The organism is Rhodopseudomonas sp. BAL398 (assembly GCF_033001325.1).
Classification (GTDB): Bacteria; Pseudomonadota; Alphaproteobacteria; order Rhizobiales; family Xanthobacteraceae; genus JARJEH01.
Map to the genome: position 1 here is coordinate 1,696,863 of NZ_CP133111.1, position 113,083 is coordinate 1,809,945.

A 113,083-nucleotide genomic window follows, 5' to 3' on the forward strand; every position below is an offset into this window, starting at 1 on the left:
ATGAAGTCGCAGAGCGGCGTGTCGGCGCGATCGTCGATGCCGCAGCGCAGATAGTCGCTGGCGATGTCCTCTTCGCTCAGCGTCGCCTGGATCTTGGCGGCATAGGCGCGGTCCTCGGCATCGAAAGGCACGGGGCCGAGGCGTTCGAGATTGGCGTGCATCGTCTCCTCCATCGGCGTGTTGGCGAGGAGATTGGAGACGGCGCTCAGAATCTTGAACTCGACCTCGGTGCCGGTCATCAGCGCCGCGCCACGGGCGACGTCCATCACCCGCTCGTTCAGCGCCTTCATGCCGTGGATGTCGCGCGCGCGCACGGCGTAGCGAACTTTCGCATGCGCCTGGACGACATTCGGCGCGATGCCGCCGCCGTCGATCATCGCATAGTGGATGCGCGAATTCGACGGCACGTGCTCGCGCAGATAATTGACGCCGACATTCATCAGCTCTACTGCATCGAGCGCGGAGCGGCCGAGATGGGGGGCTGCCGCCGCATGCGAGGCACGGCCCTTGAAGGTGAAGTCGATGCGGGTGTTGGCGAGGGATTTCGCGTCGTCGACCCGCGTCAGCGAGGCCGGATGCCAGGTGATGGCGGCGTCGACATCGTCGAACAGGCCGTCGCGCACCATGAAGGCTTTCGCCGCGCCGCCTTCTTCGGCCGGACAGCCGTAGTAGCGCACCGTGCCAGGCAGGTTGTTCTCGGCGAGATAATTCTTGAAGGCTGTGGCGGCCAGAAGCGCGGCCGAGCCCAGCATGTTGTGGCCGCAGCCATGGCCGTTTCCATTGCCGGCGAGCGGCTTCGGCTCGGCGATGCCGGCCTCCTGGCTGAGGCCGGGCAGCGCGTCGTATTCGCCGAGGAAGGCGATAATGGGCCCGCCGGAGCCGGCCTCGCCGATCACCGCCGTAGGGATGCCGGCGACACCTTCGGTGACCTTGTAGCCCTCGTCGCGCAGCATCTGGGTGTGCTCGGCGCTGGAGCGATATTCGGTATAGGCGATTTCGGGCATTCCCCAGATGCGGTCGCTCAGCGCTTCGTAGTCGGCGCGCCGGGCGTCAACCAGGTTCCAGATGTGTTCGGCGTTGGAATTGGGCATGGGTCTTCCTCTTGTCTTTTACTGGTATCTATTGGTGTCACCCGAGGCGTCCCGCACCGGGCAACGGGTCAGCTCACATCGTTGAGATGGCAGGCCGATACGCGGCCCGGTGCGACTTCCTTCAGCATCGGACGTTCGGCCCGGCAGCGCGCGAAGGCGTGCGGGCAGCGCGGATGAAAATGGCAGCCGGAGGGCGGGTTGATCGGCGACGGAATCTCTCCCTTGATCGTCGAATAGGTCTTCTTGGTAGTGGCGAAGGTCGGAATTTCCGCCAGAAGCGCCTGGGTATAGGGATGGTTCGGCGCGGCAAAGATGCCTTCGCTTGCGCCCTGCTCGACCATCCGCCCGAGATACATGATGGCGATGCGGTCGGAGATGTGCTCGACGACGCCAAGATCGTGGCTGATGAAGAGATAAGTGAGATCGAGCTCTTCGCGCAGGTCCATGAACAGGTTGAGGATCTGCGCCTGGATCGAGACGTCGAGGGCGGCGACGGATTCGTCGCAAACGATGAAGTCGGGCTGCACGGCGAGCGCCCTGGCGATGCCGATGCGCGCCCGCTGGCCGCCGGAGAACCGGTGCGGATAGCGCTTGCGCATCGCCGGATCGAGGCCGACGCGCTGGAGAGCCGCCTCGACATAGGCATCGATCTCGCCGCGCCCGGCAAGGCCGTGGACCTGCGGCGCTTCGCCGATGATCCGGTCGACGCGAAGCCTTGGATTGAGCGCCGACATCGGGTCCTGGAAGACCATCTGAATCTTCAGCGCCGCTTCCTTGGCTTCGGCGCCCTTGAGCGTCGAGACGTCCTTGCCGCGGAAGCGGATCTGCCCGTCGCTTGGCGCGTCGAGGCCGGCGACCATGCGGCCGAGAGTCGACTTGCCGCAGCCGGACTCGCCGACGAGGCCCATGACCTCGCCCTTCCTGATCGACAGATCGATGCCGTCGACGGCGTGTACGGTCAGTTCGCGGACGCTGGCGCCGAGAAGGCGCGCGGTGCGCTCGGAGAGATCGAGGTTCTTGACGAAGCGCTTTGAGACGCCCCGGATATCGAGGATCGCCTCGCTCATGGCATGGTCTCCGTCAAGCTGACGCCGTTCCGGGCGCTGGTCTTCTCCGCCTGCACCCGCGACCGCGCATCTGCCACAGCGTCGAGCGTCCAGGGATGGAAGCAGCGGACCTTGCGATCGGGCAGTTTTTCCTCCAGCGCGGGTTCCTCGAAGCAGGCCTCGTCGGCCCGCGAGCAGCGCGGCCGGAAGGCGCAGCCCTGCGGCAGGTTGAGGAGCGAGGGCGTCATGCCGCTGATCTGCTGCAGGCGGGCGCCGCGGGTCTTGCCTTGCGGCACGGATTCGATCAGGCCGCGGGTGTAGGGATGCAGCGGCCGCTCGATGACGCCGGCGGTCTCGCCCTCCTCGACGACACGGCCGGCATACATCACCGCCAGCCGGTCGGCGAGGCCGGAGACGATGGCCAGATCATGCGTGATCCAGATCATCGCGGTGCCGGTCTCGGCGCAGAGTTTCTGCACTTCGGCCAGAATCTGCGCCTGGATGGTGACGTCGAGCGCCGTCGTCGGCTCGTCGGCGATGATGAGGTCGGGCTTGTGCAGAAGCGCGATGGCAATGGCGACGCGCTGGCGCATGCCGCCGGAGAACTGGTGCGGATAGCTCTGCAGGCGCTCGTCGGGCGAGGAGATGCCGACCATCACCAGCGCCTCGCGGCAGCGTTTCAGCGCTTCGGCCCGCGGCATTTTTTCATGCGCAAGCACCGTCTCGACCATCTGCGTGTCGATGCGCAGCACCGGGTTCAACGTCATCATCGGATCCTGGAAGATCATCGCGATGCGCTTGCCGCGCAGCGTGCGCAGCAGCGGTTCGCCGCCCGTCACCAGATCCTGGCCATCGAAGACGATGCTGCCACCGACGACGCGGCCGGGCGGATCGATGAGGCCGAGCAGCGAGAAACCGGTGACCGACTTGCCCGAGCCGGACTCGCCGACAAGACCGAGGATCTGCCCGCGTTCGAGGCTGAAGCTGACGCCGTCGACGGCCTTGGCGACGCCGTCGCGGGTGAAGAAATGGGTCTGGAGACCCTCGACGCTGAGAAGCGCGGTCATTTCTGCAGCCTCGGATTGAAGACATCGCGCAGGCGATCGCCGACGAGGTTGATGGCGATGATAGTGACCACCAGGGCGATGCCGGGGAACAGGCTCACCCAGTAACGGCCCGACAGCAGGAAGCTGTAGCCGTTGGCGATCAGGAGGCCGAGCGACGGCTCGGTGATCGGCACGCCGACGCCGAGGAAAGAGAGCGTCGCCTCCAGCGCTATCGCCTGGGCGATCTGCACGGTGGCGACGACGATCAGCGGCGGCAGGCAGTTCGGCAGCAGATGGTGGAACATGATGCGGCCATGCGACAGCGCCAGGCATCTGGCAGCATCGATATAGTCTTTGCGCGCCTCGACGATCGCCGAGGAGCGGACGGTGCGGGCGTAATAGGCCCATTGCACGATGATCAAGGCGAGGATCACCTTGTCGACGCCGCGCCCCCACAGCGCTAGCAGGATCAGCGCGATGAGGATCGCCGGAAAGGAAAGCTGCAAGTCGACGACGCGCATGATCAGCGCATCAACCTTGCCGCCGAAATAGGCCGCCGTCATGCCGGCGGTGACGCCGATGGCAATGGCGAAGGCGAGCGATATGGTTGCAACGACCAGGCTGATGCGCAGGCCGTAGAGGATGGCCGACAGCATGTCGCGGCCCTGCTCGTCCGTGCCCAGATAGTAGATTCCGCCGGTGGCAATGCTCGACGACCCTGGCGGCTGGCCGCCATCCATGATGTCGAGCTGGGAGAGGTCATAGGGGTTTTGCGGCGCGAGTAGCGGCGCGAAGATCGCCAGCAGCACGATGACGAGAAACAGCACCAGGCCGAAGACCGCCAATTTGTCCTCGAAGAATGCGCGGGCAATCCGCTTCATCGGACTATCAACGACGACAGGCTTGGCTGCCATCGGTGCGAGGCTGGAGACGAAGGCGTCGTCGCTCATGATTTCACCTGCGACAGACGGATGCGGGGATCAAGCGCCGAATAGAGAAGATCGACGACGAAGTTGATGGTGACGATGATCACTACCGTCAGCATCAGATAGGCGACGATGACAGGGCGATCGAGAAGGTTGATCGAGTCGATCAGGAGCTTGCCCATGCCCGGCCAGGCGAACACGGTCTCGGTGACGATGGCAAAGGCAATCATCGAGCCGAGCTCGAGGCCGAGGATCGTCACCACCGGGATCATGATGTTCTTCAGGATATGGACGAGGATGATGCGGCTTGACGACAGGCCTTTGGCGCGAGCGAACTTGATGTATTCCTGCAGGCAGACCTCGCGGGTATTGGACCGCGTCAGGCGGATGACGAGCGACATCTTGAACAGAGCAAGATTCAGCGCCGGCAAGACCATGTGCTGCAGCCCGTCCCAGGTGAGGAAGCTGACACGAATGCCGAGAAGTTCGACCGTCTCGCCGCGGCCGCCGGCCGGCAGCCAGCCGAGCAGGACGGCGAAGATGAGGATCAGCAGCATGCCCTGCCAGAAATTCGGCAGGGAAAAGCCGAGGATCGAGCCGGCCATGACGGAGCGGCCACCGATGCTGTCGGGCTTCAGTCCGGCATAGACGCCGAGCGGCACGCCGATGAAGACCGAGAGGAGCAACGCCGTCAGCGCCAATTCCATGGTCGCCGGCAGTCGCTGCAGGATGATGTCCATCGCCGGCCGGCCGTAGACGAAGGAGGTGCCGAGGTCTCCATGGAAGAGATGGCCGACGAAAACCACGAACTGTTCCCATAGCGGCTTGTCGAGGCCAAGCCGCGCCGTGGTGGCAGCGATCTCGAACTGGCTGGCTTCCGGATTGATCAGGATGTCGACGGGATTGCCGATGGCAAAGACGCCGACGAAGACGAGGATTGCCATCGCCGCGAGGGCGACGAGGCTCTGACCGACACGGCGCAGGAGATAGACGATCATCATCACCTCCGAAGGAGAAGAGCCGGCCTCCAACTGAAGCCGTTGGCGGGGGGAGCGGCGACCGGCACGTGCCGGAAACGACAGGCGCCGTCAGTCATCGAAGCGGGCGACGCCGATATTTGCCGGCGGCGCCATTCATCATGTCCTTCAGACCCGCGAAGGTCCGGCGGACGGCCTGAGCCTGAAAGGCACCGGCCTGCCCGGCCCAGAGCTACTTCTGGGCGTGGACGTACGCGGCGATGGTGTACTGGTCAACGCGCGGGGCGTAGCTCAGGCCCTTCTTCATCGCCCAGACCGTCTGCTCATAATGCAACGGGATGATGCCGTAGTCGTCGAGCACCATCTTTTCGGCGTCACGCAACAGAGCTTCGCGCTTGGCGTCGTCGATGGTCGTCATCGCCGTCTTCAGCAGCTTGTCCATCGCGGGATTGGAATAGCGGCCGGCATTGGTCGGGCCGGTGCCCTCTTCCTTGTTGTAGGTCGCCACCAGCGACTTCAGCGGTGACGACATCTCGCCCGAGGAGGCGCTCCAGCCGGCCAAGTACATCGGAAAGTCGAGCTTGTTGCGGCGGGAGAAGAATTGGCTCGCCGTTTGTGCGTCGACCTTGGTGGTGATTCCGATGCGCGCCAGCATCTGGGCGACGGCCTGGGCAACCTGGGCGTCGTTGATGTAGCGGTCATTCGGCGTGCCGAGGGTGATCCCGAAGCCCTTGGGATAGCCGGCCTCGGTCAACAGCTGCTTGGCCTTTTCCGGATCGTATTTGTCGACCGCGCGGCCATTGGTGCCGAACATCGGCGGCGGCAGCAATTCGCCGGCCGCCTTGGCGTAGCCGCCCATGATGCGCTCGACGATGGCGCCGCGGTTGATGGCGAGCGAGATCGCCTCGCGCACCTTCTTGTCGAGCAGCGGGTTCTTGCCATCGGTACCGGTGATGCTCGGGGCATCGCCGTCCTGGTCCATGGCGAGATAGATGATGCGGTTCGACAACGCGTCGACGACGTTATAACCGGCATTCTTGATGCGCTTCAGGTCCTGGATCGGCGGCGACTCGATCATATCGACATCGCCCGACAGGAGCGCAGCGACGCGCGGGCCATCGCTGGTAATCGGGCGCAAGGTCACCTTGTCCCAGTCGGGCTTCGGGCCCCAGTAACCGTCGTAGCGGGTCATCACCATCTGGCTGCCACGCACGAAGCTTTCGAGCTTGTAGGGGCCGGTGCCGACGGTCACGGTGGGAGAGTTGAAATCCGTCGACTGGGGAACTTTTCCCATGCCCTCGCACCCGCCGCCCGGCTTGTAGGTCACGGTCTTCTCGGCACCGGCAGCATCAGCCGAAAGAATCGGCAGATTGGCGACATCGGTCGGCAGCAGCGGATTGGCCCCGGCGGTCTTGATCAGCACGGCGTTCGCGCCATCGGCCGTCACATCGGTGATGGTGCCGGTGTAGATCGTGTAGGAGGAAGGCGAGTTCGCGACCAGCGGCACGCGGCAATAAGTGTAGATCACGTCGCGGGCTGAAAAAATGCTGCCGTTCTGGAATTTCACGCCATCGCGCAACGTGAAGCGCCAGGTCGTGTCGTCGATCGCTTCCCACTTCGTCGCCAGCGCCGGCGTAATTTTCTGCAGCGGATCCTGATTGGTCAGCCCCTCGAAGATGTTGAGCAGCACCTGCATGTTGGTCGACAGCTGGTGAAACTGCGGGTCCATCGACGTCGCTTCGGACTTCAGTCCGATGGAGAGATCGGCGGCTTGCGCGGCTCCGGATAAAGCGGTTCCGGCGACAAGGCAGGCGAGAAAGGCGCGTAATATCATCTTCCATCTCCACCAGAACTTTCGACGCGTCAGACCGTCCCGAGCGCGTCGACCGCCGGGATCAATCCGGCTGTTGGCAGGAAGGCTATTATGCTGTAATTGAATTTGAAAGAGAAAAGTATATACGTTTTTTGCATAGATATGCCTGAAAATTCATCAGACGAAAAAAATGATCAGCGGCGGGCCGGCTTCACTCTTCGTGAGCTTGAGGTTCTGCGTGCGCTGGTCGAAACGGGAAAGACGACAGTAGCGGCACAGCGCCTTGGGCTGTCGCAGTCGGCAGTCAGCCGCGCGCTGGCCGAACTGGAAGCGACGCTCGGCCGCAAGCTGTTTGATCGTTCGGGTGGCAGGCTGGTGCCCAATTCCGATGCGCTGGCTGTCAACGACGAACTCGGGCCGATCTTTGCCGCGCTGGCCCGCATCGTCGACCGGCAGGCTGCCGGGACGGGTTCGCATACCGGCATGCTGCGCATCGCCGCGCCGCCGACCATCGCCCACCGATTCCTGCCGCCGATCGTCGCTCGTTTCACCAAGGCCAATCCGCAGCTGGAAGTCGTGTTCGAGGTTCTGTCGAGCGACGTTCTCGTCACCAACACTGCAGAGGACCGCCACGATATCGGCGTGACCGACACCGCCGTCGCGCATGACAGCGTGCACAGCGACCTGTTGATTGCGTCGGAGGCGATTTGCGCCCTGCCGAGCCGGCACCCCCTGGCTGCGCGCGACGTCATCCGGCCGGAGGATCTGGAGGGCCAAGCCTTCATCGTTTTGACGCGGCGCCATTCCGGCCGCACCCAGACCGACCGCTTGTTCGACAAGGTCGGCGTGCGACGCAACGTGGTCATCGAGACTGCGACGGCGGTCTCGGCGGCCGAATTCGTGCGCGAGGGCCTTGGGGTTGCGCTGCTCAACCCGTTTCCGATCGTCCACCAACTCGGCAGTGGCATCGTCGTCCGACCGTTCGAGCCGGCCATCCCCTACCGCACCTGCTTTCTCTCGCCCGCCAGCCGGCCGCTGTCGCTCGCCGCGGCGGACTTCATGACGCTGGTGCGCAAGAGCCTCACCTGATCGCTTTCCTCACGCCTTCGCGCGCCGTCTCCCGAACGGCGCTCCCCTCCCGGAGTCCTCCAATGCCTTCTCAGTCCAGCCCTGACATCCTCAAGAGCCTCGTCAGCTTCGATACCACCAGCCGCGGCTCCAACCTGGCCCTGATCGACTATGTCGAAGCCTATCTCGCCGATCTCGGCGTTGCATCCGAGCGCATTTATGATGCGACCGGCGAGAAGGCCAATCTCTGGGCGACGATCGGTCCGGCCGATGTTCGCGGCATCGTATTGTCCGGGCATACCGACGTCGTTCCGGTTGATGGTCAGGCGTGGCAGAGCGATCCGTTCACGCTGACCGAGCGGGAGGGCCGCCTCTTCGGCCGCGGCGCCTGCGACATGAAGGGGTTTCTCGCCTGCGTTCTTGCCGCCGTGCCGTCGATGCTGGCCGCCGACCTTGCGCGCCCGATCCATCTGGCTTTCTCCTATGACGAAGAGGTCGGCTGCGTCGGCGTCATCGGCTTGCTCGAAGCACTCAAGGGCCGGCCTGTCACGCCGCAATACTGCGTCGTCGGCGAGCCGACCGCGATGGAGGTGGTGGTCGCCCACAAGGCCAAACGCTCGATGCGGGCGACGGTCACCGGCCGCGCCTGCCATTCCTCGCTCGCGCCGCAAGGCGTCAACGCCATCGAATACGCCGCTCTGTTCATCGCCAAGCTGCGCCAGATCGGCGCGCGCCTCGCCAAGGACGGCAAGCGCGACGAGGCCTATGACATTCCCTTCACGACAGCCCATACCGGCAAGATCCACGGCGGCACGGCGCTGAACATCGTGCCGGACGTGTGCCACTTCGAGTTCGAATTCCGCGTCATGCCGGGCGAAGATCCGGATGCGCTGGTCGCCGAGATCGCCGCCTTCGCCCGCGATGTACTCGAGCCGGAAATGCAGGCGATCGCGCCGGAGACCGGGATCGCGATCGATGTCTTTGCGGCCTTTCCTGGGATCGAGACCGCGCCGGACGCCGACCTCACCCACCTCGTCCAGCGCTTTGCCGGCCGCAACGGCTTCAGCAAGGTCGCCTACGGAACCGAGGCTGGCCGGTTCAACGAGATCCTCGGCATCGAGACGGTCATCTGTGGCCCCGGACGCATTGTCGAGGCGCATCGTCCGGACGAATATGTCGAGATCGCCCAGCTCGACCGCTGCGACGCCTTTCTCGCCCGCCTCATCGAGTGGGCGCAGCTCAAACAAGTTGCCGGTTCAGAGATTATTCGGGCCCGCGGATGAGGCGTTTGGGGGCGAAGTAGAGCATGGTCGGCGTCCGTCGACTATGACCATGCGCCCAAGATTGCCCGCTCGACAGCACGGTCGATCGGCGCCGAGCGCCGTCGCCGACTAACAACTTAGGATACGCTCGGGTCGCCCTGAATCATTCCCACTCGATTATCTAAGTAGTAAAGAACCGTTTGAAATAACTGGATAATTTTCTCTCAAGGCGAGCAAAACCCGACGCTCGGGCCGTCAAAAAGTTACGCTATTGATTTTAAAGGGAAAATCGCCGAAAAATAATTTTTAGGTTTCGTCAACTATCGGGACCAGTTGGACGATTTTTCACTTCGCGGCGCCCGGCAGCCTACTCGGCTCCCGTCAAAAAGTACCGTCATTCAATCCATATCACGCATCGCGGGCGGATGCCATCCGGTCGCAGGCGAGCGGCCCGGCGCGAACCATCCAGGCTGGCCTCCAGCCGCAGCGTTGCTGGGTTGAGAAAGATCAGGCCAATTGGGGGAATTATCGCGCATGTGAGATGCGCGATAATCAGAACCACTCAAAGCAAATTCCGACCGCGCTACAGGTTCGGCTTGTGACATCACTGCTTCCTCGGGGGGGAGATTGTGAAACACCTATCAGTCCAAATGAATAGCTTCCGAGCCCAAAATCACCCTTCGATCGCACAGCTCAATATGCCATATATGACTGATTAATGCGATCTATTGTGCATATCTGATGTTTAAATGGCAAGAGCGAGGTCGGTCTGCTCATTGACGAAGGCGGCTTCATATTCGCGCGCTAGAGTACCCGAGACGCCCACCTGTCGAAGCACCTCACGCCATCCATCGGAAATGCGCAGCGCCGTCTCGCGGATCATCCGGCGAGCATCTGCTTCGGCGATCTCGAAGAACTCGCACGCTTCGAGGGCCAGACGGATGGACCGATCGTGCGCGCCGCCCTCAAGGATCGCCGTTTCAAGATGCGGATTGCGATCCGGCGCAGGGTTCACATCGAAAACCGGCGACAGGCGCCAGCGACCGGATCCCACATAGACGAAGCCGTGGTTCTTCAGATGGTCGTCTTTGTTCGACACAAGGATGGTGAAGACCAGGCGTAGGAAGAGCTCGCGGAAATCGGCTTGCGGATCGGCGGCATAGGCCCGCATGAAATCGACGATCTCGGTATAGGAGCCGAGTTCGGTCCCGATCTTCCCCAGAGCGGTACGCGCCGAGATATAGGGAATACGCGCGATCCCGCGCCGATCGAACCGCTGGATCAGCGCCACCGGAAACGGCGTGTCGGTCAACTCCAACCTGACCTCGGGCGTGCGGATGCCGCAGGCACGGGCCAGGCGAAGCGTCGCAACCTCAACGCGCTCGATCGGCTGCTGGTCGTGGACCGAGGTGAACTTGGCAAGCCAGAGCGTCTCGCCGTCCCGGACATTGGCCTTGGGACGCGCGCCGCCGGAACCGCCCGCGCCAGCGAGTGCCTGCATCTCCTCGGCGGAAATCTCCCTGCCCTGCTCATAGGCCCGCGCGATGGCGGTGATCGCCTGCAGATCGACCAAACGCGGCACGGCGTCGGCCGCTGCACCCCGGATGATCTTCCCGGCATCATCGAGAAATCGCAGCGCGCCCTGCCGACAGGTATCATCGGACAGGGTCAGATATTCGAATTCGGAAAGGCCGTTGCCATAGGCGCGTTCGAGAAGCCTGCGGCCCCAGCTATCCGGCGCGGCGTCGGCGAACACACCCGCCAGTGCGTCACGCATGTTTCCGGGCTGGCCGGACATGTGAAATGGTCCGCCTTCAAGTGGCAAGGTCGGCTGTACGGCGAAGGCGCGGGGATTCTCGATCCAGGCAGGATCATAGGAGAAGGTCGAGAACTGCCGCGGCCCGGCCTGCGTGAAGCGCAATTGGCCGACCGGCGTCTGGCTCTCGCCGAGAGCGACATGGGCTGTGTAGTCTGGCATCAGAAGGCCGCGCCGTCCGGATCGACGACATCCGCTCCATCCTGCGGAGACTCTTCCCTGGCTTTCTGCCTGCGTAGCGTGGTCGCGAACGACCTCCCGCGACGTGGCAGTTGTTCGGCGGCCAGCGCCAGGCCCAGATCGTCCTTGCGGATATCAATCAGGTCGGCGAGCCTTTCGACAAGGCCCAGGACGACCAGGACATCGGCCAACGTGCCGATGGCGACGCCGGGGTCACCCTTCTCAAGGCGCGTGACGGTGCTCGGCGACGTGCCCGCACGCACCGCCAAATCGGCCACGGCGATGCCGCGCCGCAGGCGCGCGCCGCGAACGTCGTGACCAAGCCTTTCGAGGGCGGACTTTGATTTTGGCGAACCCATCACAACCATCCAGATACGATAATTAATAACACTTATATCGTCATATATGACGAATTACTGAGTTCTTCAAGGGGCAGATATACAAACGGCGCCAGAATTGGCGCTCACGATCAAGCTATGTCAGAGATTTATATAGATATATTGACTTTGTCAGCAATGTCGCCTATTTTCCCGACATGGGAGGCGATCATGACTGACGGACCGTTCAGAAATGCGGAATTGCCCGGCCGCTGGAAGCGCTACGGCCAGGAACTGGTCAGCGATGCCGCGAGCTCGGAAGAGCGCACGATGCATGCGTGCCACAGCATGATTGGTGACGTGGACATGAAGGCATTCAGTCCTCTTTTCGATGAACTCAAAACCCACGCCGAGCGTGCCCAAATGGACCTGGACCCTGTCACGACAGTCGAAACGATTTTCGAGAATCATGCGCCGTCGCCTTTGGCGGACGCCTTACAACGGCATTTGATAGCCAACCTCCGCGATCAAATATCTCCCGACAAGGCCCTCAGTCAGGCGCTCGAAAACACGGCAAAAGAGTGGATCGGCACCACCAAGAATCGGCTCGACGAAGAATGCATCCGTGCCCGCGAGCTCGGCGACATGAGTCGAGAAGATTACCGGAAGGGAATCGAGCGGAACCGCGAGACGTTCGCTGCGATCAAGTCCAGTGAACTCAGCGGCGCGTTAGCAACTGGCAACAAGCGCGCTTTCCGTCAGGCAGTTCAGAAGAAATCCGGCGTAGATGCGGGACCAGAATAGTGAGCGTCGATCCGAAAATGTCACCAACGCAGGTTAAATGCCTTTTCGTTATCGAGAAGGGACAGCATCCGGGTCGCATGCCCCCAAAGGACGCTGTGATCGCGGAGATCGGCCGTCACATTCACTTTAATGCGGCGGTCCTAGATACCTTCGACGTAAAGGGATTCGAGGCGCTGCACTATGACATGCTCGTTCTCTGCGCCGCCATCGAGTTCGCTGACCGGCGTTGGAAGCGCCCCTTGGGATGGCGCCGCACCTTGGATGTGGCGGTCCCAGTTATTGACCTTAAGACTTGGCAGAAGCCGGACGTTCTGAAGGCCCTGCACAGTGTCTTGAACCACCTGACCGGCGACGCGTGGCAATTGACCTTTGTTCAGGCAAAGAACCTTTCGCCGATCGGCTCGCGGCAGATGCCGTTGGACTTCGGCAAGGCCAAGACCTTCGCCGTCGCTTACAGCGATGGCTTGGATTCGCGTGCCGTCTCGGCTCTGAGCGGGAACGAGGCTGAGGCACTGTGTATCCGGGTCGCCGGCAATCGCCAGCGCCGGAAAAATGGTGATAGCTATTTCACGCAGATCCCGTTCAAAGTGAAGGGGTATCGCGGCAACGAGAGTAGCTTCCGCTCGCGGGGATTTCAGTTTGCGGCGGTGACGGGGATTGCCGCGCAGCTTTCAGGTGTGACGCGTATCATTGTTCCGGAGAGCGGCCAGGGCGCACTCGGGCCGGTTCTGCTTCCGCTGCACAACATCTACGCCGACTATCGCAACCATCCGACGTTCTTCCGGAAAATGGAGCGGTTCATCAAGGCAGTGCTGGGCTCCCGGGTCCGGTTTGAGCAGCCCCGCCTGTGGTCGACGAAAGGCCAGACGTTGCGCGCGTTTTTGAGCATGGTCGGAAAGTCCGAACAGCATCTGACGAGTACCCATTCTTGCTGGCAAACGCGCCGGGTCGTCAATGTAGGCGGCAGGAAGCAGTGTGGCCTGTGCGCTGCCTGCTTACTGAGACGCCTCAGTCTGCATGCCGCTGGCGTCAACGAAGCGTCTGGCACGTATGTCGTGTCCAACCTTGCCGCTTCTGACGCGTCCAATGCTTTGTCGGTCATATCCCAAAAGGCTGATCGGGACATCATGGTCGAGTATGGAAGCGTCGGTGCGCGCCACCTGCAGCACCTTGCGGATATGGCCGGCCTGCCGGACGACGCCCTTCGCGTTCACGCCTCGCAAATCTCGGCCGCGATAGAGGAAAGCTACGACGAAACGCTGAAAAAACTGAGGACGATGTTGGTAACGCATGCTGGGGAATGGCGGGCATTTCTGTCCGCGCAAGGAGATCAAAGCTTTTTGAGGAGCTGGATGGATGGAGGGCGCTTTGGCCGATCTGAATGAGCTGAGCGCACAGGAAATAGGACGCCGCCTGCGGATAGCACGGGAGAACGCAGACATCCGCCAGGATGATGCCGCCCAGGTCATCGGCATGTCCCGCCCCACCCTTGTATCTATCGAGAAGGGCGTGCGCCGTGTGCGTATCCAGGAAATCCAGATGCTCGCCCGCCACTACGGCGTATCGGTCAATGCCCTTCTCCGCCGCGAGGCAGTGCATACCGACTTGATGCCCCGGTTCCGCAAGTTGAGGGAGGCCGAGGACGCACACACCACAGAAGCCGTTCAGCTATTCAACGACCTGATCAAAGCGGACGTTGAAATGGAGAATATTCTCGGCATCCAGAGGCGACGAAATTACCCTCCGGAGCGCGGCATCAACGAAGGCGATGTTGTGGCTCTCGCCGAAAAGCATGCCAAGGAATTGCGCGACTGGCTGGGCCTCGGCCCGGGACCGATTGCCGACATCTTCTCGGTCATCGAATTGGGTCTTGGCATCCGATTGTATCAGCGTCGTCTTTCCTCCAGTTCAAAGGTCGCGGGCCTCTTCACCTACGATGAAAACGTCGGCGCCTGCATTCTTCTCAATGCCAACCATCCATTGCCGCGGCGTATGCAGTCCGCGGCGCATGAGATCGGCCACTTCTATGGCACCCGCCAGACCCCTGAAGTGCTCGAAGACGATGAGAAGTTCCTCTCACGCGATGAACGCTACGCCAACGCCTTCGGCCGTGCATTCCTGACGCCGGCCGAGAGCTTCTCAGAAAGCTTCCGCCAACTGAAGGAGATCACCGGAAAAACGACTAGGCGCCTGATCATTCTCCTCGCCCAGCAATACAATATCTCGCGCCAAGCGTGCGGGCTGCGGCTTGAGGAATTGGGCCTGGCCAAGAAGGGCACTTGGGCATGGTTCGAAAACAACGGCGGCATCACCGATGACCATGTCCGAGAGGTCCTCGGCGAGATGGCGGATCGCCGCGATTCGGCGAAGAGCGACGCGGACCGACCCATTTCCCACCGCCTGAGCCTAATGGCGCATGCCGCCTGGAAGCGCGAGCTTATGTCAGAAGGACAACTGGCCGAGCTGCTGAAGGTGCGGCGAGTGGAACTTCGCGGTGTTATCGACCAGATCGAGCTTGAGGAAAGAGGCACGGATGAGTTGCTCAAGCTCCCTGATTGATATCGTGGATCCGCTGATTCTCGACACGAGCGTTCTGATCAACCTCCATGCTTGCAAATATGGCGAGCGCATCCTCACGGCCATCCCCAACGATGTGGTCGTTCCGGAGATCGTGGCTGGGGAGTTGGAGCACGAGACGAGCCGACGGAACGGCGAGCACAACTTTCTGCATGGCCTCATGACAGACGGAATTGTGACGCTCGCCACTATGACCGACGCGGAGTACGAAATTTTTGGCGACCTTACGACTGCCTCGCCCTCCCTTGACGACGGCGAAGCTGCGACCATCGCAATCGCTGCGGCCAGACAACTTCTGCCGGTTATCGATGAACGGAGGGGGCGAAGCCGCGCCAGCGCCCTCCTGCAAGCGCGAACTCCGGGCTGGTCGTTAGACCTTTTCCGTCATCCGGCGGTCATCGCCATTCTTGGCGATCAGGCCGCCGTCGAAGCGCTGTATCTCGCGCTTCGCGACGGTCGTATGCGAGTCCCATCGGAAAGCGGGGATGGCGTCATCGAGCTTATAGGGATGGAGCGTTCGCGCGATTGCACCTGTCTCCCCGGATATAGAGAGCGATTTGTCGACGTGCGCCATACGGCCACCGCAGTGAAACCTGCATTGCGAATTTAAAGGCCGGGATCTCTCACACCGGCATCAAGAGCAGATGTGGTTCATCTTGGTTATGAACTTCTTGCGCAAATCCGTGCTCGGCGGTGCATGCAGGTCTGCAAGATAGCTGTCGAATGCCTTGGTCAGTTCTCGATGCAGTCGGCTGCGATTGATCTCAATCCTCCCGTCATCATGAAAGACGAAGACCGGGCCACTCTTCCTCACGACGATGCGGTCGGTCGAGCCCGTATGATGGAGCGCGCAGCGACCCTGTTCAAAGACGTTGACCGCCAGATCGTCCGCGCTTTTTCCGGCCGGCACGCAGGAAATGAATGCAGGCCATCCTGTCAGAAACGCCTTGAAGAGTGCCTTGCTATGGGTTCGATGACTCGTCAGTCCTCTTCTGAATCCTTCTATGGTCTCGATAAGGAGGAAGTCGATAGCGAGGACTGCGAAGCCGTTTGTTCCACGGCCCTTGCCATTCTCCGAATTGATCAGAATCTGCGCGGGCTCGATAAAACGGCTTCGGATGCGCGCGTCGAATATTGCGAGCGCCTTATTCCACTCTGCTGTGCCACTTTCCGCCTCGTTCAGCGTTAGGCTGTTCCATTCCCTGACCCTATGGCCGGGCGCGATCTCAAAATCCCCCGGCAGCGTTACTGTTCCCATCGTTTTCTTCCCGTTGCTCTTCATCGCCGATGGTGAGGCGGCCCGGAGGCTCCACTCGCGGCCTTTCGACCGGCCCTCCACCGATGCGGTGTATCGCTCTTGTCCCGCCGACCAATTGAAGAACACGGCCGCATCCAGCGTGATGTCTTCACCAAACGCCTCGCCCGAAATTTTCAGAGGCATATTCCGCAGGGCCGATTATTTTCGTCGCCAAAGTAACTTGGCGACCAGCTCGATGGATAGGTTCTGCGCTTGTTCGGTAACACCAACATTGGCATGCCCAATGAAGATCACACTAAATTATCATACGGACGCTATACTTTTCATCATTTTTCCAACATACGTCGTCTTGTCTTCATCCTGAAAGAGAATGTTGCGTGCCTCCATGGCCGGTTTATCTACTGTCCAGAGCAGTCGCATCACATGCGAAGGAGTATTTGAAACAATGAAGCTGCTCAAGCTCACCAATGGCTCGCCAAGGCGACGCTCGATATCCTTGATGGTCTGAAAGAACTGAATCTTCGGATCGTTGAAGCCGATGTTGCGAATACCTTTCGGGTCAACAAAGGCGATGAACTGCCTCCCGCCGGAAACCAGCCAAAGAATGAAGTCGGGATGAAAATTGCCCGCTTCGAAGAACCCGACGCCGCGCCCTTTGCTCAGGTTGCGAAGGAGATAGAGCTCCTTGTCGGCGAAAAACTCCGGCGCACCGTCGTGGAATGCCTTTACATCCTCAACCAAATTGCGCTCGCCCTTGTTAAGCGGCACCGGACTGACCTCGACGACGTTCTGATCGAGATAGAGGAGCGGCTCGTACAGGTGCCTGCCGAACCAGATCGCCTTCATGCCACTGAACTCCCACGGCTTCAGGTTTCCGTTCTCGATCAAGGCCTTAAGTTCAGTGAGTTTGGCGACGATCTCTTCCTGCGACCGGTCGAGGAGGATGCGATAGTACCCTTCGCCGTCCTCGTCCTGGCCCTTCGGAAAGTTCGGATCGTTTTCAGTCAATTCCTGATATTCGAGATGGGGCAGCTCCCATTCACGCTTACGGAAGGTGTAGTAGCGCTCGGTGAATTTCTTGAGCAACGATAGCGCGATCTCCTCCCAGAGGCGCACCTTCTCGAACGAGTCGCATGCGAGTTCTTCGGCCGGGATCAGAAGCTGATACCAGCTCTGATCGGCAAGGAGGCCAGCAATCCCATCTGCGGAAAGGTTGAGATTGTACCAGCCACGCTCCGCCTTGAACCGCTCCAGCTCGAAATAGAGCCTATCAAGGTCAAGGAATGCGATGTGCTTCGCAGTCAAGTGAGCGTGGTTAGGCGCGGCCTCGACGTCGCCACCCGCGACGCCGCCCGATTTCATGGCTTGGATTTTCGGGTACCAGTTTAGGACAACCTGGTTCTTCTGAAGATAGGCGGTCGCCTCCTCCTTCGCCGGGTCTGGCGTTGCCAGCATAGGGATCGGACCCAGGCGCCGGAAGGCGTCGCCAAACTCGGTACTGACACCGTTGATCGTGTTCTTGAGGCGGATGGTCTTGAGTTTTTGCGTGCCCAGATTTTTGATGATGGGCAGCATGAACTCGATGCGGTCATCATTTACCGGCAGACCTTCCTCTTCGAGGAAGTCGCGGAACTGGGCCATATAGTCCGCGCGAATACCAAAGATCGAAAGCGTTTCCATGACGCTGATATGTTTCGGCCGCTCCATTTCATCCGGCAGTTGGGCCTTGCCACTGCGTTTCAGACTTGAACCATAGCCCTTGAGCCTGACGCCGCGACCGAAGAGCTGGATGATCTGCGAGCCCTCCGTCTGGCCGACATTCATCAGACCCATGGTGCTGACGCGCCAGCTGTTCCAGCCCTCGGTGAACTTCTTGGAACCGATCAGCAGGTTGACGGTCGACTTCGGTGTGTTGATCGCATGGAAGAGCGAGCCTGCGAACTCTCTGTCTTCAGTGGCGATTCCGTTGTCTTCGCATAATTTGACCAGCTTGGCATCGTCGCCAACGTTGATCACACCGAACGGATCGTTGTCGCCGACGCGTAGCGCGATCTCGCCAGTGGCGCCTTTCAGGTTCTCGACATGGAGTGCGCCACCACCTGCCGCGTTGAACAGTATTGCCAACGTCTCATCGAAAACCTGGGTCGCGGAGAGGCCGGTCGTGTTGAGATAGGTGAAGCGACCTGCGAAGAGGTTCTTTCCGCCAGCGGTGACAAGCCCCTGATTAAGCACGCGCTCGATGCGCTCAATGCTCCCAGAGCGATCGGACACATAGCGCGACAGGAACTTCAGGATCTCGATGATGTCGGATGCATCACGCGAGGCGAGAGTCTTCGTCACGCTCCCGCCGACAAAAATCCAGAGCGGCTTGTCGATGTTGAAAGGGCGGAAGGCGAAGCTCTGCTCCTTGTAGAGCCGTTGCTGCTGGAAGAAGGCCAGCAGGCAGGCCACCAGATAAGCGTCGAGATGGTTCGCCTGGGTTCCCTCGTCGAGGTTGAGGATCTGGTAGTCCTTGCCAAACCCGTCGCCGTAGAAATAGCGGTAGGAATAATCGAACAAGATGCTCTTGGCATAAGTGTCGGTGAGTGCGCGGTTTCCCTTCACGGCCTGCCCGAAGGTCGCGGAATATTCGAACGAGAAACCCTTCTCGCAGAGCGCGTTGCGGAAGCGCATCCAGGCGCCTTCCTCGCCGCCCGACGCGCCGCGATGGCCCTCGTCAACCAGCACGAGGTTGTTGCCCTCGAAGGCGTCGATGGCGATGGTCTTGTCGCCCATCTCGTCCTTGAGCTTATGGATGTCGAGGATCTCGATCCGCTGCCCGGCAAACAGCCCGGTGCCGTCCTTCTGGAACAATTCAGCGGCAAGTCCCGCCGCCTCGAACTCCCGCAAATGCTGCTGGCTGAGGCCTTCGTTCGGCGTGAGCAGGATGATGCGGTTCAGTTCGCGGCGTCGGCCGTGTTTGTCGAGATAGAACTGATATTGCAAGATGTTGGCATGCATCAGCAACGTCTTTCCGCTGCCGGTCGCACTCCAATAGGCAATCTTATTGATCTGTGACCACGCCTCGCCGTCTTCCTTGAACGGCGCAATGTGGTCCGCCGCTGGCTTGTCGGCATTGCATGCGGCGACCTGCTCGTTGATCGCTTTCAGCAGCGCGACTGGATCTCGGAAATAGCGGTCGAGATAGATTTCGGTGAAGAGCAGCGTCAGGTACTGGAAATACTTCCAGACGATCGGCGCTTCGCCGCGCGTAATGCGACGCTCATTCAAACGCTGGGTGTGCTTGACGATGTTCTGGTCGTATTCGAGCAACAGATCAGTCGGCAGCTTGGTCAGATTGAAAAGCTGTGCCGTCAGCGCATGATGGAAATGATGGACGTTGTTCTCGTCCATTCCTTCCAGCTTCTCGTTGCGCAGATGCTCGGCTAGTTGCTCGAACCGATTCACCTCGAACAGCGAGAGCAGCCACTGGTTCAGGGCAAGCTTATGAACAAACCTGATCTGCGGCTTGCCAACACGAGGCTTTGATTTGGTTGCAGCGCGGGCCATCACAGGCCCTCCGCGTCAAACATCAGGCGGTGGAAATCCTCTTCGATCAGGCGGACCTTCCATGTGTCATCGGCCGCTTTCAGGTTCTCCAGATTATTGTCGCCGTTGGCGTAAATCAGGCCGAATTCGCTGTCCTTGGCGGAATAGCCGGCGCGCGTGAACCACGTGTCGAGCACGAGATTGTCATGTTCGGCATTGCCGGTGAGCTTGCGCCAGATAATTAGCGCGCGGCGCCCATCAGGTGTGGTGCCTGTCACAGTGCGGAACCACCAAGGACCGCCCGCGTCCTGGCGTAAGCGCCCCTTGAGGATGAGCCGCCCCTCGGTATCACGCTCAAACTCGGCGGTGAAGGTCTGCGGTGCGGCAATGCCCTGAACGGTAAGGCCAACCAGCCAGTTAAACGTCTCAAGCAGATCGATATTCACCTCGCGGCTTTCATCTGATCCCGGTCGCTTCACCTTGAGCTGGTAGGCGGTCGGGTCCGAGAAAGCCTTGATGTTGAGAAGCGACTGACTGCCGCGCGTCTCCACGTCGAGCATGTAGCGGAGTAGATATTGCTCCTTGAGGCGATCGGCGCCCTGCGCTTCGGCGGATGCCAAAAGATCGTCCTGCCGCGCTGAGCGGCGCGGTACCAGATTGTTAAGGGCGTCTTCGTAGGATTCGAGGCGGACGATCTTGATGACCGCACTCCCTCCGTCATGTGAGCGCGGCACGCCGGCCTTCCAATCACTGGCGTAAAGGGCTTTGAGAATGCGCGGCTTGGTCAGCGTGTCGAAATAGTGGCCCATTTCCACAGTAAAAAACTTCCGTTGTCCGCCGTCTTCTCGGTTGGCCTGAACGACAGCGTGGGCCGAACTTCCACTCCCGCCAAAGAAGTCCGAAAACCAGCTATCGGCCTTGGTTGACTGAAGTACGAATTTCTTGACGAATTTCGAACTCTTGGGCGACAGGAAGAGCCCCGATTCCCCGAACAAATTTCCGAGTTCGGCTTCGCCATCGTTGTACTCATAGAAGACACTTGTGCCGATGTTAGTCTCCACTTCGTGGAGGAATCCCTTTGTCCTCGGAACTTTATTCTCGTCATCTCCCCAAGCAATCCGCTTATCGGCTTCCAGCGATTCAAACGACCGACGATCAGCATTGTTGTTGTCCGGCTTCGCAGGGAATTTCCAACCACTTTGCGGATGCGGACATGGTTTGCCAGTCACCGGGTGAACAGGCTTGTAGTATCTGTAATTGGGATGGTTGACGTCCTTTGTAGTTGGCGATTGTTTGGATGCGGGCGCGCCAGTAGGGATTTCACTCCATACCCAGAGCTTCGCCTTGCGTTGTCTGGCCTCCTCTTCGGGAACATAAATCCCGGCTGCATCGCGATACTCCGCACGATTGTACGGATAAAGCCCGCGCCAAGGGTCCTGCCGTTTCGCGTCCTCCCACTCTTGTCCGTTCGCTTCAACCTCGGCTCGATACTCCTGCTTGTGCGTCTCGAAGAGTGCCTGCAGTGCTTTCGACACGTCGTTGAGCGTTGGAAAGTCCGTGTCTAGTACCGCGAGAAGCTCCATCACTTCGGAGAAGCCAGGTTTCGGCTCACGGAACATAGCCTTATCAGCTTCCACGGCAGCGCGATTGCTCGCGTAGACCTCCACGTATTCATGATTGGTGGAATAGTTCGGTAGCTGACTGTTTGCGGTCGCCTGCGTCCAGATTAGTTCCTCGATATGGTTCTCCGCCCCGAAAACTTCGTCGAGAGCGTGCTCCAGAATAGTTCTCTCGGTCTTGTCGATACTCACGAAGATCGCCCCATCCTGTCTCAGGAGTGGATGACAGGCGGCAATTCGGTCTCTCATCAAAGTCGCAAACGAGGAATGCTTGTAATTGTTTTTATAGGGAATCGAGCTGCTGGCCGTGTTGTAGGGAGGGTCGATGTAGATCGATTTGATAACGTCGCTAAAGCGCCGGCGGGCTAGCGTGAGCGCGTGGAAGTTATCCGAGTGAACCATAATACCACTCAGCGCCCTGTCCAGTTGATCTTGCGAAGAGAGGACACCCTCTAGGAATTGAGTATCGAATAGAGCGGTGTCTAGAACGAGTGCTTGGTTAGCATTGAGAAATTCAACGGACAGTGGTTCCGAGTATCCTTCCTTCTCTGTGATTGAAAAGAGCTTCACCCACTCCTTGCGCTGCGCATCGTTGGCGGCAATCTCCGGGTAGAGCTCCTCCGGAATTCGGTCCAGCGTGATGCAGTAATTCGTCTCGACGACGAACTTCTTCTTCAGCCACAGCTTTTTCTGGAAATCCTCAAGCTGGGCAAGGAAGTCGATGACCTTGCCGGCAATCCGCCGGATCACCTTGATCTTCGAGAGATATTGCTCGACGCGCGGCGCGGTATCGCTCTCGATGTCGTCGAGATGCATCACCTCGTTCTTGACGTAAAAATCCAGCTCGCGACGCAGGAAGCCGCCAAGGTCCTTGTGGATGAAATAGTCGAAGGTGTTGCGCGCGGTGTAGCGCTTCAAATGCCCTTCGAGGCGGGAAAGGCCGGGAGTGTCGCCGTTCAGGTTCACATGCGGCTTGGCGAGTTCGGCAATCCACGCCGTGAAGGCGGCATCCGTGACCGCCAAAACACGAACGACAGCGGACGCCGTGAGGTCCTTCTGTGCCGGTGGCTTCTTCTTCCCCTCCCGCTCACTCTCCGGCCAGTCGGTCAACGTCGCTGGGCGATAGGCAAAGCGTAGAACCAGATCGCCGTCTTCCTCGGCGATAAAGTCCTCGCCCGCCAGTATGAAGGCGCGATCCTTGCCCTCGGCCGCCTTAACGTTGCCGTGCTCGCCCTCGGCGGCATCCACCAGCCGGAAATGGACGCGCATAGGCTTGGCCACATCGTCGGGCTTCAGCCGGAAGGCGTAGTCGCGCAGATATTCGCTGGTCTTGATGTAATACTGGTCGCGGTTGGCCCAGTGAAGTTTAACCTCTTCGCCTTCATAGGGGATCGCGTAGACGCCCGGCCGATAGACGCGCTTTGCGAGGAAATCGCCCTCCGAGTAGTAGCGGCGGAAGAAGCTGAACAGATGGTCGTAAACCTCGTTCTCAAGCCCGCCGATATCGACCGCGTCGTTGGCGAGCTTGGCGCGCAGGTCCTTAACCTTCGGCAATGTTTCGGGATCGGCGCCGAGGCTCTGCGCCTGCTCGATCGCCTTGGCGAGTTCCTTCTCCAATTCGGCCTTGTCGGACGTCTTGTAGAGGCCGAATGCCAGCTTCACCTGCGGCAGCAGATCCTTGTCGAGGAACTGCGTCACCTCGGCGCTCTTCGCGTGCATGATCCGGTAGAGGCCGAAATCCAGATCGGGCTGGTCGAGCTGGAACAGCTCCTTCAGCAAGGTTTTCAGCTTCTCGAATTTCTGGCTCATCACGCTTCTCGATTCTTGTTCAAATTGCATTCGCAGCAGATCAAACGACCCGCCAGCGAATGGTGAATAGGGGCTCGGTTTCCGTCTGCTGCGCCAGGCGCCGCTCCAGCTGGTCGATCAGCGAATCCCGCCTCCCCATGATCTCGTCCTCCACGGTGAAAATCTCCTGCCGCTGGCGGCGTTGCTGGCGCTCCAGCTTCTGGATTTTTTCCTGGATGCTGTGTTGCTCTTCAAGCGTCGCGGCTTGCCGCGCCTGACGGCGCAACGCCTTGATCTGCTCTTTCGTGTCGGCCAGCGCCTTCTCGGCTGAAAGCACCATGTCATCGGCCCACTTCTCAAGCTTCTCGCGAGCCTGGTTGAAGTGAGCGCTGTTCTGTTCAAGCGAAAGGCTGATCGTTGCCTTGGCGTGGCGCTGGGCTTCTGCTTCAAGCCGGTTGGCTATCGCGTCCGGGATAAGCGTCGGCGAATCGACGTGGCCCGAGCAGCCAAACAGCTTCTCCATGGTTTCCTGATCCAGCGTCGCGCCATCGTCGTCAAAGCCGGAGAAGAGGAGATACTCCTCCCGTTCATAGGACTCGATCTGCAACCGCGTCAGAACGAGATGGCCGGATTTGCCGCGGAGTGCTTCGACGACGTGGAGGCGCGTGGCGTGGTTCGTGACATCGAATGTGATGACGGCCGCGGGCGCTTCGAGTGATTTTCCGCTTTGAACCACCTTCTCTCCGAGAGGGTGCGACAGGCGATAGAGGAAACGGCTCGGTTCCTCGCTCCGATCATGTCCAGGCTCCGGCTGGGACTTCGAGATGAGATGATAGCGGCCCGGCGAAATCTCGAGACTCGGCGAGACCTTGAGATCGAACGCAAGCGCAGCTTCATCGAAGCGGGCACGATCCGCCAGAATAAATCGCGTCAACGACCAGAAGCGCTGGCCGACCCGGTCGAGCTGAGCTTTGGCGTCGGCAAGCCGAATTCGCAGCCGTTGGTGAACATCCTCATCAAAGCGCTCGAAGAGCTTGCGGCGCGTATCATCCATGCGGGCACGGATGCTCTCGTCCATTTCCGCCTGGAGTTTCTGGAACGCCGCCTCGATCTCGTCCGAGGTCCGGCATTCCTGATAGATCGCCAGTATGCGCTTCTCGAAATCGACCCCGGATTCGATACTGCCCAGCACCTCGTCCGACGCACCGAACACCCCATTGAAAAGGCTGAATTTCTCGCCCAGCAGTTCAAGAACACGGCGATCGGCCTCGTTGCGCTCGTTCAGGAAGTTGATCACGACGACGTCGTGCTTCTGCCCATAGCGATGGCATCGGCCGATCCGCTGTTCGATCCTTTGCGGGTTCCAAGGCAGATCGTAGTTGACGACCAGCGAGCAGAACTGAAGGTTCACGCCCTCCGCTGCGGCTTCGGTCGCGAGCAGGATCGTCGCACTATCGCGAAAGTGCTCGACCAGTGCGGCGCGGACGTCAATGGCGCGCGAACCCGAGGAACGGCCGGTCAGTCTGTTCTTTGCAAGCCAGGCTTCATAGATCTGCGTCGCTTCCGGACCGGTGTTGGTCCCATTGAAAACTACGACCTCGCCTTTGTAACCGTGGCTCTCGAGGAAACTTTTGAGATAGTCCTGCGTCCTGCGGGATTCGGTGAAAAGGACAGCTTTCCGCGCAGCGCCCGTTTCAGCCATCTGCGCAAAACCAATTTCCAGAGCCTTGAGAAGCGTCTCGGTCTTCGTGTCGACAGGAATACTCCGCGCCCGCGCGCCCAGGCGATCCAAGAGTTCGATTTCTTCCTTCAGCTTCGCCCGGTCGATCGGCCCGGCGACGGGTTCCGATGAATCTGGATCGGCGTCATCTGCGAGGATATCGTCGAGCAGCTCATCTTCGATCTCTTCTGTTTCGATAAGCCGTTCGGCAAATTCCGGATCGTCCTTGATCTGCTCGTCGCGGAGCGTTTCCAATCTCGCGCGCAAGGTGTCGAGCGTGCCGGCGATGGCCAGCGACGACGAGGCCAGCAACTTCCTCAGGATAAGAGCCGTAAGGTGTCTCTGGCGCTGTGGGAGTGCGTAGCTGTTGGGGCGCTGCAAGAAGGCCGAAACTGCCTCATATAGCGAATGCTCGGCGTCGCTCGATGTGAAAGGGCGCGTGATGGCTCGCCGCTCGGTATAACGAACGTATTCAACTACCTGATTGCGCAGCGTCCTTTTGCAGAACGCCGCAAGCCGTTGTCGCAAGTCGGTCATACTGCTTCCGGCGCTGGCATAGCGCGCCCGGAACGCATTGATGTCGCCGAACAGGTGATCATCGATGAGCGTCGAAAGCCCGTAGAGCTCAACCAGCGAGTTCTGTAGCGGCGTCGCCGTCAACAGCAGTTTCCGGCAATCCTCTGTGGCCCAGCGGATGCCCTGACCAACTTTATTGCTGGGACGATAGGCGTTCCGGAGTTTATGTGCTTCGTCGATGACAACCAGATCCCACGCAATTGCTTTGATCTCCTCACGCAAGGCACTGGCATAATTGAACGAGACGATGAGAACACCCTTCTCGTTCAGCGGCGCACGGCCGAGCCGGAGTTCATCCCGGTAGGTCTTCGCATCTAGAACCCGGGACGGAAGATTGAACTTCTCGGAAAGCTCCAATGCCCATTGCTTCCTGAGCGAAGCCGGGCAGATTACCAGCAGCCGACGCTTTCGCTCGGCCCAGAATTGGCAGAGGACAATTCCCGCCTCGATCGTCTTGCCCAGGCCGACTTCATCGGCGAGCAAGACGCCCTTTGAAAGTGGCGATTCAAGCGCGAACAACGCCGCCTCGATCTGGTGAGGGTTCAGATCAACTGCGGCGTCGAAGAGCGACATTGAAAGCCGATCCAAACCGGTAGCGGCTCGGCGGGTCAGATCGTGGGCAAAGTATTTGGCGTGGTAAGCCGTCAACGTCATTGATCACCCTTCAACGGGTGGCGCTCGCCCTTCGGTGGCTCATTGTCCGTGCCTTCGCTTCCCGCCAAGCGCTCATATTCCTCAAACGCGATCACAACTACGACTGCCCTGCCGTGCTTTTCGATTGCAATGGGTTCCGCACGCGCCAGATCGATCAGGCGACCAAAGCCATTCTTTGCGTCACGTGCAGACATCCGTTGCATTGCAGACCTCCAGATTCGGAGCTATTATAGCCATTATGGCTCTAAGCGGTACCTCAAAAGTTCCGTTTTTCCGATCCTCGCGTTGGCGATCGGGCTCACGCAGGAGCCGGAAGAGCAGCCGCTCCAAGGCGAAGCGGGTCAGAATAAGATCGAAGGTCTGGCCGCTTGTCTTGGAGATCTGCAACAGGCGGGCGCGAACCGAGGCGCCGATGTTCTTGATCTCCTTAGCCATTGGCAGTCAGCGCCTCGAGATAGGGCCGAACGACCGTGGCGACCGTTCCTCGCTCAGCCTGCCTGGCAATCTCACCCGGCGTCGTCTTGCGCTGGCGCAGCGCTTCCTGAAGGCCTTCGATCGCCACGGACAGGCCAATCTTGTTCCGATATCGGAAGCAATCGGCGATCGTCTTTGCGACGCCGAAGACCTTCACGGCCACCCCCTCGACAGCGTGGGTTTCAACACCCTCCGTCAGCAGACGATCTGTGAAACGTACCAGCCGAATGGGCGTGCCGTCGGGTTTCGGGGACCAGTCCTTCTGACCTACGGCGAGCCAAACCTGCCTCGGGAGCTGATCAGTCAGACCATGGAAAGCCAGGGCCGAAACGAGGCAAACCACGCCTTTGGGAACCCGTTTGGCGGCCTCTGCGAGACTGTGGTGAACGTCGAGGGGCGCATCGGAAAGTTGATAAAGTCCTCGCGCGAGTCGAAGCACCTCGCCGTCGCGTTCCATGCGACTCATGGTGGCGGCTGTTACGCCGGCCTCGCGCAGCTCTGCCAGGCGCGAAATTCCGCGCGCGGTCAGCACGGTATGGGCAATCTGGCGTTGGGAGATGGATGGTGGCACGATACGGAAACTCGGAACATAGGACCTATTATCCGAGGTTTTGTATCATCATCCTTCCTAGGAGGAAAGACGCGAATAACGAAGTATGAAAGGATCGAAGTCGCCAGTCGCCCCAGTACCACCCCCTTCGACCCCGACGCAGGGCATCACCGTCAAACCGGCAGAGCCATTCGAAGTCGAGCATCTCAATCTGGAAATGCGGCGCAGACGCGGCAGTGGCTCGTCGGAGAACCGTATCAGCTTGCTCAGCTGCAGAGCTAATTGCGTGCTTGGCTTCGGAGGCATTCAACAGCCGATTTGATTGCATCGTTCTGCGGCTGCAGCATTCCCCATTCTTTCCAGAAATCGCGCGTCGCGCTGTCCGGCGTGACCTTTGGAATGTCGAGCTTTATACGCGTCGGCAGGAGAACGGCGTCGCCCAAAAGTAGAGCTTCGCCAGTATCAAGCAGCGGAAGAATACTGGTTAGCCCCGCCAGTGAATCCGGCATGAGGCGTTTGATCACACCTTGGTCGGTCTCGTTGGTCAGCCGCAAGGCCAGGAAATTATTGCACTGGCTCAGGATGGTCCGGCTAACGTCCGACGGGCGCTGGCTGACGACCAAGAGCGAAAAGCCGTATTTCCGGCCCTCTTTGGCAATTCTCTCGAACGAGCCGAGCGCCTGCCGCTGCACGGCATCAGCATCCTCACGAACCGGTAAATAGAGGTGAGCTTCATCGCAAAGCAACGTCACCGGGGTGCGGGTTTTCGAGTTCATCCAGAACTGGACATCATAAAGAAGACGGGCCAACGTCCCCGTCACAACGGGAAGCACGTCTGCTGGAACCTCCGAGAAGTCGATGATTTTGATACCGGAGCCACCGTCGGAGGCTAGTAGTTTCAGGACTTGGCTCGCCAGCCAGTCGTATGCCATCGCCTGGGGCGGTGGCGTAAACATGAAGCCATACCTTCGGTCATCGAGCTTCGCTTCGAGGCGCGACAAGAACCGCGTTAGCTTATCCTCCCATTCACCTTTGACTGGTCCGGTCTTACCCATTCCCTTGGTTGTATTGTCGGTGTCCAGAAGCTGAAACAGCTTGCGAACGTCGTACGGAATAGGCGAGTCCACGGTGAACGTCTTCTTCACCGTGTCACGCTTCTCGGCATCCAGCGTCTGGCCCTTCAGCGTCCGGACATGAAGCGTGAATCGTGATGCTTGGTTTGGCGCGTTCTGGTCGCTCCGGTCTAAAATCATCGACAACATCTCGTCGCGGTTCAAGAGCCAATACGGCAGGAATAGAACGTCATCGCCCGGCTTCTCAAGGTCGCCGGGGCCGGCAATACGAAAACGCTGCGCAAAGCCTCCCACGGTCTTGTCTGCCAAGGGAGCATATTCACCATGCATGTCGAACACGATGATGTTTGGATATTTTAGTTTAGCGGCACGCTCCAATATTAACGCCACCGCCCAACTCTTGCCCGAGCCGGTACTTCCTAAAATGGCCGCGTGCCGTTGGAAGAACTTGTCGCCGCTGGCTATCGCATCCGCGGAGCGGTCCGCAACGAACGTGCCAAGCTTGAGGCGCTCGTCGGCCGAAAACCCGGCGCCAAGGATGCCCATAAACCGCTGAAGGTTTGCCCCCTCAATGACAAAGCATTCGCGGTCAATCTGCGGAAAGCTGTCAGCGCCGCGCTTGAAAGTATTCGCCTTGGCGCCCTCAATAGTCCGAAAAGTACCGATAAGCACCGCTTGGACGAGGTCGGTCGGCACGGCCGCCAGCAACGCCCCGTCTTCGCCAGCGTCTTCAAGGTCAGGTAGTTCTTCACGCATGCTTCGTGTCACGCGCTCGGTCATCGAAATCAGATACTCGCGCTCCGTCGCTCCCCGAATAGCGATGAGCTGACCGATCCCTATCCGGGTCAGGAGCACCGAATTGGTCACGTCGATCGCGACCCGACTCGTGTCAACGGACGCTACGCGGCCGATTTTATCGTCTTCAGCAAACTGGAGCGCGGCATCGGTCATGGTTCAAGCACCTCTGAAATGAATGCACCGAGGTCCCACAGCGCTAGATCCGGTACGAAGAATTCCGTCTTGTCGACGAATACCGACGAACCGTCTTTGCCGGCGACAGACACGTGTTGGATGGCAATGACATTGGCATGATCTCGCGCCAGCTTCAGAGCATTGTCCGAAAGCGTATGCGTAAGCAGCAAAGTCGGGATGCCGCTCTTAATCCGCGGCGTAAGATGGGTTTCAAGATGGTCATCGTTGAAGCCGTACCCGAGGACCAGGAAACGGCTGGCCTTATCGATCGCCCCGTTTGCTCTCTCCCGGTGTCGATCGAACGGACTATCGTATCCGTTTCGAAATTTATTAAGACCTGGCGTGATGATCAGTCGAGGCAACGGCAAATCGCCCGCGTAGCTGACTGGCTTACCTTCTCGATAGTACCAGTCCAGGCTCCCATGCGGTTTGAATACATTCACCCTTTGCCGGTAGCGATACTGAACGTTCTTCCCCTTCAGCGAGACCTCTCGGCAAAAGCTAAGCCGGCTTTCCTGCTCGTTCAGATGGCCGGCAAACTGGCCGACAAACAAGGTATCCACACCAAGCCCAGCTTCTTCCGCTGATATCTCGATCAGCCGGTCATAATTCGTCGTGATCACAGGTACGCCGGTCGTCGGCTTCAGCAAATGCTTCAGCAGCTTTGTGAACCGCAGCGTGCGCGTCTTGTTGAAGACCTCGGTTACGATCTCACGCTCGCGTTGGGCGATCAGCTCCGCGGTCTTTGCGACAATGGCCGCCTCAAGTGTCGCGCTCGGCGGTTTAGCCAGCAGCGACGCCTCGAGTCCGTTTGCGGCGATGAGCGGTGACAACTCGGCCCACAGCTTCTTATCGTCGTCCGACAGGCTTGCCTCGATCGTCGCCTGCAAATATCCGGCGAGCGCACTCATGCCCGGGAGCCCTTCAGCGCATGAGAGGCCTGACCCCACGACGGTCACCAGACCGTCAGTGAAATGGCGTTGAAGCAGTAATTTGAGATCGTGCAGTTCCAAGTGCCCCCCGGCAAAACGATCTAGTTGCTTATTTATTTCCGCAATACTTGGTGGCGGAACGTGCGCTATTCAAGGTAGCAATAGTAGCAGCAAAAGCTCCCACCGAGCGAGAAGCGCGCAAGACCGCACCCGCTCCGCGGAATTGGCGCTCGAGTCGTAGATCGAAGATGCCTCGCGACGCCACGTTCTGCCGAAGGTGGGCCAGCGCGATCGTTCAAAGCGCGCGCGGAAGCTACGCGTTGGCTGTTGGCCACCGCATTTTGCCCCTTCCGACACGCAAGACATCCACGAGCGTAGTTTTGCCCGATATCCTTCCCGAGAATAGACTCGGCTTTGGATCGAGGGCAGCCTTCCTGAATGATGCAAGACGCCGATAATCTGGCGTCGCAAGCCAGGTGCGCCCGTCGCCCGCGTCGGTCACGATTCGATAAAGTCCTGGTGGCGGTACAGCAGTCCCCGCAGGCACATCGAGCAGCCGCTTGTTACGCTCCACAGTCCATTTCTGGATGCCGCCACTGAGCGCTTCTGTCCTGAACCTGGCCCAGAGAGCCGCTGTTTCAGGCGTCGGCCAGTCGCCAGCGTCGGTGAACGCGGCAATCTCGTCGGATTCAAGCCAGGCTCGCATTTCCGCTGGCGTCACGAAGACCGGGTCGGTGCTTTCGATGGCCACCATGGCTGCTCGTCGCGACGGCAACCCGGCGCGCACCAACATAGACATCATGAAGCGGGGCACACCCGTTTCCAACGATGCTGCCCCTCCGCCAGGAATGATATCGGGGGACCAGCCGAGCGACACACGTCGCGTCCTGATGGCTTCGAGGGCCCAAACCAGCCGATACGTGAATGCCTCTTCGACCACACGCATGTTCTCAGGGCCGATCTCCGAAACATCAATTCCCGAGATCCACTGCCGGAGAATGGATTTCCAATTGCTTGGCAGCGCGTTCTTCTTGTCCGGAATAAACGGACGCATGACCAGAAGCCGCTCGCCAAGGCCGGCCAGCGCTTCTGAAAGTTCCTCCACATCACCAGGAAGTGACGCCATATCCGCTCGATCGACCAGTGCTCCGAGTTCATCTGCCATCGCATCGATCGTCAGTCCGGCCTCAAGCCCGACGCCCATAGCGAAGTGTCCCTTTCGGGCCTGCGGCGTTGTCGATGTCCAGATGAGGTTGGCGCGGGCCTCAAAAACTTTCTGATGCAGCGCTTTGGTGGCCTCTCCCTCACGCGAGATCTGCCGTGCCCACAACGATCCCCTCAGCGCCTCATCGAGTAGCTTCGGAAGGTCGGCGCGATCAGCATCCAAGGCTTCGATCAACCCGAAGACGGTGGCATCAAGACGCTCCACAAGCTGCGACAGTGGCTCCTCGTCGATGGCCTCCTCGCCATCGCCTCCATCATCGCCGGTTTCCTCGTCGTCAATCGCATCATCATCGCCGGATACGTCATCGGCCCCGTCTGCGAGCACCGAGGCCAAAGCAGCTTCTTCGGCGTCCGACTTCCAGGCATCCCGCGCATTAGCGAGATATTCCCAAGCATCAGCCCGATCCAAAACGCCTTCGCGGCTCAGTCGCTCCAGAATTTCCGCGACGATCTGGATTAGGCCGCTTTTCAGGGTCCGCGCCTTGGACGACGCAACGAGTGTGCGCCATTCTTTGCTCCGCCAATCAACCTTGTCGAACATGACATGGACAATCAGGCCCTCGACGTCGACGAACGCCCGACCGGCGCGGCCAGCGACATTGGCGAACTCCTCGCCGGTGATAAGCGCGCCCGAACGATAAAGCGCCGGAACAAGCAGTACGGCTGCGTTGAGGTTGAGGCCTTGCGATAGCGTCGGCGACGCGACAATGACCTTCAGTACGCCATCCGACAGCAGGACTTCCAGTTCCCGCAAAAACGGGCTTGGAAGACGCCCGTGATGGATGGCGACGCCCAACCTCAAGCAAGCCACCGCCGGGTGCTCCTCGCCCAGCCATTCCTTACCGACCTCAAGCGCACGCGCGATGGCAGGCTCATCCTCAAGGAGCGACGCCAGATAGCCACGCTTACAGAGGTCGACCACCCGCTTGCCGTAGCCCTCAACCCAGTTTGCCTGTGTGGAGAAAATAAGGGTGCGCTTTCCCTGCCCGGCAAATTCCCACGCAGCAAACAATGCGAGCTGGCCTGCTTCGCGTGGATAGGGCTTCTTCTCGCGCCCCAACGCGGCCTTCCGGAGAACGAACTTGTCGATGAACGGGCCGTTCGCGGTTAGATCGAGCGTGAGCCGCGCATCTCTCGCTCGCCACGTCAGCATACCGAACCGCTGGCGGGTCGGACGCCAATCCGACCGAACCGGCTCACCGGGCTGGTCACTCCGTATCCATGCGGTCAAGTCGTTCAGTTCGTCGCCGCTTGGAAGGATCGCCGAGAGACAGATGATCCGTCGGTCGGCAGCATCAGTTCGCCTAAGCAGGCGCTGGACAAGAGTCTCATATCTTATCTCTCGCTCACTCGGGCCAATCATGTGTCCCTCATCGAGCACGATCAGACCCACGTCATCGATCAAGCTGGGATCGCTACGGAGTGCGAAATCCAGCTTCTCCGGCGTGGAAATCACGATTTCCCGAGAGCGAAGCGCATCCTCGTCACCCGATGATAATCCGCTCGCCCCGTAGAGCGACGAGACGCTGAACCCCAAAGGGGCGAAGGTTTTCCTGAACGAGCGCTCCGTCTGAGCCGAAAGCGCTCGGAGGGGCGTAACGATGAGCACGCGCCGAGCCGCGGAAAGCGTCATCAGCGCCGCGATTTCCGCTACGCGTGTTTTTCCGGCGCTCGTCGGAAGAGCAACAACCAGATCGTCCGTCATGTCTGTCGACCGCCGAGCCGCCTCACGCTGCGAGGGCCAAAGCTCGACCTCGGCGCTTTTACGAGCAAACAACGAGCTGACGAACAGGTGCCGAAGTTCGGAGTATCGCTCCTCTGCCCCGTCGGGCGGCTGCACCGGCAGGTTTTGATGCAGTGAATGGGCCCACAGGTCGTCGATGAGATGACGGCAGAGGTTGGAAATCCACCAGAGGGGTACGTTCTCGGCGTTGTCGGCCAAGCTGATTCCTGCGGCTAGGAGCGAACGCGCGACCTCCAAAGGCTCTTCTTCGCCAGTCTCCAAAGCGAACTCGAAGAACGCCAATGCACGGCAAATCGTCGTATTGAGGATCGTCGCCAGTACATCGTCCGAGTCAGCGTCGTCGCCCGATAGGGCCGCAGACACCTGCGCATCGCCATGGGCATCGTCCGTCAGCCAATCGCGGACGAACCCGCGGAGCCGATCAAGATCCCGAAGGATCAACAACATCACTGCGGTCTCACCTGGCGCGGAGTTGAGATCCTCGGGCGCTTCATTGAAAAGCGAGTAAGCAACCGCCGAGTAACCTGCCAAATGATAGGCGGCGGCAGCTATTGTTCTCCGGAACCCCCGATCCGTCGCCCCTGGATCGGCATTACGCACAAGGGCTTCAAACGCATTTGCGGCCCGTTCGAAAGCCTTGCTGGTGAGCGGACTCGCGCCCTCGCGGCCCCGTAGCGCCATGGCAGCCCGAAGCAACGCAAATCCATGCTCCGCAAGATCCGTGTCGATTGTGGCCCCGAGGGCGGGTGCGTTGTCCGGCAAAACACCATCGGTTCGCATCAGCGACCACGCCGTCCCCCGGTACAGAAGCCGACGTAGGACGCCTTCTTGGGTCGCGCTGGTCAGGAAGGTCTGGAGTTCCTCAATCGTCTCCAAGGTTTTCCACCTCTTCGAACGTCTCCTTGATGAATTCCTGGTGATCCTGGATACGAAGATTCACAACGAACTGATCTCTGTTCGTGCTCGCCCCGTCCAGATCCTCCTTCAACGCCGCCGGCGGCGCGTTTCCCGACATCGTGAAAAGCATGTGATCAATGCGATCCGCACGGAGGGCCTTGAGCCCGACCTCGTCGCGGATAGTTCGGCCAAGCTTCACGTCGTCCTCATCCGCACTTTCCAGCAACCGATTGGCGACGAAAAGTAGGGAATCCGGCGTGCAGCGGCCGTTATCGCGATTGAGGACCTTCCGGGCGTTGGTGACCGTGGTCTTCCCAAGAACCTTATTACTCTTGGCCTCACCCTTCAGAAGCCACAACTCTCCATCGTTACCAGGCCCATACCCCGCGCCGATAAAGTCATCACCACGAAGGGCCATGTTGCGCCCGTCCTTGTACCGCAATCGCCGCACCGGGACGCGAAGGCCAATCTCCTCCTCGACCAGCTCGGTTGCGAGTATCTCGCCGAGGTCGCCCGATCGAGATGTTGGCGTCTGGGGAAGTTCGGCTCGCAGAATCTCCGCGGCAGTCTTGAAGCCGAGTCGAGCTACGTCGTCTGCGATGCGCTCGAGCCGCTCGTAATGCGAACGCACGGTTTCAGCGAGTGCATCGCGGATTTTGTCGCGGCCACCGTCTTTCTCGACAAGCGTCCAATACTCCTTGCGCTCGTTCTTTTCCTTGGTGGCATCACACCACGTCTTATATAGCAGCACGCGACGCCCATCCCCCTGTAGCGCCGACGCGAGAAATACTATGCGATCTCAGTTAGAACGACCCCATTGTGTCGATCAATTGAAAATTGCACCTCGCCGGCCAGACTCGATCCAACGACAATACATTAACAACCTCTGCGCGTCTTTAATCACTTCCGGGTCGAACGGTCTCGACGTGCAGGCTACCGACCGGCGATGGACGCAGCAGCTCAGTTTCGGGCTTGGTCAGATAGATCCAATGAGCCCAATCGCCCGGCTGAAGCACGACGACCTGCCTGTCATGATAGGGACCAACGGCGGGGCCTGGCTCCGTCGTCAGCATCGTGAAGACCGGCGACGCGTTGGCCTTGCCCTCACGCCAGATACCGGCGATCGCCAAAAACGACGCATCGTTCAGCGTGAAGTGGTGTTTCGCCTTCGGGTATTTCTTGCCCGTGAACTCAAAGAAAGCCGACGCGGGGATGAGGCAGCGGTTGCTCTTGGCGAAGCTGCGGCCTTCGGAGCGGAAGTTGAAGACCGGTCCGCCGCGAGGACTCGATGGCGGAAAGCTGAAGTTCATCGCCACCAGTTCAATGCCGTTGCCGGCCGCGCGCATGACCGGCCCCATATCGTTGATCTTGATGTCGTCGGCCTGTGGAAGATCAAGCTCGATTTGCTGCGTTGGAACGCCGAGTTCCAGCGCCTGCATCATGTCGCAGTATTCTTTCCACCGGATATGCTGCTCATAATCATTGCCACATCTACTGTAACTTAGGACGATCGCACCAAAATTTCGAGCCATGCACCCATGCAGGTTCTCCTTGAGCATCATGGGTCGGTTTTCGAAGCAATGCCGAGCCGGCCCGTTCCCTGAGGGGAAAGCCTTCCCCTGCGTCCGAGCCTTCGGTCTCGGCCGACCCCTTCTGCGGGGAAACCCCGCAACGCCCTGAGAGTGAGAGAGCGGACTGTTTTCCGTGACGGGTTGAAGGTTGGAGAAGAGGTCTCCGGCGCCCGTCATGGAGATTGGTCCCATGAACATGCAGGTTCTCGACGCCCGCCGTGACTCGAACGGCGGCTACAAGGTCGATGTGAGCCGGGGGGAGCGGATCGGCCGCGTCTCGTCGGAATGGTTTTCTCGCCCCGCCGATGAGCGCTACCTGTCCCTGACCGAGTTGGGCCGTGCGGTTAGCGACCGCGCCGAACGCAGCCGGACGCGCGTCGTAGAGAGCGCACTCGTCCATGTAGAGGCGAACCGCAACGATCCGGAACGGCTGGCGCTGATCCTCCCGGGCACCGACACTCCCATCGCGCCGACACATTGGTCCTTCGGCCAGCTCGCCAGTCTGGTCGGCGCACCAGCGGCCTATTTGCGGCAGCTCCCGGCCGCACTCGCTGGCATCAACCTGCAATATGGCCTCACCTCCAATCGGGCGGAGCAGATCAAGACGCTCGAAACCGACAACGGCCGCGTCGAGCTTCGCGCCGTCACCGGCCCCGATTATGGCCGCATCTTCGACCATGAACTGGTCGAAGCGGTCCAGCGCATCGCCGGCAATGGCACGGGCGACACCCGCTGGAAGGTTCCGGGTGTGCTCGATTGGTCGACCGGGATCTATAATCCGTGCGTCGACATCACCAAGGACACCACGACGCTCTACGCCTCCGATCGCGACGTCTTCCTGTTCCTGGTCGACGACCTGAACCCGATCGAGGCCGGGCGTCTGCCGGACGGTTCGCCGGATCTCTACTTCCGGGGCTTCTACTGCTGGAACTCCGAGGTCGGCGCCAAGACGCTCGGCATGGCGAGCTTCTATCTGCGCGCGGTTTGCCAGAATCGAAATCTCTGGGGCGTGGAGGATTTCGAGGAGATCACCATCCGCCACTCCAAATATGCGGCCAATCGCTTCGCGCACGAGGCGGCCCCGGCGCTGCTGAACTTCGCGAACTCCTCGCCCCTACCATTCGTCAACGGCATCAAGGCCGCCCGCGAGCGGATCGTCGCCAGAACCGACGAGGACCGCACCGACTTCCTGCGTCGCCGCGGCTTCTCCAAGGCCGAGACCGGCAAGATCATCGACAGGGTGCTCGCCGAGGAAGGCCGGCCGCCGGAGTCCATCTTCGATTTCGTGCAGGGCATCACCGCCGTCGCGCGCGAAAAGCCTCATCAGGACGCCCGTCTCGACATGGAGGGCAAGGCCAAGAAGTTGCTCGATCGAGCTGCCTGATTTCCGCGAAGCCGGGGATGCGGTTTTCCGTGTCTCCGGCTTTGCGCTTCCGTGCCTTTCAGGTTTGCCGGTTCGTGGCGCTGCCCCCTTTAGAGGAAGAGGGCGGCGCTTCGCTTCGTGACGGGTTGGAGGTTGAGAGAGAGTCTCTCGGCCGCCCGTCGCGGAGTAAATCCCGATGGCTACTGCCGTTCAGAAGATCATCCTGTCGTCCTCGCGCGACATCCCCTTTAACAAGCTGGTGCTCAGCCAGTCCAACGTCCGGCGCGTGAAGGCCGGCGTCTCGATCGAGGACCTGGCGGCCTCGATCGCCCGGCGCGGCCTGATCCAGAGCCTCAGTGTCTTCCCGGTCGTTGATGCCGAAGGCGTCGAGACCGGCATGTTCGAGGTGCCCGCCGGCGGCCGCCGCTTCCGCGCGCTCGAACTGCTGGTGAAGCAGAAGCGTCTTGCCAAGGTCGCTCCAGTCCCGTGCGTGGTGCGCGATCGCGACGGCGCCATCCTCCCCGAAGAGGTGTCGCTCGCCGAGAACATCGAGCGCGCGCCGCTCCATCCGCTCGATCAGTTCCGCGCCTTCCACGACATGCTGACCAAGGGCATGACCGAGGAGGAGATCGCCGCGGCTTTCTTCGTGCCCATCAACGTGGTCAAGCAGCGGCTGCGCCTCGCAGCCGTGTCGCCCGCGCTGCACGACGTCTATGCCGACGACGGCATGACGCTGGAGCAGCTCATGGCCTTCACCGTCTCCGAAGATCACGAACGTCAGACCCAGGTCTGGGACGCGATCAAGGATGCCTGGTCGAAGGAGCCCTATCAGATCCGGCGCATGTTGACCGAGACCACGGTGCGCGCCTCTGACAAGCGCGCCGTCTTCCTCGGCATCGACACCTATGAGGCGGCAGGCGGCATCGTCATGCGTGACCTGTTCCAGGCCGACGATGGCGGCTGGCTGCAGGACGTCGGGCTTCTCGATCGCCTCGTCGCGGAGAAGCTGAAGGCCGCGGCCGAGGCGATCGCCGACGAAGGCTGGAAGTGGATCGAGGTCGCGGGCAGCTTCCCCTACGATGCCGTGCGCGGTCTTCACGAGGTCTCCGGCGCGCCGATCGATCTGTCGGCCGAGGAACAGGCGACCATCGAGGCGCTCACCGCCGAGCAGGCCAGGCTCGAAGCCGAATATCAGGACGCCGACGAACTGCCCGATGAGATCGACGAGCGTATGGGCGAGATCGAGACGGCTCTGGCCGCGTTCGACGATCGCCCCGAGCACTTCGACCCGGCCGACATCGCCATCGCCGGCGTCTTCGTCAGCATCGACGCCGACGGATCGCTTTCGGTCGATCGCGGCTTCGTTCGGCCCGAGGATGTGCCTCAGGTCCGGACCGATGGCGAGGAAGGATCGGAGACGGACACGGAATCCGTCGACGCCGGTCGCCCGTCGGTGCAACGCGCCGTCATCACCATCGGCGGCCAGCCTGCCGAGTCCGATGAGGACGATGAGGACGACGGCATCAAGCCGCTGCCCGAACGCCTCGTCATCGAGCTGACCGCCTACCGCACCCTCGCGCTGCGCAATGCCGTGGCGAACAACCCACACATCGCCATGACGGCGCTTCTCCACAAGCTGGTCTCGGACAACTTCATGACCCGCATGTACACGGGCGCGATGGAGGCGGGGGTGAAGCACATCTTCTTCCCCGTTCAGGACGAGGCGCTGAAGGACAGCCCTTCCGCGCGGGCCGTGCAGGAGCGTCACTACGCCTGGGCGAGCGACATCCCGAAGGACGACGACGCCCTTTGGGATTGGGTCGCCGGTCTCGACGATGCCAGCCGTATGGCTCTGCTGGCACACTGCGTCAGCTATGGCGTGAACGCGCTCTATGAGCGGCCGAATCCGCACAGCGCGGGCGGCGTGTCGCAGCACACGCTCGACATGAGGCTTGCGCAGGCCGACCGGCTGACGCGGGCGACCGGGCTCGACATCGTCGAAGCCGGCTGGCGCCCGACCTTCGGCAACTACCTCAACCGTGTCACCAAGCCGCGCATCCTCGAAGCCGTCCGCGAAGGCGCCGGCGAACGGGCTGCCGAGCTTATCGGTCATCTGAAGAAGGGCGACATGGCCAAGGAGGCCGAGCGTCTCCTGGCCGATAGTGGCTGGTTGCCCGAGCCGCTTCGGCTTGCCGACGTTGACGGCGATCCGGCATCGGACGCGGACGGAGGCGAAGAAGCCGAGGGGGCCGAATTGCCTGACTTTCTCAGCACCGACGATGACTCGGAACCGCCGGCCGATAGCGAGGACGACGAACGTCGCCTCGTCGCCGCCGAATGAGCCGCTCGCGGGGCGGCTTCGGCCGCTCCGCAACTTCCAATCCCATCCACTCAGAGCCCGGCCCGGCGCCGGGTTCTTTTCGTTTCAGGAGCCCGACATGCCCGATTTTCTCACCCGCTTTTCCTGCCTGCTCGACGTCGGCTCGGTGGCCAATGTCGGGCGGGCCTTCGACATCTACACCGCGCTGATGGCCGAGAACGCTCGCGAGGACCCGCCCGCCGAGCCGTTCCTGCTCTCGCTGAGGCCCGAGCATGGCGCGACGCGCCTTTGGCTTCGCGACCCCGGGACCGCCGATCCGCAGTTGCTGATCACCTTCGTCGGCCGCTGCGCCGAAACCTTCGCGCTCACGGGCACCTGGGGGTTTCAGTGGGCCGGCATCGCCTCGGACCCTGTCGTCGACGGCTTCTCCGGCGGCGCCCATCTGCTCGATCTCGGCACAGGCCGCACGATCGAATGGATGAGCACCAGCCGTTGGCTCGCTGAGGGAGGTGCGCGATGATTCCTGATCACGCGCGCCAACTTCCAGACCATGCTGCGCGCCGCGGAAAGCGGCGACCTGGCATTGATGGAATGCAGAGACGCCGCAACCGGCGAACCGCGCTATGTCATCTGCGCGGTCGGCCGTGACGGTGGCGAATATATGTTCACGCCGTTCGGTCATCTGGCGGACGGTAATCCCTATGACGCTTACCTTCCGCCCAATACTAGCGGCGAGATGGCCGCATGATCCTACCAGACGGCCACTTCCCACTGACCGTTGACGCGGGCAAAGCCGACCGGCCGGTTCTGGGGCGTGGCGTTCGCACTGGTGGTGTCCATCGTGAGCTGCGTCATGCACGTCACGCCAGGCCCGACACCACCCGGCGAACAATCACCCAGCTTCAGCGTCGCATTGGCCAGCGACGTACCCGTGAAGAGGCGATGGCGGCGGACGGCTGCGATGGCCTCCTCTTCTGTTGGCTGCGCGACGCCCGCAACTGCGGCCGCCGATGCGCCGCCGCCGGGCGCCATCACCGGGCGGAGCGCGAACCCCGCCCCAAAGCCCACAACGAGGCAGCCTGCGGCCACCATGCCGATCACACTTCCCTTCATCACCGTCTCCCTTCGGGGCCTCGCTCGGTCGGGCGGACATGCGTCCCCGATCGCCCGGGTCGCCGTCCGCCATGTGTTGGATGAAGGAGTGTAGCGCCGCGCATCCCACCTCGGAAGGCTGCGCGATCAGACGGTCATGCCGCGCGCCAGAGCGAGAGGACGGCCGGGACGGGTTCGAGCCGGTCCAGTCGAGAGAGAGCGCCACCGGTTCGTCCCGATCCGCTCTCCGGAGAACCCCCATGCCCGACACCAACACCAGCACTGACGATTCCTCGGCGCGCGCGGTCGCCCTCGTACCGGAGGCGCGCCGGATGGATTTCCTGCCGCTGCTCTTCGGCCGCCAGCATGTCCTCGTGGCGGAGATGACCGTCTATCACCTGATGGAGCGCCTGAGCCCGCTCGACTATCGTGGCGGTCTCTGGGACTTCTATGAGCGCGACGGCAGGCCGCTATACCTCGCGCCGACCTCGAAGCCCCGCTTTCAGATCGTCTGCGACACCAACGGCTATGAGGGCGAGGTGTCGGCCGACGCCGCCGGCATCATCGCGACGCTTTTCGCCTTCTCCCATCTCTCCTTCAAGTATCCGGTCGATGCGATGTCGGAAGGATATGGCCGCCTTTACGACTACGCCGCAGACCATCCGGAATCCGCCGAGATCTTCCAGGCGATCGACTGAAATCGGCTGTCACCCTCAGCGCCCGGCCTCAGGGTCGGGCGTTTTTTTATGTCGGCGGATCAGAGGAAGAGGACGGCCGGGACGGGTCGAGTTCGGGCGGTCGAGAGAGAGCGCCGCCGGGCTTGTCCCTTCCGCTCTCCCGAGGTTCTTCCCATGAACATTCTGTCTCCCGTGGCCCTCCCGGCCGCGCCCGTCACCCGTGCGCCCCCGATCCTCGCCGTGGCGCTACAGCTTCTCGATCATCTCGAACGCGGCCAGCGCATCGATGCAGCGATCCTCCGTGCAGCCATGGAAGCGGCTTTCGGCGCATCCGACACCAGCGGCGCCTGGGACTGGAAGGCGGCCTATGAGGCATGCGAGGTCGCGACAGTCCTCTTCCTGCGCAAATACGGAAAGGCGCTTTTCCGTAAGGCCACATCTCCGGCTGCACCACTTTCCGCCATCACCAAGATCGCCGGGCTCCTGCCGACGCATACGCGACGCTCGGAAGAATCGCAGGCGCTCCAGCAGTTCTCGACGCCGGCGCCGCTCGGTCTCGCCGCAGTGGCCGCCGCCGCCATTGCTACTGGCGACATCGTGCTGGAGCCGTCGGCTGGCACCGGCCTGCTCGCCATACTGGCGGAGATATCAGGCGGAACGCTCCTCCTCAACGAGCTGGCCGAGACCCGCGCCGATCTGCTCGCTGCGCTGTTTCCGGCCGTTGCCGTCACGCGCTTCGACGCGGCCCAGATCGACGATCATCTGGCGCCGGGCGCCACCCCCTCAGTCGTGCTGATGAACCCGCCATTCTCCGCCATGGCAAACGTCTCCGGCCGCGTGGCCGACGCCGCCTATCGCCATGTCGCTTCAGCACTGGCCCGGCTTGCCGATGGCGGGCGGCTGGTGGCGATCACCGGCGCCAACTTCAGCCCCGACCACCCGGCTTGGGCAGCGGCCTTCGTCCGGCTTCAGGAGCGTGGCCGCGTCGTCTTCACCGCGGCCGTGGACCGCTCGGTCTATGCCAAGCACGGCACGACCATCGACACGCGGCTGACGGTCATCGACAAGCTGCCGGCCGACGATCGTTCGGCGTTTCCCCCTTCGCCCGGCATCGCGCCGGATGTCGACACGCTGCTCGGCTGGATCGAGACGCAGGTTCCGCCGCGTCCGACCGCCACCCTCCCGTCAGTGGCAACCTCGGAGTCTACCGCGAAGCCCCGCACCGTTCGCGGATACCTTGCGCGCACCGCCGCTGCACGTCCGGCCACCCCCGCGTCCATCGAGCCCGAAGGCGTCGAACTCTCCTATGAGATCGTGGACTGGACGCCCGCCGAAGACGGCCGGATCACCGACGCGATCTATGAAGAATACGGATTGCAGGCGATCCGTATTCCCGGTGCGCAGGCCCATCCCACCAAATTGGTCCAATCGGTCGCGATGGCCTCGGTCGCGCCGCCCAGGCCGAGCTACCGGCCCCGGCTGCCCGCCAACATCGTCACCGATGGACTGCTCTCCGACGCTCAGCTCGAAACCGTCATCTACGCCGGCGAGGCGCACTCCGACTTCCTCGCCGGTTCATGGACGCTCGACGAAACCTTCGACGTCGTCTCGGCCGCGCCCGACGATGCGCCGAACGCCGTGCGCTTCCGCCGGGGCTTCATGCTCGGCGACGGCACCGGCGCAGGCAAAGGTCGCCAATCGGCCGGCATCATCCTCGACAACTGGATGCAGGGCCGTCGCAAGGCGGTGTGGATCTCCAAATCCGACAAGCTGCTGGAGGACGCCCAGCGCGACTGGTCGGCCCTCGGCATGGAGCGGCTGCTGGTCACGCCGCTGTCGCGTTTCCCGCAGGGCAAGGACATCACGCTTTCGGAAGCCGTCCTATTCACCACCTATGCCACGCTACGGTCCGACGACCGGGGCGAGAAGCTTTCCCGCGTCAAGCAGATCGTCGAATGGTTGGGCTCCGACTTCGATGGAGTGATCATTTTCGACGAGAGCCATGCCATGCAGAACGCCGCTGGCGGCAAGGGAGAACGCGGCGATGTCGCCGCCTCGCAACAGGGTCGCGCAGGTCTTCGGCTTCAGCACGCCCTGCCGAATGCGCGCGTCGTCTATGTCTCGGCGACCGGGGCGACCACCGTCCACAATCTCGCCTATGCCCAGCGCCTCGGTCTCTGGGGCGGCGAGGACTTCCCGTTCTCGACCCGCGCCGAATTCGTCGAGGCGATCGAGGACGGCGGCGTCGCGGCGATGGAGGTGCTCGCCCGCGACCTGCGCTCGCTCGGCCTCTACACGGCCCGCTCACTGTCCTATGACGGCGTCGAATACGAACTGGTCGAGCACCAGCTCACCCCCGAGCAGACCGGCATCTACGACGCCTATGCCGGGGCCTTCGCCGTCATCCATAACAATCTCGACGCGGCGATGCAGGCCGCCAACATCACCGGCGACGGCGGCACGTTGAACCGCCAGGCCAAGTCCGCCGCCCGCTCGGCCTTCGAATCCGCCAAGCAGCGGTTCTTCGGCCATCTGCTGACCTCGATGAAGACGCCGACCCTGATCCGCTCGATCGAGCAGGACCTGGTCGACGGCCATGCCGCCGTGATCCAGATCGTGTCGACCGGCGAAGCCCTGATGGAGCGCCGTCTCGCGGAGATCCCCACCGAGGAATGGAATGACGTCCGGGTGGACATCACCCCGCGCGAGTATGTCCTGGATTACCTCGCCCATTCCTTCCCGGTGCAGCTATACGAGCCGTTCACCGACAGCGAGGGCAACCTGTCGTCGCGGCCGGTGTTTCGCGACGGCCAGCCGGTCGAAAGCCGCGACGCCGTTGCCCGTCGTGACCGCCTGATCGAGAGGCTCGCTTCGCTGCCACCCGTCCCCGGCGCGCTCGACCAGATCGTCCAGCGCTTCGGCACCGATGTCGTGGCGGAGGTGACCGGGCGTTCGCGCCGCATCGTCCGCAAGTCGGGTGCCGACTCCATGACCAGCCCCGGCGGTATCGATCGCCTCGCCGTCGAAAGCCGTGCCGGGTCGGCCAATCTGGCCGAGACGCAGGCGTTCATGGATGATCAGAAACGCATTCTGATCTTCTCCGACGCCGGCGGCACCGGGCGCAGCTACCACGCCGATCTGTCGGCGCGGAACCAGCGGCTGCGCGTCCACTATCTGCTGGAGCCGGGCTGGAAGGCCGACGCCGCCATTCAGGGCCTGGGCCGCACCAACCGGACCAACCAGGCGCAGCCACCGCTGTTCCGGCCGATCTCGACGGACGTGAAGGCGGAAAAGCGCTTTCTCTCGACCATCGCTCGCCGCCTCGACACGCTGGGCGCGATCACGCGCGGCCAGCGCCAGACGGGCGGTCAAGGCCTGTTCCGGCCCGAGGACAATCTGGAGAGCCACTACGCCCGCGACGCCCTGCGGCAGCTCTACCTGCTGCTGGTGCGCGGCAAGGTCGACGGCTGCTCACTCCAGATGTTCGAGGATGCCACGGGCCTCTCGCTAATGGATTCCACCGGCATCAAGGATGAGTTGCCGCCCATCACGACGTTCCTCAACAGGTTGCTGGCGCTGACCATCGAGCTTCAGGGTGTCCTGTTCACCGCGTTCGAGCGGCTGCTGAACGCCAAGATCGAAGGCGCCATCGCTTCCGGCAGCTACGACGTCGGACTGGAGACACTGCAGGCCGAGAGCTTCGTCGTCACCGATCGCCGGACGATCCACGTTCATCCCGGCACCGGCGCCGAGGCTCGGCTGCTGACCATCACCCAGCGCCAGCGCAACCGTCCCGTGACGCTGGCCGAGGCGTTCGACCATCTCGATGACCCGGGCGCGAGGCTGCTGATCAACGAGCGCTCCCGACGCGCCGCTGTGCAGGTCCCGACCACCAGCATCATGCTGGACGATGGCGAGATCGAACGACGCGTGCGGCTGATCCGGCCGATGGAGGCGCACAATATCCCCATCAAGATGATGGGCGAGACCCATTGGGTGGAGGCCGAGCGGATCGCCTTCGAAACGGCCTGGGATGCCGAGGCCACCGAGGTGCCAGAGTATGCCGATAGCACCATCCATGTCGTCAGCGGGCTATTGCTGCCGATCTGGAAGCGGCTTCCGAACGAATCGACTCGGGTTTATCGTCTCCAGACAGACGACGGCGAGCGCATCGTCGGCCGCCGCGTCTCCCCCGCATGGGTGGCCGGCGCGCTCGCCACCGGCACGTCGACCCTGACGCCCGACCACGCCTTCATGGCGCTGATGGACGGCAAGACCATCCTCGATCTGACCGATGGTCTTCAGCTTCGCCGCGTCCGGGTCATGGGCGCCAACCGCATCGAGCTGTCGGGCTTCACCGACCCCATGCGGGATCGCCTGCGGGCCTATGGCCTCTTCCACGAGATCATCTCGTGGAAGCTGCGGATGTTCGTGCCGACCGATGAGACCGGCACTGCGATCCTCGCGAAGGTGATGGAGCGCCACCCGGTCGAGCGCATCGGCGTGCGGGAGGCGGCGTGATGGCACGGCAGGACGCTTCCGAACTGGCGATCCGTCTCGGCCGACAGGCCGAGGCGGTGTGCCGCCACTATCTCTCCACCGGCCATCGCGAGGGGAGCTATTGGCTGGTCGGCGATGTCCGCAACACCCCCGGCCGCTCGATGTTCGTGCGGCTGAAGGGCGGCGAGACCGGCAAGGGCGCGGCCGGCAAATGGACCGACGCCGCCACCGGCGAGCATGGCGATCTCCTCGACGTCATCCGCGAAAGCTGCGGCCTGGTCGACTTCAAGGACGTCGCCGATGAGGCGCGCGCCTTCCTGTCGATGCCGCATCCCGAGCCGGACCGCCGGCATGATGGCGAACGCAAAGCACCAGCGCCGATCGGATCGCCGGAAGCAGCGCGGCGGCTCGTCGGGATGTCGCAGCCGATTTTGGGCACTGTCGTGGAAACGTATCTACGGAACCGTGCGATTACGGCTTTGCACGGAACCGGAAGCCTGCGTTTTCATCCCAGGTGCTATTATCGGCCCGACGAGTATTCCCCGACCGAGACCTGGCCGGCGATGATCGCATCGGTCACCGATCTCGCCGGACATCAGACCGGCGCGCACCGCACCTGGCTCGCACCTGACGGTTCGGACAAGGCCCCGATTGACACCCCGAGACGGGCGATGGGTGACCTCCTCGGACATGCCGTTCGCTTCGGTGTGGCGGGCGAAGTGATGGCGGCGGGCGAAGGGATCGAGACGATGCTGTCGCTCAGGATGGCGCTGCCCAACATGCCGATGGCGGCGGCGCTCTCGGCGGCGCATCTCTCCGCCATCTTGTTCCCCGACACGCTGCGCCGGCTCTATATCGCCCGCGACAATGATCCGGCCGGCGACGGTGCGATGACGACGTTGATCGAACGGGCGAACGCGGCCGGGATCGAGGCGGTCGTGGTGTCTCCGAGCCTGGGGGACTTCAACGAGGATCTCCGCCTGGCAGGCCTGGACAGCCTCCGGGCAACGGCACGGGTGCAGATCGCGCCGCAGGACGTCGCACGCTTCATGGCGCTGGCGGCATAGGCCGACAGGAGAATGCAGACGGCGGGAGCGCCGTCGTCGGCATCGCTCGGATGATCCCCAGGTCGGAGAGAACCACGCCCCGGCCTTCGAGAGGGCGATCGGCCAGCAAACGGCCCGGCCCGGCAATGTCTGCGGCGGACTATTTTCCGGCGCGGCCGAGAGCCGCTTTCCATCGCGAAACAAAATAGCCCGCCTTCTTCATCCTCCGCTGTGCTCCGGCCCTCCGCTTCGCTGCGGATGCAGGTCCGGCCCGCCCGCCGGCTTTCGTCGCCATGAAGGCCGCGAGGGTCGCGGTCGAACCGACGGAGCATCCCATGAGCGAGCACGACGACTACGAACCGCATCACGCCTCTTCCCCCACGGACCATGTCCTCAGCGAACTCCAGCTTTACGGCTACCGTCCCTTCACGGACGAACCCGATCCCCGGCCACTTCCGGAGGGCGACCATGTCGCCGGCGCCATCGCCGACATCTTCGACGCGCTGATCGTCACCCTGGAAGACACCCGCCTCGAGCCCGACCTCGACGATCTCCTCTGGTCGACCGTCAACGTCTTCCACCGCGCCACCGACCGGATCGAGCGCGAGCTGGACGACAATGAGCAGGCGCAACGCCGCGGCCAGCGCGAACAGGACGGCAGCGAAGTGAAGGCCGTCGAGCTGGAACGCCTGACGGCCGAGGGCCAGACCATGATCGAACGCCGCAACGCCTTCGAGTTGATGCGCGACCAGGCCGCCGAGCACTACGAGCGCCACACCGGATCGAACTGGCGTCCCCGCAGCGGATCGATGGTCAACCACCGCAACCTGACCTCGGCGATGATTGACAGCCGGGACTTCCTCGCCGCCAAGAAGCGCGCCGACAATCAGGTGCTGCTACCCGCCGGTCCGAAGATCGCCTTCACCGGCGGGCTCGATTTCAACGATCACCGCCTGATCTGGGCCAAACTCGATCAGGTCCACGCCAAGCACCCCGACATGGTGCTGCTGCACGGCAAGTCGCCGAAGGGCGCCGAGAAGATCGCGGCCAAATGGGCCGACACCCGCAAGGTGCCGCAGGTCGGCTTCGCTCCCGACTGGACGAAACACGCCAAGGCCGCACCGTTCAAGCGCAACGATCAGATGCTTGACGTCCTGCCGATCGGGGTCATCGTCTTCCCCGGCACGGGCATTCAGGACAACCTCGCCGACAAGGCGAGGAAGCTCGGCATCCCGCTGTACGATTTTCGCCAGAAAGGAGGCGGCGCGTAAGCGCTGCCTTCACAGCATCTCAGGTCGGAACAACGACCTGCGACTGATGATCTTGCCGGACACCACGAACACGCCTTCGCCGGAATAATGCAACGTCTCGGGATGTTTTGGCGACGCGGCGACATGCGCCTTCACCACCTCGAAGATGAAGAAATTGTATTTCTCGACCAGCGCATCGTCGTGAAGGCGGCACTCGAAGCTGGCATGGCATTCGCCGATGAGCGGCGCACTGACCTCGCTAGCCTCTTCCACCGAGAGATCGAATTTGGCGAACTTGTCGATGGCGGCCCCCGACGTGTTGCCGATGCCGACCACAGTATCGGTCAGCGCCGTCGTCGGTAGGTTGATGACGCATTCCCGGCTTTCGCGGATCATGCGGTGGCTGTGATTACCTGCGGAGATCATCAGTCCGACAAGCGACGGCGAGAATTCAAGGATCGTGTGCCAGCCGAGCGTCATGATGTTGGTCGCGCCCTGCCACTTCGACGACACCAGCACGATCGGGCCGGGCTCCAGATAACGCCGCATCTGGCTCACTGGGAAATCGCTTTTTTTGGGAAGCTTCGGCACTGGCGTCCTCGTCGGCTGTTGCGCTTAGCATGACCATACCCGCCCATGTCGGCAGCATCACGGCCGGCAGCATGGCGACGATGCTTTGGCGCGAAAGCATTGAACGGGAGATCCCATCGTGGCCCCGGTCACGGCGGAAAACCACCTCCCGCTTCCATTGCGCTGATCTTTGGTCCGGCCGCTGGCCTGATGCCATCAACCCGTAAAGGGTCGGACTACGCAAAGCGTGCCGCCGCTCCGGCTTTGCCTGCGCGGTGATTGCGGCCATCGGCCGGACACATCGGGCGCCTGTCGCGCGGGAGATGGTCTCCCGCCTCCAAAACAGGAGCCGGTCAGATGTCCCTCAATCAAGCTCACGCCTTCGCCTTCAGCCTCGCCACCACCCTGATGGTCTCGATTGTCATCTTCCAGGCCGGCGACGGCAGCATGGGCGTCATGCCCGCTGGCGAATATGACGGCGAACTCGCCGCGATCGTCCATGAGGTCGATCCCTTCGCCCGCTGATCGCGGGCACGGCGTCACGGCCGCAAGCGGAAGTCCGGCAGGATTTCCGCTCCCGTCCGGCCTTCTCTTTCGCTATACTTGAAACGCGCTGTGGTGGTGGTGGAGGCGCGATCGTCAGCCATGAACGATTGGAGACCACCGCCATGATCATCCTTGCCATACTCGCATCCCTCTTCGCCGTCGGCCTGCTCTGCTGGCTGGTGTTCACGCTTGCCGTCTTCGCTCTGCCCGCCTTTGTCGGCGTGACGACGGGCGCCTGGGCCAACGAGAGCGGCGCCGGCATCGCCGGCGCTGTCGTCGTCGGCGCGCTCGCGGCGGCGATGACGCTCGCCATCGGGCACCTTCTAATCGCCTTCGTCCGCCCGATGTGGCTGAAACTCCTCGTGGCGATCGCCTTCGTCGCCCCGGCGGCGGTCGCAGGTTTCCATGCCACCCATGGCATCGTGAAGCACCTGATGCCGTCCGAGGGGTGGCAGATAGCATTCTCGATCATCGGCGCCGCCGCGGTCGGGATCACCGCCTTCGTGCGGGTCGCTGGAATGGCGGCGACCCCTGGCCCATCCAGCCGGGATCTCGCTCGAGCATGATCTTCGTCGACGTCGTTGCGGCGGACAGAACAGCACCAGGCGAAGCACGTCCTCGTCGCCTCCTGGGTTGCGGATGAAGCGGTTGGTGCTAATCGACGACCGTCCCGGAAAGCGACCCGCGTGGGAGCGCTCGGGGGCAACACCGGCAGCGCACCCGTTCGTGCCCCGAAGGCAGACGCTATCCCGGTGGCGATGGACGGAGATGCTGGAGCAATGCCCTGTCGATAGGAGACGAAGCTGCTAGAGCCTGCCGTGGCGCCGGCTTTGCCGGTGCGGGAGGGCCGCCATTTTCTCCGTTGTCTGACCGTGCCTCGACCGCTCCAAACGGCCTCTTCAATGGCCTGATCTGGCCGAAGGTCGGCTGCGCCTCGATCGCCTATGACGCAACAGCCGCGTCAAACTTTCTTCCCCTGCCGGCTGCGCCGTCATTCCGCGCGGACCAAGAAAGCCCTCCTTAGCTGTCCAGCCCCTTCGGGGTGCGCCGTCGATCGCCTCCGGCCTGTCGATCGCCATCGAGGCCGCAATGGTGCGGGCTCGGGAACGGAAAACGGAGACTTACCATGGCGACCATCGGCACCTTCAAGAAGACCGGCTCGAACGAGTTCACCGGCGACATCGTCACCCTCAGCGTCCAGGCCAAGGGCGTGCGCATCGTCCCCGACCAGCGCGCCAACGGCGAGAACGCCCCCAGCCACCGAGTTCTCGTCGGCCGCGCCGAGATCGGTGCTGCCTGGTCCAAGCGCTCCAACGAGGGCCGCGATTATCTGGGCCTCAAGCTCGACGATCCGAGCTTCAACGCCCCGATCTACGCCAACCTCTTCGACGACGAGGACGCGGACACCTTCTCGCTGATCTGGTCCCGCCCCAACGGTCGGCGCGGAGACTAAGGCCCGAACAAAGGCCCCGGCCAAAAGGCCGGGGCCTTAGCCCGTGGCTGCGACCCGCCGGGACTCTTACTCGCACCAGGCTTGGGCTGCAGGAGAAGCCCCACGCCGCCAACGGTGCAGTGCGATGCGACCGAATCAGTCGGGCCCGAAATTCTAGAAATGGCCCTAGTGTCTGTGGCGACAGAGGTAGTTTGGCTTCCTTCTCTCGCCAAGGACGACTATAATAGTCGTAGTTCTGGCGTGCGAGTAGGTCCGAGTGGGAGGTGATCATGCATGATCACCGCCCGACAATCGAGGGCCGCACGCGCGTTGCTGGGTTGGACACAGGAGACGCTCGCTGACAAGGCCCGGGTATCGCTAACCGCTCTGAAGCGCCTCGAATCGACAAACCGTCTCGAGGTGTATGAGAGCACGCGCGATGAAGTCCGACGGGCTTTTGAGCGTGGCGGGATCGTCTTCCTGAACTCCGACCAAGGCGTGGGAGTGATGGTGGTCCATGGTAAGGACAAGGCCTGAGTATCGACGCGCCGTGACAATCGCACGGTCTCTCGTCTTTGGACCTTGCGCCTCGGACGCGGTAAAATCAGCGTTAACAAACCCCACCAGAATGGATACATCTCTGCACCGGGGGACGCTGTGACCAAAGACAACTTTCTCGATAAACCGCCGGGCGGCGCTTCGCTGACCGCCTATGACGAGGCCCACCTCAAGCTCTACGTGCGCCTGCTCGATGCAGACGCCGATGGCGCTGATTGGCGAGAGGTTGTGCGGGTTCTCTTCGGTCTCGACCCCGACGGCGAGCCTAATCGCGCCGCCGAAGTCTACAACAGCCACCTGGCCCGCGCGAAATGGATGACTGAAAGCGGCTTCTGCCAGCTCCTCGGCCGCCGCGCACACTGAGTGAAGCAAATCCAGCATCACGTTGATGCAACTCAGTTCTTCCCGCTCTGTGTTCAACTTGGAATCGTATCCTCTGCATAACTCGCGTTGCATCAAGTCAAACGGGAGGCTGCGGAGGATGTCCGAAGATAGCGATTGGCGGTCAGAGGCCGCCTATGACTACATAGACCAGCTCACGCCCAGCGACCTTGCCTGGGAGTTCCTGCGTCGCAACCCCGAATACCGGAGTTCATACGCGCAGCTCGTGGCCACTGGACAGATTTCACCCGAAGCCGCCGCCGCCTTCGCGCGGCACTGGGGGTTGCATTTTCGCTGCCGATCCACACGCCAGCGCCCTGTCTCAACCGATCTTCTGGACCCCACAAGTCGATCCCGGCGCAATCGTCCTCGCCGATGGGCCACTCCCTGACGGACGCTCCATCACGGCCGACATGCTGCGTTTGCACGCGACGCTCCAGCATGGCGCTGATCTTCTCAGGCTCGAACTGCGCGGCGAACGCTACGACATCATGCTCGTCGATCCAGATGCACGGGGCCCACTCGGAGTCCACGTTATCTTCGATGACCTGACGCCAGATCGGAAAACGACGCTTGAGCGCTTCTGGAAGGCGATGGCCGGCAAACGGGTGCCGCGCGACCCTCGGCTGACACTGCAGCGCCATCAGCGCGCTCGGCAGATGCTTCGTGTGGTCGACGCTCGCGGCATGGGGGCGACCTATCGCGAGATCGCCGAAGTGATCTTCCCAAATCACACGCATGACGCCGCAAAATGGGTGGACAGCCCTTTTCGCGTGGCCATGAACCGCCTTGTCCGAGATGGCACGGCATTCGTTCGCGGAGGATACCGCACGCTCCTGCGTCGTCCACGCCGCGCTCGCTGATCGACGCAAAGGGGTCGGCGATAAGACCTTAACTTCGTTCCTGCCCAGAACGCCGTCTTCCCGCCACCGTGCTCGCAACCCGCCGCTCATCCGATGCGGCCACCGCGAGACCCCGGAGGCGCGATCATGGCCGAAACAGCCGCCAATTTACCGCAACGCTATCTCAGGACGCAGGAAGCCGCCCGCTTCCTCGGCCTCTCCGAGCGCACGCTCGAAAAGCACCGAACCTACGGAACCGGCCCCACCTACCGAAAGCTGGGCGGCCGCGTCGTCTACGCGGTGGAGGATCTCCAGACCTGGGCAGACCGGGGCCTCGTCACCTCGACCTCCGACCCCCGCGCCGGCACCGTGCTGCCCGCCAAGCGTCAGCCGGCCGCTCCGGCCGCTGGCGGTCGCTTCCCGCGCTGAGACGACCGGCCATGTCGTCCCGCCACCACCATCGCGACGAACGCGCGCAGCTCGATCTGTTCCGGGCGTTGCCCGGCGATCTCGCGCCACGCGATGCGCAGGATCTCATGGCCTATCCCTTCTTCTCGCTCGCCAAGTCCAAACGCCTGGCCCCGATCGACTTCAAGTCGGGCTCCGTCAAAATTCGCGTCGAGGCCGTCCCCGAACACGGCATGGCGACCATCTGGGACGCCGACGTGCTGATTTGGGCCGCGTCGCAGATCGTTGAGGCGCGCGACGTCGGGCTGCGCCCATCGCGACTGATGGCGACCACCCCCTATGAAATCCTCAACTTCATCGGACGTGGTGTCTCGCTGCGCGATTACGACCGACTGAAGGCCGCGCTCGACCGGCTTCAGTCCACGACCGTCGCGACCTCCATCCGCCAGCCGACTGAACGCCGCCTGCATCGCTTCTCCTGGATCAACGAATGGAAAGAGCGCGCCGACGATCGCGGCCGCCCGCTCGGTCTCGAACTGATCGTCCCCGACTGGTTCTACGGCGCGGTCCTAGACGACGCCCTCGTCCTCACCATCGACCGCAGCTATTTCGATCTGACCGGCGGATTGGAGCGGTGGCTCTACCGCTTGGTGCGCAAGCATGGTGGCAAACAGGAGTTCGGCTGGAGCTTCGACTTCCCGCATCTCCACGCCAAGTCCGGCAGCCTCTCACCGCTCAAGCATTTTGCCTACGACCTGCGCGACATTGTCCGTCGCCAGCCGTTGCCCGGCTACCGCCTGACCATCGAGCAGTGCCTCGGCGGTCCCGAAATTCTCTCCTTCGCACCGACCGATCCGGACGCCTTGGGCGTGCCGCGCCGTCGTCGTCGCGCCAACCCCCAGCCTGTGGATAAGCTGTGAAACACCTCGTGCTATCAGGGACCGGCACTATCGTGCCATCGGGGACCGGACTCTCGTGCTATCGGGGACCGAAATCGCCGAATCTGCCTGCTGAATCAGCAACTTGCAGGCCCCGTAACTTATCTAACCAGAATTACTACGTAATTCTTCTAACGCGACCGCACTTTTCGGCCGCTGTGGACGAGTCCCCGATCGCCGGGAGACCGTCATGATCGTCGCGTTGCTGAACCAGAAGGGCGGCGTCGGCAAGACGACGCTAGCCCTGCATCTCGCCGGTGAATGGGCGCGCCGTGGGAAGCGCGTCACGCTGATCGATGCCGACCCCCAGGGCTCGGCGCTCGACTGGTCGCAGCAGCGAAGCCGTGAGGGGTTGGAGCGGCGGTTCGGTGTCGTCGGCCTGGCGCGCGATACGCTCCACCGTGAGGCGCCGGAGTTGGCCCGCGACGCCGACCATGTCGTCATCGACGGTCCGCCGCGCGTCGCCGGGCTTATGCGCTCGGCGCTGCTCGCCGCCGACCTTGTCCTGATCCCGGTGCAGCCTTCGCCGCTCGACGGCTGGGCTTCCGCAGAGATGCTGGGCCTGCTCGGCGAAGCGCGCATCTACCGCCCGCAGCTCGCCGCCCGGTTCGTGCTGAACCGCTGCGCCGCCCGCACCGTGCTCGCCCGCGAGACCGCCGAGACGCTGGCGGATCACGACCCGCCCCTGCTTTCGACCACGATCGGCCAGCGCATCGTCTTCGCCGATGTCTTGCAGACCGGCCGGCTCGCCGCCGAGCAGGACGAGGATTGCCTTGGCGCACGCGAGATCGCCGCGCTCGCGGCGGAAGTCGCGAGGATCGGCGCATGAGCGAGCGGTCCCCGAAGCGCAGCTTTGCGGCACGTCCCGCCGATCCCGAAGACTGGATCAAGGCGCCCGACCGCCACGCCGCGCTTGGCCAGGCTGCCAATAGTTTCTCGGCCCGGCTGACGATCGACGTCACCGCGGACATGCGCGGCCGTATCAAGATCGCCGCCTTTCAGCGCGGCCAGACCGTCGCCGACATGCTGCGCGCGCTGTTCGAGCGCGAATTCCCGCCGCCGTCAGGAGAAGGATCATGACCGGCCTTATCGCCGCGCCCACACGCGCCGGCCGTGCTGCCGCCCAGCCGCCGACCGACGGTCTCACTCAGGTCGAGCTGGTCTGGATCGAGAAGCAGACGGAGCACTGGATCCGCTTCGGCCGCGACGTGCGCGAGCAGATCCTCGATCGCCGCCGCCGTATCCTCTTCTTCCCTCCCGGCGCCGTTTTTGGCCTCGTGCGGTGGGCCTCGAACGAGCACGGGACCGTGCTGTCCCGGCTCGACATCGTGCGGGCTAGCGCTCCCGGCCAGCCCCTTCAGACCGTACCGACCGTGACGCCTGGCGGCGAGGTGCTGCTACGCGCCGAGAGCTGGCCGAAGGTCGAGCGGGTGCTCCAGCTCATCGACGGCATCGAGGCGAGCGGCGTCGATCCGGTGGACGTCGCGCCTGACCATTGGCGCCACGTCCACAACCGCCTCGCTGCCGGCGAAGCACCGCGCGTCTACACCCTGCGGCGTCACCGCGCCTTCCTGCTTCGTCAGGCGATCGGCGCATGATCCGGCTCGGCTACGCCATCGCCACGACCTGCGCGGTGTCTGTCATGGGCGTGATCTCCATCGTCACTTTCGTGCCAAAGGTCATCTGGAACGCCTCCGCCAGCACGCCGATTGGCCTCTACACCATCGATCCCGACCCGTCGCCGCAGCTCACGGATCTGGTCGCTATCCGCGCGCCCGAGCCGCTCGCATCCTTCATGGTCGAGCGAGGCTACATCGGTCGCGGCGTTCCGTTGATGAAGCGCGTCGCCGCGCTTCCAGGGCAGCGCGTCTGCCGGGCCGGTCATGACATCACCGTCGACGCCATAAAGCTCGGTGAGGCGCTCGACCGCGACAGCAACGGGCGTCCATTGCCTGTCTGGCAGGGCTGCCGCGTCGTCGCTGATGGCGAGCTGTTCCTGATGAACTGGCAGGTCCGTGGCAGCCTCGACGGCCGCTATTTCGGACCGCTTCCGGCCTCCGCCGTGATCGGCCGGGCAACCCCTCTCTACACCGACGAGGACGGCGATAGCCGCTTCGTCTGGCGCGCGCCGACGCGGTGACGGCGCTCCCATGCCCCTCTTCACCGCACTCTGAAGGAGACCTCCAATGTCCGTTATCGGTCAATTCATGCGCGAGAACGATGGCTTCATCGGCCACCTGACGACGCTGTCGCTGCACCAGGACATCATCATCGTTCCAGCCGAGCCGTCCGATGCAGAGAACGCGCCCGACTTTCGCGTCCATGTGCTCGACACCATGAGCAACGAGACCGGCGCGGAGATCGGCGCTGGCTGGAAGCGCACCGGCGAGAAGGCGGGCGACTACGTCTCGCTACAGCTCGACGACCCGACCTTCGCTCACCCGATCCGCGCCAATCTCTTCCAGTCCGCCGACGACAAGGCCGCCTGGGGCCTGCACTGGAACCGCCCGCCCAAGCGCAGCGAGCGGGACTGAGCGATGCCCATCGCCCGCAGCCTGCCTGCCGCCGGAGGGAGGATCACCCTCCGGCGCGCAGCCTTCCTTCTCCTTTCCGGCCTGATCCTTCTCGCGCCGGGCGCAGGCCCTGCACACGCGCAGCAGGCGCCGGCCGAGCGGCCGTCATCCCGCGATCCCTATGGCGCTTACATCGCCGAGGCGGCGCAGCGGTTCGGCGTTCCCGAAGCATGGATTCGGGCCGTCATGCGCGTCGAGAGCGCAGGCGATGTACGCGCCATCTCTTCGGCCGGCGCGATGGGCCTGATGCAGGTCATGCCCACAACGTGGGCCGACTTGCGCGTCCGGCATCGGCTCGGCGGCAATCCCTACGACCCACGCGACAATATTCTGGCGGGCGCCGCGTATCTGCGCGAGATGCACGACCGCTACGGATCGCCCGGCTTTCTGGCGGCCTACAATGCCGGTCCGGGCCGCTACGAAGAGTATCTCGCTGGCCGCGCGCTGCCGGCCGAAACGCGCGCCTATGTCGCGACGCTCGCGCCGATTGTCGGCGGCGGTGACCTCAGCGGCCCCGTCAGGGTGGCCGCCGCTGATCCGCTCGCCTGGACCCGCGCGCCGCTCTTCGTCGTGCAGTCGTCCGGCATTAAGTCTGCCGTGCCGCTGCAATCTGACAGTACGTCCGATGACGCTACCGCAGCAATCTCGGAGCGCGATCAAGGTCCGTCGGCTTCACGCACCGAAGGCCTTTTCGTTGCAAGAAGCGTCTCCGGTGGTCCGCGATGACCGCGTTCGCACCTGATCGGGCCGTGGCGTGCTCTGGCGGACGGAAAGCGGTCCGCAGAGGAGGAGACGACAGCACAACCGCACGATGGCGAGATAAAAGCCGGCGATGTGCGGCTTGGTGCGGTCGTGTGTTTTCAGAGGCTTATGGCGCATTTGCGCGAGGTGCGCCTGATCGGCGCAGCCTGCGCATTCGCCATTTCGTCAAGGATTATCGCGCGTTTGCGCGATGTGCGGGGCCTCGACCATGAGCGGCGAGGACGATTTCCGCATCCGGCCCGGCCGCATCCGTTCGACCCGTGCGCAGCAGGCGCGGCCCTTCATTGCCCAGGCGCTCGCCGCCGCACAGCGGGCCGGTGGACGCGTCTCGCGCTCCGGCCAGATCAGCAAGGGCAATCGCTCCCGGTTCGGCCGCGGTCAGCGCGCGACCGTGCAGGCGAACCGATTGCTCACCAGCCGATCGCGCAACGTTGTCATCAAGACGCGCGTCGTCCGTCATGGCGCTCGCGCCGCGCCGCTCAGCGCGCACCTCAGCTATCTCCGGCGCGAGGGCGTTACCCGGGATGGGGAGAAGGCCCGGCTGTTCGGTCCTGAGACCGAAGACGCCGATCCCAAGGCCTTCGCCGAGCGGACCCAGGACGACCGGCATCATTTCCGGTTCATCGTCTCCCCCGAGGACGCGACGGAGATGTCCGACCTCAAGACCTACGCCCGCGACCTGATGGGGCAGATGGAAAACGACCTCGGCACCAAGCTCGATTGGGTCGGTGTCGATCACTGGAACACGGACAATCCGCACGTCCACATCATCCTGCGCGGGCGCACGGACGACGGCCAGGACCTCGTTATCTCCCGCGACTACATCAAGGAAGGCATGCGCGCCCGCGCGCAGGATCTCGTCACGCAGGAGCTGGGGCCGCGCACCGATCACGAGATCCATCGCAATCTGGAACGGCAGGTCGATGCCGAACGCTGGACCAACCTAGATCGGCAGCTTGCCCGCGACAGCTATCGCACGGGCGTCGCCGACTTCGCCCCACATCCCGATCGGCAGCCAGACGAATTCCACGCGCTGAAGGTCGGTCGCCTGCGCAAGCTGGAGACACTCGGCCTCGCCGATCAGGTCGGCCCCGGCCAGTGGGTCGTATCGGAGAATGCCGAGAAGACGCTGCGCGCGCTCGGCGAGCGCGGCGACATCATCAAGCGCATCCACCGCGGCCTGACCGAACGCGGCATCGAGCGCGGCGCCGCGAGCTATGTGCTCGCCGGCGAGAGCATCGACGATCCGGTCATCGGCCGGCTGGTCGATCGCGGCCTCGATGACGAGCTGAAGGGCACGGCCTATGCCGTGGTCGACGGGACCGACGGCCGTACGCACCACATCAAACTGCCCGATCTCGACGCGGCCGGTGACAGCGCGCCGGGCTCGATCGTCGAACTACGGAAATTCGACGATGTGCAGGGACGCAGGCGGGTCGCGCTCGCCGTGCGCTCGGATCTCGATATCTCCGCCCAAGTCAACGCCACCGGCGCGACCTGGCTCGACCGGCAGGCGATCGCCCGCGAGCCGCTAGCGCTCGGCGGCGGCGGCTTCGGCGCGGAGGTGCGTCAGGCGATGGACCGGCGCGCCGACCATCTCATCAACCAAGGGCTCGCCGAACGGCAGACGCGCGGCGTCAGCTTCTCGCCCGGACTGATCGACACACTGCGCCAGCGCGAGGTGGAGGCCCTCGGCGAGAAGCTCGCGGCGGAGACCGGCCGGCCTTTCACCAAGGCCGGGACAGGCGAGTATGTGGCAGGGACCTATCGGCAGCGCTTCGCACTCGCGTCCGGCCGCTTCGCCATGATCGACGACGGGCTCGGCTTCCAGCTCGTGCCCTGGACGCCATCCCTCGAACGCCAGCTTGGCCAGCACGTCTCCGGCGTCTCACGCGGCGCCGGCGTCGACTGGAGCTTCGGCCGCAAACGCGGTCTCGGCATGTAGCCCAATCAAGAAAGGAGTAACCGCCATGTCGGCGACCAAGATTCTGTGGGGCCAGCTTATCACCGTCTGCCTTATCGTGCTGATGACGACTTGGGCCGCGACGCAATGGACGGCCTACCGGCTCGGCTTCCAGCCCCAGCTTGGGCAGCCGTGGTTCGAGCTGGCTGGCTGGCCGATCTACTATCCCCCGGCCTTCTTCTGGTGGTGGTACTTCTATGATGCCTATGCCCCGCCGATCTTCGTCGAGGGCGCTTACATCGCCGCCTCTGGTGGCTTCATCGCCATCGCGGTCGCGATCGGCATGTCGGTCTGGCGAGCGCGCGAGGCCAAGAATGTCGAGACCTACGGCTCGGCCCGCTGGGCGCGCCCTGACGAGGTGAAGGCAGCGGGGCTGCTCGGACCCGACGGCGTCGTGCTCGGCAAGCACGAGAAAGACTATCTCCGCCACGATGGCCCCGAGCATGTGCTGTGCTTCGCTCCGACGCGATCCGGCAAGGGCGTCGGCCTCGTCGTGCCGTCGCTGCTGACCTGGCCGGGCTCCGCCATCGTCCACGACATCAAGGGGGAGAACTGGACGCTGACGGCAGGCTTTCGATCCCGCCACGGCCGCGTGCTGCTGTTCGATCCGACGAATGCGAAGTCGGCGGCCTACAACCCGCTGCTCGAGGTGCGGCGCGGCGAGTGGGAAGTCCGCGACGTGCAGAACATCGCCGACATTCTCGTCGACCCGGAAGGATCGCTCGAGAAGCGAAATCACTGGGAGAAGACGTCGCACGCGCTCTTGGTTGGCGCGATCCTGCACGTCCTCTATGCCGAGGCCGACAAGACCTTGGCCGGCGTCGCCGCCTTCCTCTCCGATCCGAAACGGCCGATCGAGTCGACCCTCGCGGCGATGATGAAGACGGCCCACCTCGGCGAGGCCGGCCCGCACCCGGTGATCGCCAGCGCCGCCCGCGAACTCCTCAACAAATCCGACAACGAGCGGTCCGGCGTGCTGTCGACGGCGATGTCGTTCCTCGGACTCTATCGAGACCCGGTCGTCGCCGAGGTCACCCGGCGCTGCGATTGGCGCATCGTGGACATTGTCGGCAGCAAGCACCCGACCACGCTCTACCTCGTGGTGCCGCCGTCGGACATCAACCGCACCAAGCCGCTCATCCGCCTGATCCTCAATCAGGTCGGCCGCCGCTTGACCGAGGACCTCCAGGCGAAGGGCAACCGCCATCGGCTGCTGCTCATGCTCGACGAATTTCCCGCGCTCGGCCGCCTCGACTTCTTCGAAAGCGCGCTGGCGTTCATGGCGGGTTACGGCCTGAAGGCCTTCCTCATCGCCCAGTCGCTGAACCAGATCGAGAAGGCCTATGGGCCGAACAACTCGATTCTCGACAACTGCCATGTTCGCGTGAGCTTTGCCACCAACGACGAACGCACCGCCAAGCGGGTATCGGACGCACTCGGCACAGCCACCGAGATGAAGGCGATGAAGAACTATGCCGGGCACCGGCTGTCGCCGTGGTTGGGGCATCTGATGGTCTCGCGCTCCGAGACTGCCCGGCAGCTTCTGACGCCGGGCGAGATCATGCAGCTTCCCCCATCGGATGAGATCGTCATGGTCGCGGGCATCCCGCCGATCCGGGCGAAGAAGGCCCGATACTACGAGGATCGGCGGCTTCAGGAGCGCATCCTGACCCCGCCGACTCTGACAAAGCCGCGAACAGGTCAGGCCGACGACTGGAGTAACCTGGCGCTGCCGACGACGCCGGATCTCTACGCGCCGATCGGTGCGCAGGAGGAGGCAGCGGACGATGATCCGACAGAATCCGAGCGCCGTCGCCAGCCGGAACTGAGCCGAACGAAGACCGTCGAGCGCAAGGATATCATCGAAAACGAGTTCGAAATCGATCCTCGCGATGACGTGGAGGAGGATGCCGCGCGCCTCGGCCGCATGAACCAGACCATGCGCCAGGTTGCCCGTCAGGCCTCGCTCGACCCGGGTGACGGGATCGAATTGTAGGGGCCGGCCGTGACGAAACCTCCCAAGAAGCAGCGGCTGTCGGTCTATCTCGATCCCGATGTGATGAAGGCGCTCGCCGCTCACGCCGCGCGGCGAGACCTGTCCCTGTCGCTGGTCGCGGAAGCCGGCATCGCCTCCTTCCTGTCGCCTGATGCCGCGGAACGGCAAGAGGCGGCCACCGCCAAGCGGCTCGACCAGCTCGATCGTCGCATGGCGCGGATGGAGCGCGATCTTGGCATATCGGTCGAGACGCTCGCCGTGTTTATCCGCTTCTGGCTGACGTCCAACCCGCCACTGCCAGAGCCGGCGCAGATCGCGGCGCGTGCGAAGGCCGCCGAGCGCTACGAAGCTTTCGTCACGGCCCTTGGCCGACGACTCGCGCAGGGACCGAAGCTCAGGCAGGAAATTGCGGAAGACATCCCCGCGCGCGACGCGGAATAATCACTGATCTCCGCATCACAAGTATTCGGGCATTCCGCCGTTTCCCTGTCTTTGTACGCCACAGTACGACGGCCACATGATGGTTGTTGTCAGGCCATGATTTCTGCCTCTTCTACTCATCCCCGATCCAGGGCCGCCTGTCGCGGTCCCGCAAGAGAACGGGGACGACGTGGCGGCCACTCACCAGAAATCGGAGGCGATCCTTCGCGGTGCGCGGATGCTGCGCACGGCCCTGGGGCCGGCGATCGCCACCTTTCTGGAAGATCCCGCGATCGTCGAGGTGATGCTCAACCCCGATGGGCGGCTCTGGGTCGACCGGCTCTCGGAGGGCCTCTCTGACACCGGTGAACGCCTCTCGCCGGCCGATGGCGAGCGCATCATTCGCCTGGTCGCGCATCATGTCGGCGCCGAGGTTCATCCCGGTGCCCCGCGCGTCTCGGCCGAGCTGCCGGAAACGGGGGAGCGGTTCGAGGGGCTGTTGCCGCCCGTCGTGTCCGCGCCGGCGTTCGCGATCCGCAAGCCCGCGGTCGCGGTGTTCACGCTCGACGACTACGTTGCCGCCAGCATCATGGCCGCAGGCCAAGCCGAGACGCTGCGCCAGGCTGTCGCCGATCGTCGAAACATCCTCGTTGCAGGCGGCACCTCGACCGGCAAGACCACGCTCACGAATGCGTTGCTCGCCGAGGTCTCGAAAACCTCGGACCGCGTCGTCCTGATCGAAGACACGCGCGAGCTGCAATGCGCCGCGCCGAACCTAGTCGCCATGCGAACGAAGGACGGCGTCGCTTCGCTCTCCGACCTTGTCCGCTCCTCGCTCCGCCTTCGTCCCGATCGCATACCGATTGGCGAAGTGCGCGGAGCTGAGGCGCTCGACCTCCTGAAGGCCTGGGGCACGGGCCATCCCGGCGGCGTCGGCACGATCCACGCGGGCACCGCCATCGGCGCGCTGCGCCGGATGGAGCAGCTCATCCAGGAAGCCGTCGTCACCGTCCCGCGCGCCCTCATCGCCGAAACGATCGATCTGGTCGCCGTGCTCTCCGGCCGTGGCGCATCGCGCCGCCTCGCCGAACTCGCCCGCATCGAGGGTCTCGGCCCCGACGGCGACTACCGCGTCACCCTCGCAACCCAGCCCCCCACAGGAGACCTGTCATGATCCAGCACGCCCTGCGCATCCACCGCCATATCGCGACAGCGGTATCCGTCACATTCGTCTCGTTGGCTCTGGCGCCGGCCGCCCACGCGTCGGGTTCTTCGATGCCCTGGGAAGCCCCGCTCCAGTCGATCCTCGAATCGATCGAGGGGCCGGTCGCCAAGATCATCGCCGTGATGATTATCATCATCACCGGCCTGACGCTCGCCTTCGGCGATACGTCGGGCGGGGCGCGCAAGCTCATCCAGATCGTCTTCGGCCTGTCGATCGCGTTCGCCGCGTCGAGCTTCTTCCTGTCGTTCTTCTCGTTCGGCGGCGGAGCGCTTGTCTGATGGCGGATGGCGCGGACCATCGCGGCGAGGTGCCGGGCTTTTCCGTCCCGGTTCATCGGGCGCTGACCGAGCACATCCTGCTCGGCGGCGCCCCGCGCTCGCTCGCCATCCTCAACGGTACGCTGGCCGCCGCGCTCGGTCTCGGTCTTCGCCTCTGGCTCGTCGGCTTGGCGCTGTGGGCGGTGGGCCATTTCGCGGCCGTCTGGGCGGCCAAGCGCGATCCGCAGTTCGTCGATGTCGTGCGCAAGCATCTGCGCATTCCCGGTCACCTGTCGGTCTGAGGGGCGACGCCGATGATGAACCTTGCCGAATATCGCAACCGCAACGCCCGCCTCGCGGACTTCCTGCCTTGGGCCGCCCTGGTCGGCGAAGGCGTGGTGCTCAACAAGGACGGTAGCCTGCAACGCACCGCGCGTTTTCGCGGCCCCGATCTCGACAGCGCCGTCCCGGCCGAGCTGGTCGCCGTCGCCGGCCGGCTCAACAACGCATTTCGCCGCCTCGGTTCGGGCTGGGCCATTTTCGTCGAGGCGCAGCGCCACGGCGCCGCGACTTATCCCGCCAGCATGTTCGCCGACAGCGCCTCCGCGCTCGTCGACGTCGAACGCAAGGCCGACTTCGAAGAGGCCGGCGCGCATTTCGAGTCCAGCTACTTCCTTACCTTCCTCTATCTGCCGCCGGCCGAGGATGCCGCCCGTGCCGAGACCTGGCTCTACGAGGGCCGGGACCACGCCGGCGTCGACGCGCGGGAAGTGCTCCGCAGCTTCGTCGATCGCACCGATCGTATCCTCAACCTGATCGACGCCTTCATGCCCGACTGCGCCTGGCTCGATGACCCCGAGACGCTGACCTATCTCCATTCGACCGTCTCGACGAAACGTCATCGCGTCCGCGTGCCCGAGACGCCGATGTATCTCGACGCGCTGCTCGCCGATCAGCCGCTTACCGGCGGCCTGGAGCCCCGGCTTGGAGACGCCCATGTTCGCATCCTCACCATCGTCGGTTTCCCCACCGCGACGACGCCCGGCATCCTCGACGAGCTGAATCGGCTCGCCTTTCCGTATCGCTGGTCGACCCGGGCGATCCTGCTCGACAAAACAGACGCCACCAAGCTGCTGACCAAGATCCGGCGGCAGTGGTTCGCCAAGCGCAAGTCGATCGCCGCCATCCTCAAGGAGGTGATGACCAACGAAGCCTCCGCCCTGGTCGATACCGATGCGGCCAACAAAGCGGCCGACGCCGATATGGCCCTGCAGGAGCTGGGCGCCGACTATGCCGGCCAGGCCTATGTGACGGCGACGATCACTGTCTGGGACGACGATCCGCGCATCGCCGCCGAGAAGCTGCGGTTTGTCGAGAAGGTGATTCAGGGCCGCGACTTCACCGCGATGCCCGAGACGATCAACGCCGTCGACGCCTGGCTCGGCACGCTGCCCGGCCACGTCTACGCCAACGTTCGCCAGCCTCCCATCAGCACATTGAATCTCGCCCACATGATCCCACTGTCGGCGGTGTGGGCGGGACCGGAACGGGACGAGCACTTCGATGCACCCCCACTACTTTACGGCAGAACGGAGGGCTCGACCCCGTTCCGGCTTTCCATCCATGTCGGCGACGTCGGTCACACGCTGATCGTCGGCCCGACCGGCGCTGGCAAATCGGTCCTGCTGGCGCTGATGGCGCTGCAATTCCGGCGCTATCCGCAATCCCAGGTCTTCGCCTTCGACTTTGGCGGATCAATCCGCGCCGCCGCGCTCGCTATGCGGGGCGACTGGCACGATCTCGGCGGCGGCCTCACCGAAGGCGCGGATGACAGTGTCTCGCTTCAGCCGTTGGCCCGCATTAACGATGTCGCCGAGCGGGCCTGGGCCTCCGACTGGCTGGTCGCGATCCTGGGGCGCGAAAGCGTATCGGTGACGCCCGAGGTCAAGGAGCACCTCTGGTCGGCACTGTCGTCGCTGGCGTCGGCGCCGGTCGCGGAGCGCACGTTGACGGGTCTGTCCGTCCTGCTTCAGTCCAACGATCTGAAACAGGCGTTGCGACCTTACTGTGTCGGCGGCCCCTACGGCCGGTTGCTCGACGCCGAGGCCGAACATCTAGGCGAAGCCCATGTTCAGGTCTTCGAGACCGAAGGACTGATCGGCACCGGCGCCGCCGCCGCCGTGCTCGCCTATCTTTTCCATCGCATCGAGGACCGCCTCGACGGTCGCCCGACGCTGCTGATCGTCGATGAAGGTTGGCTGGCGCTGGACGACGAGGGCTTCGCCGGCCAGCTCCGCGAATGGCTGAAAACGCTGCGCAAGAAGAACGCCAGCGTCATCTTCGCCACCCAGTCACTCTCCGACATTGACGGCTCGGCGATCGCGCCTGCCATCATCGAGAGTTGCCAGACCCGCATCCTGCTGCCGAACGAACGCGCGATCGAGCCGCAGATCACAGCCGTCTATCGCCGCTTCGGTCTGAACGACCGCCAGATCGAGATCCTCGCCCGGGCGATGCCCAAGCGCGACTATTACTGCCAATCGCGGCGCGGCAACCGGCTGTTCGAGCTGGGCCTGTCCGACGTGGCGCTGGCGCTCTGCGCCGCCTCATCGAAGCAGCACCAGGCACTGATCGCCGAGGTTCACGCCCGCAGCGGCACCGACGGCTTCCTCGCCGCGTGGCTCGGCGAGAACCGGCTCGGCTGGGCCGCCGACCTCATCGCCGACCTCACCAACGTCACACCTCAAACCGATTCGGAGGCACGCCCATGACCCGTTCCGTTCGTTCCCGCTCGCGCGCGTTGCGTATGACCGCCGCGCTGCTTACGGCCTCTGCCGCCGCGATCCCGTTCATGGCCGCGCCTGCCCACGCACAGTTTGGCGGGATCGTGTACGACCCCACCAACTACGCTCAGAACCTCCTGACCGCCACGAGGGCGCTTCAGCAGATCAACAATCAAATTACGTCGCTTCAGAACGAGGCGACCGGTCTGATCAATCAGGCGCGCAACCTTGCGAGCCTCCCGTTTTCCTCTCTCCAGCAGCTCCAGCAATCCGTCCAGCGGACTCAACAGCTTTTGGGCGAAGCACAGCGCATCGCTTATAATGTGCAGAATATCGACCAGGCGTTCCGCACCACATACGGTAGCGCCTCGATGTCCGCCTCGGACCAGCAGCTCGTCGCCGGCGCGCGCGAGCGCTGGCAGAATACCGTCGGCGGCCTGCAGGACGCGATGCGCGTCCAGGCGGGCGTGGTCGGCAATATCGACACGAACCGCAGCGAGATGTCGGCGCTGGTCGGCCAGAGCCAGGGCGCCACCGGCGCGCTGCAGGCAACACAGGCCGGCAATCAGCTTCTTGCGCTGCAAGCGCAGCAACTCGCCGATCTCACCGCTGTCGTCGCCGCAAACGGTCGCGCGCAGAGTCTGACCGAGGCCGAACGCGCGGCCGCGGCCGAGCAAGGTCGCGAGCAGCGCCGTCGCTTCCTGACGCCGGGCAGCGGCTACCAGCCGGGCAATGCCCGCATGTTCCCGAACGGCAACTGAGGGCGCGGCCATGGACGGCAAGATGCTCGCCCGGCTAGGCGCCGTCGTGTTCGTTGCGGTCGCGATCACTGCGACCGCCATCGAGATGAGCCGGAAGGAGGAAGCGCCCGAGGCGTGGCCGTCGGGCCGCGGGGCCGTGACTGCGGCTGACCCGTTGCGGGACGAACTGATCCGCTGCCAGGCGCTCGGCGAAGCGGGTCCCCGCGATTCGGCCTGCCTGCGGGCCTGGGCCGAAAACCGCAACCGCTTCCTCGCGCCCGGCGCGCGACCTGCCGAGCGACTGCCGGATATGCCCCCAGCGCCGCGAAACGACACCACGCGCCAACCGGGCAGCACCGATCAGCCGGCCTTGGAGCCCGCCCCGCTGATCGCGCCGCCGCAGCTAGACGAGGCGAGATAGCATTATGGGCGGCACCGGCGTCATCGACCACTTCCTCGAGGTCTTCACTCGCTACATCGACAGCGGTTTCGGTCTGCTCAGCGGCGAGGTCGCCTTCATCGCCACAACGCTGATCGTCATCGATGTAACGCTTGCGGCGCTGTTCTGGAGCTGGGGCGCCGACGACGACATCATGACGCGGCTGGTCAAGAAGACCCTGTTCGTCGGCGTCTTCGCCTACATCATCGGCAACTGGAACAACCTCGCCCGGATCGTCTTCGAAAGCTTCGCCGGCCTCGGCCTAAAGGCCAGCGGCACCAGCTTCTCGACCGCAGACCTCATGCGTCCCGGCAAGGTCGCGCAGACCGGGCTCGACGCCGGACGGCCGCTGCTCGACTCGATTTCCAGCCTGATGGGCTATTGGTCGTTCTTCGAGAATTTCATCCAAATCGCCTGCATGTTCCTCGCCTGGGCGCTGGTGCTGCTGGCCTTCTTCATTCTCGCCATCCAGCTCTTCGTCACACTTATCGAGTTCAAGCTGACGACGCTGGCGGGCTTCGTGCTGATCCCGTTCGGCCTGTTCGGCAAGTCGGCCTTCATGGCCGAGCGCGTGCTCGGCAACGTCATCTCCTCCGGCATCAAGGTCCTGGTGCTGGCCGTCATCATCGGCATCGGCTCGACCCTCTTCTCCGAGTTCACGTCCGGCTTCGGCGGCGCAACCCCCACCATCGACGAAGCGATGGCGATCGTGCTCGCCGCGCTGTCGCTGCTCGGCCTCGGCATCTTCGGTCCGGGCATCGCGAGCGGCCTCGTCTCCGGCGGCCCGCAACTCAGCGCCGGCGCAGCGGTCGGCACGGGCCTGGCCGCAGGCGGCATGGTCGCGCTCGGCGCTGGCGCCGTTGGCGCCGCAGCGTCGGGTGGCGCCGCGCTGGCCGGTGGCGCTGCCGCAGCCGCCCGTGGCGGCGCGGCAATAGCTGGCGGTGCATCCACCGCCTACAGCCTCGGCGCTGCCGGTCAATCCGGCGCGGCCGGAGTCGCTTCCGGGCTCGGGGGCGTTGCCCGTGCCGGCGGTAGCGCCGCCGTCTCACCACTGCGACGCGCCGCTTCGCGTGCCGCCGAAAGCATGCGTTCCAGCTTTAACGCTGGCGGCAAGGCCGCCTTCGAGGTGACGGGTGGCACGTCCACCGCGGGCTCGATCGGCGGTGACGCTGCCGGTGACAGCGCCGCTGCCGCCGGTTCCGCAAACGCCGGCGGTCCGCCGGCCTGGGCGCAGCGGATGCGGCGCTCGCAGCACATGACCCATGCCGTCCAGGCCACGGCCCATGCCGTCCGCTCAGGCGACGCCCATGGCGGCGGCTCTTCCGTCAATCTTTCCGAAGGCGATCGCTGATGTTCAAACGACCAACCACCCACTACGGCAAAGCCCCCGAGCCCGAGACGCCCTATCAGCGCGCCGCCCAGGTCTGGGATGAACGCATCGGCACCTCGCGCGTGCAGGCCAAGAATTGGCGACTGATGGCGTTCGGCTCGCTGATCCTGTCCGCTGGCTTTGCTACCGCGCTCGTCGTGCAATCGGCGCGGGGCACGATCGTGCCATGGGTGGTGCAGGTCGATCGGCTCGGCCAAGCCCAGGCCGTCGCGCCTGCCGTCGCCGACTACCGGCCGACCGATCCGCAAATCGCCTTCCACCTCGCGCGTTTTATCGAGCAGGTTCGCTCGATTCCGGCCGACGCCATCATCGTTCGCCAGAATTGGCTTCGCGCCTATGACTTCACGACCGATCGGGGGGCCATGGCGCTGAATGACTACGCCCGAGCGAATGATCCTTTTGCGAAGGTCGGTCGCCAGCAGATCGCCATTGATGTCTCCAGCGTCATCCGGGCTTCTCCCGACAGCTTCCGCGTCGCCTGGGTCGAGCGCCGATACGAGAACGGCCAGCTTGCCGAAACCACCCGCTGGACCGCGATCCTGACGATCGTGCTGCAGACCCCGCGCAACGCCGACCGGCTCAGGGCGAACCCGCTCGGCATCTACGTCAACGCCATCAACTGGTCACGGGAGCTTGGGCAATGAAGCCGTATTTCCGTAAAGCCGGAAACCCGGCTTCGCACACACTCGTATTTCCGGCTCTCCGTAGATCCGCTTTCCCCATGGCCCTGCTGGCGACAACCGCGCTCGCCGGCTGCGCCACCACCACTCCACCCCCGGAGATCTCCTACGACAACGCCGCTCCGGCGGTGCAGACGGTCGACCCGCCAGCGCCGGTGACCGTGGTCGAACTGCCCCGGCCGCTACCGCTGCCTGGCCAGTTGCAGCGCGTGCCGGAGACGCGCCGCGCGCCAGAGCCCACCGATCCCACCGCCAGGGTCAACCAGGCCAATGCCGCTGCGCGTATCCAGCCGGTGCGGGATGGCTTCATCAACTCGATGCAAGTCTATCCCTTCACGCAGGGCGCGCTCTATCAGGTCTACACCGCCGTAGGGCAGATCACCGACATCGCGTTGCAGCCCGGTGAGCAGCTCGTCGGCTCAGGGCCTGTCGCAGCCGGCGACACCGTGCGCTGGATCATCGGCGATACCGAGAGTGGTTCAGGCGCGACCCGCCAAATCCACATCCTCGTGAAGCCCACGCGGGCCGACCTGATGACGAACCTCGTCATCAACACCAACATACGCACCTATCACATGGAGCTTCGCTCGACCGAGCGGACCTATATGGCGTCCGTCTCATGGCAGTATCCACAGGACCAGCTCATCGCGCTGCGCCGTCAGAACGCCGAGGCGCAGGCCGCCCAGCCGGTTGCGAGCGGTGTCGATCTCGCCAACGTCAACTTCCGTTATGCGATCGAGGGCGATCGAGCGCCTTGGCGGCCACTGCGCGCCTTCGACGATGGCCGGCAGGTCTTCATCGAATTCCCTCGCGGCATTGGTCAGGGCGAGATGCCGCCGCTCTTCGTTGTCGGTCCCGAGGGCAACACGTCCGAGCTGGTGAACTACCGGGTTCGCGGCCACCACATGATCGTCGACCGCCTGTTCGCCGCCGCCGAGTTGCGCTTTGGTTCGGGAGATCGTCAGAAGCGCGTCCGCATCACCCGCACCGACGGGAGGTCGGCGTCGTGAGCGAGAACGAGCCCCGAAATGAGGAACTGCCCGAGGACGATGCAACGCCCTTGACCGGCGAGCCGGCAAGCCCCGCGCCGATGCGGCTGCGTGCCGAGCCGCCTCGGGTGACGCGACTGTCCCGGAAGGTTCTCGCTGGCCTCGGTCTCGCTACCAGCGTCGGACTTGGCGGCGCGCTGATCTATGCGCTCCAGACCCGCGACGTCGGTCGGCCCAACGAGGAACTCTATTCGACCGAGAACCGGTCGACCGCCGACGGCCTCGCCGGCCTGCCACGCGACTATAGCGGCGTTCCACGCTTGGGACCGCCGCTGCCTGGGGACCTCGGCCGCCCTATCGTCGGTGCCCAGGAACGTGGCCAGCCAGTGCCTGCGCCCGGCATCGCGACGCCCAATCCCGGGATCAGCCCGGAGGAGCAGCGACGCCTTCAGGAAATCGAGACCGCTCGCACCAGCAGGCTGTTTTCCGGCACTGAGACGCGCGCCGGAGCATCCTCAGCGGCACCCAGTATCGCTCCGCCACCGGCGCCCGACCTCGCGAGCCTTGGCCTGGCGCCGCCGCCGGCGACGCCATCTGCACAGGATCGTCAAAACGCCTTCCTCAACGCCGCACCGGACCGGCGCACAGTGTCTGCTGACCGGGTCGCAGCACCAGCGTCCCCCAACATTCTTCAAGCGGGAGCCGTAATCTCTGCCGCACTGATCACCGGCATCCGGTCCGACTTGCCGGGCCAGATCACCGCGCAGGTCACCGAGAATATCTACGACAGCCCGACCGGCCGCATTCTCCTCGTGCCGCAGGGCACACGGGTCATTGGCCAGTACGACAACGACGTGCAGTTCGGGCAAAGCCGAGTGCTGCTTGTCTGGAACCGGCTGATCTTTCCGAACGGTCGGTCGATCGTTCTCGAGCGCCAGCCTGGTACTGACGCCGAAGGTTACGCCGGCCTGCAGGACGGCGTCGACTATCACTGGTGGGATCTGGCGAAGGCGGCAGGCCTCTCGACGCTCCTCAGCGTCGGCGCGGAACTGGCCACAAACGACGACGACCGACTTATCAGCGCGATCCGCAACGGCGGGCAGGACACGATAAACGACGCTGGCCAGCAGATTGTGCGCCGCCAGCTCAATGTCGCGCCGACTCTGACGATCCGCCCCGGATTCCCCGTGCGCGTGATCGTCACTCGCGATCTGGTACTCGAACCCTATGGGAGCAGCTAATGGCCAAGTTGAAACTCACCGGACTACCGGACAGTAAGCCCGTCAAAGTGTCGCTGGAACTGCCGGCTCAAGTTCACCGCGGCCTTGTAGAGTACGCCGAGGTTCTAGGGCACGAAACCGGTCAGGCTATAGGTGATGCGACGCTTCTCATACCGCTGATGATCGAACGCTTCATGGCAACTGACCGCGCGTTTGCCAAAGCTCGCCAGATGAATCGTCGGCCCCAGGAGAAATTAGTTCGGGCCGAATAGTGCAGATGCGCTGTTCGCCGGCCTATGACGAGCGGCGGGCTTGCTCAAGCGCCGCATTGCCCTTGGCCTGACACCATCGACGCCCCAAGCATGGACGACAAGCTTCGCGTCGTTCGATCAGATCAAGACGACCTCATCCCTTGCTCCGGCTGGCCCGATTTGAGGCAAGCCGAAGGAATTTCTTCAACGCGGGATTGACGTTGTGCCTGGCCCACATCGCGCTTGTGGGGATTTTTTCGACCGGATCTCGCAGCGGACGGACCACAGCGCCAGGTACAAGCGCATCAACGGTCGACTCCCCTAACAAGGTGACGCCAAAACCCATGGTTACCAAGTGAACCAAATCCTCCCGGTTCACTTCATGCGTCACGACGTTCAAACGAGAGCCGATCTCGGCAGAGCGGCGTTGCAGATAGGCAAGCACTTCGGGCCCGGCCCCTGTCGCGGTCAAAATGAAGGTCTCATTCACAAGATCCTCCCAACCGACCGCCTGCTTCTCTGCCAATGCATGGGTGGTCGGCATCGCCAGCATCAGGTGCTCCTCCCAAAGCCGCAATGTCGCTATCCCGGCTATTGTCGGCTCGCCAACTACGATCGCTACATCGAGGCGACCGTCGACCAGCCGGGGAATATACTCGCTGCCGACACCTCGATGAACTCGTAGGTTGGTCTTTTGGTAGCGCTCCAAATACCCTCTAAAGAGATCCTGTGCGAGCTGCGACGAAAGTGTAGCCATCATAGCAACATCGAGGCTGCCGCCCTGATTATTCGCAATTGCGGCAACTGACTGCGCCGCTCGCGCTACGTGATCCATGCCCACACTGGCCGTTCTCAGAAACGTCTCCCCTGCCGCCGTTAGCCGGCAGCCTTTGCGGCTCCGCTCAAAAATGTCTGCGCCGAGACCGTCCTCCAGCGCGCGAATTCTTCGCCCCACCTGAGTCTGATGAATCCCCAGCAACGCCGCTGCTCTGCGAAAGCTACCTTGCTCGGCAGCCAGCAGCGCATAGTGGAGATAGCGCAGATCAAACACACGATCCGCCATCCCTCTTCTGGCGCGGTCAGCGGCTGACACGAAAGTGCAATCATCTGCGACTGCGCTGTACGGCTGAGCCACATTGCTTTCGTGACAGCCGCACTCCACGTCAGAAGGTCGCCGTCAGAGGATTGGGACCAATACGGCCGTCGGTCGCATTTAGCTTTCCAATGGCTACGAGCTCAGCTTCATCGAGACCAAAGCCGAACACATCGAAATTTTCGACGATGCGAGACGGTGTAACAGACTTAGGGATGACAACGAGCCCGTTGTCGATATGCCATCGGATGATGATCTGCGCGGGTGTTCTCTGGTGCCTTTCGGCGATCGAATTGATCACAGGATGGCCGAGCAGCGTGCCTTGTCCGAGAGGGCTCCACGACTGCGTCGCGATTCCGAGTTTTTCGTGGACATCGCGCAACTTGCGCTGCTGAAACCGCGGGTGCAGCTCGACCTGGTTGAGCACTGGCGCGACGCCGGTCGCGGAGATGATCTTGTTCAGGTGCTCGGCCTCGAAATTCGAAACACCGATCGACCTGACCAAGCCTTGTTCCTGCAGCCGGATGAAGGCTTTCCAAGTATCCACGTAGAGGCCTCGCTGCGGCGATGGCCAATGGATCAGGTAGAGATCGACATAGTCGAGACCCAATCGCTCTAGGCTTTCGTCGAATGCGCGCAGCGTCGCATCGTAACCCTGATCCTCATTCCAGAGTTTCGTGGTGATGAACAGGTTCTTACGGCCTATACCCGCCGCGCGAATGCCTTCGCCGACGCCGACCTCGTTGCGATAGATCGCAGCCGTGTCGATGTGACAGTAGCCCGCGCGCAGGGCCGTCTCGACTGACGGCCCTGCTACTTCTGGCGGCGTCTGCCAAACACCAAGGCCGATTTGCGGGATTGCTTTCCTGTCGTTCAGGAAAAGGCGCGGCTGCGATGCCGCGTAACCTCGCAGCTCCGACATGATCAGATCCTACTCTCTGGTGATGAAGGGCTCTCGCCCAATTTATGGTGCGGAGGCTGGGCCGACAGCGCGGCGAAGCCTTTCAGCGATTCAGCATGGATAGGTCGTGGTCATTGTACCTCGCGCCGGACACGCCACCGGCTCCAAGGACGCTATCGAGCTTCGCAGCCTGTTCGACTGTCAGCACCAGATTTGCTGCCCCGAGATTGTCTTCGAGATACCGGCGTCGTTTCGTCCCCGGGATCGGGACGATGTCGTCGCCAGCGCGCAGGACCCACGCTAGCGCAACCTGAGCGGCCGAGGCGCCGGCTTCCATCGCGACGTCCTGGACCAATCGTGCGATTTTCACGTTGGCGTCAAAATTCTCGGCCTGGAAACGCGGGTCGCCATTGCTGCGGAAGTCACCAGCTCCGTACTGCTCGGCGCGCTGCGCAGTCCCGGTCAGAAAGCCGCGCCCGAGCGGGCTAAACGGGACAAGGCCAATCCCGAGTTCACGGAGCGCCGGGATGATGCGGTCTTCGAGATTGCGCTCCCAGATGGAATATTCGCTTTGAAGGGCTGACACCGGCTGAACAGCGTGAGCTCGCCGAATCGCATCTTCGCCGGCTTCGGACATGCCGAAATACAGAACCTTGCCCTGAGCGATCAGCTCTTTGACCGTGCCGGCGACATCCTCGATTGGAACGCTCGGATCGACCCGATGCTGATAGAGCAGATCGATGCGGTCGGTCCGCAGCCGCTTCAATGAGGCGTCGACGACCTCCCGAATATGATCGGGGCGGCTATCGGTGCCAGCGCGGCGGCCGTCCTGGAGAAGGAAACCGAACTTCGTCGCGATGGTGACCTTCTCACGCCGGCCCTCGAGCGCACGACCGAGCAGCTCCTCATTGCTAAATGGCCCATAGGCCTCCGCGGTGTCGAAGAAGGTGCAGCCGAGCTCGATGGCACGGTGGATCGTCGCGATCGATTCATCGTCGTCGGATGCGCCGTAAGCCTGGCTCATGCCCATGCACCCGAGCCCGATCATCGATACTTCGAGGCCTTGGCGGCCCAGATTCCGCGTTCCAAGCATGGAATTTCTCCTGTTCATCTCCGGGACCTCGATGCTGCGACGAATACCGTCGCCGCAGCATCGGTCTGTCTGCTGACCTGTACCGTCGCGGCGGTGCGTTCGCCGCCATGGAGAACGACGAGCATCATCACGATCGCGGCCACGCAGATGGCGAGATCCGCGAGCGTCCGGCGACCAAGATTCTCGACGCTGTCGATCCGTTCGGCGATATACGACGGAATATCGCGCCGCTCGCCGCGCCACCCGGTGCCTGGATTACCGCCGCTCGTCTCCAGCGCGCCGTAACCGTGAGAGCAGCGCGTCATCGCGCCCTCCTTCAGGAATCCGCCGAGGCGCGCGACGTCGCCGCTTCCATCTGCCGAATTTGGTTGGCGCGGCCCTGGAGCCACCAAGTGGCCTGCACAGGGAAGGACCCATAGGGATTCGCCGGGTCCGCGGCACCCAACTGAGCTTCCGCGTGCAGCGGGAAGTTAGGATCGACGAGGGCTTCACGGCCAATGGCGACGATGTCGGCGTGGTCGTCTGCCACGACCGCCTCGGCCTGGTGGGCATCGACGATCAGGCCCACGGCTGCCGTGCTGATGCCGACCTCAGCGCGGACGCGCGAAGCATAGGGCACTTGGTAGCCGTAGCTCGACGGATACTCGTAGCGGGGGGCGATGCCGCCCGACGAGCAGTCGACAACGTCGACACCGAACGTTTTCAGCCGTCGCGCGAACTCGACCGTGTCGTCGATCGACATGCCCTCGCGCAAACCATCGACAGCGGAAACGCGGACGAAAAGCGGCTTGTCGTCGGGCATGACGTTGCGCACGGCCTCGACCACTTCCAGAGGAAACCGCATGCGGCCATCGATGTCGCTACCATATTCGTCGATACGATTGTTTGTGACGGGCGAAAGGAAGCTGTTGAGCAGATATCCATGCGCGCAATGCACTTCGACCACATCGAAGCCGGCGGCAAGGGCGCGGCTCGTCGCGGCGACGAACGCGGCCTTCACCTCATCCATCATGGCGCGGGTCAGCGCCGTCGGCTTCAGCCAGCCATCCGCATAGGGCTTGTCCGATGCGGAGACGACGGGCCAAGGATCCTCTCCGCGATCGAAGTCGGCCTGCGAAAGCGGCCCATTGCCTTCCCACGGGCGCTGGCTTGCCGCCTTCGGTCCCGCATGTGCGAGTTGAATGGCGGCGACCGCTCCCGACGCCTTCAGCGCCGTCGCGATGCGCGCCAGGCCGTCGACATGGGCATCAGACCAGAGACCAAGATCGCCATGTGTGATGCGCCCTTCAGGAAGAACGGCGGTTGCCTCAACCATGACGAGGCCAAAGCCTCCCATCGCGAAGCGGCCGAGATGAACGAGGTGATAGTCGCTCGCGAACCCGTCGCGTGCCGAGTATTGGCACATCGGAGAGACAGCGAGGCGATTGCGCAGCGTGACGCTGCGCAGAGGAAGGGATTCGAACAGTTTCACGGGAGCATTCCTTCAACAAGCGATGACAGCCGCGCCTAGTGCTGGGCAGCGGCGCTTTCGGCAGTCAGACCTTCACGGCAACGGTGGTGACCATCGCGGAACGCCGCAGGTCCATCTCGCCTTCGAGAACCTCGGGAAGCGCGGCGACAAAGGCCTTCATGTACGGAAGCTCGAAGTGCGCGGTCAGGTCGGACGCGTCCTTCCAATTCTCGTAGAGCACCCAGACGTCGGGATCCTCGTTCGAGCGGTGCAGGTCATAGTTGATGTTGCCAGGCTCAGCGCGCGCCGGCTCGACGAGCGTCCAAAGGCGCCGGCCGAGTTCATCGCCCATGCCTTTCTTGGCCCGGATGAAAGCGATCAGCGTAAGCTGCGTGCCGTTTGAAGGCGTCGGAACGCTGGAGGAAGATTGCGTGGTCATCATTCAGTCTCCAATTGGCTTGGCCGGCGACGCGCTCCCGTTGAGATTGCGCGTCGCCGTCAGGCGTGGGCGACGCCCGGATCAGCGGCACTCGGCCAGCGAGGTCGGGTCCGTGGTGGCCGGAGCGGAGCGCGGCTGCGGGTCGAGGTCCTGGACGAAGTGCAGGCCGCCTTCGGTAATCGGACGGACCAGATTGCGATCGAACATTGAGAAGAGCGCCACGGTGTAAGGGCGGGCGAAGTGGCTGTTCACCGCGGCCTCGTTGCGCCACACCTCGTAGAGGACATAGCCTCGCTCGCTGCCCAGCGTCTTATGCACGTTGAAGGTGATGTTGCCGGGCTCGAGGCGCGAGCAACTCACCGAGCGGCGGAAAACACGCTCGAACTCAGCTTCGGCACCAGGCTTCACCTCAAAGTTGACGATGATGGCGACCTCGCCGTTCGGGCTAGGCTGCAGCGCGATCTGCGCGTTGGCGGCCTGCGAGGACAGAAATGCACCCGCAGCGACGACGGTGCTGAGCGCGATCTTCTTGAGCATGTTCATCGGGTTTCTCCTGAAATTGGTTGATTAAGGTCGCGACGTTCCGTTCATCGCAGCGCGGGGCTGCGATGTCGGGCATCGCCGTTCGTTGTGGATCAGGCGATCGTGTAGCCGCCGTCGATCAGCAGGCCGTGGCCCGAGATGAACGAGGCATCGTCCGATGCCAGGAAGGCCACGACCGTGGCCATCTCCTCCGGCGTCCCCGCGCGGCCCGGGACCGTGGTGGCGGCGAAGGCGTACTTCGCCTCGGCACTCGGCCAGATGCGGTCCTGGAACGGCGTATCGATGATGCCCGGATTGATGGCGTTCACTCGGACGCCCTGCTTGAACAGCTCGATCGCTGCCGTCTTGGTCAGGCCGAGGACAGCGTGTTTGCTGGCGATGTAGAGGCCGGCATTCGCGAAGCCGATCACACCACCCATGGAGGCGTTGTTGATGATCGTGCCGCCACCCTGCGCCAGCATCGCCTTGGCCTCGTGCTTCATCGACCAGAACACGCCGCGCACATTGGCATTGAAGACCGTGTCGTAAGTCTCGTTGGTCTGTTCGACGAACGGGGTGAACGCACCCTCGGTGCCGGCGTTGTTGAAAGCGACGTCGATGCGGCCGTAGGTCGAAATCGTTTTGGCGACGAGGTCGATCACGCTCTGCTCAACGTTCACGTCGGCCACGACGGCCGTGGCTTCGAAGCCCTCGCTCTTGATCTCGGCCACAAGGGCCTCGATCTCGGCGCCGCGGCGAGCGCTGGCGATCACCTTGGCGCCGCGGCGGGCGAGTTCGATTGCGGTGGCGCGACCAATGCCGGAGCTGGCGCCAGTCACGAGGGCAACTTTACCTTCGAGGGTCTTGAGGGGAGTCTTGCTCATTTCGATCTCCATCCATTGAATTGTTCAGCCGGGCGGGGCGCCAACTGATGGAGCCGATCTTCCGGTGCCACTTACTTACGTCTTCGGGACAGATATGATTAGACGATGAATTCTGATCAGAGTAGTGAATGTGGGATAGCAATAGGACGTCCCCCATGCACGGCACCGAACTCGCTGAGCTTTCCATTTTTCTGGCGGTGGCGCGCTTCAGGAGCTTCAAGCAAGCCGCTGTCGATCGAGGCGTCGCTGCATCGGCAATCAGCCATTCAATTCGCAATCTCGAGGAGCGCGTCGGCGTCCGACTCTTTCACCGCACGACGCGCAGCGTTTCTCTCACGGAGGCGGGCGAGCGCTTTCTCTCGGAGCTCCACCCTGCCTTCGGTCAGATCGAGAAGGCCCTCGACAGTCTCAATTCGTTTCGCGGCACGCCGTTTGGAACGGTGCGGATCAATATTCCGAACTCGATCGCGCCTTTCGTCCTGCACAACGTGATGGGACCATTGCTGAAGCAGAATCCTGGCCTGCATCTCGATATCGTGGCCACGGATCGCCTGGTCGACATCGTGGAGGATGGCTTCGACGCAGGCATCCGCTTCGGCGAACGGCTCATGCAGGACATGATCGCCGTGCACATCAAGCCGACGCTCCGGTTCGCAGTCGTCGGCTCGCCGGACTATCTGCACGGACGCAGCATGCCAGAGAAGCCTGCCGATCTACGCGACCATTCGTGTATCCGATATCGGTATCCCAGCGGAGCAATCTACAATTGGCAATTTGAGAAGGACGGCGAGGCCATCGACGTCGAGGTAGACGGTCCAATCACGCTCGACGATCAGGAGCTTATGGTCGAATCCGCTCTCCAAGGATGCGGCCTCGCCTACGTCTGGGACAATCGCGTGATGCAGCACCTGGCGAGCGGCGCGCTCATACGCTGTCTGGACGATTGGTGCGCTCCCGATGATGGGCTGTTCTTGTACTATCCAAGCCGGCGTTACCTGTCTGCCGGGCTTCGCGCCGTCATCGACATGCTGAAAGCTTGAGAACGGCGAAGCGCCGATCTGCTCCTAGGCGCATTTCATCACACCGTTAATTGATACACGGCTTGGCCGTCAGATCCTGAAGCCGCCTGTAACCGCGAGATTGTGGCCGCTGACCATTGCAGCTCCATCCGAAAGAAGGAACGCAACCGCGCCGGCCATGTCCGATGGTCGCGGGAGCTTGCCCATCGGCGACTGCTTGTAGAACGCCTGTCGCAGTTCTTCCGTCATGTGTGTGAAGATCCCCGCGCCCTCTACCGCGCCCGGATCGAGCGAGTTGACAGTAATTCCGCGAGGGCCAAGTTCGAGCGATAGGACTTGGACCATAAGGCGTATCGCTGCTTTGGTAGCAGCGTAGACGCCCGAGCCCGGTGGCGGGTAACTGGCGATCGTAGAGGCTGTGGCAATGACGCGGCCGCCATCGATAACCGTCCGAGCGGCCTGCTGAAGTGTAAAGAACGTGCCTTTGAAATTGATATCGACGACCCTGTTGAGTTCGTCTTCCGTCATTTCAGCGAATGGCGCTTCTACATTCTCCACGCCAGCATTGGCTAAAACACCGTATATCTCCCCGAACCGCTCCGTCGCGGCGGCAAACAGCTCCTCGACGCTGTCGCGGCGCCGGGCGTCACCCTTGAAGATCAAGCACTCCCGACCCGCCCCGGAGATTGCGACCCGCGTCGCCTCGGCTGCCGCATCATCCGAGGAATAGCTGAGCGCTAAATTATATCCAAGGCGCCCCAAATGCTCAGCAACGGCGCGTCCGACGCCTTTTGTGCCGCCAGTAATGATCACCGTTTTGGGGTCTGCCGTCAAAACCGTACCTTTCGAAGGGATCTGTATTCAAGAAAAGAAGGCTCAATGTGGGGACGCTAAATCTCGACCCAGCGAGACAGCGCGAGATTGCGTCGCCTATTCGTCGTAGACCACCAATCCGACAGACACGGCCGGTCCGGCGCGTTCGCGAATCTCGGTAGCTTCCGCCGACGAAAATCCTCCACACAACTCAATGATCTCGACGCCGTCCTCGACGAGGCGATCTACAGCAGTCAGTGCATCGGCGAGCGCGGTCACACCCACAACTCGCGTGTGAAATTCCGGCGACTCCAAGGTCGCCTGATGCGTCGCCATTTGATAGCCAGGCGCCTTGATCACGAAAGCGTAGTTGGTCTGCGGCACGTCGTGCTCTCCCTTCGGTTACACATCGACCTGAAATTGCTTCCAACGGACCATGCGATTGCGGAGATCGACGGTTCTTCCGTCGATCGAAAAGGTTCCGTCGCCGTTGTGATGCAACGTGCGGCGCTCTCGGCGCGAGTCATTGATCGTGATGGCCTTCACCGCGAGGATGAAGAGACTGTAGCGGTCGACCATTGCATCGTCGGCAACCGTGCATTCGATGTTCGCGACGCACTCTGCGATGGATGGCGGCTTCACGGCTCGCGACGGAAGGGTGGTGAGGTGGAAGCGCTCGAACTTGTCGGTGTCGGCGCCTGAGCAATTTCCGATATCAACGACCTTGGAAGCCAGGTCGGCGCCGGGAATCGAAATCACGCACTCCCCTGTCTCGCGTAGGGCGGCAAAGCTGTGGTCCCACGGCCCGATGACGCACCCGACGAGCGGAGGGTCGTGCTGGATCATCATATGAAAGCCCATGGTCATCACATTGGCCCGCCCTCGGTCGGCCGTCGTGACCAGCACGATTGGCCCAGCTTCCAGCAGCCGATAGGCCTTACCACCGGGAATCTCTCTCATCGAAGGCTCTTTCATCTGCGATCTCGCCCCCCGTTTGCGCGGAATGTTCTTTCATTTGCCGGGCATTTTCTCAGACTATGAAAGACCGGAATCCCGGATGCTCCTCCCTTGGGTCACATCAGTTTGAAGGCATCGGGACTCAACACGCGGCGGCTCACCGTCACGACCAGCGGACCATCGGCCTCGGATGCGTCGCGCACGGCGTGCCATTCGGTGTCGGCGTAAAAGGCCGCCCACTTCGAAGCCATGTCCTGTTCTGAATCGAACTTCAACACGTATACGAGCTCGTTGATCGTATCTTGGCCAAAGGTCGTCAGGGACATGAATACCACTTCCATGCCGTGCTTCTTGAAGAGCCGGAAGGAATCGTCGTTGAAGCGCTTGACCATCGCGGGCATCTTACCCGGCACAGTCTTGTATTCTCTAAGTTCGTAGATCATCGTATTTTCCTGCTAGCGCGAGTCTCATTGTCGGGGCGCGGCGCCGCGAGCATTCACAGCGCCGCGCGCGCTTTAGAGGTTGACCATCGACAGCTCATTGTCGCGATAGCGCTGTCCCTCGACCTTGTTGCTTTCGACCGCAGCCTCAATGGCGGCGAGATCGGCTTGGTCCAGGTCGAGGGAGACGGCTCCGATGTTCTCTTCCAGGCGCGACCGCTTCCTCGTGCCGGGGATCGGAACGATCCAGGGCTTCCGCGCGAGAAGCCACGCGAGCGCGAGTTGGCCGGGCGTGGCGCCCTTCGGCTCAGCGATTGCCTTCAGCGTTTCCACGAGGGCGGCGTTCTTCTGCAGGGCCTCCGCCGTGAAGCGGGGATTTCCCGCGCGGAAGTCATCGGCAGCGAACTTCGTGTCGGCGCTGAACGCGCCGGTAAGAAAGCCGCGGCCAAGCGGGCTGTAGGGTACAAAGCCTATGCCGAGTTCTTCGAGCGCCGGGAGAACCTCGGCCTCGGGATCACGAGACCACAGCGAATACTCGCTCTGGACCACCGTCACCGGCTGGACCGCGTGTGCCCGGCGGATGGTCGACGCGCTGGACTCCGACAGACCGAAATGCCCGACCTTGCCGGCCTTGATAAGGTCGGCGACCGCGCCGGCGACATCCTCGATCGGCACATCAGGATCGACACGATGCTGATAGAAGATATCGATATGATCCGTGCGCAGGCGCTTCAGCGAAGCATCCGCGACTTCCTTGATATGCTCGGGGCGACTGTCCAGGCCGATCGGCCACGCGCCCCCGGCGGGGTCGAGCTTCCAGCCAAACTTTGTTGCGATGACGACCTTGTCGCGCACGGGTTCGAGCCCCTCGCCGAGCAGTTCCTCATTGACCAGTGGGCCATACACTTCGGCGGTATCGAAGAGCGTGACCCCAAGATCGACCGCATCGCGGAGCAGCTTGATCATCTCGCTGCGGTCGCCCGGAGCACCGTATGCCCAGCTCATGCCCATGCAGCCGAGGCCCAGCGCGGAAACCTCGAGACCTGAACTACCGAGAGTTCGCTTCTTCATATGTAACTCCTTTAATTGGCGCGGATGATCAGGCGGACATCACTCAAGGCTGGATCGCCCTCGAGATGAAGTCCTCGAATTCCGGACCGAAGGGCGGCCGGAGAAGATTGACTGCCGCCACGCCTGCCTCGCCGGGCGCCTGCCGGTAGATGGCCCGCGCATGACTGAAAGTGCGAAAGCCCTCGATGCCGTGGTAGGCGCCCATGCCGGAGTCGCCGATCCCACTGAAAGGCAGGTCTTCGCAAAATACGTGCGCCATCACATCGTTGATGGTCACGCCGCCTGAGGCTGTCCCGTCCAGCACCTTGCGCGCCGTCTCGTCATCCTCGCCGAAATAGTAGAGCGCGAGCGGACGCGGGCCTGATCTGATCTGCCGGGTCACGTCCTCAAGGTCGTCATAGGTGAGGATCGGAAGCAGCGGCCCGAAGATCTCCTCCTGCATGACGCCCATGTCCATCGTGACATTGAGCAGCAGGGTCGGCGGGAAGCGCCGGGAATTGCCGGAAGCGCCCGGTGCAAGCGCCTGAATGATCTCCGCGCCCTTGGCGCGGGCGTCGTCGACGAGCGCGGTGAGCCGCTGAAAGTGGCGTTCATTGATGATCGAGCTGTAGCGAGGCGAGTCCACGCCCTCTGGAAACATCTTGCCGCAATCCTCGGCACAGGCGTCCGCGAACGCCCGCTCCGTGCCCGCCGGCACGAACACGTAATCGGGCGAGAGACAGATCTGGCCGGCATTGCGCGCCTTGACCGTCATGATCCGTCTCGCCGCTTCGGCGAGATCGAACTGCCTGGTCACGATCACCGGCGATTTGCCGCCGAGTTCCAGGGTCACAGGCGCCAGATTATCCGCCGCGGCGCGCATCACATGCTTCGCGACACCCGTGGAGCCGGTGAAGATCAGATGGTCGAAGGGTGCTTCCGAAAAAATCGCACCCCGCCCTTCGCCGCCGAGCACGGTGCTGACTTCGTTCGGAGAGAACGCTTCGCCGATGAGCGACGCGAGCAGTTCCGAAAAACGCGGTGTGAATTCCGACGGTTTCAGGATCGCACGGTTGCCGGCTGCCAGAATCCCGCCCAGCGGGCTGAGGAGGAGCGTGATAGGATAGTTCCAGGGTCCGATGACGCCGACCACGCCAAGCGGCGTGTATTCGACCCCTGCCTCGCCGCCCGGCGTAATCGAATGCCGCGCCTCGGGCTGCATCCAGGTCTGAACATTCTCCGCAGCAAATTTCAGCGCCGACGCGGCAGCCAGGATATCGACGAGCGTTTCCTCGCGGGCACGGTGGCCGAAGTCGTCAGAGATCGCGGTGACGAACCGGTCCTTGTTCTGGGCAAGGAGCGACACGACACGCCGGATGCGATCGACACGCGTTTGAGCGGTCGGAAGGCCGTCAGCCTCGTAAGCCGAACGCTGCGACAGCACGAGGGAATTGAGTTCGCTTTTGAACGCACTGAGATCACCGGGCACCGTCTCTCTCCTCAACAACTTGATTGATCTTCGGCGTCGTCTACTTTCTGGACGCCGCAGGCCGAAGGTCTTCACCGCCGATCCAGGGTCGGTGCCCTCCGATCGTGTAGGCGCCATCGACCAGGATGTTTTGCCCCGTGACGAACGATGCGGCGTCCGAGCAAAGGAACACGGCTACTTCAGCGACCTCGCTTGCCTCGCCGAGCCTCCGCGCGGGCGTATGGTCGGTGATGGGGCGCTGTGTGATCTCGTCCATGAAGCGCCGCGTCATCGCGGTTTCAATCACGCCAGGATTGACATTGTTGACGCGTATGCCCTCGCTTGCTGTCTCTACGGCGAGTGCTCGCGCCATGCTGTCGAGAGCCGCCTTGCTGGCGGAATAAATCGACGATCCCGGGAGCGCGCCGTGGGCAAGCCAGGATGAGGTATTGACGATTGCACCACCGTGCCCCTGCCGCTGCATTTGCACGATCTCCGCTCGGCAGCACAGCCACACGCCGCGAAGGTTCACGTTCATCGTTGCATCGAAATCTGCCGGGCTGAGTTGGCCAACCGGACCCCACGCACCTTCCGTGCCCGCATTGTTAAATGCTGCGTCCAGTTGACCGAAGTGGGCAACCGTCCGATCGATGAGCGCGGCGACCTGATCCGGGTCCGATACATCCGTAGGCACTGCCAGCGCCGAGCCACCGAGCGTCTCGATCTCGGCGGCCACAGAGGCCAGCTCTTCCGGACGGCGGCCAGCGATGGCGACCTTGGCACCGCGACGAGCAAAGAGGTGGGCAGCCGCGCGACCGATGCCGCTGCCGCCGCCCGTGACAAGGGCGACCTTGCCAGCAAAATCCTGAGCCATTTTTTGTCTCCTTTTTCGCATGCCTCCTGACGCGAGGCCGTCACCCATCCGGCGACGCTAGTCCCGATGAACGACTGATCGGAGGGGCATCATGCGATACGGCTCACAATTACGGCTCGCTCCCCTTGATGACAAAAGGTGATTTCAGTATGCGGTGATGAATGGAATAGGATAATCATGGCCCCACCCACGCTCCCGCATCTCGTCACCTTTCTCGCCGTTGCTAGGCTGCTGAGCTTTCAGAAGGCATCCAGCGAGTTGAACCTTTCGACCTCCGCCGTGAGCCATGCCATCCGGACCCTCGAAGAACGGCTTGGGGTGAGCCTGTTCAATCGGACGACCCGCAGCGTTGCCTTGACTGAGGCGGGCGAGCATCTTCTCGGTCGCCTCGAACCTCTGCTCAACGATGTGGGCGGTGTGGTGGACGAGATGAATCTGTTTCGAGACCGCCCCTCAGGTCGCTTGCGAATCAATACGTCGCGCTATGCGGCCCACCTCGTCGTCGTACCCCTGATGGCACGCTTTCTTGCGGCATTTCCCGACATCACGCTCGACATCGTGGACGACAATGGAATCGTCGACATTGTCGGCGCTGGCTTCGACGCTGGAATCCGCTTTCTGGAAAGCGTTCCGGAAGACATGGTCGTTGTTCCACTTGGCAGAGATTGCCGCTTCGCGGCGGTCGCCACCCCAGCCTGGTTCGAAGCCAACGGACCAGTGCTACACCCCAACGACCTGCTTCCCCATGAATGCGTTCGCTACCGCTTTCCGAGCGGCCGCATTTTCCGGTGGGAGTTCGAAAAGGACGGGCAGCGCATCGATCTCGACGTCAAGGGTCGCGTGTCGGTAGGCGATCAGGATCTCGCTCTCGCCGCCGCGATCGACGGCATCGGGCCGGCATTCATTTTTGAGGACGTTGCGCGGGATGCGATTGCGTCAGGCCAATTGGTCCGCGTGCTGGACGACTGGTGCCCACGATTTGCAGGACCCGTACTCTACTATCCGCAGCAGCGCCGCGTTTCTTCGGCACTGCGGACCTTCATCGATATGGCGCTTGGTCACGGGTGATCGGGAAAGTCACCGCTGAAGTTCGCCGCTGACAGGCTCGCGACAATGTCGGGCCGAGGTGCCAGTTCGCACGCGAAAGCGCCCTTTCTTAAAAGTGACATTATCCGATCTGCCTCAACACCTCGTCCTGTTCTTTCCTTTTGATCCAAGCCTGACGCCGCCTCATAAGTTAATCGGACCACAGAAACGCGAGGAAACTAACCGCGCGCGCGACTACACGCGAGGTCTGCATGACTAAGTAAAATCGGTCCGTGAAGGATGGGAGAAGGAGGAAGTATTGGCAGATCAACGAGTAGCAATCATTACAGGAGCATCTCGCGGAATTGGTGCGGCGGTTGCCGAACGTCTTGCCAAGGATGGCTTCACTGTCGCCATCAACTATGCTGGCAGCGCTCCAGAGGCCGAGGCGCTCGCGGGCAAGATAGTCAGCACTGGCGGCAAGGCGCTCACGGTGCAGGCAGACGTCAGTGATCCAAAGGCTGTTCTGCGGATGTGGGACAAGGTCGAAAGCGATGTGGGCGGCGTCGATGTACTGGTGAACAATGCCGGCATCATGAAGCTGGCGAAGATCGCCGAGGGCGACGACGCGCTGATCGACAGCCAGATCGCCATCAACCTGAAGGGCAGCCTCTACACCATGCGCGAGGCAGCCAAGCGGCTTCGTGACGGCGGCCGGATCATCAACTTCTCGACCAGCGTGGTCGGCCTCAAGCTTGAGACCTATGGCGTCTATGCCGCCACCAAGGCTGCGATCGAATTGCTGACCGGCGTCCTCTCCAAGGAGCTGCGTGGCCGCAGCATCACCGTCAACGCCGTGGCGCCGGGACCGACGGCCACCGCGCTGTTCCTCAATGGAAAGTCGCCCGAACTCATCGATCGCATGTCGAAGATGAACCCGCTGGAGCGGCTCGGCACGCCCGAGGACATCGCCAACGCTGTGGCGTTCCTGGCCGGTCCCGACGGCGGCTGGATCAATGGCCAGGTGCTGCGCGCCAACGGCGGCATGGTCTGAACCGCAGACAGACGACGTCAACTCTCTCTTTGGGAAGGATCGCGGTTCATGAGCAACAAAATCATCCTCGTCACGGGTTCGTCGAGCGGCTTCGGCCGGCTGACCGCCGAAGCCCTGGGCCGCGCCGGCCACACCGTCTACGCCTCGATGCGCGACGTCGCCGGTCGCAACGCCAACAACGCCGCCGAACTGTCGGCCATCGCCGGCAGCGACATCCGCCCGATCGAACTCGACGTGCAGGCCGAACCATCGGTCAACGCCGCGATCGAGAAGATCATCGCCGAGAGCGGCCAGATCGATGTCGTCGTCCACAATGCCGGTCACATGATGTTCGGCCCCGCCGAGGCCTTCACGCCCGAGCAGTTCGCGCAGCAATACGACGTCAACGTGCTCGGCACCCAGCGGGTCAACCGCGCGGCGCTGCCCCACATGCGCGGCCGCCGCGAAGGCCTGCTGGTCTGGGTTTCCAGCTCCAGCTCGGCCGGCGGCACGCCGCCCTATCTGTCGCCCTATTTCGCGGCCAAGGCGGCGATGGACTCGCTCGCGGTCCTCTACGCCCGCGAACTTGCCCGCTGGGGCATCGAGACGACGATCGTCGTCCCCGGCGCCTTCACCAAGGGCACGAACCACTTTCCGAACTCCGGCCGCCCCGCCGACCAGGCGCGTCTCGCCGAGTATGAAGCCGGCCCCTATGCCGGGTTCGGCGAGCAGGTCCAGAAGGCCTTCGCCGAGATCGTTCCCGACGACGCCGATCCGGCGCCGGTCGCCGAGATGATCGCCGAGGTCGTCGACATGCCGTTCGGCGAGCGCCCGTTCCGGATCCACTACGATCCGACCGAGGACGGTGCGAGCGTCGGCTTTGCGGTCCTCGACCGCCTGCGCGCCGAGATGCTCCACCGCGTCGGTCTGTCCGACCTGCTGAAGCCGCACGCAGCACGCCACGACTGAGGGGCACCACAGCGAATGGGCCGCCCTCAGCGCCCCTCCCGCTTCATTTTCCAAAAACAGAAAACGATTTGCCAATGGCTTCTGTTTTTTTCCGGATGTGGAGGAGCCAAATTCTGATCAACACGAGCGCCAGATGGTGATCGTCACAACCAAGAAGGAGAAATCCCATGAGCAAGCAGCAGCACGAAGAAGTCGCCAGAACCTGGTTCGCGGCCTTGGGTAAGGGCGATACCGAGACGATGTCGAAGATCAGCACGGACGACCTGACCTGGTGGATCGTGCCCGGCAACAAGTTTTCCGGCACACATACGAAGGCGCAGTTTCTCGGCAATCTCGCTATGCTGTTCGAGAACGCCGCCGGTCCCCTGACGCTCGAATTCCGGGAGATCACCGGCGAGGACGACCGGCTGTCGATCGTCGCGAAGGGCGACCTGCCGATGAAGGACGGCCGCCGCTACCAGAGCAACTATCATTTCCTACTGCACTTCCGCGACGGCAAGCTCGCGAGCGGCAAGGAGTTTCTGGACACGCTGCATGTCAATGAGATCTTCGGGGCACCCGAAGACGGCAACGCGAATGTCGCAATCCTAACCCGCTATCTCGACGCCCTTCATCATGGCGACAAGGACACCATGGCGAGCATGCTGGCCGAGGACGCCCGCTACTGGATTCTGCCGGGCACGATGTTCTCCGGAACCTACGACAAGCCAAACTTCCTCACACTGGTGGACAAGCTCGTCGAAGCCCAGTCCGCTCCGCTGGAACTCCAGATTGACGAGGTGACGGCGCAGGGCGACCGCGTGGCGATCGTCGTACGCGGACACATGCCCCTCAAGGCCGGCGGCAGCTACGACAACATCTACCATTGGCTGTTCACCTTCCGGGACGGCTTAATCGTCGATGTGAAGGAGTTCTTCGACACCATGGCCGTCCGTAAGGCCTTCGGCGCTCCGGAAGAGATCGCGGCGGCGTAAGGACCGCTGGGTGGCCTGAGACGGTCCGAGGTCCTTCCTCGAGTTGCTCGACCCCCGACAGGCCATCCTCACACCACTTTGAATCATCGACGCGGAACAACGATGTCGCCCGTCCAATGGAGGCAATGATGAAATACAAAACTCTTGGAAATACTGGCCTGCTGGTTTCGCAGCTTTGCCTTGGCACCATGACGTTCAGCGGCGGCAACGGCGTCTACAAGCTTATCGGCAGCGTCAATCAGGCTGGCGCCGACGAGCTGGTGAAGGCGAGCATCGACGCCGGCATCAATTTCTTCGACACCGCGGATGTATACTCGGATGGTGAGAGCGAAGAGACGCTCGGCCAATCTTTTCGCAACCTCGGGATTGCGCGAAAGGACTTCGTTCTGGCGACGAAGGCGTACAGCCGCATGGGCCAAGGGCGCAACGACGTCGGCGCCTCACGCGGCCACATCATGGACGCGATCGACGCCAGCTTGCGACGCCTTCAGACCGATCACATCGACCTCTACCAAATCCATGCGACGGACACGCTGACACCGACCGAAGAGACGCTGCGTGCGCTCGACGACCTCGTCCGTCAGGGCAAGGTTCGCTACATCGGCGTTTCCAACTGGCAGGCTTGGCGCATCGCGACTGCGCTTGGAATTTCGGCGCGCCTCAATCTGGCTCGCTTCGAGACCCTGCAGGCCTACTATTCGATAGCCGGGCGTGACCTCGAACGAGAACTCGGCCCGCTCCTCGACGCGGAAAAGATGGGCCTGCTCGTTTGGAGCCCGCTCGCTGGCGGACTCCTATCGGGCAAGTTCAGCCGCGACAACCAGTCGCCCGAGGACTCTCGTCGCTCTGAATTCGACTTCCCGATCGTCGACAAGGAGCGCGCGTGGAACGTCATCGACGTGCTGCGCCCGATCGCCGATGCGCACGGCTGCAGTCCGGCACGGATCGCACTCGCCTGGCTACTATCGAGGCCGGTTGTGACGTCTGTCATCGTCGGCGCGAAGCGGCTGAGCCAACTCGAGGACAATATCGCGGCGGTCGACATCACGCTGAGCGAGGAAGAGATCAGCAAGCTCGACGCAGTCAGCGAACTGCCCCCGGAATATCCCGGCTGGATGCTAGCTGCGCAAGGCGCGGACCGTCTGGCTCCTGTTGACCTATGGGCCGACAAGACCGCGTCCGCGTGACCATGTGCCCGGACGCCAAACGCGGCCGGGCCACTCGCCAGTGAGGGTGTCATGCGCCACTTCCTGCTCTTGTACGAATACGGGTCCGACTTTGAAGTTCGCCGCGCAGAGGTCCGCGAACAGCATCTCTCGAGAGCCTGGGCCGCGAGCGCTCGTGGCGAACTGATGCTCGCCGGCGCTCTTGCCCCGCCTGTCGACACTGGCGTCCTGCTCTTCAGGGCGGATGACGCGGCGACCGCCGAGGACTTCGCCCGATCGGACCCCTACGTAACCAACGGCCTGGTGAAGGCGTGGCGTGTGCGGGAATGGATGACCGCGGTTGGCGACGAGGCGGCATCCCCTGCTGGCAAGCCATCCGATACCAAGGAGAAGGACCATGAGTAATCGACTTGAGGGCAAGATCGCCGTTGTCACCGGCTCGGCCAGAGGCCTCGGCGCGGCAATCGCGCGCCGTTTCGCTGCCGAAGGCGCGTCAGTGGTCGTCAACTACGCGACCAGCCAAGCACAGGCGGAAAGGGTCGTCGGCGACATCGTCGATGCCGGCGGCCGTGCCGTCGCCATCAAGGGCGACATGCGTGACCCGGCCGAGGTCGAACATCTCTTCGCGGAAGCCAACCGAGCGTTCGGCCGCATCGATATTCTGGTTAACAATGCCGGGCTCTACGATTTCCAACCGCTGGAGAACATCTCGATCGAGTTGTTCCGCAAGCACATGGAGCTGAACGTCTTCGGCTATCTACTCGCCGTCAAGGAGGTGGTGAAGTACATGCCGGACGGCGGCAGCATCGTGAACATGAGCTCGACGATCACGATGTTCGGCGCGCCGGGCTCCTCCGTCTATGCGGCGAGCAAAGGGGCGATCGACGGCCTTACCCGGTCACTCTCCAATGAGCTCGCACCGCGCAAGATCCGGGTCAACGCGATCAAGCCGGGCGTGGTCGATACCGACGGAGTCCAGGCCGGAGGATTTCTCCAGTCCGACTTCGGACCGGCAATCATCTCGCAGACGCCGCTGCGCCGGCTGGGTGTGCCCGACGATATCACACCCACCGCAGTCTACCTGGCCTCCGATGAATCGAGCTGGACCACGGGCGAATTCTTCGTACTCGCCGGCGGTCATCGCTGATCTGCGAGCCCCTTCGTCAATCGCGCACGAAAGAAGATGTTATGATCGAACCGACGACTTTGAAGTCGCAGATTGACGGATTTGAGTTCACGGCCCTGCATGCATCACCGGGAGCCACCCGCAGAGGAGGCATCATCGTCCTTCAGGAGGTGTTCGGCCTCGACGAAGCTGTCCGGGGGGACGTTGCTCGATGGGCTGGCCTCGGCTTTGAGGTCATCGCGCCTTCGTTGTTCGATCGGCAGGAGCGCGGATTCGTCGCAAACCACGATGCCGAAGGCTTGAAGATTGGGCTCCGCTACGCGACGGAAAATGGCGATGACAATCCGATATCCGATGTACAGGCCTGCATTGACGCTCTGAAGCGCAGAGGGCCTGTCTTCCTCGTCGGGTATTGCTATGGCGGCACCATTACGTGGCGCGCCGCTGCCCGGACCAAGGGCCTCGCCGCGGCATCAAGCTACTATGGAGCAGGCGTCGCCGCGTCGGCAGAGATGACGCTTTCATGCCCCATCATCTGCCATTTCGGGGCCAAAGATCCCTACATCTCGGCTGAAGCTAGCGTTATCGCCATTTCTTCCGCACACCCAGACGTGCCCGTCCATGTCTACGAGAATTCGGGGCACGGATTCAACAATGAGGGCCCGGACGCCGATCCCGCCGATGTGCGTTTGGCGCGGGAGCGGACGCTGAAATTTTTCGAGGCCAACGGGAACGATTGACGTGGCTCGCGTCGAATTCGCGGGAGCAATACCGACGCCAGCTTCCTGAGCCTTCTTGAAATACCGCAATGGCGGGAGCTTCACGACCCAAGGAGAGAACTCATGCATATGCACGATTGGAACACGTACCGGCAGCAGCTCTTCGCAGGCGTCGGCGAGCTGGGCAAGCTGAGCCCGGACACCGTGCGCGGCTACACGGCCCTCGGTGGCGCCGGTGCAAAGACCGGACACCTCGATCCCAAGACCCGTGAGCTGATCGCGTTGGCCGTCGCCATCTCCTTGCGCTGCGATGGCTGTATCACCGTGCACAGCGATGCTGCGCGCAAGCTTGGGGTGACCAAGGAGGAGATCGCGGAAGCGCTCGGTGTGGCCGTCAGCGTCAACGCCGGCGCCGCCATCGTCTATTCCACCCGGACGCTGGATGCCTTTGCGGCGACCCAAGAGGCAGGATAGCTGGTCCACGCGGGCCTGACCGAGCACTCAAAACTAGGAACGTGTCAGCGCCATCAATCAGCGGGTGAGGTCAGGGTTTGCATTTACCTGATCCGCGAGGAAGTCGCTGACCGCGCGAATGCGGGCCGACGCAACAAGATCCGCATGCGTTACCAACCAGACGTCGTTGCTGAACATCTGATCAGCAGGAATCACCCGGATGAAATCTTCGCCGACGGCTAGAAAATCTGGAACCACTGCTAGCCCGAGGCCAGCTCGTACAGCCGCGATCTGAGTGGGCAAACTCGTTGTGGTGAGCGCGATTTGACAGTCCGGGTGCTCCCGCGCGAGCCACACCGCCGCAGGTAGATGAGCATGGCTCTCATCCCAAGTGATAAAATGCCTTCCTCCTAGCGGCTCACCTTCAATGAAGGGGAATTGCTCGACATAGGCGCGACTCCCGTAGACCGAGTAGGTCATATGTCCAACGCGCCTGACCTTCAGGTTTCCGCGCGTTGGCCGCACCACGCGAAGGGCAATATCAGCCTCATGCCGACCAAGCTCGGCTGCCACCGTGCTCGTGACGATTTCGAGACGGATGCGCGGATAACGCTCCCGGAAGGCTGGCATCGCCGGGATAATCAGGTCGGTCGCGAGACTGTCTGATGTCGCGAGCCGCACCGCCCCAGCCGGCGCCTTGTCGAGCCCTGTCGCGCCGCGTTCCAATGATAGAATGCTCTCCTCGACGGTCTCCGCATCTCTCAGAACCTCGCGGCCCGCGTCGGTAAGAAAATAGCCGGTCTGGTGACGGGCGAAGAGCTTCATGCCCAGACTGCGCTCGAACTCGGAAATGCGTCGACTCACGGTTGATTGACTGACACGCAGATCGGCTGAGGTGCGGGTGAGGCTCCCGCTTCGCGCCACTGCTAGAAAGAAGCGGAGGTCATTCCAATCCACGATGTGTTTTCCGCCTTTGTCTCGAGTTTCTGGATTATCCCCGACCTGATTGCGTCATCGCAGCGGCCCTCTTTTTAGCTTCGTCCGTCGTTGCGCGCCGCCAGGCGCCCGGACCAACGCCTTCTATGCGGTTGAAGGCGTGGTTCAGGGCCGCGTCGGTTTCATAACCTACACGGCGGGCCACATCCGAGATTGCAGTTCCTTGCTTGAGCAAGACCTTCGCACGATGAATGCGCCAGCGCGTCAGATACTCAACCGGCGTCTCTCCAAGCACGACTTTGAACGTCGCGGCGAAGCTCGAACGGGACATTCCTGCATGCCGGGCCAGTCCAGCGATCGTCCAAGAGAACGCTATGTCGGCATGCAGTGCCTTGAGCGCGCGGGAAATACGCGCATCGCGTAAGCCTGCTAACCATCCGGGTGTACGGCCGCCTTCGGCCTCACACCATGCGCGGAGTGCCTGCACGAAAAGCGCGTTGATCAGATGCTTGACGACAATACCGGCGCCCAACCCGTCGAGTTCTGTTTCGAGACCAACAAGTTCCAGCGTTGTCCGCATCAACGGACCGCGTACATCCGCGCGTCTTACCAACGAAATATTCGGCAGCAGTGACAGCAGCGGCTCGGCGGCCGCAGCGTCGAAATAGAACCGACCAGAGACGAGTTCTGTGACCGCGCCGTGGCCGCCATACTCGTGCATGACACCAGAAATTTTTGAGAAGATCGTCGCGCAGGGGACGATCTCGACACCGACTTCGCTCACCATCGTGAAGCCGGCGTCGCCTTTAATGATCAGGCAATCGCCGGCTTCCACCCAAACCGGTTCCGAGAAGCAATCGGCCAAGACCCAAGAACCGCCGCGAGCTAGAACGACGAGCCGTGCCTGATCGCCTGTCGTGAATGCTACACCCCAGGGCGCGCGAAAGCTCAGATGCGCGAAGAGCGCACTCTCAACGCGCATTGATGTCAGCATGTCTCCTAGGATGTCCATGCAAGTTTCGTACTGGACGAAGCAATAGCGAGCAAGATCAAGTCATATAATATCATCCACATGGATGCAGATTCTTCTCGCCACTAGCGGACTAGATCCGCGTAGAGGACCTTGGGATCCAGTGCGAGACCACTTTTGATCTGTCGCGTCATGTCGTCGGCGAGCACTTCCCACTCGCCCTTTTCAATCGCATCAAGCGCCGCGCTGGCAACAACGGCCGGATCATTCTTGGGCATATGGATTCCCTTCATCATGTCGGTGTCCGTCGCGCCGAGCTGCACGCCCACGACAAGGGTATTTTGCTTTCTTAGCTCAAGGCGGATGCTGTTCGTGAGGCTCCACGCGGCCGCTTTCGCAGCAGAATATGCCTCCGCCCCAGGATAACTAAACCAAGACGTCAGCGAGAGCATGTTGACGATGGCACCCCCATCGTTGCGCTCAAGGATCGGCGCAAATGCCCGCACCATGCCGAGAAGCCCAAAGAAGTGCGTCTCCATCTCCAATCGGATCAAGTTCAAGTCCCCGCCCACCAAACTTTGGTTTGTGGCGATGCCCGCGTTGTTGATCAGAATGGTCGTGTCGCCTGCAATCGCTGCTGCAACCGCGATCTGTGCGGGATCCGTTATATCGAGCGCGATACGCTCTACGCTGTCGATGTCGAGAGCCTCAAGATTGCGGCCGGTCGCATAGACTTTGCGGGCTCCCCGTTCGAGTAGGGAGCTGACATACGCCCTGCCAATTCCACGATTTGCACCTGTGACTAGCGCGACGCTTCCTTCAATCTTCACTGGCGTAATCCCTATTCAGACTCTTTGCCCTTTCGGACGGTGCTGGCCCCCTCTGCTAGGCCAATCCACCGATACGCGTCAGAAGCTATCGTCCGCAGCCTTTATTGAATCGTCCGAGTTTATGGTCGATCTCACAAAAAATACGTCGGAAGAGTATTGCCGGTAGGTCTCGCTGGGCGGGATTTTAGATCATGAGCGAGTACGAAAGGCGCTCGAACTCCTCCAGATCCCGCATCACGTAGCCGTCCAGGAAGGGCACCACCTGGGTCATGAATACGCCCGCTAAGTCAGCCGTCGGATCAAGCCAGAAATGAGTGTTCAGCACTCCGCCCCAAAAGGCGCTACCAACAGCACGACGCCCTGGCACTTGCCGTTCCGTTCTCGCCGCAACCAGGCTGTGGGAGAGTTCGACTCCAGGCATGGGATCAAGGTCGGATGTCGCGGGGGCAAAGACAGTAGATCTCGGTTCGATCCGAAGAGTCCCGATCTGGTTCCTCAGCGCATCGCGCGCTGTCGCTTCGCTCAGAATGCGAACGCCATCGAGGCTCCCCATGCCTAGCCACATTCGCAAGAAGCGGAGATAATCCGGAGCGGTCGAGTTAAGGGCGTGGCCCATGCCATAGAATTCCGGAGAAGCAGGCGGATCAAGGTTCAGTACGCTGGATCCTAGTTCGCCATTCTCCGTTCGCGCCAAGACATCACCCAGCAGGGCGGCGCTTGTCGCATTCAGTTCGAAACTCGTACTCGTTAGCCCGAGCGGCTCGAAAATCTCCTCAATGCAAAATCGGTCGATGCTGCGGCCATCGATGGCAGAGACGGCCAAGCCTAGCCAATCGGCACCGCCCCCATATTGCCAAGCGGTGCCGGGATCGAAAGCGAGTGGATAAAGCAGTCCGGCTCTTTGCCCCGAGACGATCGATGGCATGCCGCTCTCGGCGAGATACCGTCCCACCGCTCCGTCCCAAAACTCGTATGCGAGACCAGACGTGTGGGTCGCGAGATTTCTCAGCGTGGCCTTTGTGCGCGCAGGGCGACGCAGTTGCGTTTCCACGCCGTTTTCGATGACCACGAGCCGCGCGAATTCAGGGAGGATTTCCTCCACGGGCGTTTCCCAATTGAGCCGACCCCGATCAGCAAGGATCAAAGCGGCCGTTGCGCCGACCGCCTTGCTCATCGAGACAATGCGGAAAATCGTGTCTCCGCCGGCCGCCATACCGCTTGCCCGCTCGCCCGCCGCGCCAGACCAAATTGGTCCCGCCGAGTTACCGAGAGCAGCGACGACATAGGGAATGCTGCCATTGGACACCATCGCATCCAAGGCGGCATCCAAGGATTTCAGGTTTCTGGGCCTAGTGGGATCAGCCGCATTCGCTTCTGCATTCGACATACTCGATGACTTTTTCGTTGAGGACGGAATTTCCCGTTACGCTTTAACGCGCAGAGCGGGCTAAATACAGCTCATGCAAACTCATCTAAACATGAATTCAGCTCAACATGGGACGCGAGCGGAGTTGGGCGTCGTTCCATCCGCTTTGCGAAAACGCATATGAGTGCCGATAGCCCTACCGATACCGACCTTCGGCTTCTGCGAGTGCTTGACGCCCTTCTCGAAACCAACAGCGTCAAGCAGGCGGCCGCCCTTTTGGATGTCACGCCGTCAGCAGTCAGCCATTCTCTGGCAGAGCTGCGCCAGCGCACGTCTGATCCCCTTCTCGTTCGAAACGGACCTCGGCTACGGCCGACGCCGCGCGCGGAGGCGATGAGACCGCTGCTGCGAGCAGGCCTCACCGATCTATATCGCTTGATTGCGGATCCAGTCGAATTCACGCCGGCTACCTCCACTCGCCGTTTCTCTTTGGCCGCTCCCGAACATATTGTTGTAGGTCAGCTATCGGATGTGCTTCCTGACCTAATCGCGGAGGCACCGAAGGCGAGATTTGAGATCTCCTCGGTATTGGCTCCGCTACCAGAGTTGCTTGATTCCGGTTCTCTCGATCTGGCACTGACGACGCTTTATGCCGACGAGACCCTGAAGCTTGAAAGCGCGATGATGCGGTCGCAGCTCTTCGCTGAGCGTTTCGTGTGCATCGGCCGACGCGGTCATCCACTACTGACACGCGGCTGTATTGAACTCGCAGCCTTTCTTGGCGCGCCGCAGATTTCGATCCGAATGCCGGGCGCACGCACCAGCCCCACTGACACGGCATTGGAGAATGAAGGCCTGGCGCGACATGTCGCCCTCACGCTGGGAAGCGCGCACGCGGCCGCACAGTATGTCGGAAACTCGGATCTGTTGGCGATGGTGCCTTACAGTGTAGCGGCGCGAGGTGAAGCTCTTGGCAGGCTCACGTGCGTCGCCCCACCAATCAAGCTCCCGCCCGTCACCGGCATGCTGTGGTGGAGTAACAGGCTCCATAGTGATCCGGCGCACCGATGGTGGAGGGAAAAATTGGGCCGGCTATTGCAGCCAATCAATTACGGCGATCGATCAAAGTAGTTATCATTCAAGCGGCACGGCAATCCCGCCGGCTGGAGTTTCGTGAACATCGCTCTCTTTGAACACCGCGCTGATCCAGTCGATGAATGCGCGCACCTGTGGCGCAAGATACTGGCGGTTTGGATACATGATGGAAACGGCGCGCTGGACCGTCTGAACCTGCGGCAAGATCTCCACGAGTTGGCCATTTTCAAGTTGCTCGGCAACCGTAGCACGGAGGGCTTGAATTAGACCGAGCCCCGCGAGCGCGCATGCAACGAACGCTTCGGAATCGTTCACGAGGATCGCTGACCGCATCCGGATAGATCGTTCTTCACCGTTTGCGATAAGCTGCCAGTCAATCGTGCTCCGGCCACGCCCGGTGAAGTATGTCACCGCCCGGTGCGCCGACAAATCTTCCATCGTCTTAGGCACGCCGTGCGCCGCTAGGTATACGGGGGCGGCACATGACACCATCGGAACGCGCGCCACGACGCGACTGATCATGCTGCTAGCAGCGAGCTCGCCCAACCTGACTACGCAATCGACACCCTCGGCGACGAGGTCGACCGGCTGGTCACTGACACCTAGGATGATCTCGATATCCGGGTATCGCTCTGTAAACTCTGGGAGCCGCGGGATGATGAGTGGCTTGGCGAGCGCGACAGGAATGTCGACGCGGAGACGGCCTCTCGGCACCTGTCCTGAGCCACCAAAGAGGTTCTGCGCCCCAGCAACGTCAGTTAGAATCTGCGTCGCGCGCTCGTAGAATAGCTCGCCTTCAGCCGTCAGGCTCGATCGCCGGGTAGTTCGCTGGAGCAGGCGCGCCCCGATTGATGCTTCGAGTGCCGAAACCGCGTTGGTGACACTTGGGCGGGCCATTCGCAACGCCGCGGCCGCGCGGGCGAAGCTACCGTTGTCGGCGACCGCTACGAAGATGCGAAGCTGTTGAACAAAATCCAAAACGTTGCTCCCTGACACGATGATTATGCCAGAAATCGCACAGGATTGTTATCGATTTAGATAACAAATACGTTCGTTTTGATGTCCTTCTGCCCTCGGTGGCAGAGCTCTACGTTCCGTGACGAATGCTACCGTCAAGGAAGGATTGACCTCATGGACCTCCAACTCAGTGGAAAGAAAGCACTCGTCACCGGCGCGAGCCAGGGCCTCGGCCGGGCAATAGTGAAAACTCTCGCGGCGGAGGGCGTTACCGTGTTCGCGACGGCACGCAATCCAGAGCTCCTCGCCAGCCTCGTTGCCGAGATTGAAGCAGACGGGGGCGCCACGCCGATTGTGTTTGAAGAGGATTTCGTCGCCGTCGATGGCCCACAGAAGATCGCAGACGCCGCCCTCGCGGCCCTCGGTCACGTCGACATCCTGGTCAACAATGCCGGAGGGAGCCGACCCATGGATATCGATGCCCCCGAAGAGCAGTGGGTGGAGGGTATGACCCTGAACTTCGATCGACACCGTCAACTCACTCAGAAATTGCTGCCCAATTTCCTAAGCCGCAAACAAGGCGCGATCATCAGCCTCTCCGGAAATCTAGAGCCTGAGGTGGTCAACGCTGCGATGGTCGCCAAGGCCGGCCTCGTTGTATGGTCGAAGGGGCTCTCCGAGCAGATCGGTCAGCATGGCATCACCGTGAATTGCGTCCAGCCAGGCCTCATCGACACCGCCCAGATCCGCCGCCTCTATCCAGGCGAGGAGCGTCAGAAATTCGCCCAGCGCGAAATCGCCTTGCGTGACTTCGGTCAGCCACAGGATGTTGCTAACGCGGTCACCTTCCTTGCATCGCCTCGCGCTCGCTACATTACGGGCACCGTGATGCTGGTCGATGGCGGAATGCGCCGTCACTCATTCTGAGATGATCCGGATCGCGCCATTCTCGCGGGCCTGTTAGGGGGACAGGCCGGCGCGGGGCGAAGCCTGCGTTCGCTCCATCCTCCGGTGGCACCGGACGCCACGATCGACAGCCGTGTTCGGCCGATCAACCTCCCGCCATTCCTCTGTCCGGCGAGGATCAGGTAGCCGCGGCTCCTCCTTCACTTAATGTCGAGCCGCGCGATCTTATCGCCACGGAGCTGGAAGTGCATGTGCCCTGTGCCGTTGAAGCCGTTGCCACTTACTTTAACGGTCACAACCACGGTGTCTCCCTCCGCCTTGGAACTGACCGCCTGTATATGAGCTTGGACGCCGGTATTGTCGGTGCGGTCCCACGAGGCGATTCCCTCACGGCCCTCGAAATGGCGACCCCAATCGTCAAGGACTGCCGTGGGGGTGAAGGCGGCGACCACGCCAGCCGCGTCACCGCGATTGCTGGCGTCGAAGAATTCGGTGATCGCTTGCGGTAGGCTTGTCATGGTCTGACTTTCCCTATTCGAGTTTGAGGACAACACGCCGGAGACAGCCAGAGGCGCCGCCAGCAAGGCCGCGCCGCCAAGCAGCGCGACGAGCAAGGGGCGAACGACGCGAATTGCGCGCCGTTCGCCTAGAAGCCTTCCCGTCATCATGCCGCCGACGGCCGGGGCAGAAGCCGATGAGGCAGATTGTGCGACACCCAGCCGGCGACCGAGCCGACCGCGCTGGCGCCGAAGAGCTGCACCACGCTTTCGAGCGAGGGATCGAGATGCGCGGCGAACCACGCAACGAGACCCAGGAAGTAGCCGAGCAGGTTGTTCAGCACCGGCAAGCCGCGCAGAGCGACGACCACGAGCGCCACGAAGAACACCACGATCGGCAGGCCGACACCCAGACCGAAAGTTCCGGCCAGTTGGGGGATGGCCAGCGAAGCGAGCAATCCGATCACCAGTCCAAGGCCGACACAGCCCAGGTTCTCGAAAGCGGTACGGGTGCTCTGGACACGCGTGAAGAACGCGATCCAACCGACGAACATGGCCCAGACGGGCCGCGAGAGCGTCAGGCTCGCGGCGGCCGCGAGCGCGGCAGTCGCAGCGGCCACGACCGTGGTCACCACGAAGGCCTGACGCGAGGGGGCAACAGTGGACATGTCTTTCCTCATTAGGGGTTTGCGTGAAAATCCGCCGATCGCGGACGGTCCAGCCGCCCGCGATCGGCTGGATGATTCAGACCTTCTTCGCGGGCTTGAGCAGGTCGGACAGGCCGACGCGGTGGAGCATCTCGGCGCGGAGGCGGTCGAGGACCGCAAAGCCGACGCTCGCGCCGTCCTCGGTCGGATCGTAGTGGATCCGGAACGGACGCTCGCCGAACGGCGTGTCGACGACCTCGGCGATCATCTCGGCGACCGGCGCCGGATCGGCGTCGTCGGGAACGATCTCGGCGAAGGCCTTCTGGACCTGCTCGCCGAACCCGGCATAGGGGCCGGCTTCATACTCGGCGAGACGCGCCTGGTCGGCGGGGCGGCCGGAGTTCGGGAAGTGGTTCGTGCCCTTGGTGAAGGCGCCGGGGACGACGATCGTCGTCTCGATGCCCCAGCGGGCAAGTTCGCGGGCGTAGAGGACCGCGAGCGAGTCCATCGCCGCCTTGGCCGCGAAATAGGGCGACAGATAGGGCGGCGTGCCGCCGGCCGAGCTGGAGCTGGAAACCCAGACCAGCAGGCCTTCGCGGCGGCCGCGCATGTGGGGCAGCGCCGCGCGGTTCACCCGCTGGGTGCCGAGCACGTTGACGTCGTATTGCTGCGCGAACTGCTCGGGCGTGAAGGCCTCGGCGGGGCCGAACATCATGTGACCGGCATTGTGGACGACGACATCGATCTGGCCGCTCTCGGCGATGATCTTCTCGATCGCGGCGTTGACCGATGGTTCGGCCTGCACGTCGAGTTCGATCGGGCGGATGTCGCTGCCGGCGATGGCCGACAGTTCGGCGGCGTTGTTGGCGTTGCGACCGGCGACGTCGCGCATCGAGGCGTAGACGGTGTGGCCGGCGCGGCCCAGGGCTTCAGCGGTCAGCCGGCCGAAGCCGCTCGACGAACCCGTGACGAGGATGATCTTCTTGGACATGGTGAAATTCCTTTCGGGTTTGTCCGCGTCAGGGCGGACGAAGGGGGTGCAGAGGGATGTTGATGGTCAGATCATCCCGCCGTTGGCGCGCAGTACCTGGCCGTTGATCCAGCCGCCGTCGGGACCGGCGAGGAAGGCGACCGCGTTGGCGATGTCCTCGGGCGTGCCGAGCCGCTCCAGCGGGTTCATCTTCGACATGCGATCGATGAGCTCGGGCGACTTGCCGTCGAGGAACAGTGCGGTCGCGGTCGGTCCCGGCGCCACGGCGTTGACGGTGATGCTGCGGCCGCGCAGTTCCTTCGAAAGGACACCGGTGAGCAGTTCGATCGCGGCCTTGGTGGCGGCGTAGACGCCGTAGGTCTCAAGCTTGAGGCCGACCACGCTGGTCGAGAAGTTGATGATCCGGCCGCCGTCACGAAGCCGCTTGGCTGCCTCGCGCATGGTGTAGAGGCTGCCCTTCAGGTTGATCGCGATCTGGCTGTCGATCAGCGCGTCATCGCCCTCGGCGATCTTCGCCAGCTTCATGATGCCGGCATTGTTCACCAGTACATCGACGCCGCCGAAGGCCGCCTCAGCCGCGTCCCACATGCGGGCGACCGCCTTTGGATCGCTAACATCGGCTTGGGCCGTCAGCGCTTTGCCCCCGGCCTTTTCAATAGTCTCGGCCAGCTTTTCGGCTTCGGTGACATTGCCAGCGTAGTTGATAACGACGGTGAAGCCGTCCTTGGCAAGGCGCTGCGCGGTCGCCGCGCCGATGCCCCGCGAGGCGCCCGTCACGAGCGCAACCTTTGAAATCCCGGTCATGATGTATCTCCTGTTCAACCGCCACGTTGGCGACGAACGAGATGTGCCATCTGGAACCGGGAAGATAATCAGCCTATGTTCGCCATTACTGTTCCGCGACAACGAACAATGGACGCGCGATGGATAAGCTCGATGCAATGCGACTCTTCACCAGAATTGTGGAACGCCGCAGCTTCACCGGAGCCGCGCATGACCTCGGAGTGCCTCGCTCGACAGTGACCACCATCATCAAGCAGATGGAGGAGCGGCTCGGTGTCAGGCTGCTTCAGCGGACCACGCGCACCGTTCGGCCAACGCTCGACGGCGAGGCCTGGTATCGGCGATGCCTCGCCATTCTGGATGACATAGAGGATGCGGAGGGAGCTTTCAGTGGAGCGGAACCGAAGGGCATGCTCCGGGTGGAAGTTCAGGGCACCATCGCGCGGCATTTCCTGATGCCGGCTCTCCCTGAATTTTTCGCGCGTTATCCCGGAATCGAGTTGTCCATGAGCGAACGTGATCGCTGGATCGATCCGGTCCAGGAGGGCGTCGATTGCGTGCTTCGCTATGGGGAGTTGCCCGACAGCGATCTGATCGCCCGACGGGTCGCGATCCTCGACCGCGTCACGTGTGCAGCACCAGCGTATCTCGAACGATACGGCGTCCCTCAAACGATCGAGGACCTCGCGGCACATCGAATCGTCGGGATACGCCTCGTGAGTACCGGTAACCTGACGCCGGTCGAGTTTCATGTCGGAGGAGAACTTCGGCGCATCGACATGCCTGCGCCCTTCTCCGTTACTGGGCCGGAGAGCTATCTGCTTGGAGTGCGCCTCGGGCTGGGACTTGCTCAGGTCCCGCGCTTCCATATCGAGCGCGACCTCGCAAGCGGCGCGCTGGTCGAACTACTCAATGATATGCCCGCGCCATCGGCTCAGGTCGCGCTACTTTACCCTCGGAGCCGTCAACTCTCGCCCCGGGTCCGCGTCTTTCTCGATTGGGCGGCAGGCGAGTTCGAGAAGCGCAACCGGCGGACGAACAGCGCGTCCGTGTGAGACCGCGGGTCCATATTAGTGCCCGACTGCTCTCAAATTGGAGCCTCGTGCAGAGCAATGCAGCGCTTCTTATGACACGGCACTTTGATGAGCAGGACAAACCACGGCCGACAGAAAGCCAATGTCGAGGTTTTGGTGCGGTGGTCGGAACCGAACCGACCCATAAGCACCTGTTGCACCGTATGCGGCACAGCAGTCAGGAAGAACCCGCCGATGTGTACGCTATAGCCCGAAAATACCGCACGTAATTCCGAAAGGGCTTCCAGCATCAGTATCTATCAGTCTCAATCGCCCAGCAACGCAGGAGATTGAGCATGGCAAACATCGAACCCACGCAAATTCGGAGAACAATCCGGCGGCAACAGTTAAGGGAGATGGTGCCGATGGCCGACAGCACGATTTATGAGATGGAGCAGCGTGGCGAGTTTCCCCGTCGATTTGCGCTCTCGCCACGTTGTATCGTTTGGGACTTGGCCGAAGTCGAAGCTTGGCTAATGGCACGGCGGGCTGCCCCGATCCGTCGGGCACAGCACCCTGACGTCACCAAGCGTAAAACCCGCCCCGTCAAAGGGCGGGATCAAGCTCCATCAGGGGCATAGCTTGCGGCAAAAGCGTGGGGGCATACTTCCGGCCGTCGATCCAGGCGTCCACGGTGTCCGCCCACTGCTGCATCATATGCCGACGCTGCACCTCATACTCGGCCTTGTTGTAAACGCCGCGGGATGAACGCCCGTCCTCGTGCGCGAGGCACTTTTCGATCCAGTCGCTGTTAAAGCCCAGCTCATTTAGCAGCGTCGAGCCCGTCCGCCGCAGATCATGGACGGTGAATGGCTCCAGTGGCAGCCCCTCCTTTTTTGCCTGTTCGACGACGGCATAGGTGACCCGATTGAAGGTCGCGCGCGACATTGGCGCGTCCGCGTCGTAGCGGGACGGCAACAGATATCGGGAGTTGCCGGAGCAGGTCTTGAGCGCGATCATTATGTCGAGGGTCTGCCGGCACAGGTAGACGTTGTGCGGCTTCGATCGCTTCATGCGCTCCTTCGGGATGGTCCAGACAGCGTTGTCGAAATCGATCTCGTCCCACACGGCGTCCTGCAACTCGCTCTTCCGGACCATGGTGAGGAGGTAGAGCTTCATACCGAGGCGGATAGTTGGCAACGTCGCGATATGCTCGAGTTGCTTGAACATGATGCGGATCTCGGCGGGTGAAAGCGCGCGGTCCTTCGGTGTAAAGGTGGCTATCGAGGCCGGACCGACGTCATCGGCCGGATTGGCGACCTTCTCGCCGTGCAGAATGGCGTAGCCGTAAATCTGCTTCAGTATATCCCGCACATGAATGGCGGTGGCAGGAGCACCCCGTTCGACGATCTTGGCGCAGTGCGCGCGCAGATCATCGGGTGTTATCTCTGTCAGGAGTCGATTCCGCCAGACGGGCATGAGTTCGCGTTCGAAGATGGAGCGACGCATCGCGCGCGTGCTGTCGGCCATGGTCGCGTTGGTCAGCCATTTCTCGCCGAATTCGCCGAAGCTCTTTGCTTCCTTGATCCGGCGCTTCTCGCGCTGCTTCTCAATGGCGGGGGACCGCCCCTCGGCGATCGCACGCCGCGCGTCGATGCATAGCTCGCGAGCCCTGGCGAGCGATATTCCGTCACGGGCATATCTGCCGAGATAGACGGTCTCCCGCCTGCCGTTCAGCCGATAGTCGAGCCTGAACGAGATGGCGCCCGACGGCGCGACGCGCACGTACATGCCGTCACGGTCGGAAACCTTGTACATTTTGGCTTTTGGTTTCAAGCACTTGAGTGCTGCATCGGTCAACATTTCGGGCCTCCTTGCGGAAAAGTACCGTCACGCGGTTTTTGGAGGCCAGTGGCGCTGAAAACGATTATATTTCAGAGCGTTAGTTCAAAAAAAGTACCGTCATTGGCCTCATGTGACCTGACGGTACTTTCGTTTTTCCGGTTGATCAATGGGGGCAAGGCCCGTCAGCGAGGCCGCCGGACATGATCTATGCCCACCGATAGATGCCGATAGCTAAAGAAGGAATTTATTTTTGTTTTCAGTGGCTTAGAGTGTACCACAGCGTAAAATCGGCGGCGTTCGGATGGGCCTGAATCATTCCCACTCGATCGTCCCTGGCGGCTTCGAGGTGATGTCGTACACCACCCTGTTGACGCCCTTCACCTCGTTGATGATCCGGGTCGCGGTTTCGCCGAGGAAGCTCATCTCGAACGAATAGAAATCCGCCGTCATGCCGTCGGTCGAGGTCACGGCGCGCAGGCCGACGACGTATTCGTAGGTGCGGCCGTCGCCCATCACGCCGACGGTCTTCACCGGCAGCAGCACGGCAAAAGCCTGCCAGATCTTGTCGTAGAGCCCGGCCTTGCGGATCTGGTCGATATAGACCGCGTCGGCATTGCGCAGGATTTCCAGCTTCTCCTGCGTGATCTCGCCCGGGCAGCGGATCGCCAGGCCCGGCCCGGGGAACGGATGGCGGCCGACGAAGATTTCCGGCAGGCCGAGTTCGCGGCCGAGTACGCGGACCTCGTCCTTGAACAATTCGCGCAGCGGCTCGACCAGCTGCATGTGCATGCGTTCGGGCAGGCCGCCGACATTGTGGTGCGACTTGATCGTCACCGACGGGCCGCCGGTGAAGGACACGCTTTCGATCACGTCGGGATACAGCGTGCCCTGCGCCAGATAGTCGGCGCCGCCGATCTTTTTCGCCTCGGCGTCGAACACGTCGATGAACAGCCGGCCGATGGTCTTGCGCTTGAGCTCCGGGTCGCTGACGCCGGCCAGCTCGCCGAGGAACAGTTTCTCTGCGTCCACATGCACCAGCGGGATGTTGTAGTGATGCCGGAACAGCTCGACCACCGTGGCCGCCTCGTCCTTGCGCAGCAGGCCGTGATCGACGAACACGCAGGTCAGCTGATCGCCGATCGCCTCATGGATCAGCACCGCGGCCACCGCCGAGTCGACACCGCCGCTCAGGCCGCAAATCACACGGCCGCTGCCGACCTGGGCGCGGATTTTGTCGATCGCTTCCTCGCGGAAGGCCCGCATGGTCCAGTCGCCTTTGAGGCCCGCGACCTTGCGGACGAAATTGCGGATCAGCTTGGCGCCGTCCGGGGTGTGCACCACTTCGGGGTGGAATTGCATCGCGTAGAATTTGCGTTTGTCGTCGGCGATCACCGAGATCGGCGAGCCGGCGGCCTTGGCCACGCCGCGGAAACCCTCCGGCAGCTTTGTGACGCGGTCGCCATGGCTCATCCAGACGTCGTATTTGCCGCCCTTCTCCCAGACCCCGTCGAACAGCGCGCAATCATCGGTGATTTCGATCTGGGCGCGGCCGAATTCGCGGTGATGGCCGCCCTCAACGATGCCGCCGAGCTGCTTGGCCATGGTCTGCTCGCCATAGCAGATGCCGAGCACCGGCACGCCCGCATTGAGGATCGACAGCGGCGCCGACGGCGCGTCATCGTCCAGCACCGAGGCCGGGCCGCCGGACAGGATCACCGCCTTCGGCTTCATCGCGGCGAACGCGGCCTCGGCCTTGTTGAACGGCACGATCTCGGAATAGACCCCCTCCTCGCGCACCCGGCGCGCGATCAGCTGGGTCACCTGGGAGCCGAAATCGACGATCAGAATCTTGTCATGCGCCGCGGCGACATGCGGCGACGGATCGGACGAGGAGGCGGAGATTGTGCTGGGTGCTGTCATGGCGAGGAATTACGCGACTGCGCGACTTGCCGCAAGTGACTTGCCGCAAGTCTCGAACCGCGACTCAGCACCCACTGGCCAGACTTCTCCGTGTCCCGGACGCGACGCAGCACGCAGTGCTGCTTCGCAGAGCCGGGACCCCGCTCCAGCGCCGACAAAGCCACCGGGGCCCCGGATCAGCAGCGCACCACGCCGCAAAAGCGGCGCGCTGCGCCGCATCCGGGGCACGACGCACGGTTTAAGCCCTGCGCATCACGCTGACGAAAAACCCGTCCGTCCCGGTGCGGCGCGGGGTCATCAGCAGACCCTCGTCGGTCGGCCAGGTCGCGGCCAGGAAATCGTCGGCTCTGTCCCACAGCGCCGCGGCGACCTGCGCCGGCGGCACCACCGCAAACTCCGGATGCCGGGCGACGAAGCCGCGGATCTGGGCGCCATTCTCGGCGCCCAGCACCGAACAGGTCACATAGGCGATCCGCCCGCCCGCCTTGACCAGCGGCACGGCGCGGTCCAGCACCGCGATCTGGTCGTTGCGCCGCACCTCCAGCGCGCCCGGCCGCATCCGCCATTTGGCGTCCGGGTTGCGGCGCCAGGTGCCGGTGCCGGTGCACGGCGCATCGATCAGCACCAGATCGGCGGAGGCGTAGATGTCGCTCAGCGTATCGTCCGGCCCCTTCGGGGTGCGGATGTCGCAATTATGCACGCCGGCCCGCGACAGCCGCTCATAGATCGGCGCCAGCTGCCGCTTGTCGGAATCGGTAGCGATCAGCCGTCCCTTGCCCTGCATCATCGCCGCTAGCGCCAGCGTCTTGCCGCCGGCGCCGGCGCACAGGTCGATCACCTGCTCGCCCGGCTTGGCGCCGGACAGCAGTGCGGCGAGCTGCGAGCCCTCGTCCTGGACCTCGATCGCGCCCTTGATGAAATCCTCTTCGGAATGGATGCCGGGATTGCGGGCGTCGGCGCCGAGATCGATCCGCAGCCCCAGCGCCGACCACGGCGTCGGCGTGGCGCCGAGATGCTTGAGCGAACCGAGAATCTTGTCGCGCTTGGCCTTCAGCGTATTGACCCGCAGGTCGAGCGGCGCCCGGCTGGCCATCGCGGTGGCTTCCGCCACCCGCTCATCGCCGAACATGTCGGCCAAAGCGCCATCGAGCCATTCGGGATAATCGCCGGCGATATGCGGTGGCGCGTCATCGAGCGTGCGCGATGCCAGAGCGGCGTGCTCGGCGTCGGACAACGGCGCTGGCGCAAAGCGGCCGCCGTCGCACAAAGCCGCGATCGCCTCGACATCGACGCCGCGTTCGAGCTTGAGCATGCCGAGCACGCGCGCGCGCGGCGTGTCGGCCTCCATGATCCAGGCGCTGGAGGCGCGGCGACGCAGCACGTCCCAGACCAGGCCGGCGATCGCGGCGCGGTCGCCGGAGCCGGCATAGCGATGCGCGGTGCCCCACTCCTTCAGCGCCTTGGCGGCCGGAATCCGTTGGGTGTCGATGGCGTCGATCAGGTCGATGGCTGCGGACAGCCGGGCGGCGGGGGTCATGAACGTCTTTCGGTGGAGCGGCGCGCGCGCCGGATCAAATCAACAGCAGGATGCTGAGAGCGAAATAGAGCCACATCGCCAGCAGCACCAGGGCGCCGGCGAGCCACGCCAGCGAGCGCTGCCGCAGATCGTTGGAGGTGACAAAGATGCCGGCATGGACGAAGCGCGTCACCACGAACACCCAGCTCAGCAGCACCAGAACCAGATCGACATGGCGCAGCGGCAGCGCCAGCGCGATCAGCGCATAGAACAGCACCGGCAGCTCGAACTGGTTGCCATAGCAATTGCCCAACTGGGTGGCGCGTTGCGGCCAGTTCGGCTGTCCCAGCACGATGTCGCGGATCTTGGTCTGCCGCGACACCAGAGCCTGGCGTCGCGCCGCGAAGGTGGCCAGCAGCAGCGCGAAGCTCAGCCCGATCAGCACGAAGACCGGCAGCAGCACCATCTGAACCGACATTGAGGCCTCCCATGGCGGCGTTGCGGACCCCGCTATAGCGAGCCCGTCCGGCCATGACAATCGATCCGGCCCGGCCTGACCTGCTTTGCCGCGACTGAAACCGGCACCGCCCTGCGGCAGGCTCGACGAGTTCCCGTCGAAGTACCGGTCGCGCAGCCGTCGCGCGCTAAATCCGGGCCCCAAAACTCTCGCGGAAGATGCGCTCGCCTTTTGGCGTAATCTGAACGGCGCGCGTCCCATCGAGCCGCCTGGTCCAGCCCTGGCCGAGACTGTGGGCGCAGATCGCGGCGCCCAATGCGCCGGCCAGATGCGGCCGCCGCTCGCTCCAGTCGAGGCAGGGCCGGCACAGCACGCGGCCGGAGTGCCGGGTGCGCCGCGCCAGCATTGGCGCGATGTCGAGCCCGACGCCGCCGAGAAAATCCAAGCCGGCCTCGGTCAGTACGCCGGCATCGCCGGTCAACTCGACATGGCCGCGCGCGATCATGGCGTCGCTCAATGCGACGCCGAGCCGGCCGGCAAGATGGTCGTAGCAGGTACGGGCCTTGCGTAGCGCCGCGTCGCGCGGGCCGACAGCGAGCCGGGCCCGAACCGGCGCCAGATAGGCTGCGACCTGCATGATGCTTTCCAGCATCCGCGCCACCGAGGCCGTGGCCAGCCGGTGATAGCGGTGCCGGCCCTGCTGCTCGACGCTCAGCAGCCCGATCGATGTCATCCGGCTCAGATGTCCGCTCGCGGTCTGCGGCGTGATCCCGGCTGCCTTGGCGAGCTCGGTCGCGGTCAGCGCGCGGCCGTCCATCAGCGCATGCAGCATGTGGGCCCGGGCCGGATCGCCAGACAGCGCCGCGATCTCGGCAAACATGGCATGGCTGGGCATCGCGCGAACCTTTCAGTGGCTTCATCCTATGCCAGATCGACGCCGGATGCTTCGGCCGCGACCGAAACATTCGGCGGATTTTTCGGCCATTGCTGCGCCCGACGGCATCGGGCCGGAACAAGGCGGGCAATCAGCATGACACACGGCACCAAGGCATTCCATGGCTGGCGCGTGGTCGCCGCGGCCTTCACGCTGGCGGTGTTCGGCTGGGGGCTCGGCTTCTACGGCCCGCCGATCTATCTACATGCGGTGCGGGCTGGCCGCGGCTGGTCGCTGGCGCTGGTCTCGGCGGCGGTCACCGCGCATTATCTGGTCGGGGCGATCGCGATCGCCAACCTCCCCGGCCTCTATCGCCGCTTCGGCGTCCCTCGCATCACCAAGGCCGGGGCGCTCGCGCTGGCGGTTGGGGTGGCGGGCTGGGCCTTGGCGCAGCAGCCGTGGCAATTATTCGCAGCGACGCTACTGAGCGGCGCCGGCTGGGTGGCGCTCGGTGCGGCGGCCGTCAACGCGATCGTCTCGCCGTGGTTCGTGCGCGGCCGCCCCGCGGCGCTGGCCGCGGCCTATAACGGTGCCAGCATCGGCGGCGTGGTGTTTTCGCCGCTGTGGGTCGCGGCGATCGGATGGTGGGGATTTCCGCTGGCTGCGGCGGTGATCGGCGCGGTGATGGTCGTGGTGGTGTGGATTCTGGCGGATCTGTATTTCGCCAAGACCCCGCAGCAGATGGGGTTGGCAGCGGACGGCGATCTGCCGAATACGCAGGCGATCTCGGTCACCGCCGCGACAGCGCGGCCGCTGCCCGGCAAGACGCTGTGGCGCGATACCCAATTCATCACGCTGGCGGTAGGCATGGCGCTCGGCCTGTTCGCGCAGATCGGCCTGCTGGCGCATCTGTTCTCGCTGCTGGTCCCGGCCTTCGGCGTGCAGCTCGCCGGCATTGCGGCCGGCGCGGCGACCGCGGCGGCGATCGCCGGGCGCTCGCTGGTCGGCTGGCTGATGCCGGCAGGTTGCGACCGTCGGCTGGTCGCCTGCGCCAGTTATGGCGTGCAGATCGCCGGCTCGGTCGCATTCCTGCTCGCCGGCGGCGACAATGTGCCGTTGCTGCTGCTCGGGATCGTGCTGTTCGGCGCCGGGATCGGCAATGCCACCTCGCTGCCGCCTCTGATCGCGCAGGTCGAATTCGTCAAGGCCGACGTGCCGCGCGTGGTGCCGCTGATCGTGGCGATCGGCCAGGCGACCTACGCTTTTGCACCAGCCACATTTGGATTGATCCGCGAATGGCCGATGCGGGCGCGGCGGGAGCCGCGCCCTTGCTGTTCGTCACCGCCGCCGTGATCCAGATGGCGGCGATCGCCGCCCTGCTGGCCGGCCGGCGAACGTCCTAGCTGTTGTCGGCGCCGACGCGGACCAGCTGCTTGCCGAAATTGGCGCCCTTCAACAGGCCGATGAAGGCTTCCGGCGCGCTGTCGAGGCCCTCGGTGACGAATTCGCGGTGCTTGACCTTTCCGTCGCGGACCCAGCCCGACATGTCGCGCAGGAAGTCGCCATGGCGCGACGCGAAATCGCTGACGATGAAGCCGCGGATCAACAAGCGCTTGGTCAGCACGTTGCGCATCATCGCGCCGGCCCATTTCGGCGAGGTCGAGACCGTGTCGTTGTATTGCGCGATCAACCCGCACACCGGCATCCGGGCGAAGCCGTTGAGCAGCGGGAATACGGCCTCGAAAACCGCGCCGCCGACATTTTCGAAATACACGTCGATGCCCTTCGGGCACGCCGCCATCAGCTTGGCGGCGAAATCCGGGGCGCGATGATCGACGCAATCGTCGAAGCCGAGCTCGTTCTTGACGTAGTCGCATTTGTCCTTGCCGCCGGCGATGCCGACCGCGCGCGCGCCCTTGATCTTGGCGATCTGGCCCACCGCCGAGCCGACCGCGCCGGAGGCCGCGGCCACCACCACGGTCTCGCCGGCCTTGGGCTGGCCGATATCCAGAAGGCCGGTATAGGCGGTCATGCCGGGCATGCCGAGCACGCCGACGGCGGCCGAGATCGGCCCCAGCGACGGATCGATCTTGCGCAGGCCCTTGCCGTCCGACAGCGCGTGGGACTGCCAGCCGGAATGCGACAGCACGAAATCGCCCTTGGCGAAATTCGGATTGTTCGAGGCGATGACTTCACACACCGTGCCGCCCTCCATCACGCCGCCGATCGGCACCGGCGCCGCATAGGACGGGCCATCGCTCATCCGGCCGCGCATATAGGGATCAAGCGACAGCCACACGGTGCGTAGCAGCACCTGGCCCTCGGCCGGCTGCGGCGTGGCAAAGTCCTCGATGCGAAAATCCGACGGTTTCGGTTCGCCCGCCGGACGGGCAGCGAGAACGACGCGCTTGGACAATGCCGACATGTTGGTTTCCCCAGGTTGAGTGTTGGTTTTGGTTTTTTGCAGATAGTTAGCACGGCGCCAGGCGCCGTGCCGCCGCCGGACGGCGTGTCAGGCGGTGATCTTCGCCAATGCGGCGTCGAATGCGGCGGCCGCGCTCGGCAGATCCTTGAACGACAGCGCTCTGTCAGCCGGCTGCTTTTGTTTCTCGGTGGCGCTTGGGCGCACCTGCGCGACCGGCTGGCCGCCGTCGAGGAACGCCTGCGGCGCGATCACCTGAAATTCATGATCCTCGATCGGCGCGTCCTTGGCCAGGAACACGCCGAGATAGACCGTGCCGTCGCCGCGCCGGTGCGAGATGTAACGTTCGATCGCCACCGAGCCATCGCGCTGCATGCCGCCGAGTTTGGCGAAGCCCTTGGCGTCGAGCAATTTGTGCGCCTTGAAGCCCTTGACGCCGACCGCGCCGGCCTTGGCGGTCTCTTCCGAGAGGTCGTATTTGGCCGCCATTTCGGTACCGACCGCGGCGAGTTCGCCCGCGATCTGGTGCTCGAATTCCTTGACCTCGGTGCGCGGCTTCGGCCCCTTGCGCGGCTTGGCGGCGTTGCGGCTCTCGAGCGCGGTCTGGCACTTCTCGATCACCTCGGTCGCGGATTTACGCTCGGCGTTGACCAGCAATGTCTTCAGATCCTTATCTGAAAGCGCGGCGATCCTGTCGTCTGTCCAATCGACCATGGTGATCCAATGTTTCTCGCTTAAGGAAAAGGCTTACGCGCCGCCCGGATAGTTCGGGCTTTCGCGGGTGATGGTGACGTCGTGGACGTGGCTTTCGCGCAGGCCAGCGCCGGTGATGCGGACGAATTCCGCCTTGTCATGAAACTCGGAGATGTCCTTGGCGCCAACATAGCCCATCGCGGCGCGCAACCCGCCGGCGAGCTGATGCATTACATTGCCGACCGGGCCCTTATACGGCACCTGACCCTCGATGCCTTCCGGCACCAGTTTCAAGGTGTCCTTGATGTCCTGCTGGAAATAGCGATCGGCCGAGCCGCGGGCCATCGCGCCGACCGAGCCCATGCCGCGATAGGCCTTGTAGGAGCGGCCCTGCCACAAAAACACTTCGCCGGGCGTCTCATCGGTGCCGGCGAGCAGGGAGCCGACCATCGCGATGTCGGCGCCGGCCGCCAAAGCCTTAGCCAGGTCGCCGGAGAATTTGATGCCGCCATCGGCGATCACCGGGATGTCGGCCTTCTTCGCCGCTTCCACCGCGTCCATGATGGCGGTGAGCTGCGGCACGCCGACGCCGGCGACGATCCGCGTGGTGCAGATCGAGCCCGGACCGATCCCGACCTTGATGGCGTCGGCGCCGGCATCGATCAGCGCCTGGGCGCCCTCCGTGGTGGCGATATTGCCGGCGATCACCTGCACCGCATTGGACAGCCGCTTGATCCGGTTGACCGCTTCCAGCACCCGCGACGAATGGCCATGCGCGGTAT

Annotated in this window: 111 protein-coding genes and 3 pseudogenes (2 of these 114 only partly in view); 59 read left to right on the top strand and 55 right to left on the bottom strand. The window is 62.9% G+C overall.

Going from position 1 to position 113,083, the window contains the following annotated elements; translation table 11 throughout:
* From RBJ75_RS08165 to RBJ75_RS08190, 6 genes are all read right to left on the bottom strand, one after another.
* Window positions 1–1,091: the 5' portion of a M20 family metallopeptidase gene (locus RBJ75_RS08165; RefSeq protein WP_276156703.1), read on the bottom strand. 343 nt of this gene lie to the left of the window's left edge; the window shows 1,091 of its 1,434 coding nt (coding positions 1–1,091); its start codon is at window positions 1,089–1,091; its stop codon lies beyond the left edge, outside the window.
* Window positions 1,092–1,159: 68 nt separating this feature from the next.
* On the bottom strand, window positions 1,160–2,158 hold the full coding sequence (locus RBJ75_RS08170; protein ID WP_044417483.1) for an ABC transporter ATP-binding protein: 999 nt from the start codon (window positions 2,156–2,158) through the stop codon (window positions 1,160–1,162).
* On the bottom strand, window positions 2,155–3,204 hold the full coding sequence (locus tag RBJ75_RS08175; protein WP_080901238.1) for an ABC transporter ATP-binding protein: 1,050 nt from the start codon (window positions 3,202–3,204) through the stop codon (window positions 2,155–2,157). The genes RBJ75_RS08170 and RBJ75_RS08175 overlap by 4 nt, the downstream gene beginning before the upstream one ends.
* On the bottom strand, window positions 3,201–4,133 hold the full coding sequence (locus tag RBJ75_RS08180) for an ABC transporter permease (RefSeq protein ID WP_411194498.1): 933 nt from the start codon (window positions 4,131–4,133) through the stop codon (window positions 3,201–3,203). The genes RBJ75_RS08175 and RBJ75_RS08180 overlap by 4 nt, the downstream gene beginning before the upstream one ends.
* A complete protein-coding gene (locus tag RBJ75_RS08185; RefSeq protein WP_044413851.1) occupies window positions 4,130–5,107 on the bottom strand; it encodes an ABC transporter permease in 978 nt (325 codons plus the stop codon). The genes RBJ75_RS08180 and RBJ75_RS08185 overlap by 4 nt, the downstream gene beginning before the upstream one ends.
* Window positions 5,108–5,318: 211 nt before the next feature.
* Window positions 5,319–6,920 (bottom strand): ABC transporter substrate-binding protein, encoded by a 1,602-nt coding sequence (locus RBJ75_RS08190; protein WP_044413793.1) that lies wholly within the window; start codon window positions 6,918–6,920, stop codon window positions 5,319–5,321.
* A gap of 141 nt (window positions 6,921–7,061) precedes the next feature.
* On the opposite strand from RBJ75_RS08190, the pseudogene RBJ75_RS29470 reads away from it, so the two are divergent.
* The 3 genes and pseudogenes from RBJ75_RS29470 to argE form a co-directional block, all read left to right on the top strand.
* A pseudogene (locus RBJ75_RS29470) lies at window positions 7,062–7,226 on the top strand (LysR family transcriptional regulator); the annotation flags it as partial.
* A 156-nt stretch (window positions 7,227–7,382) separates the two neighbouring features.
* A complete protein-coding gene (locus RBJ75_RS08200; RefSeq protein WP_317528874.1) occupies window positions 7,383–7,988 on the top strand; it encodes a LysR substrate-binding domain-containing protein in 606 nt (201 codons plus the stop codon).
* Between the two features lie 62 nt (window positions 7,989–8,050).
* The gene (argE, locus tag RBJ75_RS08205) at window positions 8,051–9,250 is read left to right on the top strand and encodes an acetylornithine deacetylase (protein ID WP_044413798.1); all 1,200 of its coding nucleotides are present in this window, start codon (window positions 8,051–8,053) and stop codon (window positions 9,248–9,250) included.
* Window positions 9,251–9,974: 724 nt separating this feature from the next.
* Here argE and RBJ75_RS08210 read toward each other — a convergent pair.
* Both RBJ75_RS08210 and RBJ75_RS08215 read right to left on the bottom strand, forming a co-directional pair.
* A complete protein-coding gene (locus RBJ75_RS08210) occupies window positions 9,975–11,207 on the bottom strand; it encodes a type II toxin-antitoxin system HipA family toxin (RefSeq protein ID WP_044413800.1) in 1,233 nt (410 codons plus the stop codon).
* On the bottom strand, window positions 11,207–11,584 hold the full coding sequence (locus RBJ75_RS08215; RefSeq protein ID WP_080901099.1) for a helix-turn-helix domain-containing protein: 378 nt from the start codon (window positions 11,582–11,584) through the stop codon (window positions 11,207–11,209). Before RBJ75_RS08215 ends, RBJ75_RS08210 begins: the two co-directional genes overlap by 1 nt.
* A 189-nt stretch (window positions 11,585–11,773) precedes the next feature.
* On the opposite strand from RBJ75_RS08215, the gene RBJ75_RS08220 reads away from it, so the two are divergent.
* The 4 genes from RBJ75_RS08220 to RBJ75_RS08235 are packed head-to-tail and all read left to right on the top strand — an operon-like array spanning window position 11,774 to window position 15,533.
* Complete coding sequence (locus RBJ75_RS08220; protein ID WP_044413853.1) at window positions 11,774–12,346, top strand: hypothetical protein; 573 nt, start codon at window positions 11,774–11,776, stop codon at window positions 12,344–12,346.
* On the top strand, window positions 12,346–13,731 hold the full coding sequence (locus RBJ75_RS08225) for a 7-cyano-7-deazaguanine synthase (protein WP_234707441.1): 1,386 nt from the start codon (window positions 12,346–12,348) through the stop codon (window positions 13,729–13,731). The genes RBJ75_RS08220 and RBJ75_RS08225 overlap by 1 nt, the downstream gene beginning before the upstream one ends.
* A complete protein-coding gene (locus tag RBJ75_RS08230) occupies window positions 13,715–14,905 on the top strand; it encodes an XRE family transcriptional regulator (RefSeq protein WP_080901100.1) in 1,191 nt (396 codons plus the stop codon). The genes RBJ75_RS08225 and RBJ75_RS08230 overlap by 17 nt, the downstream gene beginning before the upstream one ends.
* A gap of 4 nt (window positions 14,906–14,909) precedes the next feature.
* Window positions 14,910–15,533 (top strand): DNA-binding protein, encoded by a 624-nt coding sequence (locus RBJ75_RS08235; protein ID WP_234707442.1) that lies wholly within the window; start codon window positions 14,910–14,912, stop codon window positions 15,531–15,533.
* Between the two features lie 24 nt (window positions 15,534–15,557).
* Here RBJ75_RS08235 and RBJ75_RS08240 read toward each other — a convergent pair whose 3' ends face one another.
* From RBJ75_RS08240 to RBJ75_RS08295, 12 genes and pseudogenes are all read right to left on the bottom strand, one after another.
* Window positions 15,558–16,364: a hypothetical protein gene (locus tag RBJ75_RS08240; RefSeq protein WP_044413812.1), complete on the bottom strand. Its 807-nt coding sequence runs from the start codon at window positions 16,362–16,364 to the stop codon at window positions 15,558–15,560.
* A 120-nt stretch (window positions 16,365–16,484) separates the two neighbouring features.
* Window positions 16,485–19,730 carry a DEAD/DEAH box helicase family protein gene (locus tag RBJ75_RS08245; protein WP_044413815.1) on the bottom strand — a complete coding sequence of 1,082 codons (3,246 nt, stop codon included), beginning with the start codon at window positions 19,728–19,730 and terminating at the stop codon, window positions 16,485–16,487.
* Window positions 19,730–23,137: a DNA methyltransferase gene (locus RBJ75_RS08250; protein ID WP_044413856.1), complete on the bottom strand. Its 3,408-nt coding sequence runs from the start codon at window positions 23,135–23,137 to the stop codon at window positions 19,730–19,732. Before RBJ75_RS08250 ends, RBJ75_RS08245 begins: the two co-directional genes overlap by 1 nt.
* Before the next feature lie 40 nt (window positions 23,138–23,177).
* Window positions 23,178–26,066 carry an SNF2-related protein gene (locus RBJ75_RS08255; RefSeq protein ID WP_044413818.1) on the bottom strand — a complete coding sequence of 963 codons (2,889 nt, stop codon included), beginning with the start codon at window positions 26,064–26,066 and terminating at the stop codon, window positions 23,178–23,180.
* Entirely contained in the window at window positions 26,063–26,269 is a 207-nt protein-coding gene (locus RBJ75_RS08260) for a type II toxin-antitoxin system Phd/YefM family antitoxin (protein WP_080901098.1), read from the bottom strand. The genes RBJ75_RS08255 and RBJ75_RS08260 overlap by 4 nt, the downstream gene beginning before the upstream one ends.
* 79 nt (window positions 26,270–26,348) lie before the next feature.
* Window positions 26,349–26,501, bottom strand: a pseudogene (locus RBJ75_RS08265) (nucleotidyl transferase AbiEii/AbiGii toxin family protein); the annotation flags it as partial.
* Window positions 26,494–27,111 (bottom strand): type IV toxin-antitoxin system AbiEi family antitoxin domain-containing protein, encoded by a 618-nt coding sequence (locus RBJ75_RS08270; RefSeq protein ID WP_044413828.1) that lies wholly within the window; start codon window positions 27,109–27,111, stop codon window positions 26,494–26,496. The pseudogene RBJ75_RS08265 and the gene RBJ75_RS08270, both read right to left, overlap by 8 nt.
* 257 nt (window positions 27,112–27,368) lie before the next feature.
* Window positions 27,369–29,114, bottom strand: a complete 1,746-nt coding sequence (locus tag RBJ75_RS08275; protein ID WP_044413831.1) for an ATP-binding protein — start codon at window positions 29,112–29,114, stop codon at window positions 27,369–27,371.
* A complete protein-coding gene (locus RBJ75_RS08280; RefSeq protein ID WP_044413834.1) occupies window positions 29,111–30,148 on the bottom strand; it encodes an SIR2 family protein in 1,038 nt (345 codons plus the stop codon). The genes RBJ75_RS08275 and RBJ75_RS08280 overlap by 4 nt, the downstream gene beginning before the upstream one ends.
* 232 nt (window positions 30,149–30,380) lie before the next feature.
* Window positions 30,381–33,911 carry a DEAD/DEAH box helicase gene (locus RBJ75_RS08285; RefSeq protein ID WP_044413837.1) on the bottom strand — a complete coding sequence of 1,177 codons (3,531 nt, stop codon included), beginning with the start codon at window positions 33,909–33,911 and terminating at the stop codon, window positions 30,381–30,383.
* Entirely contained in the window at window positions 33,898–34,683 is a 786-nt protein-coding gene (locus RBJ75_RS08290; protein WP_044413841.1) for a DUF1837 domain-containing protein, read from the bottom strand. Before RBJ75_RS08290 ends, RBJ75_RS08285 begins: the two co-directional genes overlap by 14 nt.
* 145 nt (window positions 34,684–34,828) lie before the next feature.
* Window positions 34,829–35,464 (bottom strand): SOS response-associated peptidase family protein, encoded by a 636-nt coding sequence (locus RBJ75_RS08295; RefSeq protein WP_080901101.1) that lies wholly within the window; start codon window positions 35,462–35,464, stop codon window positions 34,829–34,831.
* A 229-nt stretch (window positions 35,465–35,693) separates the two neighbouring features.
* On the opposite strand from RBJ75_RS08295, the gene RBJ75_RS08300 reads away from it, so the two are divergent.
* From RBJ75_RS08300 to RBJ75_RS08315, 4 genes and pseudogenes are all read left to right on the top strand, one after another.
* Window positions 35,694–36,887, top strand: coding sequence for a DUF932 domain-containing protein (locus RBJ75_RS08300; protein ID WP_276156706.1), 1,194 nt, complete (start codon window positions 35,694–35,696; stop codon window positions 36,885–36,887).
* A 175-nt stretch (window positions 36,888–37,062) separates the two neighbouring features.
* On the top strand, window positions 37,063–39,207 hold the full coding sequence (locus RBJ75_RS08305) for a ParB/RepB/Spo0J family partition protein (protein WP_044417137.1): 2,145 nt from the start codon (window positions 37,063–37,065) through the stop codon (window positions 39,205–39,207).
* A gap of 97 nt (window positions 39,208–39,304) precedes the next feature.
* Complete coding sequence (locus tag RBJ75_RS08310) at window positions 39,305–39,706, top strand: hypothetical protein (protein WP_044417139.1); 402 nt, start codon at window positions 39,305–39,307, stop codon at window positions 39,704–39,706.
* A pseudogene (locus RBJ75_RS08315) lies at window positions 39,703–39,934 on the top strand (DUF6117 family protein). Before RBJ75_RS08310 ends, RBJ75_RS08315 begins: the two are co-directional and overlap by 4 nt.
* 2 nt (window positions 39,935–39,936) lie before the next feature.
* Here the strand turns inward: RBJ75_RS08315 and RBJ75_RS08320 are convergent.
* Window positions 39,937–40,299, bottom strand: coding sequence for a hypothetical protein (locus tag RBJ75_RS08320; protein ID WP_234707523.1), 363 nt, complete (start codon window positions 40,297–40,299; stop codon window positions 39,937–39,939).
* A gap of 239 nt (window positions 40,300–40,538) precedes the next feature.
* Between RBJ75_RS08320 and RBJ75_RS08325 the strand changes: the two genes are divergently transcribed.
* The 4 genes from RBJ75_RS08325 to RBJ75_RS08340 all read left to right on the top strand — a co-directional run bounded on the left by RBJ75_RS08325 (window position 40,539) and on the right by RBJ75_RS08340 (window position 47,772).
* Window positions 40,539–40,976, top strand: coding sequence for an antirestriction protein (locus RBJ75_RS08325; protein WP_044417141.1), 438 nt, complete (start codon window positions 40,539–40,541; stop codon window positions 40,974–40,976).
* Between the two features lie 153 nt (window positions 40,977–41,129).
* A complete protein-coding gene (locus tag RBJ75_RS08330) occupies window positions 41,130–45,476 on the top strand; it encodes a strawberry notch family protein (protein ID WP_317528878.1) in 4,347 nt (1,448 codons plus the stop codon).
* Window positions 45,476–46,522: a toprim domain-containing protein gene (locus tag RBJ75_RS08335; RefSeq protein ID WP_276156550.1), complete on the top strand. Its 1,047-nt coding sequence runs from the start codon at window positions 45,476–45,478 to the stop codon at window positions 46,520–46,522. Before RBJ75_RS08330 ends, RBJ75_RS08335 begins: the two co-directional genes overlap by 1 nt.
* A gap of 314 nt (window positions 46,523–46,836) precedes the next feature.
* Entirely contained in the window at window positions 46,837–47,772 is a 936-nt protein-coding gene (locus tag RBJ75_RS08340) for a DUF2493 domain-containing protein (RefSeq protein WP_276156549.1), read from the top strand.
* Between the two features lie 9 nt (window positions 47,773–47,781).
* Here the strand turns inward: RBJ75_RS08340 and RBJ75_RS08345 are convergent, their stop codons facing one another.
* The gene (locus tag RBJ75_RS08345; protein ID WP_411194519.1) at window positions 47,782–48,300 is read right to left on the bottom strand and encodes a flavin reductase family protein; all 519 of its coding nucleotides are present in this window, start codon (window positions 48,298–48,300) and stop codon (window positions 47,782–47,784) included.
* A gap of 378 nt (window positions 48,301–48,678) precedes the next feature.
* Between RBJ75_RS08345 and RBJ75_RS08350 the strand changes: the two genes are divergently transcribed.
* From RBJ75_RS08350 to RBJ75_RS08490, 29 genes are all read left to right on the top strand, one after another.
* Window positions 48,679–48,846 (top strand): hypothetical protein, encoded by a 168-nt coding sequence (locus tag RBJ75_RS08350; protein ID WP_167522629.1) that lies wholly within the window; start codon window positions 48,679–48,681, stop codon window positions 48,844–48,846.
* Window positions 48,847–48,989: 143 nt separating this feature from the next.
* A complete protein-coding gene (locus RBJ75_RS08355; RefSeq protein ID WP_044414411.1) occupies window positions 48,990–49,433 on the top strand; it encodes a hypothetical protein in 444 nt (147 codons plus the stop codon).
* A gap of 560 nt (window positions 49,434–49,993) precedes the next feature.
* Window positions 49,994–50,320 carry a DUF736 domain-containing protein gene (locus RBJ75_RS08360; RefSeq protein ID WP_044414410.1) on the top strand — a complete coding sequence of 109 codons (327 nt, stop codon included), beginning with the start codon at window positions 49,994–49,996 and terminating at the stop codon, window positions 50,318–50,320.
* 273 nt (window positions 50,321–50,593) lie between these two features.
* Window positions 50,594–50,836: a multiprotein-bridging factor 1 family protein gene (locus RBJ75_RS08365; RefSeq protein WP_276156547.1), complete on the top strand. Its 243-nt coding sequence runs from the start codon at window positions 50,594–50,596 to the stop codon at window positions 50,834–50,836.
* 120 nt (window positions 50,837–50,956) lie between these two features.
* Entirely contained in the window at window positions 50,957–51,220 is a 264-nt protein-coding gene (locus RBJ75_RS08370; protein ID WP_080901132.1) for a DUF2285 domain-containing protein, read from the top strand.
* Window positions 51,221–51,338: 118 nt separating this feature from the next.
* Window positions 51,339–51,629, top strand: coding sequence for a transcriptional regulator domain-containing protein (locus tag RBJ75_RS08375; RefSeq protein ID WP_234707467.1), 291 nt, complete (start codon window positions 51,339–51,341; stop codon window positions 51,627–51,629).
* A 22-nt stretch (window positions 51,630–51,651) separates the two neighbouring features.
* The gene (locus tag RBJ75_RS08380; protein ID WP_152647785.1) at window positions 51,652–52,101 is read left to right on the top strand and encodes a DUF2285 domain-containing protein; all 450 of its coding nucleotides are present in this window, start codon (window positions 51,652–51,654) and stop codon (window positions 52,099–52,101) included.
* Window positions 52,102–52,227: 126 nt separating this feature from the next.
* Window positions 52,228–52,509, top strand: coding sequence for a helix-turn-helix transcriptional regulator (locus RBJ75_RS08385; RefSeq protein ID WP_044414549.1), 282 nt, complete (start codon window positions 52,228–52,230; stop codon window positions 52,507–52,509).
* Window positions 52,510–52,520: 11 nt separating this feature from the next.
* Entirely contained in the window at window positions 52,521–53,408 is an 888-nt protein-coding gene (locus RBJ75_RS08390; RefSeq protein ID WP_044414548.1) for a replication initiator protein A, read from the top strand.
* Window positions 53,409–53,616: 208 nt separating this feature from the next.
* Window positions 53,617–54,255 (top strand): ParA family partition ATPase, encoded by a 639-nt coding sequence (parA, locus tag RBJ75_RS08395; RefSeq protein ID WP_044418118.1) that lies wholly within the window; start codon window positions 53,617–53,619, stop codon window positions 54,253–54,255.
* The gene (locus RBJ75_RS08400; protein WP_044418116.1) at window positions 54,252–54,506 is read left to right on the top strand and encodes a hypothetical protein; all 255 of its coding nucleotides are present in this window, start codon (window positions 54,252–54,254) and stop codon (window positions 54,504–54,506) included. Before parA ends, RBJ75_RS08400 begins: the two co-directional genes overlap by 4 nt.
* Entirely contained in the window at window positions 54,503–55,024 is a 522-nt protein-coding gene (locus tag RBJ75_RS08405; protein ID WP_044418114.1) for a DUF2840 domain-containing protein, read from the top strand. The genes RBJ75_RS08400 and RBJ75_RS08405 overlap by 4 nt, the downstream gene beginning before the upstream one ends.
* Entirely contained in the window at window positions 55,021–55,566 is a 546-nt protein-coding gene (locus RBJ75_RS08410; RefSeq protein ID WP_044418112.1) for a S26 family signal peptidase, read from the top strand. Before RBJ75_RS08405 ends, RBJ75_RS08410 begins: the two co-directional genes overlap by 4 nt.
* Before the next feature lie 46 nt (window positions 55,567–55,612).
* Window positions 55,613–55,960 carry a DUF736 domain-containing protein gene (locus RBJ75_RS08415; protein WP_044418110.1) on the top strand — a complete coding sequence of 116 codons (348 nt, stop codon included), beginning with the start codon at window positions 55,613–55,615 and terminating at the stop codon, window positions 55,958–55,960.
* Window positions 55,961–55,963: 3 nt separating this feature from the next.
* Entirely contained in the window at window positions 55,964–56,725 is a 762-nt protein-coding gene (locus RBJ75_RS08420) for a lytic transglycosylase domain-containing protein (RefSeq protein ID WP_044418108.1), read from the top strand.
* Window positions 56,726–56,969: 244 nt separating this feature from the next.
* Window positions 56,970–58,706: a relaxase/mobilization nuclease domain-containing protein gene (locus RBJ75_RS08425; protein WP_276156546.1), complete on the top strand. Its 1,737-nt coding sequence runs from the start codon at window positions 56,970–56,972 to the stop codon at window positions 58,704–58,706.
* Window positions 58,707–58,731: 25 nt separating this feature from the next.
* Window positions 58,732–60,720, top strand: coding sequence for a conjugal transfer protein TraG (locus tag RBJ75_RS08430; RefSeq protein ID WP_044418699.1), 1,989 nt, complete (start codon window positions 58,732–58,734; stop codon window positions 60,718–60,720).
* A 9-nt stretch (window positions 60,721–60,729) separates the two neighbouring features.
* A complete protein-coding gene (locus RBJ75_RS08435; protein ID WP_044418698.1) occupies window positions 60,730–61,161 on the top strand; it encodes a hypothetical protein in 432 nt (143 codons plus the stop codon).
* Window positions 61,162–61,330: 169 nt separating this feature from the next.
* On the top strand, window positions 61,331–62,314 hold the full coding sequence (gene trbB, locus RBJ75_RS08440; RefSeq protein WP_276156545.1) for a P-type conjugative transfer ATPase TrbB: 984 nt from the start codon (window positions 61,331–61,333) through the stop codon (window positions 62,312–62,314).
* Window positions 62,311–62,643, top strand: coding sequence for a TrbC/VirB2 family protein (locus tag RBJ75_RS08445; protein WP_276156544.1), 333 nt, complete (start codon window positions 62,311–62,313; stop codon window positions 62,641–62,643). The genes trbB and RBJ75_RS08445 overlap by 4 nt, the downstream gene beginning before the upstream one ends.
* Window positions 62,643–62,924, top strand: a complete 282-nt coding sequence (locus RBJ75_RS08450; RefSeq protein ID WP_044415520.1) for a VirB3 family type IV secretion system protein — start codon at window positions 62,643–62,645, stop codon at window positions 62,922–62,924. Before RBJ75_RS08445 ends, RBJ75_RS08450 begins: the two co-directional genes overlap by 1 nt.
* 12 nt (window positions 62,925–62,936) lie before the next feature.
* Window positions 62,937–65,393 (top strand): conjugal transfer protein TrbE, encoded by a 2,457-nt coding sequence (gene trbE, locus RBJ75_RS08455; protein WP_276156543.1) that lies wholly within the window; start codon window positions 62,937–62,939, stop codon window positions 65,391–65,393.
* Window positions 65,390–66,166 carry a P-type conjugative transfer protein TrbJ gene (gene trbJ, locus RBJ75_RS08460; RefSeq protein WP_044416198.1) on the top strand — a complete coding sequence of 259 codons (777 nt, stop codon included), beginning with the start codon at window positions 65,390–65,392 and terminating at the stop codon, window positions 66,164–66,166. The genes trbE and trbJ overlap by 4 nt, the downstream gene beginning before the upstream one ends.
* A gap of 10 nt (window positions 66,167–66,176) precedes the next feature.
* Complete coding sequence (gene trbK-alt, locus RBJ75_RS08465) at window positions 66,177–66,566, top strand: putative entry exclusion protein TrbK-alt (RefSeq protein WP_044416200.1); 390 nt, start codon at window positions 66,177–66,179, stop codon at window positions 66,564–66,566.
* Between the two features lie 4 nt (window positions 66,567–66,570).
* A complete protein-coding gene (gene trbL, locus RBJ75_RS08470; RefSeq protein ID WP_276156542.1) occupies window positions 66,571–67,935 on the top strand; it encodes a P-type conjugative transfer protein TrbL in 1,365 nt (454 codons plus the stop codon).
* Window positions 67,935–68,618, top strand: a complete 684-nt coding sequence (gene trbF, locus RBJ75_RS08475) for a conjugal transfer protein TrbF (protein ID WP_276156541.1) — start codon at window positions 67,935–67,937, stop codon at window positions 68,616–68,618. The genes trbL and trbF overlap by 1 nt, the downstream gene beginning before the upstream one ends.
* Window positions 68,615–69,664, top strand: a complete 1,050-nt coding sequence (trbG, locus tag RBJ75_RS08480; RefSeq protein WP_044414493.1) for a P-type conjugative transfer protein TrbG — start codon at window positions 68,615–68,617, stop codon at window positions 69,662–69,664. The genes trbF and trbG overlap by 4 nt, the downstream gene beginning before the upstream one ends.
* Window positions 69,661–70,884 (top strand): TrbI/VirB10 family protein, encoded by a 1,224-nt coding sequence (locus RBJ75_RS08485; RefSeq protein ID WP_276156540.1) that lies wholly within the window; start codon window positions 69,661–69,663, stop codon window positions 70,882–70,884. The genes trbG and RBJ75_RS08485 overlap by 4 nt, the downstream gene beginning before the upstream one ends.
* Window positions 70,884–71,135 carry a DUF2274 domain-containing protein gene (locus tag RBJ75_RS08490; protein ID WP_044405648.1) on the top strand — a complete coding sequence of 84 codons (252 nt, stop codon included), beginning with the start codon at window positions 70,884–70,886 and terminating at the stop codon, window positions 71,133–71,135. The genes RBJ75_RS08485 and RBJ75_RS08490 overlap by 1 nt, the downstream gene beginning before the upstream one ends.
* A 133-nt stretch (window positions 71,136–71,268) precedes the next feature.
* Here the strand turns inward: RBJ75_RS08490 and RBJ75_RS08495 are convergent, their stop codons facing one another.
* The 8 genes from RBJ75_RS08495 to RBJ75_RS08530 all read right to left on the bottom strand — a co-directional run bounded on the left by RBJ75_RS08495 (window position 71,269) and on the right by RBJ75_RS08530 (window position 77,508).
* A complete protein-coding gene (locus RBJ75_RS08495; RefSeq protein ID WP_044405647.1) occupies window positions 71,269–72,177 on the bottom strand; it encodes a LysR family transcriptional regulator in 909 nt (302 codons plus the stop codon).
* Window positions 72,178–72,277: 100 nt separating this feature from the next.
* Complete coding sequence (locus tag RBJ75_RS08500; protein ID WP_044405646.1) at window positions 72,278–73,129, bottom strand: aldo/keto reductase; 852 nt, start codon at window positions 73,127–73,129, stop codon at window positions 72,278–72,280.
* Window positions 73,130–73,211: 82 nt separating this feature from the next.
* Window positions 73,212–74,201 carry an aldo/keto reductase gene (locus tag RBJ75_RS08505; RefSeq protein ID WP_044405645.1) on the bottom strand — a complete coding sequence of 330 codons (990 nt, stop codon included), beginning with the start codon at window positions 74,199–74,201 and terminating at the stop codon, window positions 73,212–73,214.
* A gap of 14 nt (window positions 74,202–74,215) precedes the next feature.
* A complete protein-coding gene (locus tag RBJ75_RS08510; protein WP_044405644.1) occupies window positions 74,216–74,506 on the bottom strand; it encodes a hypothetical protein in 291 nt (96 codons plus the stop codon).
* A gap of 11 nt (window positions 74,507–74,517) precedes the next feature.
* On the bottom strand, window positions 74,518–75,672 hold the full coding sequence (locus RBJ75_RS08515) for an NADH:flavin oxidoreductase/NADH oxidase (RefSeq protein ID WP_044405643.1): 1,155 nt from the start codon (window positions 75,670–75,672) through the stop codon (window positions 74,518–74,520).
* A gap of 64 nt (window positions 75,673–75,736) precedes the next feature.
* Entirely contained in the window at window positions 75,737–76,093 is a 357-nt protein-coding gene (locus RBJ75_RS08520; RefSeq protein WP_234707308.1) for a putative quinol monooxygenase, read from the bottom strand.
* Between the two features lie 78 nt (window positions 76,094–76,171).
* Complete coding sequence (locus RBJ75_RS08525; RefSeq protein ID WP_052628806.1) at window positions 76,172–76,633, bottom strand: putative quinol monooxygenase; 462 nt, start codon at window positions 76,631–76,633, stop codon at window positions 76,172–76,174.
* Window positions 76,634–76,725: 92 nt separating this feature from the next.
* A complete protein-coding gene (locus tag RBJ75_RS08530; protein ID WP_080900859.1) occupies window positions 76,726–77,508 on the bottom strand; it encodes an SDR family NAD(P)-dependent oxidoreductase in 783 nt (260 codons plus the stop codon).
* 143 nt (window positions 77,509–77,651) lie between these two features.
* On the opposite strand from RBJ75_RS08530, the gene RBJ75_RS08535 reads away from it, so the two are divergent.
* On the top strand, window positions 77,652–78,536 hold the full coding sequence (locus tag RBJ75_RS08535; protein ID WP_044405642.1) for a LysR family transcriptional regulator: 885 nt from the start codon (window positions 77,652–77,654) through the stop codon (window positions 78,534–78,536).
* Window positions 78,537–78,605: 69 nt separating this feature from the next.
* On the opposite strand, the gene RBJ75_RS08540 is transcribed toward RBJ75_RS08535, so the two are convergent.
* From RBJ75_RS08540 to RBJ75_RS08570, 7 genes are all read right to left on the bottom strand, one after another.
* Window positions 78,606–79,349, bottom strand: coding sequence for an SDR family NAD(P)-dependent oxidoreductase (locus RBJ75_RS08540; protein WP_044405641.1), 744 nt, complete (start codon window positions 79,347–79,349; stop codon window positions 78,606–78,608).
* 96 nt (window positions 79,350–79,445) lie between these two features.
* A complete protein-coding gene (locus RBJ75_RS08545; RefSeq protein ID WP_052628805.1) occupies window positions 79,446–79,712 on the bottom strand; it encodes a DUF6506 family protein in 267 nt (88 codons plus the stop codon).
* A gap of 18 nt (window positions 79,713–79,730) precedes the next feature.
* On the bottom strand, window positions 79,731–80,288 hold the full coding sequence (locus RBJ75_RS08550) for a flavin reductase family protein (protein ID WP_276156539.1): 558 nt from the start codon (window positions 80,286–80,288) through the stop codon (window positions 79,731–79,733).
* A 113-nt stretch (window positions 80,289–80,401) separates the two neighbouring features.
* Window positions 80,402–80,728 (bottom strand): NIPSNAP family protein, encoded by a 327-nt coding sequence (locus tag RBJ75_RS08555; RefSeq protein WP_044415525.1) that lies wholly within the window; start codon window positions 80,726–80,728, stop codon window positions 80,402–80,404.
* 72 nt (window positions 80,729–80,800) lie between these two features.
* A complete protein-coding gene (locus RBJ75_RS08560) occupies window positions 80,801–81,796 on the bottom strand; it encodes an aldo/keto reductase (RefSeq protein WP_044415527.1) in 996 nt (331 codons plus the stop codon).
* Window positions 81,797–81,839: 43 nt separating this feature from the next.
* Window positions 81,840–83,264, bottom strand: coding sequence for a coniferyl aldehyde dehydrogenase (locus RBJ75_RS08565; protein ID WP_044415528.1), 1,425 nt, complete (start codon window positions 83,262–83,264; stop codon window positions 81,840–81,842).
* Between the two features lie 40 nt (window positions 83,265–83,304).
* Window positions 83,305–84,117: an SDR family NAD(P)-dependent oxidoreductase gene (locus tag RBJ75_RS08570; protein WP_044415540.1), complete on the bottom strand. Its 813-nt coding sequence runs from the start codon at window positions 84,115–84,117 to the stop codon at window positions 83,305–83,307.
* 177 nt (window positions 84,118–84,294) lie between these two features.
* Between RBJ75_RS08570 and RBJ75_RS08575 the strand changes: the two genes are divergently transcribed.
* The 9 genes from RBJ75_RS08575 (at window position 84,295) to RBJ75_RS08615 (ending at window position 91,604) form a co-directional block, all read left to right on the top strand.
* The gene (locus RBJ75_RS08575; protein ID WP_044415529.1) at window positions 84,295–85,185 is read left to right on the top strand and encodes a LysR family transcriptional regulator; all 891 of its coding nucleotides are present in this window, start codon (window positions 84,295–84,297) and stop codon (window positions 85,183–85,185) included.
* 277 nt (window positions 85,186–85,462) lie between these two features.
* Window positions 85,463–86,197: an SDR family oxidoreductase gene (locus tag RBJ75_RS08580; protein WP_276156538.1), complete on the top strand. Its 735-nt coding sequence runs from the start codon at window positions 85,463–85,465 to the stop codon at window positions 86,195–86,197.
* Between the two features lie 48 nt (window positions 86,198–86,245).
* Complete coding sequence (locus tag RBJ75_RS08585) at window positions 86,246–87,145, top strand: SDR family oxidoreductase (RefSeq protein WP_317528888.1); 900 nt, start codon at window positions 86,246–86,248, stop codon at window positions 87,143–87,145.
* 167 nt (window positions 87,146–87,312) lie between these two features.
* A complete protein-coding gene (locus RBJ75_RS08590; protein WP_160297945.1) occupies window positions 87,313–88,119 on the top strand; it encodes a nuclear transport factor 2 family protein in 807 nt (268 codons plus the stop codon).
* Between the two features lie 128 nt (window positions 88,120–88,247).
* Window positions 88,248–89,306 carry an aldo/keto reductase gene (locus tag RBJ75_RS08595; protein WP_044413969.1) on the top strand — a complete coding sequence of 353 codons (1,059 nt, stop codon included), beginning with the start codon at window positions 88,248–88,250 and terminating at the stop codon, window positions 89,304–89,306.
* A 51-nt stretch (window positions 89,307–89,357) separates the two neighbouring features.
* The gene (locus tag RBJ75_RS08600) at window positions 89,358–89,690 is read left to right on the top strand and encodes a YciI-like protein (protein WP_044413954.1); all 333 of its coding nucleotides are present in this window, start codon (window positions 89,358–89,360) and stop codon (window positions 89,688–89,690) included.
* Window positions 89,626–90,432 carry a glucose 1-dehydrogenase gene (locus RBJ75_RS08605; RefSeq protein ID WP_317528891.1) on the top strand — a complete coding sequence of 269 codons (807 nt, stop codon included), beginning with the start codon at window positions 89,626–89,628 and terminating at the stop codon, window positions 90,430–90,432. The genes RBJ75_RS08600 and RBJ75_RS08605 overlap by 65 nt, the downstream gene beginning before the upstream one ends.
* Before the next feature lie 41 nt (window positions 90,433–90,473).
* Complete coding sequence (locus RBJ75_RS08610; protein WP_044413960.1) at window positions 90,474–91,151, top strand: dienelactone hydrolase family protein; 678 nt, start codon at window positions 90,474–90,476, stop codon at window positions 91,149–91,151.
* A gap of 102 nt (window positions 91,152–91,253) precedes the next feature.
* Entirely contained in the window at window positions 91,254–91,604 is a 351-nt protein-coding gene (locus tag RBJ75_RS08615) for a carboxymuconolactone decarboxylase family protein (protein WP_346429876.1), read from the top strand.
* A 57-nt stretch (window positions 91,605–91,661) separates the two neighbouring features.
* Here the strand turns inward: RBJ75_RS08615 and RBJ75_RS08620 are convergent, their stop codons facing one another.
* From RBJ75_RS08620 to RBJ75_RS08635, 4 genes are all read right to left on the bottom strand, one after another.
* Window positions 91,662–92,540, bottom strand: a complete 879-nt coding sequence (locus RBJ75_RS08620; protein WP_044417975.1) for a LysR family transcriptional regulator — start codon at window positions 92,538–92,540, stop codon at window positions 91,662–91,664.
* 34 nt (window positions 92,541–92,574) lie between these two features.
* Window positions 92,575–93,531: an AraC family transcriptional regulator gene (locus RBJ75_RS08625; RefSeq protein WP_044417978.1), complete on the bottom strand. Its 957-nt coding sequence runs from the start codon at window positions 93,529–93,531 to the stop codon at window positions 92,575–92,577.
* Window positions 93,532–93,614: 83 nt separating this feature from the next.
* Window positions 93,615–94,319 (bottom strand): SDR family oxidoreductase, encoded by a 705-nt coding sequence (locus RBJ75_RS08630; protein ID WP_044417980.1) that lies wholly within the window; start codon window positions 94,317–94,319, stop codon window positions 93,615–93,617.
* A gap of 184 nt (window positions 94,320–94,503) precedes the next feature.
* The gene (locus RBJ75_RS08635) at window positions 94,504–95,628 is read right to left on the bottom strand and encodes a serine hydrolase domain-containing protein (protein WP_234707530.1); all 1,125 of its coding nucleotides are present in this window, start codon (window positions 95,626–95,628) and stop codon (window positions 94,504–94,506) included.
* 237 nt (window positions 95,629–95,865) lie between these two features.
* Here RBJ75_RS08635 and RBJ75_RS08640 point away from each other — a divergent pair, with 237 nt between their 5' ends.
* Window positions 95,866–96,816 (top strand): LysR family transcriptional regulator, encoded by a 951-nt coding sequence (locus RBJ75_RS08640; RefSeq protein WP_044417984.1) that lies wholly within the window; start codon window positions 95,866–95,868, stop codon window positions 96,814–96,816.
* A 3-nt stretch (window positions 96,817–96,819) separates the two neighbouring features.
* Here the strand turns inward: RBJ75_RS08640 and RBJ75_RS08645 are convergent, their stop codons facing one another.
* Window positions 96,820–97,758, bottom strand: a complete 939-nt coding sequence (locus RBJ75_RS08645) for a LysR family transcriptional regulator (protein ID WP_276156171.1) — start codon at window positions 97,756–97,758, stop codon at window positions 96,820–96,822.
* A 153-nt stretch (window positions 97,759–97,911) separates the two neighbouring features.
* On the opposite strand from RBJ75_RS08645, the gene RBJ75_RS08650 reads away from it, so the two are divergent.
* Window positions 97,912–98,664 (top strand): SDR family NAD(P)-dependent oxidoreductase, encoded by a 753-nt coding sequence (locus RBJ75_RS08650; protein WP_044418995.1) that lies wholly within the window; start codon window positions 97,912–97,914, stop codon window positions 98,662–98,664.
* A 179-nt stretch (window positions 98,665–98,843) separates the two neighbouring features.
* Here RBJ75_RS08650 and RBJ75_RS08655 read toward each other — a convergent pair whose 3' ends face one another.
* From RBJ75_RS08655 to RBJ75_RS08670, 4 genes are all read right to left on the bottom strand, one after another.
* Window positions 98,844–99,257 (bottom strand): nuclear transport factor 2 family protein, encoded by a 414-nt coding sequence (locus tag RBJ75_RS08655; RefSeq protein WP_234707542.1) that lies wholly within the window; start codon window positions 99,255–99,257, stop codon window positions 98,844–98,846.
* Window positions 99,258–99,307: 50 nt separating this feature from the next.
* A complete protein-coding gene (locus RBJ75_RS08660; protein ID WP_152647918.1) occupies window positions 99,308–99,808 on the bottom strand; it encodes a DUF1097 domain-containing protein in 501 nt (166 codons plus the stop codon).
* Between the two features lie 76 nt (window positions 99,809–99,884).
* On the bottom strand, window positions 99,885–100,778 hold the full coding sequence (locus tag RBJ75_RS08665) for an SDR family oxidoreductase (protein ID WP_138579092.1): 894 nt from the start codon (window positions 100,776–100,778) through the stop codon (window positions 99,885–99,887).
* A gap of 66 nt (window positions 100,779–100,844) precedes the next feature.
* Window positions 100,845–101,582: an SDR family oxidoreductase gene (locus RBJ75_RS08670; RefSeq protein ID WP_276156430.1), complete on the bottom strand. Its 738-nt coding sequence runs from the start codon at window positions 101,580–101,582 to the stop codon at window positions 100,845–100,847.
* Between the two features lie 119 nt (window positions 101,583–101,701).
* On the opposite strand from RBJ75_RS08670, the gene RBJ75_RS08675 reads away from it, so the two are divergent.
* Window positions 101,702–102,616 carry a LysR family transcriptional regulator gene (locus RBJ75_RS08675; RefSeq protein ID WP_044414799.1) on the top strand — a complete coding sequence of 305 codons (915 nt, stop codon included), beginning with the start codon at window positions 101,702–101,704 and terminating at the stop codon, window positions 102,614–102,616.
* A gap of 32 nt (window positions 102,617–102,648) precedes the next feature.
* Here RBJ75_RS08675 and RBJ75_RS08680 read toward each other — a convergent pair whose 3' ends face one another.
* Complete coding sequence (locus RBJ75_RS08680) at window positions 102,649–102,885, bottom strand: hypothetical protein (protein WP_044414801.1); 237 nt, start codon at window positions 102,883–102,885, stop codon at window positions 102,649–102,651.
* Between the two features lie 45 nt (window positions 102,886–102,930).
* On the opposite strand from RBJ75_RS08680, the gene RBJ75_RS08685 reads away from it, so the two are divergent.
* Complete coding sequence (locus RBJ75_RS08685; RefSeq protein ID WP_080901144.1) at window positions 102,931–103,215, top strand: helix-turn-helix transcriptional regulator; 285 nt, start codon at window positions 102,931–102,933, stop codon at window positions 103,213–103,215.
* On the opposite strand, the gene RBJ75_RS08690 is transcribed toward RBJ75_RS08685, so the two are convergent.
* From RBJ75_RS08690 to RBJ75_RS08710, 5 genes are all read right to left on the bottom strand, one after another.
* Window positions 103,181–104,437 carry a tyrosine-type recombinase/integrase gene (locus tag RBJ75_RS08690; protein ID WP_044414803.1) on the bottom strand — a complete coding sequence of 419 codons (1,257 nt, stop codon included), beginning with the start codon at window positions 104,435–104,437 and terminating at the stop codon, window positions 103,181–103,183. The two genes, RBJ75_RS08685 and RBJ75_RS08690, sit on opposite strands and share 35 nt — an antisense overlap.
* Before the next feature lie 294 nt (window positions 104,438–104,731).
* Window positions 104,732–106,339: a glutamine-hydrolyzing GMP synthase gene (gene guaA / locus RBJ75_RS08695; protein ID WP_044414805.1), complete on the bottom strand. Its 1,608-nt coding sequence runs from the start codon at window positions 106,337–106,339 to the stop codon at window positions 104,732–104,734.
* Window positions 106,340–106,577: 238 nt separating this feature from the next.
* Window positions 106,578–107,876, bottom strand: a complete 1,299-nt coding sequence (locus tag RBJ75_RS08700; protein WP_044414807.1) for an RsmB/NOP family class I SAM-dependent RNA methyltransferase — start codon at window positions 107,874–107,876, stop codon at window positions 106,578–106,580.
* Between the two features lie 34 nt (window positions 107,877–107,910).
* Window positions 107,911–108,333: an MAPEG family protein gene (locus tag RBJ75_RS08705; RefSeq protein WP_044414808.1), complete on the bottom strand. Its 423-nt coding sequence runs from the start codon at window positions 108,331–108,333 to the stop codon at window positions 107,911–107,913.
* Window positions 108,334–108,499: 166 nt separating this feature from the next.
* The gene (locus RBJ75_RS08710; RefSeq protein ID WP_044414810.1) at window positions 108,500–109,207 is read right to left on the bottom strand and encodes an ArsR/SmtB family transcription factor; all 708 of its coding nucleotides are present in this window, start codon (window positions 109,205–109,207) and stop codon (window positions 108,500–108,502) included.
* Between the two features lie 135 nt (window positions 109,208–109,342).
* Here RBJ75_RS08710 and RBJ75_RS08715 point away from each other — a divergent pair, with 135 nt between their 5' ends.
* Complete coding sequence (locus tag RBJ75_RS08715; RefSeq protein ID WP_234707478.1) at window positions 109,343–110,539, top strand: MFS transporter; 1,197 nt, start codon at window positions 109,343–109,345, stop codon at window positions 110,537–110,539.
* 46 nt (window positions 110,540–110,585) lie between these two features.
* On the opposite strand, the gene RBJ75_RS08720 is transcribed toward RBJ75_RS08715, so the two are convergent.
* From RBJ75_RS08720 to guaB, 3 genes are all read right to left on the bottom strand, one after another.
* Window positions 110,586–111,611 (bottom strand): NADP-dependent oxidoreductase, encoded by a 1,026-nt coding sequence (locus RBJ75_RS08720; protein ID WP_044414812.1) that lies wholly within the window; start codon window positions 111,609–111,611, stop codon window positions 110,586–110,588.
* 87 nt (window positions 111,612–111,698) lie between these two features.
* Window positions 111,699–112,322, bottom strand: coding sequence for a hypothetical protein (locus RBJ75_RS08725; protein ID WP_044414814.1), 624 nt, complete (start codon window positions 112,320–112,322; stop codon window positions 111,699–111,701).
* Between the two features lie 33 nt (window positions 112,323–112,355).
* Window positions 112,356–113,083, bottom strand: the 3' portion of a protein-coding gene (guaB, locus tag RBJ75_RS08730) for an IMP dehydrogenase (protein WP_044414817.1). Its footprint extends 769 nt past the window's final position; the window shows 728 of its 1,497 coding nt (coding positions 770–1,497); its start codon lies off the right edge, out of view; the stop codon is at window positions 112,356–112,358.

What these genes read in the sequence shown, in the direction of transcription:
- RBJ75_RS08170 (WP_044417483.1), bottom strand. Translation starts at nt 2,158, where the DNA reads ATGAGCGAGGCGATCCTCGATATCCGGGGCGTCTCAAAGCGCTTCGTC.
- RBJ75_RS08175 (WP_080901238.1), bottom strand. Translation starts at nt 3,204, where the DNA reads ATGACCGCGCTTCTCAGCGTCGAGGGTCTCCAGACCCATTTCTTCACC.
- RBJ75_RS08180 (WP_411194498.1), bottom strand. Translation starts at nt 4,133, where the DNA reads ATGAGCGACGACGCCTTCGTCTCCAGCCTCGCACCGATGGCAGCCAAG.
- RBJ75_RS08185 (WP_044413851.1), bottom strand. Translation starts at nt 5,107, where the DNA reads ATGATCGTCTATCTCCTGCGCCGTGTCGGTCAGAGCCTCGTCGCCCTC.
- RBJ75_RS08190 (WP_044413793.1), bottom strand. Translation starts at nt 6,920, where the DNA reads ATGATATTACGCGCCTTTCTCGCCTGCCTTGTCGCCGGAACCGCTTTA.
- RBJ75_RS08200 (WP_317528874.1), top strand. Translation starts at nt 7,383, where the DNA reads ATGCTGCGCATCGCCGCGCCGCCGACCATCGCCCACCGATTCCTGCCG.
- argE (WP_044413798.1), top strand. Translation starts at nt 8,051, where the DNA reads ATGCCTTCTCAGTCCAGCCCTGACATCCTCAAGAGCCTCGTCAGCTTC.
- RBJ75_RS08210 (WP_044413800.1), bottom strand. Translation starts at nt 11,207, where the DNA reads ATGCCAGACTACACAGCCCATGTCGCTCTCGGCGAGAGCCAGACGCCG.
- RBJ75_RS08215 (WP_080901099.1), bottom strand. Translation starts at nt 11,584, where the DNA reads ATGGGTTCGCCAAAATCAAAGTCCGCCCTCGAAAGGCTTGGTCACGAC.
- RBJ75_RS08220 (WP_044413853.1), top strand. Translation starts at nt 11,774, where the DNA reads ATGACTGACGGACCGTTCAGAAATGCGGAATTGCCCGGCCGCTGGAAG.
- RBJ75_RS08240 (WP_044413812.1), bottom strand. Translation starts at nt 16,364, where the DNA reads ATGCCTCTGAAAATTTCGGGCGAGGCGTTTGGTGAAGACATCACGCTG.
- RBJ75_RS08245 (WP_044413815.1), bottom strand. Translation starts at nt 19,730, where the DNA reads ATGGCCCGCGCTGCAACCAAATCAAAGCCTCGTGTTGGCAAGCCGCAG.
- RBJ75_RS08250 (WP_044413856.1), bottom strand. Translation starts at nt 23,137, where the DNA reads ATGAGCCAGAAATTCGAGAAGCTGAAAACCTTGCTGAAGGAGCTGTTC.
- RBJ75_RS08255 (WP_044413818.1), bottom strand. Translation starts at nt 26,066, where the DNA reads ATGACGTTGACGGCTTACCACGCCAAATACTTTGCCCACGATCTGACC.
- RBJ75_RS08260 (WP_080901098.1), bottom strand. Translation starts at nt 26,269, where the DNA reads ATGCAACGGATGTCTGCACGTGACGCAAAGAATGGCTTTGGTCGCCTG.
- RBJ75_RS08275 (WP_044413831.1), bottom strand. Translation starts at nt 29,114, where the DNA reads ATGACCGATGCCGCGCTCCAGTTTGCTGAAGACGATAAAATCGGCCGC.
- RBJ75_RS08295 (WP_080901101.1), bottom strand. Translation starts at nt 35,464, where the DNA reads ATGGCTCGAAATTTTGGTGCGATCGTCCTAAGTTACAGTAGATGTGGC.
- RBJ75_RS08300 (WP_276156706.1), top strand. Translation starts at nt 35,694, where the DNA reads ATGAACATGCAGGTTCTCGACGCCCGCCGTGACTCGAACGGCGGCTAC.
- RBJ75_RS08305 (WP_044417137.1), top strand. Translation starts at nt 37,063, where the DNA reads ATGGCTACTGCCGTTCAGAAGATCATCCTGTCGTCCTCGCGCGACATC.
- RBJ75_RS08310 (WP_044417139.1), top strand. Translation starts at nt 39,305, where the DNA reads ATGCCCGATTTTCTCACCCGCTTTTCCTGCCTGCTCGACGTCGGCTCG.
- RBJ75_RS08320 (WP_234707523.1), bottom strand. Translation starts at nt 40,299, where the DNA reads ATGAAGGGAAGTGTGATCGGCATGGTGGCCGCAGGCTGCCTCGTTGTG.
- RBJ75_RS08325 (WP_044417141.1), top strand. Translation starts at nt 40,539, where the DNA reads ATGCCCGACACCAACACCAGCACTGACGATTCCTCGGCGCGCGCGGTC.
- RBJ75_RS08330 (WP_317528878.1), top strand. Translation starts at nt 41,130, where the DNA reads ATGAACATTCTGTCTCCCGTGGCCCTCCCGGCCGCGCCCGTCACCCGT.
- RBJ75_RS08335 (WP_276156550.1), top strand. Translation starts at nt 45,476, where the DNA reads ATGGCACGGCAGGACGCTTCCGAACTGGCGATCCGTCTCGGCCGACAG.
- RBJ75_RS08340 (WP_276156549.1), top strand. Translation starts at nt 46,837, where the DNA reads ATGAGCGAGCACGACGACTACGAACCGCATCACGCCTCTTCCCCCACG.
- RBJ75_RS08345 (WP_411194519.1), bottom strand. Translation starts at nt 48,300, where the DNA reads ATGCGGCGTTATCTGGAGCCCGGCCCGATCGTGCTGGTGTCGTCGAAG.
- RBJ75_RS08350 (WP_167522629.1), top strand. Translation starts at nt 48,679, where the DNA reads ATGTCCCTCAATCAAGCTCACGCCTTCGCCTTCAGCCTCGCCACCACC.
- RBJ75_RS08355 (WP_044414411.1), top strand. Translation starts at nt 48,990, where the DNA reads ATGATCATCCTTGCCATACTCGCATCCCTCTTCGCCGTCGGCCTGCTC.
- RBJ75_RS08360 (WP_044414410.1), top strand. Translation starts at nt 49,994, where the DNA reads ATGGCGACCATCGGCACCTTCAAGAAGACCGGCTCGAACGAGTTCACC.
- RBJ75_RS08365 (WP_276156547.1), top strand. Translation starts at nt 50,594, where the DNA reads ATGATCACCGCCCGACAATCGAGGGCCGCACGCGCGTTGCTGGGTTGG.
- RBJ75_RS08375 (WP_234707467.1), top strand. Translation starts at nt 51,339, where the DNA reads ATGTCCGAAGATAGCGATTGGCGGTCAGAGGCCGCCTATGACTACATA.
- RBJ75_RS08380 (WP_152647785.1), top strand. Translation starts at nt 51,652, where the DNA reads ATGCTGCGTTTGCACGCGACGCTCCAGCATGGCGCTGATCTTCTCAGG.
- RBJ75_RS08385 (WP_044414549.1), top strand. Translation starts at nt 52,228, where the DNA reads ATGGCCGAAACAGCCGCCAATTTACCGCAACGCTATCTCAGGACGCAG.
- RBJ75_RS08390 (WP_044414548.1), top strand. Translation starts at nt 52,521, where the DNA reads ATGTCGTCCCGCCACCACCATCGCGACGAACGCGCGCAGCTCGATCTG.
- parA (WP_044418118.1), top strand. Translation starts at nt 53,617, where the DNA reads ATGATCGTCGCGTTGCTGAACCAGAAGGGCGGCGTCGGCAAGACGACG.
- RBJ75_RS08400 (WP_044418116.1), top strand. Translation starts at nt 54,252, where the DNA reads ATGAGCGAGCGGTCCCCGAAGCGCAGCTTTGCGGCACGTCCCGCCGAT.
- RBJ75_RS08405 (WP_044418114.1), top strand. Translation starts at nt 54,503, where the DNA reads ATGACCGGCCTTATCGCCGCGCCCACACGCGCCGGCCGTGCTGCCGCC.
- RBJ75_RS08410 (WP_044418112.1), top strand. Translation starts at nt 55,021, where the DNA reads ATGATCCGGCTCGGCTACGCCATCGCCACGACCTGCGCGGTGTCTGTC.
- RBJ75_RS08415 (WP_044418110.1), top strand. Translation starts at nt 55,613, where the DNA reads ATGTCCGTTATCGGTCAATTCATGCGCGAGAACGATGGCTTCATCGGC.
- RBJ75_RS08420 (WP_044418108.1), top strand. Translation starts at nt 55,964, where the DNA reads ATGCCCATCGCCCGCAGCCTGCCTGCCGCCGGAGGGAGGATCACCCTC.
- RBJ75_RS08425 (WP_276156546.1), top strand. Translation starts at nt 56,970, where the DNA reads ATGAGCGGCGAGGACGATTTCCGCATCCGGCCCGGCCGCATCCGTTCG.
- RBJ75_RS08430 (WP_044418699.1), top strand. Translation starts at nt 58,732, where the DNA reads ATGTCGGCGACCAAGATTCTGTGGGGCCAGCTTATCACCGTCTGCCTT.
- RBJ75_RS08445 (WP_276156544.1), top strand. Translation starts at nt 62,311, where the DNA reads ATGATCCAGCACGCCCTGCGCATCCACCGCCATATCGCGACAGCGGTA.
- RBJ75_RS08450 (WP_044415520.1), top strand. Translation starts at nt 62,643, where the DNA reads ATGGCGGATGGCGCGGACCATCGCGGCGAGGTGCCGGGCTTTTCCGTC.
- trbE (WP_276156543.1), top strand. Translation starts at nt 62,937, where the DNA reads ATGATGAACCTTGCCGAATATCGCAACCGCAACGCCCGCCTCGCGGAC.
- trbJ (WP_044416198.1), top strand. Translation starts at nt 65,390, where the DNA reads ATGACCCGTTCCGTTCGTTCCCGCTCGCGCGCGTTGCGTATGACCGCC.
- trbK-alt (WP_044416200.1), top strand. Translation starts at nt 66,177, where the DNA reads ATGGACGGCAAGATGCTCGCCCGGCTAGGCGCCGTCGTGTTCGTTGCG.
- trbL (WP_276156542.1), top strand. Translation starts at nt 66,571, where the DNA reads ATGGGCGGCACCGGCGTCATCGACCACTTCCTCGAGGTCTTCACTCGC.
- trbF (WP_276156541.1), top strand. Translation starts at nt 67,935, where the DNA reads ATGTTCAAACGACCAACCACCCACTACGGCAAAGCCCCCGAGCCCGAG.
- trbG (WP_044414493.1), top strand. Translation starts at nt 68,615, where the DNA reads ATGAAGCCGTATTTCCGTAAAGCCGGAAACCCGGCTTCGCACACACTC.
- RBJ75_RS08490 (WP_044405648.1), top strand. Translation starts at nt 70,884, where the DNA reads ATGGCCAAGTTGAAACTCACCGGACTACCGGACAGTAAGCCCGTCAAA.
- RBJ75_RS08495 (WP_044405647.1), bottom strand. Translation starts at nt 72,177, where the DNA reads ATGGCGGATCGTGTGTTTGATCTGCGCTATCTCCACTATGCGCTGCTG.
- RBJ75_RS08500 (WP_044405646.1), bottom strand. Translation starts at nt 73,129, where the DNA reads ATGTCGGAGCTGCGAGGTTACGCGGCATCGCAGCCGCGCCTTTTCCTG.
- RBJ75_RS08505 (WP_044405645.1), bottom strand. Translation starts at nt 74,201, where the DNA reads ATGCTTGGAACGCGGAATCTGGGCCGCCAAGGCCTCGAAGTATCGATG.
- RBJ75_RS08510 (WP_044405644.1), bottom strand. Translation starts at nt 74,506, where the DNA reads ATGACGCGCTGCTCTCACGGTTACGGCGCGCTGGAGACGAGCGGCGGT.
- RBJ75_RS08520 (WP_234707308.1), bottom strand. Translation starts at nt 76,093, where the DNA reads ATGATGACCACGCAATCTTCCTCCAGCGTTCCGACGCCTTCAAACGGC.
- RBJ75_RS08525 (WP_052628806.1), bottom strand. Translation starts at nt 76,633, where the DNA reads ATGAACATGCTCAAGAAGATCGCGCTCAGCACCGTCGTCGCTGCGGGT.
- RBJ75_RS08530 (WP_080900859.1), bottom strand. Translation starts at nt 77,508, where the DNA reads ATGGAGATCGAAATGAGCAAGACTCCCCTCAAGACCCTCGAAGGTAAA.
- RBJ75_RS08535 (WP_044405642.1), top strand. Translation starts at nt 77,652, where the DNA reads ATGCACGGCACCGAACTCGCTGAGCTTTCCATTTTTCTGGCGGTGGCG.
- RBJ75_RS08550 (WP_276156539.1), bottom strand. Translation starts at nt 80,288, where the DNA reads ATGAGAGAGATTCCCGGTGGTAAGGCCTATCGGCTGCTGGAAGCTGGG.
- RBJ75_RS08555 (WP_044415525.1), bottom strand. Translation starts at nt 80,728, where the DNA reads ATGATCTACGAACTTAGAGAATACAAGACTGTGCCGGGTAAGATGCCC.
- RBJ75_RS08560 (WP_044415527.1), bottom strand. Translation starts at nt 81,796, where the DNA reads ATGAAGAAGCGAACTCTCGGTAGTTCAGGTCTCGAGGTTTCCGCGCTG.
- RBJ75_RS08570 (WP_044415540.1), bottom strand. Translation starts at nt 84,117, where the DNA reads ATGGCTCAGGATTTTGCTGGCAAGGTCGCCCTTGTCACGGGCGGCGGC.
- RBJ75_RS08575 (WP_044415529.1), top strand. Translation starts at nt 84,295, where the DNA reads ATGGCCCCACCCACGCTCCCGCATCTCGTCACCTTTCTCGCCGTTGCT.
- RBJ75_RS08585 (WP_317528888.1), top strand. Translation starts at nt 86,246, where the DNA reads ATGAGCAACAAAATCATCCTCGTCACGGGTTCGTCGAGCGGCTTCGGC.
- RBJ75_RS08590 (WP_160297945.1), top strand. Translation starts at nt 87,313, where the DNA reads ATGAGCAAGCAGCAGCACGAAGAAGTCGCCAGAACCTGGTTCGCGGCC.
- RBJ75_RS08595 (WP_044413969.1), top strand. Translation starts at nt 88,248, where the DNA reads ATGAAATACAAAACTCTTGGAAATACTGGCCTGCTGGTTTCGCAGCTT.
- RBJ75_RS08600 (WP_044413954.1), top strand. Translation starts at nt 89,358, where the DNA reads ATGCGCCACTTCCTGCTCTTGTACGAATACGGGTCCGACTTTGAAGTT.
- RBJ75_RS08610 (WP_044413960.1), top strand. Translation starts at nt 90,474, where the DNA reads ATGATCGAACCGACGACTTTGAAGTCGCAGATTGACGGATTTGAGTTC.
- RBJ75_RS08615 (WP_346429876.1), top strand. Translation starts at nt 91,254, where the DNA reads ATGCATATGCACGATTGGAACACGTACCGGCAGCAGCTCTTCGCAGGC.
- RBJ75_RS08625 (WP_044417978.1), bottom strand. Translation starts at nt 93,531, where the DNA reads ATGGACATCCTAGGAGACATGCTGACATCAATGCGCGTTGAGAGTGCG.
- RBJ75_RS08635 (WP_234707530.1), bottom strand. Translation starts at nt 95,628, where the DNA reads ATGGTGTCCAATGGCAGCATTCCCTATGTCGTCGCTGCTCTCGGTAAC.
- RBJ75_RS08640 (WP_044417984.1), top strand. Translation starts at nt 95,866, where the DNA reads ATGAGTGCCGATAGCCCTACCGATACCGACCTTCGGCTTCTGCGAGTG.
- RBJ75_RS08650 (WP_044418995.1), top strand. Translation starts at nt 97,912, where the DNA reads ATGGACCTCCAACTCAGTGGAAAGAAAGCACTCGTCACCGGCGCGAGC.
- RBJ75_RS08660 (WP_152647918.1), bottom strand. Translation starts at nt 99,808, where the DNA reads ATGTCCACTGTTGCCCCCTCGCGTCAGGCCTTCGTGGTGACCACGGTC.
- RBJ75_RS08665 (WP_138579092.1), bottom strand. Translation starts at nt 100,778, where the DNA reads ATGTCCAAGAAGATCATCCTCGTCACGGGTTCGTCGAGCGGCTTCGGC.
- RBJ75_RS08670 (WP_276156430.1), bottom strand. Translation starts at nt 101,582, where the DNA reads ATGACCGGGATTTCAAAGGTTGCGCTCGTGACGGGCGCCTCGCGGGGC.
- RBJ75_RS08675 (WP_044414799.1), top strand. Translation starts at nt 101,702, where the DNA reads ATGGATAAGCTCGATGCAATGCGACTCTTCACCAGAATTGTGGAACGC.
- RBJ75_RS08680 (WP_044414801.1), bottom strand. Translation starts at nt 102,885, where the DNA reads ATGCTGGAAGCCCTTTCGGAATTACGTGCGGTATTTTCGGGCTATAGC.
- RBJ75_RS08685 (WP_080901144.1), top strand. Translation starts at nt 102,931, where the DNA reads ATGGCAAACATCGAACCCACGCAAATTCGGAGAACAATCCGGCGGCAA.
- RBJ75_RS08690 (WP_044414803.1), bottom strand. Translation starts at nt 104,437, where the DNA reads ATGTTGACCGATGCAGCACTCAAGTGCTTGAAACCAAAAGCCAAAATG.
- guaA (WP_044414805.1), bottom strand. Translation starts at nt 106,339, where the DNA reads ATGACAGCACCCAGCACAATCTCCGCCTCCTCGTCCGATCCGTCGCCG.
- RBJ75_RS08700 (WP_044414807.1), bottom strand. Translation starts at nt 107,876, where the DNA reads ATGACCCCCGCCGCCCGGCTGTCCGCAGCCATCGACCTGATCGACGCC.
- RBJ75_RS08705 (WP_044414808.1), bottom strand. Translation starts at nt 108,333, where the DNA reads ATGTCGGTTCAGATGGTGCTGCTGCCGGTCTTCGTGCTGATCGGGCTG.
- RBJ75_RS08710 (WP_044414810.1), bottom strand. Translation starts at nt 109,207, where the DNA reads ATGCCCAGCCATGCCATGTTTGCCGAGATCGCGGCGCTGTCTGGCGAT.
- RBJ75_RS08715 (WP_234707478.1), top strand. Translation starts at nt 109,343, where the DNA reads ATGACACACGGCACCAAGGCATTCCATGGCTGGCGCGTGGTCGCCGCG.
- RBJ75_RS08720 (WP_044414812.1), bottom strand. Translation starts at nt 111,611, where the DNA reads ATGTCGGCATTGTCCAAGCGCGTCGTTCTCGCTGCCCGTCCGGCGGGC.
- RBJ75_RS08725 (WP_044414814.1), bottom strand. Translation starts at nt 112,322, where the DNA reads ATGGTCGATTGGACAGACGACAGGATCGCCGCGCTTTCAGATAAGGAT.